The organism is Stenotrophomonas sp. GW821-FHT09E08, from assembly GCF_059416125.1.
The window spans coordinates 164543-258414 of the sequence record NZ_JBWKOO010000005.1 but is presented as its reverse complement, the minus strand read 5'-3'; the positions used below and the strand labels follow the sequence as shown (position 1 = coordinate 258414).

The 93872-nt window shown below is 66.7% G+C and carries 81 protein-coding genes and 1 pseudogene (1 of these 82 cut by a window edge); 41 read left to right on the top strand and 41 right to left on the bottom strand.

Annotated features, from left to right (window positions below; genetic code table 11):
- On the top strand, window positions 1-361 hold a 361-nt coding region (locus tag AC07M7_RS09590; RefSeq protein ID WP_495207262.1), incomplete at its 5' end, for a transposase.
- A 229-nt stretch (window positions 362-590) separates the two neighbouring features.
- On the opposite strand, the gene AC07M7_RS09585 is transcribed toward AC07M7_RS09590, so the two are convergent.
- Entirely contained in the window at window positions 591-1025 is a 435-nt protein-coding gene (locus tag AC07M7_RS09585) for a VOC family protein (protein ID WP_014037567.1), read from the bottom strand.
- A 338-nt stretch (window positions 1026-1363) separates the two neighbouring features.
- Between AC07M7_RS09585 and AC07M7_RS09580 the strand changes: the two genes are divergently transcribed.
- On the top strand, window positions 1364-4159 hold the full coding sequence (locus tag AC07M7_RS09580; RefSeq protein ID WP_495207261.1) for a beta-glucosidase family protein: 2796 nt from the start codon (window positions 1364-1366) through the stop codon (window positions 4157-4159).
- Between the two features lie 103 nt (window positions 4160-4262).
- On the opposite strand, the gene AC07M7_RS09575 is transcribed toward AC07M7_RS09580, so the two are convergent.
- On the bottom strand, window positions 4263-5159 hold the full coding sequence (locus tag AC07M7_RS09575) for a LysR family transcriptional regulator (protein WP_428710210.1): 897 nt from the start codon (window positions 5157-5159) through the stop codon (window positions 4263-4265).
- A gap of 105 nt (window positions 5160-5264) precedes the next feature.
- Here AC07M7_RS09575 and AC07M7_RS09570 point away from each other — a divergent pair, with 105 nt between their 5' ends.
- The 3 genes from AC07M7_RS09570 (at window position 5265) to AC07M7_RS09560 (ending at window position 9122) form a co-directional block, all read left to right on the top strand.
- Window positions 5265-6623 carry an MFS transporter gene (locus tag AC07M7_RS09570; protein WP_495207260.1) on the top strand — a complete coding sequence of 453 codons (1359 nt, stop codon included), beginning with the start codon at window positions 5265-5267 and terminating at the stop codon, window positions 6621-6623.
- Window positions 6623-7009, top strand: a complete 387-nt coding sequence (locus tag AC07M7_RS09565) for a DUF4440 domain-containing protein (RefSeq protein ID WP_495207259.1) — start codon at window positions 6623-6625, stop codon at window positions 7007-7009. Before AC07M7_RS09570 ends, AC07M7_RS09565 begins: the two co-directional genes overlap by 1 nt.
- A 202-nt stretch (window positions 7010-7211) precedes the next feature.
- A complete protein-coding gene (locus AC07M7_RS09560; RefSeq protein ID WP_495207258.1) occupies window positions 7212-9122 on the top strand; it encodes a CocE/NonD family hydrolase in 1911 nt (636 codons plus the stop codon).
- 122 nt (window positions 9123-9244) lie between these two features.
- Here the strand turns inward: AC07M7_RS09560 and AC07M7_RS09555 are convergent, their stop codons facing one another.
- The gene (locus tag AC07M7_RS09555; RefSeq protein WP_046986516.1) at window positions 9245-10198 is read right to left on the bottom strand and encodes a helix-turn-helix transcriptional regulator; all 954 of its coding nucleotides are present in this window, start codon (window positions 10196-10198) and stop codon (window positions 9245-9247) included.
- Window positions 10199-10643: 445 nt separating this feature from the next.
- On the opposite strand from AC07M7_RS09555, the gene AC07M7_RS09550 reads away from it, so the two are divergent.
- The 7 genes from AC07M7_RS09550 to AC07M7_RS09520 all read left to right on the top strand — a co-directional run bounded on the left by AC07M7_RS09550 (window position 10644) and on the right by AC07M7_RS09520 (window position 18602).
- On the top strand, window positions 10644-11402 hold the full coding sequence (locus AC07M7_RS09550) for an SDR family NAD(P)-dependent oxidoreductase (protein ID WP_495207257.1): 759 nt from the start codon (window positions 10644-10646) through the stop codon (window positions 11400-11402).
- Between the two features lie 129 nt (window positions 11403-11531).
- On the top strand, window positions 11532-11981 hold the full coding sequence (locus AC07M7_RS09545; protein WP_032129616.1) for an MgtC/SapB family protein: 450 nt from the start codon (window positions 11532-11534) through the stop codon (window positions 11979-11981).
- 280 nt (window positions 11982-12261) lie between these two features.
- On the top strand, window positions 12262-13920 hold the full coding sequence (lldP, locus tag AC07M7_RS09540) for an L-lactate permease (RefSeq protein WP_495207256.1): 1659 nt from the start codon (window positions 12262-12264) through the stop codon (window positions 13918-13920).
- Between the two features lie 53 nt (window positions 13921-13973).
- Window positions 13974-14738 carry a transcriptional regulator LldR gene (lldR, locus tag AC07M7_RS09535; protein WP_012480578.1) on the top strand — a complete coding sequence of 255 codons (765 nt, stop codon included), beginning with the start codon at window positions 13974-13976 and terminating at the stop codon, window positions 14736-14738.
- Between the two features lie 4 nt (window positions 14739-14742).
- The gene (gene lldD, locus AC07M7_RS09530; RefSeq protein WP_010485059.1) at window positions 14743-15882 is read left to right on the top strand and encodes an FMN-dependent L-lactate dehydrogenase LldD; all 1140 of its coding nucleotides are present in this window, start codon (window positions 14743-14745) and stop codon (window positions 15880-15882) included.
- Window positions 15879-17585 carry a D-lactate dehydrogenase gene (gene dld, locus AC07M7_RS09525; RefSeq protein ID WP_495207255.1) on the top strand — a complete coding sequence of 569 codons (1707 nt, stop codon included), beginning with the start codon at window positions 15879-15881 and terminating at the stop codon, window positions 17583-17585. The genes lldD and dld overlap by 4 nt, the downstream gene beginning before the upstream one ends.
- A 132-nt stretch (window positions 17586-17717) precedes the next feature.
- A complete protein-coding gene (locus AC07M7_RS09520; RefSeq protein ID WP_495207254.1) occupies window positions 17718-18602 on the top strand; it encodes a hypothetical protein in 885 nt (294 codons plus the stop codon).
- Between the two features lie 113 nt (window positions 18603-18715).
- Here the strand turns inward: AC07M7_RS09520 and AC07M7_RS09515 are convergent, their stop codons facing one another.
- Window positions 18716-19012 carry a hypothetical protein gene (locus AC07M7_RS09515; RefSeq protein ID WP_495207253.1) on the bottom strand — a complete coding sequence of 99 codons (297 nt, stop codon included), beginning with the start codon at window positions 19010-19012 and terminating at the stop codon, window positions 18716-18718.
- 171 nt (window positions 19013-19183) lie between these two features.
- Here AC07M7_RS09515 and AC07M7_RS09510 point away from each other — a divergent pair, with 171 nt between their 5' ends.
- Both AC07M7_RS09510 and AC07M7_RS09505 read left to right on the top strand, forming a co-directional pair.
- Window positions 19184-19843, top strand: a complete 660-nt coding sequence (locus AC07M7_RS09510; protein ID WP_253079065.1) for a decarboxylase — start codon at window positions 19184-19186, stop codon at window positions 19841-19843.
- 68 nt (window positions 19844-19911) lie between these two features.
- Window positions 19912-20691: a CDP-diacylglycerol diphosphatase gene (locus AC07M7_RS09505; RefSeq protein WP_253079064.1), complete on the top strand. Its 780-nt coding sequence runs from the start codon at window positions 19912-19914 to the stop codon at window positions 20689-20691.
- Here AC07M7_RS09505 and AC07M7_RS09500 read toward each other — a convergent pair.
- The gene (locus AC07M7_RS09500; RefSeq protein WP_253079063.1) at window positions 20688-21287 is read right to left on the bottom strand and encodes a GNAT family N-acetyltransferase; all 600 of its coding nucleotides are present in this window, start codon (window positions 21285-21287) and stop codon (window positions 20688-20690) included. The two genes, AC07M7_RS09505 and AC07M7_RS09500, sit on opposite strands and share 4 nt — an antisense overlap.
- Before the next feature lie 219 nt (window positions 21288-21506).
- Between AC07M7_RS09500 and AC07M7_RS09495 the strand changes: the two genes are divergently transcribed.
- Together AC07M7_RS09495 and AC07M7_RS09490 are read left to right on the top strand one after the other, a co-directional pair.
- Window positions 21507-24233 carry a TonB-dependent receptor plug domain-containing protein gene (locus AC07M7_RS09495; RefSeq protein ID WP_495207252.1) on the top strand — a complete coding sequence of 909 codons (2727 nt, stop codon included), beginning with the start codon at window positions 21507-21509 and terminating at the stop codon, window positions 24231-24233.
- A gap of 104 nt (window positions 24234-24337) precedes the next feature.
- A complete protein-coding gene (locus AC07M7_RS09490; protein ID WP_495207251.1) occupies window positions 24338-24970 on the top strand; it encodes a hypothetical protein in 633 nt (210 codons plus the stop codon).
- A gap of 29 nt (window positions 24971-24999) precedes the next feature.
- Here AC07M7_RS09490 and AC07M7_RS09485 read toward each other — a convergent pair whose 3' ends face one another.
- The gene (locus AC07M7_RS09485) at window positions 25000-25641 is read right to left on the bottom strand and encodes a hypothetical protein (RefSeq protein ID WP_495207250.1); all 642 of its coding nucleotides are present in this window, start codon (window positions 25639-25641) and stop codon (window positions 25000-25002) included.
- Between the two features lie 183 nt (window positions 25642-25824).
- Between AC07M7_RS09485 and AC07M7_RS09480 the strand changes: the two genes are divergently transcribed.
- Window positions 25825-26985: an amidohydrolase family protein gene (locus AC07M7_RS09480; protein ID WP_495207249.1), complete on the top strand. Its 1161-nt coding sequence runs from the start codon at window positions 25825-25827 to the stop codon at window positions 26983-26985.
- 49 nt (window positions 26986-27034) lie between these two features.
- Here the strand turns inward: AC07M7_RS09480 and AC07M7_RS09475 are convergent, their stop codons facing one another.
- Window positions 27035-27472: a DUF3806 domain-containing protein gene (locus AC07M7_RS09475; RefSeq protein WP_495207248.1), complete on the bottom strand. Its 438-nt coding sequence runs from the start codon at window positions 27470-27472 to the stop codon at window positions 27035-27037.
- Window positions 27473-27638: 166 nt separating this feature from the next.
- On the bottom strand, window positions 27639-28520 hold the full coding sequence (locus tag AC07M7_RS09470) for a LysR substrate-binding domain-containing protein (protein WP_253079057.1): 882 nt from the start codon (window positions 28518-28520) through the stop codon (window positions 27639-27641).
- A 121-nt stretch (window positions 28521-28641) separates the two neighbouring features.
- Here AC07M7_RS09470 and AC07M7_RS09465 point away from each other — a divergent pair, with 121 nt between their 5' ends.
- From AC07M7_RS09465 to AC07M7_RS09445, 5 genes are all read left to right on the top strand, one after another.
- On the top strand, window positions 28642-29340 hold the full coding sequence (locus AC07M7_RS09465) for an ankyrin repeat domain-containing protein (RefSeq protein ID WP_495207247.1): 699 nt from the start codon (window positions 28642-28644) through the stop codon (window positions 29338-29340).
- A 52-nt stretch (window positions 29341-29392) separates the two neighbouring features.
- Entirely contained in the window at window positions 29393-30850 is a 1458-nt protein-coding gene (locus AC07M7_RS09460) for an amidohydrolase family protein (protein WP_495207246.1), read from the top strand.
- 166 nt (window positions 30851-31016) lie between these two features.
- Complete coding sequence (locus AC07M7_RS09455) at window positions 31017-32069, top strand: sensor histidine kinase (RefSeq protein ID WP_495207245.1); 1053 nt, start codon at window positions 31017-31019, stop codon at window positions 32067-32069.
- Window positions 32066-32788 (top strand): LytR/AlgR family response regulator transcription factor, encoded by a 723-nt coding sequence (locus AC07M7_RS09450; RefSeq protein WP_495207244.1) that lies wholly within the window; start codon window positions 32066-32068, stop codon window positions 32786-32788. The genes AC07M7_RS09455 and AC07M7_RS09450 overlap by 4 nt, the downstream gene beginning before the upstream one ends.
- Window positions 32789-32960: 172 nt before the next feature.
- Window positions 32961-34220 carry an acyl-CoA thioesterase/bile acid-CoA:amino acid N-acyltransferase family protein gene (locus AC07M7_RS09445; RefSeq protein WP_495207243.1) on the top strand — a complete coding sequence of 420 codons (1260 nt, stop codon included), beginning with the start codon at window positions 32961-32963 and terminating at the stop codon, window positions 34218-34220.
- Window positions 34221-34645: 425 nt separating this feature from the next.
- Here the strand turns inward: AC07M7_RS09445 and AC07M7_RS09440 are convergent.
- Window positions 34646-34741: pseudogene (locus tag AC07M7_RS09440) on the bottom strand (alpha/beta fold hydrolase); the annotation flags it as partial.
- Window positions 34742-34926: 185 nt separating this feature from the next.
- Here AC07M7_RS09440 and AC07M7_RS09435 point away from each other — a divergent pair.
- Window positions 34927-35322, top strand: coding sequence for a hypothetical protein (locus tag AC07M7_RS09435; RefSeq protein WP_495207242.1), 396 nt, complete (start codon window positions 34927-34929; stop codon window positions 35320-35322).
- Window positions 35323-35391: 69 nt separating this feature from the next.
- Here the strand turns inward: AC07M7_RS09435 and AC07M7_RS09430 are convergent, their stop codons facing one another.
- From AC07M7_RS09430 to AC07M7_RS09370, 13 genes are all read right to left on the bottom strand, one after another.
- Window positions 35392-36102, bottom strand: coding sequence for a DUF2968 domain-containing protein (locus AC07M7_RS09430; RefSeq protein ID WP_495207241.1), 711 nt, complete (start codon window positions 36100-36102; stop codon window positions 35392-35394).
- 99 nt (window positions 36103-36201) lie between these two features.
- Window positions 36202-38346, bottom strand: a complete 2145-nt coding sequence (locus tag AC07M7_RS09425; protein ID WP_495207240.1) for a TadG family pilus assembly protein — start codon at window positions 38344-38346, stop codon at window positions 36202-36204.
- A gap of 8 nt (window positions 38347-38354) precedes the next feature.
- Window positions 38355-38813 (bottom strand): DUF3613 domain-containing protein, encoded by a 459-nt coding sequence (locus AC07M7_RS09420; protein WP_495207239.1) that lies wholly within the window; start codon window positions 38811-38813, stop codon window positions 38355-38357.
- Entirely contained in the window at window positions 38810-39709 is a 900-nt protein-coding gene (locus tag AC07M7_RS09415) for a tetratricopeptide repeat protein (protein WP_495207238.1), read from the bottom strand. Before AC07M7_RS09415 ends, AC07M7_RS09420 begins: the two co-directional genes overlap by 4 nt.
- Complete coding sequence (locus AC07M7_RS09410; RefSeq protein ID WP_136638088.1) at window positions 39709-40644, bottom strand: type II secretion system F family protein; 936 nt, start codon at window positions 40642-40644, stop codon at window positions 39709-39711. The genes AC07M7_RS09415 and AC07M7_RS09410 overlap by 1 nt, the downstream gene beginning before the upstream one ends.
- Before the next feature lie 28 nt (window positions 40645-40672).
- The gene (locus AC07M7_RS09405) at window positions 40673-41629 is read right to left on the bottom strand and encodes a type II secretion system F family protein (protein ID WP_495207237.1); all 957 of its coding nucleotides are present in this window, start codon (window positions 41627-41629) and stop codon (window positions 40673-40675) included.
- Between the two features lie 2 nt (window positions 41630-41631).
- Window positions 41632-42981 carry a TadA family conjugal transfer-associated ATPase gene (locus tag AC07M7_RS09400; protein WP_136638086.1) on the bottom strand — a complete coding sequence of 450 codons (1350 nt, stop codon included), beginning with the start codon at window positions 42979-42981 and terminating at the stop codon, window positions 41632-41634.
- Window positions 42966-44222: a CpaE/TadZ family protein gene (locus AC07M7_RS09395; RefSeq protein ID WP_495207236.1), complete on the bottom strand. Its 1257-nt coding sequence runs from the start codon at window positions 44220-44222 to the stop codon at window positions 42966-42968. The genes AC07M7_RS09400 and AC07M7_RS09395 overlap by 16 nt, the downstream gene beginning before the upstream one ends.
- 27 nt (window positions 44223-44249) lie before the next feature.
- Entirely contained in the window at window positions 44250-45608 is a 1359-nt protein-coding gene (locus tag AC07M7_RS09390) for a type II and III secretion system protein family protein (protein ID WP_136638084.1), read from the bottom strand.
- Between the two features lie 18 nt (window positions 45609-45626).
- A complete protein-coding gene (gene cpaB / locus AC07M7_RS09385) occupies window positions 45627-46664 on the bottom strand; it encodes a Flp pilus assembly protein CpaB (protein ID WP_482997922.1) in 1038 nt (345 codons plus the stop codon).
- A 23-nt stretch (window positions 46665-46687) separates the two neighbouring features.
- Window positions 46688-47164 carry a TadE/TadG family type IV pilus assembly protein gene (locus tag AC07M7_RS09380; protein WP_495207235.1) on the bottom strand — a complete coding sequence of 159 codons (477 nt, stop codon included), beginning with the start codon at window positions 47162-47164 and terminating at the stop codon, window positions 46688-46690.
- Window positions 47161-47706, bottom strand: a complete 546-nt coding sequence (locus AC07M7_RS09375) for an A24 family peptidase (RefSeq protein ID WP_482997923.1) — start codon at window positions 47704-47706, stop codon at window positions 47161-47163. Before AC07M7_RS09375 ends, AC07M7_RS09380 begins: the two co-directional genes overlap by 4 nt.
- Window positions 47707-47773: 67 nt before the next feature.
- On the bottom strand, window positions 47774-47968 hold the full coding sequence (locus AC07M7_RS09370) for a Flp family type IVb pilin (protein ID WP_136638080.1): 195 nt from the start codon (window positions 47966-47968) through the stop codon (window positions 47774-47776).
- Window positions 47969-48663: 695 nt separating this feature from the next.
- On the opposite strand from AC07M7_RS09370, the gene AC07M7_RS09365 reads away from it, so the two are divergent.
- The 4 genes from AC07M7_RS09365 (at window position 48664) to AC07M7_RS09350 (ending at window position 56612) form a co-directional block, all read left to right on the top strand.
- A complete protein-coding gene (locus AC07M7_RS09365; RefSeq protein WP_478473549.1) occupies window positions 48664-49644 on the top strand; it encodes an AraC family transcriptional regulator in 981 nt (326 codons plus the stop codon).
- Between the two features lie 235 nt (window positions 49645-49879).
- Window positions 49880-55303, top strand: coding sequence for an ESPR-type extended signal peptide-containing protein (locus AC07M7_RS09360; RefSeq protein WP_495207234.1), 5424 nt, complete (start codon window positions 49880-49882; stop codon window positions 55301-55303).
- Window positions 55304-55364: 61 nt separating this feature from the next.
- Complete coding sequence (locus tag AC07M7_RS09355) at window positions 55365-56201, top strand: outer membrane protein assembly factor BamE (protein WP_495207233.1); 837 nt, start codon at window positions 55365-55367, stop codon at window positions 56199-56201.
- Between the two features lie 147 nt (window positions 56202-56348).
- A complete protein-coding gene (locus AC07M7_RS09350) occupies window positions 56349-56612 on the top strand; it encodes a DUF6959 family protein (protein WP_248298412.1) in 264 nt (87 codons plus the stop codon).
- An 81-nt stretch (window positions 56613-56693) separates the two neighbouring features.
- Here the strand turns inward: AC07M7_RS09350 and AC07M7_RS09345 are convergent, their stop codons facing one another.
- Window positions 56694-57521: a class I SAM-dependent methyltransferase gene (locus AC07M7_RS09345; protein ID WP_495207232.1), complete on the bottom strand. Its 828-nt coding sequence runs from the start codon at window positions 57519-57521 to the stop codon at window positions 56694-56696.
- Between the two features lie 63 nt (window positions 57522-57584).
- Here AC07M7_RS09345 and AC07M7_RS09340 point away from each other — a divergent pair, with 63 nt between their 5' ends.
- Window positions 57585-57992: a MerR family transcriptional regulator gene (locus tag AC07M7_RS09340; RefSeq protein ID WP_046986985.1), complete on the top strand. Its 408-nt coding sequence runs from the start codon at window positions 57585-57587 to the stop codon at window positions 57990-57992.
- Window positions 57993-58007: 15 nt separating this feature from the next.
- On the opposite strand, the gene AC07M7_RS09335 is transcribed toward AC07M7_RS09340, so the two are convergent.
- The 3 genes from AC07M7_RS09335 to AC07M7_RS09325 all read right to left on the bottom strand — a co-directional run bounded on the left by AC07M7_RS09335 (window position 58008) and on the right by AC07M7_RS09325 (window position 62743).
- Complete coding sequence (locus AC07M7_RS09335) at window positions 58008-58724, bottom strand: MgtC/SapB family protein (RefSeq protein WP_426355714.1); 717 nt, start codon at window positions 58722-58724, stop codon at window positions 58008-58010.
- A gap of 102 nt (window positions 58725-58826) precedes the next feature.
- Entirely contained in the window at window positions 58827-60599 is a 1773-nt protein-coding gene (locus AC07M7_RS09330) for a chloride channel protein (RefSeq protein ID WP_495207231.1), read from the bottom strand.
- A gap of 62 nt (window positions 60600-60661) precedes the next feature.
- On the bottom strand, window positions 60662-62743 hold the full coding sequence (locus AC07M7_RS09325) for a TonB-dependent receptor family protein (protein WP_495207230.1): 2082 nt from the start codon (window positions 62741-62743) through the stop codon (window positions 60662-60664).
- Between the two features lie 131 nt (window positions 62744-62874).
- Here AC07M7_RS09325 and AC07M7_RS09320 point away from each other — a divergent pair, with 131 nt between their 5' ends.
- A complete protein-coding gene (locus AC07M7_RS09320) occupies window positions 62875-63795 on the top strand; it encodes a M14 family metallopeptidase (protein WP_136638072.1) in 921 nt (306 codons plus the stop codon).
- A 68-nt stretch (window positions 63796-63863) separates the two neighbouring features.
- Here AC07M7_RS09320 and AC07M7_RS09315 read toward each other — a convergent pair whose 3' ends face one another.
- A complete protein-coding gene (locus tag AC07M7_RS09315) occupies window positions 63864-64715 on the bottom strand; it encodes a LysR family transcriptional regulator (RefSeq protein WP_428708702.1) in 852 nt (283 codons plus the stop codon).
- Window positions 64716-64875: 160 nt separating this feature from the next.
- On the opposite strand from AC07M7_RS09315, the gene AC07M7_RS09310 reads away from it, so the two are divergent.
- Window positions 64876-65229 (top strand): SMR family transporter, encoded by a 354-nt coding sequence (locus AC07M7_RS09310; protein ID WP_495207229.1) that lies wholly within the window; start codon window positions 64876-64878, stop codon window positions 65227-65229.
- Window positions 65229-65552: a DMT family transporter gene (locus AC07M7_RS09305; protein WP_136638069.1), complete on the top strand. Its 324-nt coding sequence runs from the start codon at window positions 65229-65231 to the stop codon at window positions 65550-65552. The genes AC07M7_RS09310 and AC07M7_RS09305 overlap by 1 nt, the downstream gene beginning before the upstream one ends.
- 113 nt (window positions 65553-65665) lie before the next feature.
- On the opposite strand, the gene AC07M7_RS09300 is transcribed toward AC07M7_RS09305, so the two are convergent.
- The 3 genes from AC07M7_RS09300 to AC07M7_RS09290 form a co-directional block, all read right to left on the bottom strand.
- Complete coding sequence (locus AC07M7_RS09300; protein ID WP_495207228.1) at window positions 65666-68614, bottom strand: TonB-dependent receptor; 2949 nt, start codon at window positions 68612-68614, stop codon at window positions 65666-65668.
- 69 nt (window positions 68615-68683) lie between these two features.
- The gene (locus AC07M7_RS09295) at window positions 68684-69628 is read right to left on the bottom strand and encodes a FecR family protein (RefSeq protein ID WP_495207227.1); all 945 of its coding nucleotides are present in this window, start codon (window positions 69626-69628) and stop codon (window positions 68684-68686) included.
- A complete protein-coding gene (locus tag AC07M7_RS09290) occupies window positions 69625-70143 on the bottom strand; it encodes a sigma-70 family RNA polymerase sigma factor (protein ID WP_495207226.1) in 519 nt (172 codons plus the stop codon). Before AC07M7_RS09290 ends, AC07M7_RS09295 begins: the two co-directional genes overlap by 4 nt.
- A gap of 145 nt (window positions 70144-70288) precedes the next feature.
- Between AC07M7_RS09290 and AC07M7_RS09285 the strand changes: the two genes are divergently transcribed.
- The gene (locus AC07M7_RS09285) at window positions 70289-70669 is read left to right on the top strand and encodes a VOC family protein (RefSeq protein WP_006372781.1); all 381 of its coding nucleotides are present in this window, start codon (window positions 70289-70291) and stop codon (window positions 70667-70669) included.
- Between the two features lie 195 nt (window positions 70670-70864).
- Window positions 70865-72844, top strand: coding sequence for a choline BCCT transporter BetT (gene betT / locus AC07M7_RS09280; protein WP_046987060.1), 1980 nt, complete (start codon window positions 70865-70867; stop codon window positions 72842-72844).
- 80 nt (window positions 72845-72924) lie between these two features.
- Here the strand turns inward: betT and AC07M7_RS09275 are convergent, their stop codons facing one another.
- Together AC07M7_RS09275 and AC07M7_RS09270 are read right to left on the bottom strand one after the other, a co-directional pair.
- On the bottom strand, window positions 72925-75549 hold the full coding sequence (locus AC07M7_RS09275; protein ID WP_495207225.1) for a TonB-dependent receptor: 2625 nt from the start codon (window positions 75547-75549) through the stop codon (window positions 72925-72927).
- Between the two features lie 249 nt (window positions 75550-75798).
- Window positions 75799-76776 (bottom strand): zinc-binding dehydrogenase, encoded by a 978-nt coding sequence (locus AC07M7_RS09270; RefSeq protein WP_428708712.1) that lies wholly within the window; start codon window positions 76774-76776, stop codon window positions 75799-75801.
- Window positions 76777-77208: 432 nt separating this feature from the next.
- Between AC07M7_RS09270 and AC07M7_RS09265 the strand changes: the two genes are divergently transcribed.
- From AC07M7_RS09265 to AC07M7_RS09250, 4 genes are all read left to right on the top strand, one after another.
- Window positions 77209-79572, top strand: coding sequence for a ribonucleoside-diphosphate reductase subunit alpha (locus AC07M7_RS09265; RefSeq protein WP_495207224.1), 2364 nt, complete (start codon window positions 77209-77211; stop codon window positions 79570-79572).
- Between the two features lie 71 nt (window positions 79573-79643).
- On the top strand, window positions 79644-80684 hold the full coding sequence (locus AC07M7_RS09260) for a ribonucleotide-diphosphate reductase subunit beta (protein WP_495207223.1): 1041 nt from the start codon (window positions 79644-79646) through the stop codon (window positions 80682-80684).
- A gap of 25 nt (window positions 80685-80709) precedes the next feature.
- A complete protein-coding gene (locus AC07M7_RS09255) occupies window positions 80710-81177 on the top strand; it encodes a flavodoxin (RefSeq protein WP_253077827.1) in 468 nt (155 codons plus the stop codon).
- Window positions 81149-81475, top strand: coding sequence for a thioredoxin family protein (locus AC07M7_RS09250; RefSeq protein WP_495207222.1), 327 nt, complete (start codon window positions 81149-81151; stop codon window positions 81473-81475). The genes AC07M7_RS09255 and AC07M7_RS09250 overlap by 29 nt, the downstream gene beginning before the upstream one ends.
- An 87-nt stretch (window positions 81476-81562) precedes the next feature.
- Here AC07M7_RS09250 and AC07M7_RS09245 read toward each other — a convergent pair whose 3' ends face one another.
- Window positions 81563-82894 (bottom strand): Nramp family divalent metal transporter, encoded by a 1332-nt coding sequence (locus AC07M7_RS09245; RefSeq protein WP_495207221.1) that lies wholly within the window; start codon window positions 82892-82894, stop codon window positions 81563-81565.
- Between the two features lie 116 nt (window positions 82895-83010).
- On the opposite strand from AC07M7_RS09245, the gene mntR reads away from it, so the two are divergent.
- Window positions 83011-83481, top strand: coding sequence for a manganese-binding transcriptional regulator MntR (gene mntR / locus AC07M7_RS09240; RefSeq protein ID WP_014037494.1), 471 nt, complete (start codon window positions 83011-83013; stop codon window positions 83479-83481).
- Between the two features lie 68 nt (window positions 83482-83549).
- Here the strand turns inward: mntR and AC07M7_RS09235 are convergent, their stop codons facing one another.
- From AC07M7_RS09235 to fabR, 3 genes are all read right to left on the bottom strand, one after another.
- Window positions 83550-84110 carry a thioredoxin-like domain-containing protein gene (locus tag AC07M7_RS09235; RefSeq protein WP_495207220.1) on the bottom strand — a complete coding sequence of 187 codons (561 nt, stop codon included), beginning with the start codon at window positions 84108-84110 and terminating at the stop codon, window positions 83550-83552.
- Window positions 84100-86256 carry a TonB-dependent receptor plug domain-containing protein gene (locus AC07M7_RS09230; RefSeq protein ID WP_495207219.1) on the bottom strand — a complete coding sequence of 719 codons (2157 nt, stop codon included), beginning with the start codon at window positions 86254-86256 and terminating at the stop codon, window positions 84100-84102. Before AC07M7_RS09230 ends, AC07M7_RS09235 begins: the two co-directional genes overlap by 11 nt.
- Window positions 86257-86532: 276 nt before the next feature.
- Entirely contained in the window at window positions 86533-87189 is a 657-nt protein-coding gene (gene fabR, locus AC07M7_RS09225) for an HTH-type transcriptional repressor FabR (protein WP_005409961.1), read from the bottom strand.
- Window positions 87190-87281: 92 nt separating this feature from the next.
- Between fabR and AC07M7_RS09220 the strand changes: the two genes are divergently transcribed.
- Both AC07M7_RS09220 and AC07M7_RS09215 read left to right on the top strand, forming a co-directional pair.
- Window positions 87282-88352, top strand: a complete 1071-nt coding sequence (locus AC07M7_RS09220) for a ferredoxin reductase (RefSeq protein WP_046986156.1) — start codon at window positions 87282-87284, stop codon at window positions 88350-88352.
- 12 nt (window positions 88353-88364) lie between these two features.
- A complete protein-coding gene (locus tag AC07M7_RS09215; RefSeq protein ID WP_046986157.1) occupies window positions 88365-89513 on the top strand; it encodes a fatty acid desaturase family protein in 1149 nt (382 codons plus the stop codon).
- A 5-nt stretch (window positions 89514-89518) separates the two neighbouring features.
- On the opposite strand, the gene AC07M7_RS09210 is transcribed toward AC07M7_RS09215, so the two are convergent.
- From AC07M7_RS09210 to AC07M7_RS09190, 5 genes are all read right to left on the bottom strand, one after another.
- The gene (locus tag AC07M7_RS09210) at window positions 89519-89854 is read right to left on the bottom strand and encodes a tetratricopeptide repeat protein (protein ID WP_495207218.1); all 336 of its coding nucleotides are present in this window, start codon (window positions 89852-89854) and stop codon (window positions 89519-89521) included.
- Window positions 89854-90429, bottom strand: coding sequence for a flavin reductase family protein (locus AC07M7_RS09205; protein ID WP_295381218.1), 576 nt, complete (start codon window positions 90427-90429; stop codon window positions 89854-89856). Before AC07M7_RS09205 ends, AC07M7_RS09210 begins: the two co-directional genes overlap by 1 nt.
- Complete coding sequence (locus AC07M7_RS09200; RefSeq protein WP_495207217.1) at window positions 90426-91055, bottom strand: superoxide dismutase; 630 nt, start codon at window positions 91053-91055, stop codon at window positions 90426-90428. Before AC07M7_RS09200 ends, AC07M7_RS09205 begins: the two co-directional genes overlap by 4 nt.
- A gap of 325 nt (window positions 91056-91380) precedes the next feature.
- Window positions 91381-92892 (bottom strand): thioredoxin family protein, encoded by a 1512-nt coding sequence (locus AC07M7_RS09195; protein WP_495207216.1) that lies wholly within the window; start codon window positions 92890-92892, stop codon window positions 91381-91383.
- Between the two features lie 147 nt (window positions 92893-93039).
- On the bottom strand, window positions 93040-93489 hold the full coding sequence (locus AC07M7_RS09190; RefSeq protein WP_495207215.1) for a GNAT family N-acetyltransferase: 450 nt from the start codon (window positions 93487-93489) through the stop codon (window positions 93040-93042).
- Between the two features lie 66 nt (window positions 93490-93555).
- Here AC07M7_RS09190 and AC07M7_RS09185 point away from each other — a divergent pair, with 66 nt between their 5' ends.
- Window positions 93556-93872, top strand: the 5' portion of a protein-coding gene (locus AC07M7_RS09185; RefSeq protein WP_495207214.1) for a TIGR03571 family LLM class oxidoreductase. The gene runs 619 nt beyond the window's last position; only the first 317 of its 936 coding nucleotides appear in the window; its start codon is at window positions 93556-93558; its stop codon lies off the right edge, out of view.

Here is a 93872-nt window from a genome sequence, read left to right as displayed (position 1 = left end):
GCGTGACTTTGCCAAGCTCAAAGGTGCCGGCCCGGTGTTGATGGCAACCCTGGCCTGCGAGCTCCCGGAGCTGGGCAGGCTCAGCGGGAAAGCCATCTCGGCCTTGGTAGGGGTTGCCCCCATGAACCGCGAAAGCGGCACCTGGAAAGGGAGACGGAGCATCAGCGGTGGCCGCGCCGTTGTACGCGAAGCGCTCTACATGGCGGCGCTGACGGCCAAACGCTATGAGCCTCGGCTCAAGGAATTTTTTGAATCCCTCGTCAAGCAGGGCAAGGTGGCTTTGGTCGCGGTGATGCGCAAGATGCTGGTGATCCTCAACGCCCGCAAAAGGGATGCGGAGGCCCAGATGGCCCCCGCCTGACAAGACAGTTGCTACAGCAGGCTGTGCAGGGAATTGTCGAAGGCGGGGTGGGTCCGGTTGCGGGGGCGTGAGCGCCATGGATGGCGCGACCGAGGCTACATGGATGTACTTGCGCCGTCCCCCGCAACCGGACCCACTCCGCCACCCCACAGGAGCCCAGCTTTCGCTTCTGCTGTTGCTTCGGCCGTTGCCTCTGCGGGTGCCGGGCGCAGCCCGGCCGTGCGTACCCTCACCGCCCGTGCGGGTCGGGCCGGTGATGCACGTACTCGACCACGGTGCCATCAGGATGCACCGCGTTGAATGCCGCCCCGGTGGGCACCACCTGCAACGGGAAGATGATCTCGGCGCCGGCCGCCACCAGCTTGTCGTGATAGGGCCGAACGTCGTCGACCAGCAGCGTCCCCGTGGTCGAAGTGAACGGCGCCAGCGCCTCATCGCACCCTTCGATCAGCAGGAATGCACCGACCATCGCCAGGCGCAGGCCGGCATCGGGAAACGGAAAGCCCGCATCGGCCACCACGCCCTGCAGCTGCTCGTAGAAGGCCACGCTGCGCTCCAGCTCGCCCGGGGCAACGAATACCCGGATCAGCACGCGGGGACTGCGCTGGCTGGAGGTATCACAGCGGTCGCGCCAGAGGTGATCGAAGTCGCGGTGTATGTTCATGGGCGGGGTTCAGGGCCGGTGACAACCCATTATCGGCAGCCCCGCGCGGCGCGCTGATGACTGCCGGTGATGGCCTGATAACCGACCGTCGCGGTCGCCCTGTGACTTAGGTCCTGTTGACAGGTGTGAACGCCCTCGCACAATCTTCACATGATTGGGTCGCCCTGCGCGGCCCGGACAGGCAGGTTGTCACGCCGGGAGGAGGGTCCCAGGCGCAGACCGGCCCGTCCTTCGGCCTGCGGGACGTTGCCTGGCAACCCCTGCGCGGCATGAACGCTGCACCCTTCGGCGGCACTTTCCCTGGACCGATTGCCTTGGCAACGGAATTACGCCTGCCGATGAAAACGTTTACAAAGCCGCTTGCACTGTCCCTGGCCCTGTCTGCCGCACTGGCCGCCCCGGCCTGGGCCGACCCAGCCGCGTTCACTGTGTTGACCCTGGAACAGGCCCCGACCGCCGAGGCGATGCCGGCCCTGGCCGCCCAGCTGAAGACCCTGCAGGTGGACGCGGTGAGCGTGCGCCAGGTGCAGCGTGGCATCGGCCAGGTCGATCCGCTGCAGCTGTTGGCCGATGGGCTGGGCTATGAGTACCGCTTCATTTCCACCGGCAAGGATGACGGCCAGACCCAGCACGGGCAGGCGGTACTGACCCGGCTGCCGATCGCGGCCGAATCCGGTCCCGACCAGCCGGGCCTGAACTACCTGCGCCTGGACGATGGCCGCCACACCGTAGCCGTCTACACCGATGCTGGTGCAGGCGCCGCACAGCTTCCGGCACTGGTCACGCGTTCGCGGCTGGGCGCACCGGCGGTGCTGCTCGGCGCGGTGGCCGGTGAATCGGCCAAGGCCGCAGGCTTCGATCCGGCGCGTGTCGCGTTGGAGGCCGATGCCAGCTACTTCAGCGATGGTTTCCAAGGCGCCAGCAGCGTGCCGTTCAAGGTGGAAGGCAGCGCCCTGCGTGCCACGTTGCTGACCCTGGCCTATGCCGCAGACAAGGGGGGTGAACGGCCATGGATGGACACTGCGCTCACCGCCGACGCGCGCGCTGCGCTGCTGCTGAAGGTGATGACCGAAGACGAGAAGTTCCAGATGCTGCACAGCTACTTCGGGCTGGGCAAGGATGGCGGCAAGCTGCCGGAAGGTGCGGTGGGTTCGGCCGGCTTCGTGCCGGAAGTAGCGCGCCTGGGCATTCCGTCGCAGCAGTCGGCCGATGCTGGCGTCGGCGTGACCAATCCGGGTGGCATCCGCCCGGGTGATTTCGCCACGGCAATGCCGTCGGGCCCGTCCACCGCCTCCACCTGGAACCGTGCGGTTGCCTTTGCCGGTGGTGCAACCATGGGCCGCGAAGCGTGGCAGCAGCGCTTCAACATCCTGCTGTCCGGCAGCGTCAACCTGCAGCGCGACCCGCGCAACGGCCGCAACTTCGAATATGCCGGTGAAGATCCGCTGCTGGCCGGCTCGATGGTCGGCGCGCTGATCCAGGGCGTGCAGAGCCAGCACGTGATCTCGTCGATGAAGCATTTCGCGCTGAACGACATGGAGACCCGCCGCAACTTCCACGACGTACGCATCGGCGAACAGGCCATGCACGAGTCGGACCTGCTGGCCTTCGAGATCGCGCTGGAAGCCGGGCGACCGGGCGTGGCGATGTGCTCGTACAACAAGATCAACGGCACCTACGGCTGCGAGAACGGCTACCTGATGAACCAGGTGCTGAAGCAGGAATGGAAGTTCCCCGGTTTCGTGATGTCCGACTGGGGCGGCGTACACAGCGGTTCGAAGGCGGCGCTGGCCGGCCTGGACCAGCAGTCGGCCGGTGAAGTGTTCGACGCGGCCGTGTTCTTCGACGAACCGCTGCGCCTGGCCGTGCACGGTGGCGTGGTGCCGATGGAGCGCCTGAACGACATGGTGGCGCGCATCCTGCGCACGATGTTCCTGCACGGCAACTTCGACACCCCGCCGCAGCACCAGAAGGTGGACGCCGAGGCTGGCTTCGCCGTCGCCCAGCGCACGGTGGAAGAAGGCAGCGTGCTGCTGCGCAATGAAGGCAACCTGCTGCCGCTGGCCGACAGCGTGAAGCGCATCGTCATCATCGGCGGCCACGCCGACAAGGGCGTGATCGGTGGCGGTGGTTCGTCGATGGTGGGCGTGACCGCCAAGGGCACCAACGCGGTGCCGGGCGTGCTGCCGACCACCTGGCCGGGCCCGGTGATCTTCCACCCGTCCTCGCCGCTGGAATCGCTGCGTGCGGCGCGTCCGGACGCGACCATCGAGTATGTGGACGGCACCAATGCCGCCGCTGCGGCCAAGGCTGCTGCGCAGGCCGACGTGGCCATCGTGTTCGCCACCCAGTGGGCCGCCGAATCGGTGGATCTGCCGGACATGCAGCTGCCGGACAACCAGGATGCACTGATCTCGGCGGTGGCCAAGGCCAACCCGAAGACCGTGCTGGTGCTGGAAACCAACGGCCCGGTGCGCACGCCGTGGCTGGCGCAGGTGCCGGCGATGCTGCAGGCCTGGTACCCGGGTATCCGCGGTGGCGAAGGCATTGCCGCACTGCTGACCGGCCAGGTCAATCCGTCCGGCCGCCTGCCGGTGACCTGGGTGACGGATGAATCGCAGTTGCCGCGCCCGCACATCGACGGCCTCGGCTTCAAGCCGGCCAAGCCGTTCGGTGATGTGTTCGATTTCGATATCGAAGGTGCCAACGTCGGCTACAAGTGGATGGCGGCCAAGGGCCTGACCCCGACCTTCGCGTTCGGCCACGGCCTGTCCTACACCTCGTTCGCCTATGAAAACCTGAAGGTGAGCGTGGAAGGCTCGCGCCTGGTCGCCAGCGTCGACATCCGCAACACCGGCAAGCGCGCCGGTGCCGACGTGGCCCAGCTGTACCTGAAGCTGCCGGCCGGCAGCACCACGCCGATCCGACTGATTGGCTATGACAAGGTGCAGCTGCAGCCGGGCGAACAGCGCCGCATCCGCATCGAAGCCGAGCCGAAGACCCTGGCCCACTACGATGCACAGGCCCGCCAGTGGAAGATCGATGGCGGCACCTACCAGGTGCAGCTGTCGCGCAACGCCGCCGAACCGCTGCAGAGCGTGGACGTGCAGCTGCTGGAGCAGGTGCTGCGCTGAAGCTTGAAGGCATGGCCCCGCAAGGGGCCATGCAAAGAAAAAGGGGACGGAGGGGATTAAGTCGTTTATGCATAAACGACTTAATCCCCTCCGTCCCCTTTTTTCAGGTGACAAACCACCCGCGCAGGAAGTCGATCAGCTGCCGCACCTTCGGCGAGGGCTGCGTGCTGTGTGGGTAGACCGCGTACACGCTCTGCAGCGGGAATCGATGCTGACGCAGCACCGGACGCAGCCGGTCCTGGGCCAGATCGTCCTCGATCAACCAGCGTGGCAGCACGGTGACGCCGGCACCGGCCACGGCGAAGGCGCGCAGGCTGCTGGCGCCATCCACGCGCACCACCGCATTGCCCGGGTTGGTGGCAAACAGTGCGTCGCTGCCGTCGGGCGCGACCACCGGCACGTCGGCCAGGCGCGGATAGCCGAGCCGGGGCAGGGTGCCCAGCTGCACGGGGTCGTCGGCAGCATCGACAGAGGACAGGCGGGCCAGCAGGGACGGAGCCGCCACCGCGGATAGTGGATGGCGTTCCAGTTCGCTGGCATGCAGCCCTGAGTCCGGCAGGCGGCCGAGGCGGATCGCCAGGTCGAAGCGTTCGGGAATCAGGTCGGCCGGTGCCGGTGAGGTCGACAGGTGCAGCTGCAGGGCCGGATGCCGCGCACGGAACGCCTCCAACGCAGGAATCAAGCGTAGCTGGGCGTACTCCGGCGTAGTGGTCAGGCGCAGCACGCCCTGCAGCTGGTGCTGGTCGCGGCGCGCGGCATCGATCGCCGCCTGCGCGGCATCCAGCGCCTGCACGCAGTGTTGGAGGAACTGTTCGCCGGCCTCGGTCAGGGCCAGGTGGCGCGTACTGCGCAGCAACAGGGTCACGCCCAGCTCCTGTTCCAGCCGCTTCAGGTTGAAGCTGACCACTGCGCGGCTCAGGCCCAGGCGGTCGGCGGCGGCGGTCAGGCTGCCGGCCTCGACCACGGCACGGAAGATATCGAAGCGATCGAGGCTGACCATGGTGATCCATTGTCAAAACAGGTTTGACAGTGTTGCAGCTGCCGTCGTGTTTTTACAACAAAGCACTGGCGGCATGCTGGCCGCTTCCCTGCTGGAGCGCCACCGATGCCGTCCCCCCGCCTGCGCCATGAGGCGATCTTCCTGCTGGTGTTCGCCCTGGATCTGGTCAACATGTTCATCGCCACGGTGGCCTATCCGGCGCTGGCAGCGGAGCTGCACGCCGACATCGGCACGCTTGCCTGGGTGGGCACCGCCTACATGCTGGGCCTGAGCGTGGTGATTCCGCTGGCGCCCTGGCTGGCCGCGCGCTGTGGTGAACGCCGCTTGCTGCTGGCGGCGTTGCTGCTGTTCGCTGCCTCCGCCGTATTGGCCGGGGCTGCGCCGGATATCGGCTGGCTGCTCGGGTGGAGGCTGCTGCAGGGCCTGGCCGGTGGCCTGCTGATTCCGGTGGCACAGGCGGCAGCGTACCGGCACTGCACGCCCGACCAACGTGGCGCGCTGACCCGCCGCATCCTGCTGGTGGCGCTGCTGGTGCCGGCACTGGCGCCCGCGCTCGGTGGGCTGCTGGTGCAGTGGTTGTCCTGGCGCGGTGTGCTGTGGGCCAGCCTGCCGCTGGCGGTGGCGGCAATCGGGCTGGTGCTGGCGTGGATGCCGGCCGATGACGCGCGTAGCGCACCTCGCCTGCAGGCCTATGCGCTGTCCACCGCGATGCTGGCGCTGGGCGCGCTGCTGCTGGCGCTGACCTGGCTGGGCGAACCCGGCCATCGGGCCGCGGGTGCCGTACTGCTGCTGATCGCATTGCTGCTGGCGGCGGCCCACCTGCGCCACGCACGCAGGCAGGCGCAGCCACTGCTGCGCTGGTCGCTGCTGCCCCATCCCGGGCTGCGGCTGGCGATGCTGGTCTATCTGGCCGTACCCGGTGTGTTCATCGGCAGCCAGCTGGTCAGCACCCTGCAGCTGCACCAGGCGGGTTACAGCGCGGCACGCATCGGTGGGTTGATGCTGCCGTGGGCGCTGGCCTCGGCCATTGCGATCACAGCCAGCAAGCGCCTGCTGGCCCGTTTCGGCGCAGCCAGGGTGTTGCGTGCAGGTATGGTCCTGCAGGCCAGCGGCCTGCTGTTGATGGCGCTGCTGCCGCAGCCGCACGTCGCCTTGGCCGGGCTGCTGTTCGCGCTGATGGGTGCCGGCGGCAGCCTGTGCAGCAGTACGGCGCAGACGCTGGCCTTCCATGGTGTGGAGGGTGAGGCGCTGGGTGACGCAAGTGCCCTCTGGAATCTCAATCGCCAGCTCAGCTTCTGCCTCGGTACTGCCGCCATTGCGCTGCTGCTGGCACTGGCCATGCAATGGCTGCCGTCCCACGCCACCGGCGTGGCGCTGGGTCTGGCCGCGGTACTGACACTGTTGCCGATGGCGCTGCTGCGCCGACCGCAGTTGCTCACTCTTTCACAACCGGAGAACACCTGATGGCTGCCACCGCAGAACAAGAAGTCCACCTCCTGCACGACAAGCTGCAGACCTGGTTCCGTGCCGACGCCGGCACCGACGCGCTGGAGGATCTGATGGCGCATTTCTGCGCGGACTTCAGCATGGTCGGCATCGCGGGTCGCAGGCTGGACCGGAATGCCGTGCAGGCACTGTTCGCGGGCGGCCATGGCGCGCGTCCAGGGCTGCAGATTTCCATCGAAGCCGTGCAGGCGGTGGATGCGCCTTCGCCGCTGGCGGTGCTGCGCTATCGCGAAGGGCATTCGATCGATGGCGGCAAACCCGCATGGCGGGAGTCGCTGGCGGTGCTTCTGCAGGAAGCAGGGCGCTGGCGCTGGCTGGCGCTGCATGAGGTTCAAGCAGGTTGATGGATCCGCCGGGCATGGCCCGGCGCTACCCTATGACCCGCGCGATGGGTAGCGCCAGGCCATGCCCGGCGAGCGCAGCGGCAGTGAGCGGCACATGTGCCATCAGTCCTGCCCGTATCCACCGCAGAATGCAAAGCCCGCCCACACTTCACGGCGCAGGGCAGGAGTAGGCTTGAGGCTTTCCTGCCGGGAGGGGTTGTCCATGCGTGTGCGTGCCGTCGCTGTAGCCATTGCCCTTTGCCTGTCCAGCACTGTGCTGGCCACCGAAACCCCGCCGATGACCCCGGACATCAGCGGCAAGCCCTTCGTTGCCCCCGATGTCGGTCGTGACTACGACAAGCGCGTGGTGATGGTGCCGATGCGTGACGGCACCAAGCTGTATACGGTGATCGTGGTGCCCAAGGGTGCGCGCAATGCGCCAATCCTGCTCACCCGCACGCCCTACGACGCTGCCGGTCGCGCCAGCCGCAGTGATTCGCCGCGCATGCGCGACCTGCTGCCGCAGGGCGACGAGGTGTTCGTCGACGGCGGCTATATCCGCGTGTTCCAGGACATCCGTGGCAAGTACGGCTCCGAAGGCGATTACGTGATGACCCGGCCGCTGCGCGGGCCGTTGAACAACACCAAGGTGGACCACTCCACCGATGCCTGGGACACCATCGACTGGCTGGTGAAGAACGTGCCGGAGAGCAATGGCAAGGTCGGCATGCTCGGCTCGTCGTACGAGGGCTTCACCGTGGTGATGGCGCTGACCGACCCGCACCCGGCGCTGAAGGTGGCTGCGCCGCAGAGCCCGATGGTCGATGGCTGGATGGGCGATGACTGGCTCAACTACGGCGCGTTCCGCCAGGTCAACTTCAACTACTTCGCGATGCAGACCGAGAAGCGCGGCAAGGGCACGCCGTTGCCCAGTCTCGGCTACGACGACTACAGCACCTTCCTGCGCATCGGTTCGGCGGGGGACTACGCGCGTTTCACCGGCGTGGACCAGCTGACCTGGTGGAAGAAGCTGGTCGAGCACCCGGCCTACGATGGCTTCTGGCAGGGCCAGGCGCTGGACGCGGTGATGGCGAAGACTCCGTTGAAGGTGCCGACCATGTGGCTGCAGGGCCTGTGGGACCAGGAAGACATGTGGGGTGCCAACCACGCCTACCAGGCAATGGAAGGACGCGACAGCGGCAACAACCGCAACTACCTGGTGATGGGCCCGTGGCGGCACAGCCAGGTGAACTATAGCGGCAACGAGCTGGGTGCGCTGAAGTTCGATGGCGATACCGCGCTGCAGTTCCGCCGCGATGTGCTCAAGCCGTTCTTCGACCAGTACCTGGTGGATGGCGCGCCAAAGGCCGATACGCCGCCGGTGCTGATCTACAACACTGGCGAGAACCATTGGGATCGCCTCAAGGGTTGGCCGCGCAGCTGCGACAAGGGCTGTGCCGCCAGCAGCAAGCCGCTGTACCTGCGTGCCGGCGGCAAGCTGGCGTTCCAGGCGCCGGCGGCGGGCGAGGGTGACTTCGAGGAATACGTGTCCGACCCGGCCAAGCCGGTGCCGTTCGTGCCGCGTCCGGTGCGTTTCGGTGACCGTGACATGTGGACCACCTGGCTGGTCAAGGATCAGCGTTTCGTCGATGGCCGCCCGGACGTGCTGACCTTCATCACCGAACCGCTGACCGCGCCGCTGCGCATCGGTGGCGCACCGGTGGTGCATCTGCAGGCGTCGACCAGTGGCACCGACAGCGACTGGGTGGTGAAGCTGATCGACGTGTATCCGGACCAGGAAGCGTCGACGCCGGAGATGGGCGGTTACGAGCTGCCGGTGTCGCTGGCGATCTTCCGCGGCCGCTACCGCGAGAGCTTCAGCGATCCGAAGCCGCTGGCCGCCAACGAAGTGCTGCCGTATCGCTTCGACCTGCCCAATGCCAACCACACCTTCCAGAAGGGGCACCGGGTGATGGTGCAGGTGCAGTCCAGCCTGTTCCCGCTGTATGACCGCAATCCGCAGACCTACGTGCCGAACATCTACCTGGCCAAGCCGGGCGATTACCAGAAGGCCACGCAGCGGGTCTGGCACAGCGCGGCGCAGGCGAGCTACATCGATCTGCCGGTGTATTGAGGTTGATGAGGTACGCCGGGTGCGCGATGCCTGGCGGCTGCGGTAGGGCCGGCCGCTGGCCGGCATCCGCGGTGGTGTGAAAGCGTGTCGACCAAGGTCGACACCTGCCAGGGCACGGGCCTTCAGCCTACCTTCGACGGACCGGTGCGCCAGCGGCTGGGTACCAGTCCGAAACGCTTGCGGAACGCGGCAGCGAAGTTGCTGGGGTGGCGGTAACCACTGGCGGCCGCAGCCTGCTCGACGGTCCAACCGTCCTCGCGCAGGCCTTGTTCGGCGTGGCGCATGCGCTGCTCGTGCAGGTAGTCGAACACCGAGCAGCCATATTGCTGGGCAAAGTGGCGGCGCAGCGAGCTCGGGCTCATGCAGGCCAGCTGGGCCAGTTCGACAAGGCTGTGGGTGTGGCTCGGATCGTCATGCAGGTAGGCGCGTACGCGTTCCAGTCGCTCGCGCTGGCCCGCGCGCAATGCGCGCACCTGGTCGGTCTGCAGATCTTCGGCTTGCAGGCCAACGGCCAGCAGCTGCAGGGCCACGCCTTCGCGCCACAACGCGTCGATGCCGTCCTGCCAGGGGCTGTCGAACAACTGTCCCAGCACCGGCAACAGGGTGTGCGGAATCGCCCAATGACGGCACTCCAGGTGAGTGCTGAGCGCAGTCTCCAGCTGCGGCAGCTGGAACAGGTCCGGATCGATCTTGGCCGGCACCATGACGCTGACCCCGCGCATTCGTGTCTCACCCGGATGTGCACCGGTCATTTCGACCTGCTCGCGGTGGTGGGCAGTCATGGCGGTGCCGGCGCGCAGGGTAAATCCGGGGCGGCGCGGAACACGTACATCGACCTGGCCCTGCAACATCACGCGGATGGCCAGGCCGGGACTCTGCTGGGCGGTTGCCACATACGGGAAACGATTATGGACGTCGGAGGCGATCAGGCTCATGCCACCGCGCAGGAACTGTTCGTTGACCTCGCCGTGGCCGGCCCACTGGTCATCGCGCAGGTGTTCCGGATCGGCGCGGTAGTCGAAGCCGTGGCGGTGGCCGAAGCGGCGGTAATCGGCAAAGGTGAAGTATCGGGACATTGCTCGGCACTTGCATTGGAGGTGGACACTGGCAGCACCTGACCCATGCGCTCTGCAATGCAGATGCATTTCCGATCGATACCTGCGTGGACACGCTGCGACGCGTCGGAGGCGGTATCTGGAAGGGCTGGGGAAACGCCAGATTGGAATGAATGTGTCAAAGAAACTGGAAGCGTTTCCCATTGTCGCCGCGATTCACCCACATTTGATTTCGAGATGGTCAAAACCATTGATCAATACGGCCAAGTTGAATGCTTCGTAGAACATACGGCGGCGTTTTGCCTGCATATCCGTACGTAATTCCATACATCAACTTGGGTTGAGGTTTTATCGATGGAACGATAGCCTGTGGACGCGCTGTCTGCTGGGCCATCACAGGCGGAGGCGTAGCGTGAGGGGTTAACGGCGACAGGCCGCACTGATCCCCCACAGATGGAGAGCACAGATGATTGATTACCAGCTCACCGGCAAGACTGCGATCGTGACCGGCGGTGTATCCGGCATCGGTCTGGCGGTCGCGCAGACCCTTGCCGCATCCGGTGCGCGTATTTCGGTATGGGACCTGAAGCAGGAGGCAGTTGATGCCACGGTGGCGCAATTGCAGGGCAGCGGCGTGCAGGCGATCGGTATCGCGCTGGACGTAACCGATGATGCGGCCGTCGAAGCGGCGGTGCAGCGCACGGTGAAGGAACTGGGCGGTGTGCATATCTCGGTCAACAATGCGGGCATCAGTGGGCCGGCTGCCAGCAGTGGTGACTATCCGGTGGAGGGATGGCAGCGCGTGATCGACGTCAACCTGACCAGCGTATTCCTGTGCCAGCGTGCGCAGATCCAGGCCATGCGTGCGGCAGGTTCCGGTGGCAGCATCATCAACATGGCGTCGATCCTGGGCCAGGTGGGGTATGCCGGTTCCACCGCGTATGTGGCGGCCAAGCACGGCGTGGTGGGGCTGACCCAGACCGCTGCCTGGGAACATGCCGCCGACGGCATCCGTGTCAACGCGGTCGGCCCGGGTTTCATCAGCACGCCGCTGCTGGACAAGATGGATGCCAAGGTGCGCGCGACGCTGGAAGGGCGCCATGCGTTGAAACGGCTGGGCACGGCCGAGGAAGTGGCGGCGCTGGTTGCCTGGCTGGCCAGCGACGATGCCTCGTTCGCGACCGGCGCGTACTACGCCATCGATGGTGGTTATCTGGCGCAATGATGCGGTGATCGCAGGCGACGGTGACGCCGGGCATGCCTCGGCGCTACCGGGTGAACGGGCTGTGGTGTGGCCTTCACCGTTGAGCCACGGCTGCTGCGCAACGCTCCGGAAAACTCCCGGAGCTTGCCCATGGAACTCACCCAGGATGTCTCGATCCTGCTGCGCGTGGCCGCAGCGATGCTGTTCGGCGGGGTACTCGGCGTCGAGCGCGAAATGGGCAAGCACGCTGCGGGCCTGCGCACCCACATGCTGATTGCCGGTGCGGCCGCACTGATCGTCGGCCTCGGTGATTCGGTGGCCGAGCACTTCCAGCAGGAGCGCTACCGTGACCTGCTGCAGGTCGACCCGGTGCGCCTGATTGAAGCAGTGGTTGCCTGTGTGGGCTTCGTCGCCGCCGGCACCATCCTGCGCGGCTCACGCGAGGACCAGGTCAGCGGCCTGACCACTGCCAGCTCGCTGATCATGGCCGCGGCCATCGGGATTGCGGTGGGTATCGGCAAGTATGTGATTGCCATCGGAGTGAGCGTGCTGTGCGTGCTGGTGCTGGCGGTGATGCGGCGGCTGGAGAAGAAGATCTGACTGGCGAGGTGGTCTGGGGATGGACCAGAGCCCCTTCGGGGATCCGATCCCGGGTGCCTGGCAGGGTCGGATCCCCGAAGGGGCTCTGACCCTGATGTTGTGCGAATGGTAAGACCAATATGGCATCTAGCCCTATGGTCTAATAGGCACTTCGCCGGAGTGGCGGTTAAATCCGCTCCACGTGGTTCGCTGATATGAATTATTGGTACGACCAATAAGTATCGGCCACGGCGACCCACCGCCTGCGGTGGAGCACATCCCGCCCCAGTCGAGAGCCTTCATGCAGCCCTGGCAACACCTGTACGACCCCGCCGGCAACCTGTGGTTGTCCAGCCTGATCGCGCTGCTGCCGATCGCGTTCTTCTTCATCGCTCTGGCGCTGCTGCGGATGAAGGGCTGGCTCGCCGGCACGATCACCGTGGCCATTGCGCTCGGCGTAGCCCTGCTGTTCTACCGCATGCCGCTGAGCCAGGCGCTGGGCGCGGCCGGTTTCGGCTTCGTCTACGGCCTGTGGCCGATCGCCTGGATCATCATCGGCGCGGTGTTCCTGTACAAGGTTTCGGTCAAGACCGGCCAGTTCGACATCATCCGTGCCTCGATCCTGTCGGTCACCGAGGACCAGCGATTGCAGATGCTGATGGTCGGCTTTGCCTTCGGCGCCTTCCTGGAAGGTGCAGCCGGGTTTGGTGCGCCGGTGGCAATCACCGCCGCGCTGCTGGTCGGGCTGGGCTTCAAGCCACTGTATGCCGCCGGCCTTTGCCTGATCGTCAACACCGCGCCGGTGGCGTTCGGTGCAATGGGCATCCCGATCATCGTGGCCGGGCAGGTCACCGGCCTGGATGCATTCGAGATCGGCCAGATGGCCGGCCGCCAGCTGCCGTTCCTGACTGTCATCGTGCTGTTCTGGATCATGGCGATCATGGACGGCTGGCGCGGCATCAAGGAAACCTGGCCGGCGGTGCTGGTGGCCGGCGGTTCGTTCGCCATCGCCCAGTACCTGACCTCCAACTTCATCGGCCCGGAGCTGCCGGACATCACCGCCTCGCTGGCGTCGCTGGTCTGCCTGACCCTGTTCCTGCGCCGCTGGAAGCCGGTACGGATCTTCCGCTTCGATACCGAAACCAGCGCCGAGGCGGCCGCACAGGCGCTGGAGGCACCACGCTACAGCGTCGGCCAGATCGCCAAGGCGTGGTCGCCGTTCCTGATCCTCACCGCGATGGTCACGCTGTGGAGCATCAAACCGTTCAAGTCGCTGTTCGCGGCGGGCGGCCCGCTGGAAAGCTGGGTACTGAAGATCCCGGTGCCGGGCCTGGACCAGATGGTGCAGAAGATGCCGCCGATCGTGGATGCACCGCTCAGCTACGAGGCGATCTACAAGTTTGATTGGTTCTCGGCCACCGGTACCTCGATCATCCTGGCCGCGGTGATCGCGATCATCGCGCTGCGCATGCCAGCCCGTTCGGCGCTGCAGACCTTCGGCGAAACCGTGCGTGAGCTGCGCATGCCGATCTACTCGATCGGCATGGTGCTGGCCTTTGCCTTCATCGCCAACTATTCGGGCCTGTCGGCAACGCTGGCGCTGGCATTGGCGCACACCGGCGACGCATTCCCGTTCTTCTCGCCGTTCCTGGGTTGGCTGGGCGTGCTCCTGACCGGTTCGGATACCTCGTCCAATGCGTTGTTCTCTGCACTGCAGGCCACCACCGCGCAGCAGATCGGCGTATCCGACGTGCTGCTGGTGGCCGCCAATACCACCGGCGGTGTCACCGGCAAGATGATCTCGCCGCAGTCGATCGCCATTGCCTGCGCGGCGGTCGGCCTGGCCGGCAAGGAATCGGACCTGTTCCGTTTCACGGTCAAGCACAGCCTGATCTTCACTACGATGGTCGGCCTGATCACCCTGGCCCAGGCCTACTGGCTGACCTGGATGATTCCCTGAGCCATGCCGCGTGGTCTGACCCTCTGTTACGCGCTTCGGGCCACAATGGCGCCATGAGCACGCAACGTATTTCGGACAAGGTGGCCGCGCAGCTGCGCGGCCTGGTGCAGGAACAACGGCTGCAACCGGGTGACCGGCTTCCGGCCGAGCGTACCCTGGCGGTGCAGCTGGGGGTCTCGCGCACGGCGTTGCGCGAGGCCATCGCGCAGCTGGCCAGCCAGGGCCTGCTGACCGCACGGGTTGGTGGCGGCACCTACGTGGCCGAACCCGCGGCACGCGCACGGCAGGCGCTGGATGAACCGCTGGCGCCCTATCTGCCGCTGTTCCAGGGCGACCCGGAATACCGTTTCGACGTGCTGGAGATCCGCCACGCGCTGGAAGGTGCCACCGCCTGGCATGCAGCGCTGCGTGCCACCGACGAGGACCGCACGCGTATCGCGCAGGCCTTCCAGACGATGATGGACGCGCACGGCAAGGACGACCCCACCGGTGAAGCGGAGGCTGACGCGGCCTTCCACCTGTCCATCGCTGAGGCCTCGCACAATCTGGTGCTGCTGCAGGTGATGCGCGGCCTGTTCGAACTGCTGCAGACCAACATCTCGCAGAGCCGCGAAAAGCTCTACACCTCGGCGAGGACCTTCTCGCCGCTGTCCGACCAGCACCGCGAGATGATGGATGCGGTGCTGGCAGGCGATCCCGAACGCGCGCGCGCCGCCGCGCATGCCCACCTCGAGTTCGTGCACACCACGCTGCGCACCCTCGATGACAACGAAGCCCGGCGTGCGCGGGCCTCGCGTCTACCTTCCCCACACGGTTGACCCCATGATCATCTCCGCCTCCACCGATTACCGCGCCGCAGCGCAACGCCGGCTGCCGCCGTTCCTGTTCCACTACATCGATGGCGGCGCGTATGCCGAGCACACGCTGAAGCGCAATGTTTCCGACCTGTCCGACATCGCGCTGCGCCAGCGCATCCTGCGCAACATGTCCGACCTGAGCCTGGAAACCGAGTTGTTCGGCGAAAAGCTGGCGATGCCGGTGGCGCTGGCGCCTGTCGGCCTGACCGGCATGTATGCCCGACGCGGTGAAGTACAGGCGGCGCGCGCGGCCGACAGCCGCGGCATCCCGTTCACCCTGTCCACCGTGTCGGTGTGCCCGATCGAGGAAGTGGCACCGGCGATCCAGCGACCGATGTGGTTCCAGCTGTATGTGCTGCGCGACCGTGGCTTCATGCGTAACGCGCTGGAGCGCGCGCAGGCCGCCGGCGTGACTACCCTGGTGTTCACTGTGGACATGCCGGTGCCGGGCGCGCGCTATCGTGACGCGCACTCGGGCATGAGCGGCCCGAACGCCTCGCTGCGCCGTATCGGCCAGGCCATCACCCACCCGCACTGGGCGTGGGACGTGGGCCTGTTCGGCCGCCCGCACGACCTGGGAAACATCTCCACCTACCGTGGCAACCCGACCGGACTGGAGGACTATATCGGCTGGCTGGGCAGCAACTTCGATCCCTCGATTTCGTGGAAGGACCTGGAGTGGATCCGCGAGTTCTGGAAGGGCCCGATGGTGATCAAGGGCATCCTTGACCCGGATGACGCGCGTGATGCGGTCAAGTTCGGCGCCGATGGCATCGTGGTCTCCAACCACGGTGGCCGCCAGCTCGATGGCGTGCTGTCCACCGCACGCGCACTGCCGGCCATCGCCGATGCGGTGCAGGGCGACCTGAAGATCCTCGCCGATTCCGGCATCCGTACCGGCTTGGACGTGGTGCGCATGCTGGCGCTCGGTGCCGACACCGTGCTGCTGGGCCGTGCCTTCGTCTACGCTCTTGCCGCGCAGGGCGAGGCCGGCGTGGCCAACCTGCTGGACCTGATCGCCAAGGAAATGCGCGTGGCGATGACCCTGACGGGCGCGCGCCGCATCGCCGATATCGGCCGCGATTCGCTGGTCAGCCTGCCATGAGTGGTCACGATGCCATGCTGGCGCAGTTGCGCGAGGCAGTCGGCAGCGGTCACGTACTGACCGGCGACAAGGCCACGCGCCGTTTCCGCCGTGGCTATCGTTTCGGTGATGGCCCGGTGCTGGCGGTGGTGCGCCCGGGCACGCTGCTGGAACTGTGGCGTGTGCTGCAGGCGGCGGTGCAGGGCGGAGCGGCGATCATCCTGCAGGCAGCCAACACCGGCCTGACGGGTGGCTCAACCCCGGATGGCAACGACTACGGGCGGCCGATCGTGCTGGTCAGCACGCTGCGCCTGACCGGCATCCAGCTGTTGAACGAAGGCCGGCAGGTGCTGTGCCTGCCCGGCGCCACGCTGGACCGGCTGGAGCAGACGCTGGCGCCACTGGGCCGCGAACCGCATTCGGTGATCGGTTCGTCCTGCATCGGCGCCTCGGTGCTGGGCGGCATCTGCAACAACTCCGGTGGCGCGCTGGTGCGCCGTGGCCCGGCCTACACCGAGCTGGCGCTGTATGCGCAGGTCGATGCGCAGGGCCAGTTGCAGCTGGTCAATCATCTGGGTATCGCGCTGGGTGATACACCCGAGCAGATCCTGCAGCGCCTGCAGGCCGGCGACTATGCTGCTGCCGACGTGGGTGACGGCGACGGCCGCGCCGCCTCCGATCCACGCTACGCCGACGAAGTGCGGCGGGTCGATGCCGATACCCCGGCGCGCTTCAACGCCGATCCCAGCCGCCACTTCGAAGCTGCCGGTTCGGCCGGCAAGCTTGCGGTGTTCGCGGTGCGCCTGGATACCTTCGAGAAGGAGTCCGCCGAGGTCTTCTATATCGGAAGTAACCGCACCGATAGCCTCACCGCGATCCGACGCCAGCTGCTGACCGGGTTCGAGCGCCTGCCGATTGCCGGCGAGTACATCCACCGCGATGCCTATGACATCGGCGAGCGCTACGGCAAGGACAGTTTCCTGCTGATCGACAAGCTCGGTACCGCGCGCGTTCCGGCCGCATTCGCACTGAAGAGCCGGGTTGATGGCTGGTTCGAACGGCTGGGCCTGCGCGGTATCACCGACCGCATGATGCAATTGCTGACCGGTCTGTTGCCCTCGCACCTGCCCAAGCGCATGGGCGAGTTCCGCCAGCGTTACGAGCATCATCTGTTGCTGAAGGTTTCCGCGCAGGACGCAGCGGAAACCGAGGCCTGGCTGCGCGGCTTCTTCGCCGACCATGAGGGCGGTTACTTCCACTGCACGGCCGAAGAGGGACGCAAGGCGTTCCTGCATCGCTTCGCCGTGGCCGGTGCTGCGGTGCGCTACCGCGAAGTGCATCGCGATCAGGTGCAGGACATCGTGGCGCTGGATATTGCCCTGCGCCGGGATGATGCCGACTGGTTCGAGCAGTTGCCGGCCGATATAGACGGCCGCCTGCTGCACAAGCTGTATTACGGGCACTTCCTGTGCCACGTGTTCCACCAGGACTACATCGCGCGCAAGGGCGAAGACCCGATGGCGATCGAGCATGCGATGTGGGCACTGCTGGACCAGCGCGGTGCCGAGTATCCGGCCGAGCACAACGTCGGCCACCTGTACCCGGCCAAGCCGGCGCTGGCGGGGTTCTACAAGCAGCTGGACCCGAGCAACACCTTCAATCCCGGCATCGGACAGACCTCGAAAGCGAAGGGCTGGGGTGGCTGCGACTGTAGTGGGCATTGACGGATACAACGTGGCTTTACTGTAGAGCCGAGCCTATGCTCGGCTGCTCTTCCCGACAGACAGCAGTCGAGCAAGCTCGACTCTACCGGAGCAGCGGTTACCATCTGGATTCCACGAGCAGGAATATCCTCCATGCCCACCATCGTTGCCCGCGCGACCCTGTGCGCCACACTGCTGGCTACTCCCGCGCTGGCGTTGGCGCAGGGCTCGATCCTGCCGCAGCAGCGCGATGCCGCCGGCAATGTGATGGAGCCATTGGGGCAGGTGCTGATCGCCCATGAGAAGGGACCGGCGGGGCTCTATGACTGCACGCGGGACGGCAGCTGGTGCGTGCGTGTGCAGCCGGTTGCCGAGGATGGTGATCGGCCGGCTGCGCTGGAAGTGCTTGAGAAGGTGCTGGGCCAGGGCACGCCGCACACCTACCACGTCAGCATCGACGTGCCGCAGGAAAGTGATCTGAAGCTGTGGCCGTGGATCGTGCGACTGGCTCCGGGTGTTGGCAGCGACGCGTCGGTGACCGATCCGCAGCAGCGCGACCGCCAGAACGTGCTGGTGGGCGGCATCGTCTCGTTCAGCAGCATGTATTCCGGCGGCGGTGCCGATGCCTCCACGTTGCAGTTGGCACGCGTGCGCCACCTGCAGGACGACATCCAGGTGGACGACGACGTGCTGACCGTGCCATGGCTGGGCAACGCGATGATCCGCGCCTGTTTCAGCGAGCAGGACATCAAGCAGCGCGCAGGTGCCTGCCACGACGAATACGGCTTCTCGGCGAAGCTGGCGCTGGACACGGCTGCCGAGGGCATGCCGGTGCTGCGCTACCAGACGGTGGCGACACGGTTTCCTGCCGGTGTCTCACGCTTCGAGGATTCGCTGGCGAAGGGGCCGCTGAAGAAGAAGGATCTGCGCACCGAGCAGGATCCGGCGTGCAGCTACACGCGGCTGTTCCGCTTCGCGGAGGGGATGTTCCATCCTGACCAGGCGCTGCCGGACTGTGCCGGCTATACCGAACCCTGAACCCTGAACCCTGGACCCTGTAGAACCGAGCCTACGCTCGGCTGGCTTTCCGTGCGGCCTGACCGGAGAGCAGCCGAGCGTGGGCTCGGCTCTACAAAAACCTGCCGCGGCGCTTACTCGCAGCGCGTGGACGTGATGATGTTGTCCTTGTCCACGAACACGCGCAGTCGGTCCGGACGGATGTCCTTGGTGGTGATGGTGCTGGGTCCGATCGGGTTGACCAGACCGGCACCGCTCTCGCTGGACAGGCGGCGGATGTTGGGCTCATTGGCCGGTTGGCCGATCGCCCAGCCGAGCTGGCTGGCGTCGCAGCGGCCGCTGCCCTTGACTTCCGGGCCAGGCGTGCTGACACAGGCCGACAGCAGCAGGGCGGAGGCCGGCAGCAACAGGGACAGACGGGATGCAGACATGCGAGCGCTCCTGCGCAGGGGATGATGGCGGGAACGATAGCACCCGGCGTGCGAAAGACGTCAGCGTCCCGGTCATTGCCGGCACAGCGCGGCCATTGCATAGTGAGAGAAATGGCTGGCAGAACGCCGGCGGGCAGGCCGGGCCGTTCCGGTGCAGGTGCTGGACACGGTATGACGGCAGGCAGTTTCCGCGACAAGGGCAGAACGATGACGGCACTGGCGCTGTCCGTGCTGGGCGCAGCGTTTGCCGCCTCCGCCGCCGAACCGGTGCCAGAGGCGGCGGCCGAAGCACCGATGTTTGGTGCCTGGCGCAATCTGCAGACCGAATCCGGCTACGCGCCGGCCCAGCGCAACCTGGCCTTCGCCATGCTGCCGCAGGCCGCGACCCGCGGCGACCGTTTCGCCATCCTGGACCGCGAAGGCAGGCGCACAGTGTGCTGCCTGCAGGTGGCCAGTCCGTCGCTGGGCGTGGCCGCGCTGCGTGAGCAGTACCACCTGCCGCAGGCCTGGGTGACCGACCTGAGCAATGGTCGCAGCCCTGCACGGCCCTATGTGCCGCACGTCTATGCAATGCAGCGGGTGGACGAACTGGTCGACTACAGCTTTGCCGATGTGCCCGGTGCCTACAGCGACCTGGGCGGATTGTTGACCCCCGAAGGCGCCGCGCTGGAAGCCGATGGCAGCGCCGTGCGCCTGGGTGACAGCCGCTACCCGCTGCAGTTCCAGCGCCAGCCGCACGCCGATGACGATGGCGCGCTGGACCGCTATACCCTGCAGGCGGGCGAGGGCGCGGCCCCGTTCGTGGTTGAAGTGCCGTTCGGCACCTACTGATTGCAGCACTGCACTGGCTAGAATGCAGCGCGGCGCCATCTGCCGCGCCTGTTTTGTGAGCCGTTGCCGTGTCCCTGCGTCCCTTGCTGCTGCCGTCCCTGCTGCTGTTGTCCGCCTGTGCCAGTGCGCCTCCGCCGCCACCGGCCCACTCCGATGCGCTGTGGCGGTTGATCGAGCGTGACTGTCGTGGCACCGAAGGGCCGCGTGGCGACTGCCTGCGGGTGGAAACGGCGGCGGACCGCCGCGATGTGCTGGTCAAGGACGCGCACGGCGACTATCAGTTCCTGCTGATGCCGCTGGACAAGGTCAGCGGTATCGAAAGCCGCAGCCTGTACCAGCGCGGCGCACCCAACTACTTCGGCGCGGCCTGGCTGGCCCGCACCCACACCGAACGGGCGCTGGGCCAACCGCTGCCACGCAACGTTGCCAGCCTGGCGTTGAATTCACCGCATGGCCGCTCGCAGCATCAGCTGCATATCCATGTGGACTGCCTGCGTGCCGATGTACTGCAGGCACTGGATGCCCACGCCGGCGCGATGGGCAGCCGGTGGGCACCGCTGCCGGTGCCGCTGCGTGGCCATCAATACCAGGCACGCCTGCTGCCGGGTGCGGAATTGACCGCCAATCCGCTTAATCTGCTGGCCTACGACCTCGCAGGCGTGGACGACGTGGGCCAGTGGAGCCTGGTCGTGGTGGGCCGGGACGCAGTGCAGGGCGGCCCGGGCTTCATCCTGCTGGCCACCCGCGTGGACGCCGGCACCGGCAACGAGGCCAGCGGCGAAGAGTTGCAGGACCATGCCTGCTCGGTGCTGACCGGTGCCGGCAACGCGCTGGAGCGGGTGCGCTAGTCCAGCACCCTGTGCTGGCTCCGCCACATTGGCGCAGTCAGTGCCAGCAGCTGACGGTCCTGCCAGCCTTCCATATCCAGATGATGGTCGCGCAGCAGGCCTTCCTGCTCGAAGCCGAAGGCCCGCAGCGCGGTGGCGAACGGATCACTGCAGTCCGGTGGCAGCATCACGAACAGGCGATGCAGGCCGACGTCCTCGAACAGGAAAGGACACAGCGCCTGCAGTGCCGCGTCGGCATGCGGGTGCCAATGCTGCAGCGACAGCAGCTCGGCGCTGCGCGCGTGTAGTGATTGCAGGCGGACGTGCAGCTGGTCCAGCACGTTGCCGTGGTCGTCATCGAACACCCCCAGCAGCAGCTGGTCGTTGTCCTGTTCCAGGCGTGAGCGATGCATGTGGGCGAGGAAGCGCGCTTCCTCATCGATGACGGACGGATCGCGGCGGCCGCGCCGGCGGCGGTCATCGAACAGGCGCCAGCGCGGCAGATCGGTGCGTTGGAACGGGCGCAGGGTGACCGGGGCCACCTGCAGTTGCAGCAGATGGCGGCGCAGCACCGGGCGCAGCGGGGGAAGGGGGAAGGTCGGGTACGGGGTCATCATCCCAGCAACGATGGCCGTGCCTGCAGCCCTGCACCATTCAAAACATTGCAAAAGTGTGGTGGATGGCACTGCGGGTCTGATTCGGTTCAGGCATAAGGCCATCAGGCCTGGTCATTTCCGTTGAAACCGCCCATTCAGGATACTTTCGTTACGGGATCGTTATGCGTCGTACAGGCCGCTGCCCCCGTACCACCACCCGCCCAACTCCCCAGGAAGCCCATGTCCGCCTCCCACAAGGCGCTGCGCCCGCGTCCGCTGGTGCTCGCACTGTCGTCCCTGATGCTGGTCTCGCTGCCGGCCTTCGCGCAGGAAAGCGCACCCACCACACTGCAGGAAGTGAAGGTCACCGGCTCGCGCATTCCGCGCGCCAGCGTCGAGGGCCCGTCGCCGGTGACGGTGATCAGCCGCGAGCAGATCGATGCGCAGGGCTACCGCAATGCCTTCGATGCGTTGAGCGCGCTGACCGAAAACACCGGTAACGTGCAGGGCGAGGACTTCGGCAATACGTTCACGCCGGCCGCCAACACCATCAACCTGCGCGGGCTGGGTCCGAACCGCACGCTGGTGCTGGTCAACGGCCGCCGCCAGGCCGACTACCCGCTGGCCTACGAAGGGTCGGTGAACGTGGTCAACCTGGCCAACATTCCCAGCGCGCTGATCGAGCGTATCGAGGTGCTGGCCGCTGGCGCATCGGCGGTATACGGCTCCGACGCCATCGCCGGCGTGGTCAACATCATCCTCAAGGACCGCTTCCAGGGCGTGGACGTGAACGTGCGCGCCGGTGGCACCGAGCAGGGCGGTGGCGACAACCAGCGTGCGCAGGTGGTCGGCGGCAGTTCCGGCGAGCGTTGGGATGCGCTGTTCGGCTTCGAGTTCGATGTGCGCAAGGCGATCCACGCGCGCCAGCGCGACTTCATGGATTCGCTGGACGATGATCCGGCTGGCAAGGCACCGCAGGCGACCGCGATCGCCTATCGCCGCAATGCCGCCACCGGCCGCAACATCGACCCCGGCGTCAATGGCTGCGATGGGGCGTCGGAGATCTACGGTGGCAGCGTGTTCCGTGCCAACAACCCGAGGCAGGGTTGGTACTGCGGCAGCAACGAGGCCGCCGCCAGCTACTGGACCGTGCAGACCCAGAAGCGCAACCTCAACGGTTATGGCCTGCTGACCTTCCACGTCAACGAGACTACCGATCTGTTTGCCGATCTGGCCGTAGGCAGTGCACGGATCTACAACAACACCCGCGCGCCCACCTGGACCTCGGCGCGTAATTACTTCTACAACCAGTCCACCGGCAACCTGGAGAGCTGGTACCGCCGGTTCGCGCCGGAAGAAATCGGTGGCCTGCCGCGCAACGCGAACCGCTTCCTGGAAAACTCATGGTCGTTCAACGTCGGCGCGCGTGGCCAGATCGGCGACAGTGGCTGGGACTATGAGGCGGTCTACAGCCGCTCGCGTTACGAGAACCGCACCCGCCGCCCGGTACTGCTGGCTGGCATCAACGAGTACCTGCTCGGCCCGAAGCTGGGCGTGCGCAATGGCGTGGAAGTCTATGCGCCCGACCCGGCGCGCCTGTTCCAGCCGTTGACCCCGAACGAATACGAGGGCCTGTCGGGCTACCAGGAAAGCCGCAATGCGGCGTGGCTGCAGACCTTCAGTGCCAGTGTCAACGGGCGCCTGTTCGCGCTGCCCGGTGGCGACGCTGCATTGGCGGCGGTGGTTGAAGCCGGCAGCCAGGGCTACCGCAATCGCCCGGACCCGCGGCTGGGCACTGGTGAATTCTGGAACACCAGCGCCGGCATCGGTGCCGGTGGAGAGCGTGACCGCTATGCGGCCGGCGTGGAACTGCAGCTGCCGTTGCTGCAGTCGCTGACCACCACCCTGGCCGGTCGCTATGACCAGTACCGTGCCGGTGGCGAGCACATCGGCAAGGCCACCTGGAGTTTCGGCGTCGAGTTCCGGCCGATCGAGAGCCTGCTGATCCGTGGTACGGCGGCGACCAGCTTCCGTGCGCCGGACATGAACTACGTGTTCGCCACCGAGACCCGCGGCTACAATCCGGGCATGACCGACTACTGGCGCTGCCGCACGGCGGGCCAGTCGTACGACAACTGCGACTACAACGGCCTGTCGATCGACTACAGCAACCGTGCCAACGCGCAGCTGCAGCCGGAGTCTGCGAAGTCGTATGGCTTCGGCGTGGTCTGGTCGCCGCTGGCCGGGCTGGATTTCAGCGCGGACTACTACGACATCCGCATCGACAACGAAGTGACCAGCCTCGATACCAGCCGCATCCTGCGTGATGAGGCCGATTGCCGGCTGGGAAAGACGCTGGGCGGCGAGGCGCGTGATATCGGTTCACCGCTGTGCCAGGACGCGCTGTCGCGCGTGATCCGCAACCCGTCCAACGCCACCGTGCAACCGGACCAGGTGACACGTGTGCTGATCAATCCGATCAACGCGGCCTCTGAATCGGTGCGTGGCCTGGACCTGAAAGGCAACTGGCGCTTCGATGCCGGCCGCTACGGCCGCTTCACCACGCGCCTGGCCTACACCGTGGTGCTGGAGCACACGTACCAGCAGTTCTCCGACGATCCGGAGCGTGACATCCGCAATTCGCTGGATGACTACCAGTGGCGCAGCAAGGCCAACGGCAGCATCACCTGGAACCAGGGTGACTGGACCACCACGCTGTATGGCAACCGCTTCGGTTCGCTGCCGAAGACCGATGGCAGTGGCCGCATCGCGCCGTACATGACCTACAACGCCAGCGTGTTCCGCCAGTTCGGCGAGAACCTGTCGGTGGGCGTGATCGTCAACAACCTGCGTGACAGCCGCCCGCCGGCGGACAAGAACGGAGGCGGCTGGCCGTTCTACCCGGTCGGCAACTACGACCCGTACGGCCGCCAGTACTGGGTGCAGCTGGACTACCGGTTCCGCTGATCCGGCGGATGAACGAAAGGCCCGGCACTGCCGGGCTTTTCTTTGTGCAGTGCACCCGTGTTGCCGCTGCGCGCGTGGCATGCTGTGGCGCTACATGGAGGGCGATGCGCATGGATGTCAGGGTGTGGAGCGTGATTGCAGTGGTGGCTATTGCGGGTTGCAGTGGCAGGCAGGCGTCCAGCGTGGAGGAAGCCGCGGACGTGGCCAATGCCGCGCCTGCGCAGTCTCACGCGCAACCAGCGGAGCATGCTGGGCCATCGCGCGCGGCAACGGCATCGAGTGCCACGACGGCTGCCCCTGGGCTCGCGCAACCGGAGGGGCACTTCCTCGAGGGCGAGCGCATGCTGCTGAGCGAGGGGGCCGTGTCCGTGCAGAAGAGCGAGGCGCTGCTGGGTTCCGACAAGGCTTTCGCGCAGGCGATCAGCCAGTTCGAGCGGGATGCCGCCGGCCACCCGGAAGTGCAGGACCTGACCCGGCTGTACAGGACGGCCGCGACCCGGCTCATCGGCAGCGACGGCTCGCTGGTGTCGTTCGCCTGTGGCTACAGCCTGTGTGTCGGCGAGATCCGAAGCCGTACCGATGAGGATTTCAGTGCCTGGTCCGAGGCGATCGGCATGGACAAGGCGGCCCCGGTCTACAGTCTGACCACCGCGCCGATGACACGGGGCAGGGAGCAGCGTGGTGGGCGCTTCGTGTTCTCGGTGGATCCGGCCGCCAACGGCATCACGGGCCCGTAGCGCCGGCGGATGCCCGGCGCCACGGCGCGTTACGGAAGTGCCTGCTGCAGGTACGACTCGATGACGTAGCTGAAAGGCTGCTGCTGGCGGTCGCGCAGCAGGGCACGCACTTCCAGGATCACGCCGTGATCGCCTTCGCCCCGCGGCGGCCAGAAAGTCTGGTCAGCCAGGGTCTGGCGCTGGAAGCCGAGCGGGCCGACCACGCGACCGAACGGTTCGTCGGTGCTGTCCAGCACCTGGTTCATGGCCGGGCTGAGATGCTCCGGTAGATACCAGTTGTCGGCCTCGGACAGCACGCGGCTGCCGCAGACCAGCTGCACGCGGCGATAGCGCAGGTCGGTACCCGGCTTCACGCCCAGCGCCTGCAGCACGTCTGCGGGGGCAGGCTTGTCCTGGCCGCGCACGCGCACCGCGCGGACCCGGGCTTGTTCGGCCAGCCCATGTTCGGCGCACCAGTGTTCCAGCGTGGCGGTGGCGCTCTGCCCGGACAGCACGCGCTGGTGCAGGCGCTCGACCAGTGCAGCCGGGGCGATCCGCTGCTGGCCCGGCGGCGAATGCAACGGCGCGGCGGCCGCAGCATCGGTGGCGGACAGGCTGGCGATCGGGGCGGCGGCAAGCAGGGACGCGGCCTGCCAGCGGCGGAGACGATCGTGGCGGTCGGACGGGCCCATGCGGCATCACAGCGGAAACAGGCGCCCATGTTACCCGTTCAGGGGTGTGCACGGCGTGGCTGCGACCGGTTGTCGCAGGGGGAATCATCGTTCTGGTGAATGCGTGCCATCCAGATATTTCGTTGGCCGATGGCTGTGTCGAGGCGCACGATGGCGCCAGTTTTGCCTTTCCGGGAGTTCCCGATGACCCTGCAGTTCATCCACGGCGGCGTCGACCGCAACGGTGCATCGCTGCACTTCCATATCCGTGATGGCCGTATCAGCGGGCTCAATGGCGATGCCAGGCCCGACGATGGGGCGGAATGCGTCGATCTGAAGGGCTTCGCGGTGCTGCCGGGGCTGGTCGACGGCCACATCCACCTGGACAAAAGCTTCGTCGGCGACCGTTGGCACCCGCATCAGCCGGTGAACAGCCTGCGTGAGCGGCTGGCGGTGGAAAAGGCGGCAGTGGCAGGTGCGGCGCCGATGGTCGATCGCGCGGAGGCGCTGATCCGCCAGTGCAGCGGCTTCGGCACAGTGGCGATGCGCTGTCATGTCGATATCGACGCCAGCACCGGGCTCGGCCATCTCGAAGCGGTGCGCGAGGCCGCATTGCGCTGTGCCGACATCATGCGTATCCAGCTGGTGGCGTTCCCGCAGGCCGGGGTGATGTCCTGCCCGGGTACCGCCGCCGTACTGGAGCAGGCGCTTGCCACTGGCGTGGAGGTGCTCGGCGGCATCGACCCCGCCACGCTCGATGGCGATGCCGAAGGCCAGCTGGCGCTGCTGTTCGGCCTGGCCGAGCGCTATGGCGTGCAACTGGACATCCATCTGCATGAGCCCGGCGAAACCGGCCTGGCTCAGCTGCTGCGCATCGCTGCGCGGACCCGGGCCGCCGGCCTGCAGGGGCGTGTTGCGGTCAGCCATGCCTATTCGCTGGGTGAAGTGCCGCTGGCGCGCGCGCTGCAGGTGGGCGAAGCATTGGCCACGGCCGGCGTAGCGATCATGAGCAACGCGCCGGGTGATCATCCGTTCCCGCCGCTGCGCGCGTTGCATGACGCCGGCGTGCGCGTGTTCGCCGGCAACGACAACATTCGTGACTGCTGGTGGCCGTATGGCAATGGCGACCTGCTGCAACGCGCGATGCTGCTGGGCTATCGCTCCGGCTTCCATACCGATGCCGACCTGATGCTGGCGCTGGACATGGTCACCAGCCAGGCCGCGCAGGTGATCGGGCTGCCGCAGTACGGTCTTGCGGAAGGGCATCCGGCCACTTTCGTGGCGGTGCGTGCCGACCACGGCCCGGCCGCCGTGGCCGGGGTGCCGGTGGAGCGCCGCGTGGTGGTCGACGGCCGCTGGCTGTAGATCTACGCCGCGCCAACCCTTGTAGCGCCGAGCCATGCTCGGCAGCTTTTCAGACGTAATCGTCGGCGCGGGTGGCGACGAATTCCTCAAGCCACGCCAGCAGATGGGCGATGTCGATGATCTCGCCCTGCTCGACGCGCTTGAGCAGCAGCGTACTGGCGCCGATCTGCAGGCTGCTGTCGGCATAGCGCAGCACCGCGTCGATGCCCCACGCATCGGTGACCTGCATCCAGCCCAGGCCCGGCACGCGCTGTGCCAGGGTGTCACCGAACGCCACGCCCAGCGCTTCCCAGCCATCGCAGTCATCACGGTCGATCAGCTCGGCATCGACCACGCGCTGCAGCGTGGCGGCCGGCAGCGGCCATTGCACCGGCAGGGTGGGAAAGCCGGCGGCCACGCGCGCGGCGATCAGCGAGCGCTGGTGCTGCAGATGCGTCTGCAGTGCAGCGGGCAGGGGATCGAAGCGGGTGGGGATTTCGTCGGACATGGCAGAGCGCCGTGGGGCACGGAAACAGCGGTACTGTAACGGGAGGCCAATTGCCTTTGAGCGCTGGAATTGATCAGATTTCGATGATCAATGCGCGAGATCCACGCCGGACAATGTGGCTGTCGAGGTTGCCGGCCAGCGGCCGGCACTACCTCAGGTGCGGTGATCAATCCGGTTCGCGTTGCACCTGCCGCCACAGTTCGCTGGCCAGCGCGCGCACGACATCATCTGCGTCGGCACGATGCAGCAGGCCGATCTCGTAATTGTCGATTACCGGCAGCTCGCGTTCGCCATCGATGATGCGGTGATCGCGGGTGACCGCGCGGCGTGGCAGCAGGCTGATGCCGATGCCGTCGGCCACCGCACCCTGGATGCCGCTGAGCGAGGAACTGGTGAACGCGATGCGCCAGCGCAGGCCCAGCGCCTCCACGGCGTGGATCATCTCGTCGCGGTACAGCCCGCGTGGCGGAAAGGTCACCAGGGGCAGTGGGTCCTGCAGCAGGCAGCTGCTGCGCAGGCTGTCGATCCAGTGCATCGGCTCGCGTCGGCAGTGCACTGCCTGGCGGGTGTTGCGGCGTTGCTTGACCAGCACCAGGTCCAGCTCGCCGTGGTCGAAGCCGTGGGCCAGGTCTCGGCTGAGGCCGCTGCTGATCTCCAGTTTCACCTGTGGGTGGCGGCGGCTGAAGGCGGCCAGCATGCGCGTGGTCTGTGCGTTGACGAAGTCCTCGGGGACACCGATGCGCACCGCGGTTTCCACGGTAGCGCCGGCAAGCGCCTGTGCCATTTCTTCGTTCAGGTCGAGCATGCGCCGCGCGTAGCCAAGCAGGGTGTGACCGGCGTCGGTGGGGTGCACGTCGCGGTGGCCACGTTCGAGCAGGCGATGCCCGGCCAGTTCCTCCAGCCTGCGCACCTTCTGACTGACCGTGGACTGCGTCGAATGCAGGCGTGTGGCCGCCGTGGTAAAGCTGCCGCAGTCGGCCACCATCACCAGCGCCCGCAGCAGGTCCAGTTCGAACAGCGTTCTATTCGATTTGGCACTGTCTTGCATTTGAACATTTCACTTCTGGATGCACGTGGCGACTTCTACCATGCAGGGGAGGGGGCAGCAAGCACCGCGCCCCGGTTGTACCGGCATCGCCCGCTGGGCTCGCCGCACAGGAGAACCGAAGATGCGAATCCATCGTTGCCATCGCTGGCCTGCTCCGGTGGGTCGCCTGTTGCTGCTGTGCCTGCTGGCGATGGTCATTCCAGCCTGTTCTGCCGCCGTGGGCTCGGCCGATGCCCGCCTGCGCGATGCCGCCGCCCGCGGTGATGCCGAGGCAGTGCGTGGGGCGCTGGAAGACGGCGCCGATCTGGAGGCGCGTGATGACCAGGGCCGTACGCCGCTTCTGATTGCCACGCATGGCAACAATGTAGACGCCGCGCGTGAACTGATCGAGGCCGGCGCCGACGTCAATGCCAAGGACGCCATGCAGGACAGCGCCTACCTGTACGCCGGCGCGCGTGGACTGGATGAGATCCTGGCGATGACCCTGGCGCATGGCGCCGATCTGCGCAGCACCAACCGCTATGGCGGCACCGCACTGATTCCTGCCGCCGAGCGCGGCCACGTGGCAACGGTGCGCACGCTGCTGCGTGCTGGTGTTGCGGTGGACCATGTCAACCGCCTGCACTGGACCGCGCTGCTGGAAGCGATCCTGCTAGGCGACGGCGGCGCGCGCCACGTGCAGATCGTGCAGCTGCTGCTTGATGCCGGTGCCGACCCCGATCTGGCCGACGGCGACGGTGTGACGCCGCTGGCGCACGCGCGCAAGCGCGGCTACACCGAAATCGAGACCCTGCTGCGCCAGCATGGCGCGGCACGCTGAAGACCGTTCCCTTCCACTCCGCACGCTGCGCGTGCCCACCAGGATGCTGTCCATGTTCCGTTCCCGTCCGTTATCGCTTGCCATCCTCCTTGCGGTAGCACCTCTGTCGGCGTCTGCTGCCGAGCGCGCCGACCTGCTGATCCGCAATGCCACCGTGGTCGATGTCGAGAACGCCAGCACCCTGGCCGGGCAGAGCGTAGTGATCCGTGGCGATGACATCGTCGCAGTCGGCCCGGACGCCACGATGCGCAGCCAGTGGAGCGCGGCCCGCCAGATCGATGCCAAGGGCAAGTACCTTATCCCGGGCCTGTGGGACATGCATGTGCATTTCGGTGGTGGCCCGGCGCTGATCGAAGAGAACAAGGCGCTGCTGCCGCTGTATATCGCGCACGGCATCACCACCGTGCGCGACTGTTCCGGCGATCTGCCCGAGCAGGTGCTGCAGTGGCGCGGCGAGATCGCCAAGGGCACGCTGTTCGGTCCGCGTCTGCTCAGTTCGGGCGCGAAGATTGAAGGCATCAAGCCGGTCTGGAAGGGCACGATCGAAGTGGGCAGCGAGGCCGACGCCGACAAGGCGATCAGCCGTCTGCAGCATGACAAGGTTGATTTCGTGAAGATCACCGACAGCACGCTGAAGCCGGAACTGTTCCTGTACTCGGCCAATGCTGCGCGCAAGGCCGGCTTCAAGGCATCGGGTCACATTCCGATGGCGCTGACCGTGGAACAGGCGGTCGATGCCGGCCTCGCCTCGATCGAGCATCTGGACTATGCATTCAAGGCCGGCAGCAAGGACGAGGCGCAGATTGCCGCCGACTTCGGTGCCGGCCGCATCGACCGTGCCGAAGCCAACCGTCGCCTCGATGCGAGCTTCGACCGTGATACCGCGATGCACGCCTACCGCGATTTCGCCAGGCGTGGCGTGTTCGTGACCCCGACCCTCAACGGTGGCCGCATCCTCGATTTCCTTGACCAGGATGACCACGCCAACGATCCGTACCTGGCCTACATCGGCCCGGGCCTGCGTGCGACCTACCAGTGGCGCGTGGACCGCGCGGCGAAGGCCACGCCGGCGCAGATCGAAGCGCGCCACGCGCAGTACCACCAGGTGGCCGCAGTGCTGCCGATGCTGCAGGAGGCCGGCGTGACGATCATCGCCGGCACGGACGCAGGCTTCCTCAATTCGTTCAACTTCCCGGGCATCGCCCTGCACCAGGAGCTGCAGCTGTTCGTGAAGGAAGGCCTGAGTGCTCCGCAGGCGCTGTCTGCCGCGACCCGTTCCGGCCCGGCCTGGTTCGGCCAGATGGACCGCTACGGTGGTGTTGCGCAGGGCAAGGCTGCCGATCTGGTGCTGCTGACCGCCAATCCGCTGCAGGACATTGCGGCGACCGAGAAAATCGACAGCGTGATCCTGCGTGGCACCGTGTATGACCGTGCAGCGCTGGACAGGATGCTGGCCGATACCAAGGCCAAGGTCGCAGCGTGGAATGCCGAGGCCGCAAAGGCGCAATGATCGGCGGGGTCAGAACCCTTCCGACCGGGAAGGGCTCTGACCCCAGCGTCGAACGGAATCCAGGCACGACGCGGATCCATGGCGGCGGACAGCCCCTTGCTTCCGGCACGGGAATGATTCGGTGCGGGGACCTAGTATGGTGTCCGTTTCCCGTTCGAATCCGTGCATGCTTGTTTCGCCTGCCTTGCTGCTGCCAGCCCATGAGGCGCCGCTTCCGCTGCCACCCCCACACTGGGTGATGCTGGCCCTGTGGGGGTTGTTGATCGCCACCGCTGTGCCGGCCGTGCACCTGAGCCAAGAACCGGGTGGTCTGCTGCCGGCAGCGTTGTTCATCCTTGGCGCCGAGCTGCCCTGGATGCTGGCGACGCCATTGTTGTGGGCGGCGTGCCGGCGCTGGCCACTGTCTGGACGCCGGCATCTGGGCGGATGGTTGGCGCTGTGCCTGCTGCTGACTCCGCTGTTGACGGCATTGGGATGGACCCTGGGCCTTATGCTGCTGCAGCTCTGGCAGGGGCAACCCTGGCCAGCACTGCCGCAGGTGCTGCGCGCGATTGGTATCACCGCGCTGTTTGCGTTGCCGACCTTCATTGCGGTGGCGGGCGTGGGCCATGGCCTGGCCGGACTGCAGCGGTTGAGGGCGCAGTCGGAGGTGCTGCAGCAGGCTCGTGAAACAGCCCTGCGCCAGCATCTGCAGCACCACTTCCTGTTCAATGCGCTCAACGCCATCGGCGGCTTGGCGCTGCAACGTCCACGTGCAGCGGACGCGGCACTGGCGCAGCTGTCCTCGCTGCTGCGCGATACCCTGCAATGCCCATCGCAGCGCTGCTTTGCCGATGAACTGGGCGCAGCACAGGACTATGTCGCGTTGCAGTCGCTGCTGCACGATCAGGAGGTGCATCTGCATCTGCAGGCCAGCGCGGATGCATTGGCCTGTACGGTCCCTGGCCTGTTGCTGCAGCCGTTGATCGAGAACGCGGTGTTGCACAGTGGCTGGCAGCCGGATGATGGGCCATTGCGGATCGAACTGCGCGCCGGTGTGGAAGACGGCATGCTTGACGTCGTGCTGTTCAACCCCTGCCTGCGTCCACGCACGAGCGATGGCCTCGGCACCGGCCACGCTGCGACTCAGCGGCGGTTGGCGATGAAGGGCGGCAGGTTGCAGGCCGGAAGCGAGGGTGATGGCTATCGTGCGCGGCTGATCCTGCCGGAGGTCGCGTGACGCGTCCTTTGAGCGTGCTGCTGGTGGACGATGTAGCACTGGCACGTGCCCGCCTGCGCCATCTGCTGGCGGACATTCCGCAGGTCAGGGTCGACGCGGAAGCCGCCACTCTCTCGCAGGCGCGCGATCTGATGCGAGGACGCCGTTTCGATCTGTTGCTGCTGGATCTGGTCCTGCCCGACGGCCGCGGTTGGGAGCTTCCCGAGAAGCAGTCGTCGCTGGCCGCGCACACCATCTTCATGACCGCGCTGCCGCAGCACGCTCTGCGTGCCTTTGAGCTGGGCGTGGCCGACTATCTGCTCAAACCAGTGGCGGCGCCGCGCCTGCTGGAAGCGATCGAGCGCGTGCGCCGCTTGGCAGGCCTGGCACCGCGTACGGAGAACCGTGCGCAGACACTGGCAGTGCCTGGTAGCGGTGGTGTCCAGTATGTACCGCTGGCGGAGATCGACTACATCGACATGGCGGGCCACTACGCCTGCATACATGTGGGACGCCAGCTGCATCTGCTGCGTGAGCCGCTGGGGCTTCTGGCCGAACGGCTGGCAGATGGAGGACTGTTGCGCGTGCACCGCTCGGCGCTGGTCAACCCGCTGCGAGTGCGATCACTGATCGAGCGGCACAACGGCGATGCGCTGCTTGAACTGGCCGACAGCGTGCAGCTGCCAGTCAGCCGCAGCCACAGGCCGGCGCTGGAGGCGGCGCTGGCTGCACGTACCTGACACACAGCTGGTGCCAGTAGCGGCACGGGTGGTGCCATCTTCGCCCAAGCACGCAATCCACGCGTAGCGACCCATGCACCCTACCGCTTTCCAGATCGAGACGGAGCATACGGATGCGTTGGGGCTTGGGGATGTTGCTGGGCGTGCTGGCGCTGCCTGCGTTGGCCGGGGTGTGAGGGTCAATGTCGATGACCATCTGGGGCGCGCTGATCGCGTTCCAGCCATTACGGTCGAGGGACTGGCGGCGGCCGAAGTAGTCCAGCTGAGGTTGTCGATGCAGGATGGCCGGGGCCAGCGCTGGCAGTCACAGGCTGCACTGCGCGCGGACCTTCAGGGAACGGTCGACACCGCACGCAGCGGCTCGGAACAGGGCAGCTATCGGGGAATCGACGCCAGTGGTCTGATCTGGTCGATGCAACCACAGGAGGGGAGAGCCAGCGCACTTCCCGTGCAGTGGCAGCGCGCCGATGACGGCTTGGGGTTCCAGTCACAGGCCTTCGAACTGGAGGTGGAGCGTGCAGGATCGGTGGTCGCACGGCGGACCTTGAAGCGCCATCTGATGCTGCCTGGGGTACAGGTGCAGCGGGTTGAGATCGACGGACGCGAAGCGCACCTGTACTTGCCAGCGGATCTGAAAAGCGACGCAATGGCACCTGCGTTGGTAGCACTGGGGGGAGCTGAAGGCGGGTTCGATGGTGGCGACCTCTATGCCGCGTGGCTGGCGAGCAACGGCTACATCGCGTTGTCGGTGGCGTGGTATCGCGGGCCGGGCGTGCCCAAGGACCTGATCGAGGTTCCGTTGGAAACCGTGCGCGACGCAGTGCACTGGCTGCAGCGCCATCCCCGGGTGGATCCACAGCGGGTAGGGCTGATGGGGGGATCCTGGGGTGGCATCGTGACCATGGCCACGGCGGTGCATCTGCCTGAGCTCCGCGTCGCCGTGTCCTGGGTAGGCAGTCCAGCCCCGTTTCGTGGCATCGCCCGTGACGTGGCCCCGGCCGACTTCCGCGCGGTGGACCGCTCGCCGTTGAGCTGGCAGGGCGAACCCCTGCCGTGGCTGCCGTATCGCGAGGAGGTTGACTGGGGCAGGCCGGGACCGTACTGGGAACCGGCATTGCGTGCCGCGATGCTGCCCATCGAGAACATTGCCGCACGCACGTTGTGGATCGGAGGTGGTGGAGATCGGCTGGGTGACTCAGGCGTGATGCTGGCCGTTGCGCAGCGTCGGCTTGCAGCGGCAGGGCGTGGTGACCGCGACCGGTTCCTGTACTACTCAGATGCAGGGCGTCTGATCACAGCGCTCCTGCAGCCGACCACCCATCGGCATGATGTAGGCCCGTTCATTGAAGTGGGGGGCACGTCCGTAGGTCATGCCCGTGCGGACCGTGAGGTTGGACCGGCAGTGCTGGCGTTCCTCGCCGAGGCTCTATAGCTGAAAGCGCGGACGCCTGTTCATCAGTTGAACTTCCCGATGTTGGATTCCGATCCGATTGAGCTTCATCCATGCATGGCGTGGATCTACCGTGTCGACCAAGGTCGACACCTACCAACAGCCACCGGAATCTGTCAGAGGTGGGGCGGTGTCGGAGTGCGGGGTGTCAGCCGCATGGGCCCGAGGCATGCCTCGGGCGGGTTGGGCAGGACGCCCAACCCCGGTCTTGCCGAGTGCGCAGGACAGCGCACACGAGCATGCGGCTGCCAAGCCTGAAAGGACGTACTTGTGGCGTCCCCGCAGTCCGACACCGCCCCGCCATCTCACGGAAAGCCCGTTTTTGCATTTGCTGTTGAGGTTGCCGGCCAGCGGCCGGCACTACCGAAGGAGCGGCGGCGCCGTGGGGTGCCGCCGCGGGACATCATTAGCGGCCAGCCGTGGGCGAACACGAGCGGCTGGCCGCTGCCCCAGTCCTTGTAGAAGATACGGGTGCCATCGGCGACGGTGACGTAGTTGCTCATTGCAGGTTCCTTGGCGGAAGGGAGGGAAGGCAGCGGCAGTTGTGCCTGTGCCTTCGGCAGAACAGCGCAGCGCACGCTGGGCGGCTTGCACGGCTGTGCTGGATTGCCCGGCTCTGACGCATATCGCTCTGGCGCAACGTGGTCGGCATGTCGACGATGGCCGCAGCCTGGTCGAGGAGCCCGCGATGCCGAGAGTGCGATGCAGCCCCCTGTTGTGCCTGCTGTTGGCCGCAGTGGTGCATGCGCAGACCAATGTCTACAAGTGCGTGGATGGACCGCATCCGGTCTACCAGCAGACGCCGTGCCAGGGGCGTGCGGAATGGCGATGGGAGGTGCCGGCAGAGGCGTCGCTGTCGCGTGGTCCGTTGCCGAAGGCAACCAAGGCGGCCAGTGCAGTCCCGGCCCGACCACGCAGCGTGCGGTCGGGCCGGGCGCACGCCGCGCTGATACCCATCAGCACCGATCCCACAGCCTGTGAGCGCGCGCGGCAACAACGCGGAAAGGCGCTGGCCAAGGCCGATCGCCTGGACTTCGTACAGCGGCGGCAGCTGGATGACGCGGTGCATGACGCGTGTCGTTGAATCCAGGAGTGCCAGAAACGACAACGGCGCCCGAAGGCGCCGTTGTCAGCAAATGCCAGGTGTCTGACCTCAGCGTCCGTCGCTGGCCGCCGGTGCCGGCGAGGACACGCTGTCCGGCTTGGGCAGGCTCAGTTCCGGGTTGCCCTGTTCGGCCTGCAGGATCTGGATGCGGCGCTGCAGGGAATCCAGCTGGCTGTTGGTGCTCTGCACGTCGCTGCTCAGGCTGACCGCCTGCTGCTGGGCCTGCTGCAGGGCAGCGCTGACCTGGGCGGACTGTGCCTGCTGCTGTTCCATTTCCTGCTGCAGGGTGCGCAGGCGCTCCTCGTTGTAGGCCACCAGGCGCTCGGTATAGCGCTTGCCGGCTTCCAGGCGGGTAGTGTCGATATAGACCTGTGCCAGCTGCTCGGACTGCTGCGCGAAGGTTCGGTAAACACGCTCGGCGTTGTCGACGGCGTCGGTCTTGATCACCCGCCAGAAATTCTTTTCCTGGAACAGGGCGACGTAGTAGGTCAGGGTGTTGGCGTTGAACAGCAGGCTGGCGCCATAGTTGCCGTTGTAGGTGGTGCGCAGCTCGGTCAGCTGGCGCGCATCCATCAGCTGCTTGAGTTCGTCAACGGTGTTGCGTACCACCGGTGCAGTGCGCGCGGCCGGCTCTGCGGCAGCTTCGCGGTCGCCTCGTGCAGCCATCGCCGCCGGTGCCACCAGCACCATGGCCACGGCCAGCATTGCCGCGCTGCGCGCGTGCCGGGCGAAGACCGCGCCCCCTGAAGTTTCTCGCATGTCTAGACCATCCACGGATGAGTGTGGGTTGAGATGAAGGTGGTTCCCCGCCGGGAGTCTAGCATGGGCGCGGGCGCCGCCAAGGGCGCCCGTCACGGGTCAATAGACCAGCTGCGCCGCGCTGCACTGGATCGACTGCACGTTGACGTCGGTACGGCCCAGTTCCAGGCCCAGCACGCTGGCCAGCAGGTTGGTCAGCAGTGAGCCGACGCTGTTGAGCACCGGCTTCAGCGCCGCCAGGATCGGATTCAACAGGGTACAGAGCAGGCCACTGCAGGACACGCCATTGCCAGGAGTTGTGACTCCGCTTCCAGAGCTCGGATCACCCAGGCCCCCGGCCTTGGTTAGCAGGTACGAGGCTAGGTTGTTGCGCACGCAGCCGTTGTAGTCGAGCAGGTTGCCGAGCAGGCTGTCGCATCGATTGACCAGAAGGCCACCCACAACAATGCTCAACAGCTTGTCGAGCAGACCGAATCCCTCCCCGGTCACGGTCGCACGATAGCTGTCCCAGACAGAGCCGTCTGTCCATTTGGTTCCCAGACCATTCGGAACCGGAACGCCGTTGTGCATCACCCAGTCGCCGACGGGATTCAGGTTCTGGCTGGGATCACCGTTGCGAAGCAGGGGGATGACATTCTTCACGTCATAGCGCCCGCCCCCGGGATGGGCTGCAATCAGATACTGATTGGCCAATGCCAATGCCGTTTGCCTGCCGTCGGCGTCACCTTGCGGAGTCGACACCATGCCCGCGAGCACACGCAGCAGCTCACTGACCAGATCAGAAACGGCGTTGCCCAGCGCCAGTGGATTGATCTGCGTGGAGCCACTCTCGCCGGCAGCCAGGGTCAGGTTCTGTGAGCTGGTCAGGGCGGGCAGGGCGATCTTGTTGGTGATCAGGGGCTTGCCCAGCAGCTTCAGCAGCTGCTCGTTCTGCAGGGTGTTGTCACAGACATTGTTCTTGGAGAAGCGTTGCGCAGGATCGACCTTGCCCACGCAGGCTCGCAGCACCGAGGAGTCGACCTGGATGGTCGCCTTGGGCGGACTGGCGCCACATTGGATGCCGGTCAGGGTGCCCATCGCGTTGGCGACATCGACATGCAGCGGCAGGTGCAGCTGCGTCCCCAGCAGTTGCAGCAGGGGGCCCAGCGCGAACAGGTTGTTGCTGTCCACATCCACCATCAGCCGGACCTGCGCGTTGTAGGCACGCGAACCTACGCCGCCGATGGCGATCGACGGCGGTTCAACCACGCCCGCCTGTACGTTGATGCCGAGCAGGTTCAAGCCTTCGACCGCGATGCCATTGCCCTCGTTGGCGATGGAGATGGCCGTGCTGATCAGGTTGAGCACGCTGATCTTCGACTCGAGTGCGCTGCCGGCGGTACCGTCTGGAGAAATGACCTCGGCGAACAGGCCTCCGCCGCCGGACTCGCTGCCCAGTGCGATGTTGAGCTTGGTGATGTCCAGCCGGGTCGCGACCAGGTCCGAAAGAGCACGCAGCTGCACGCCGACGGTGGTGTTGCGGCCGACCACGGTGGCCGTGGCATCAACCAGCTGCGCCAGCGAGATCTTGTTGACCGCCAGCAGCCGGTTGAAGTCGGCCACGCTCAGGTTGGCGCTGACCGGGATGTTGAGTGCCTTCAACAGCCCCGATGGAGTGATGCTGGCCTGCGCCAGGCCGTCATAGGAAAGCACCGTGGCATTGGTGACATCAAGGCCGATCAGGCGCAGGGTCGACATCAGCAGCGAGTCGCCCCGGGTCCGCAACAGCTGCGAGCCGACCGCAAATACGGCGGTAGGCTCCGAGCGGCGGGCAACGGCCTGCACGCTGACAGTCGGCAGGCTGGTGTTCTGCCCGAAGAAAGGCAGCACGCTGCGCTCGGCGACCACCTGGACCGCGTTGCGGGGGGTGCTGGCGTCGATCGTGGTGACGAAACGGTTCGCCGTGCCACGGGTGGCGCTCCAGTTGCCGCAGCGGATCTGCAGGCTGCCCGCAAACTTGTTCTGGGTCAGCGCGCTCTGCCGTGCCGCACTGTTGTCGCTGTTGTCCGAGGTGCACAGCTCCAGTCGTTGCGCGCCGGCCAGTGCGGCCAGGTCGGCCACCTTCTGCGCGTCACGCTTGGCCCAGAACAGATAGCCGATTTCGATCAGACCCAGCATCGCCAGCAATGCCAGCATGACCAGCATCATGGTGATTGACATGCCGCCACGCGGGCGGCTGAAACTGAACTGGCGTGGGCGTTTCATGGCCTACCTCAGCGTCCGGATGAGGATGTTCCCTTGGACTTGGCGACATCGGTTTCAAAGAAGTCCGGGATCTCGTGTTCAAAGCTCTTGATGTAGCGGGCGTAGCTCAGGGTGGCCTGGTCGCCGAGGATCGGCAGATGCTGGCCGGCCTGCTGCCCTGATGCCTGCAGGCGGAACAGGTTGCGTGCGGTATCACCGAACTGGCTGCGTCCCGGGCGCGTTGCTGGAGTGATGCTGTCGGCGGCGACAACCGCCGTGGTAGCGGTTACCGGCGTCGGTGTAGCGGGCGCTGCCAGGTCGATCGTAGGCAGTGGCTCGGATTGCAGCGGCTGCGCTGCCGGCGCGGACGGACTAGCGCCGCCAAGCATCTGCCCGGTCAACGGTTGTTGCTGCGCTTGCACGGCTCCCGCAACCAGCAGGCAGGTCAATACGGACAGCAGGCGTCGGGACAGGGGGGTCGCGGTCATGGTGTGTTCCCGTTCGGGCGGTCGGAGGCGCTGAAGCGTTCCAGCATCGAGGGCGGCAGGCGCTGCGGATCGCGCGCATCACGGGCATCGCGGCGCGGTTCGGCTGCCAGTCGTGTGCTGCCTGTTGTTTTGCTGCTGGCCATCGCCGTCGCCGTCGCTGGGGCGGGTGGCGCGACCGTTGCCGCAGCAGCGGCAGCGGCAGCGGCGTGGCGTTGCTGCAGGCGGGCGCGGATCTGTGCGGCCTGCTGTTGGATGCTGTTGCGGGTTTCTTCGTTGAGGTTGGCCTGCTGGGCAAGACGCTCGGCGGTGGCGGTATCGCCACGAAGCACCGCCCACAGCGCCAGGTTGGCGGTGGCCTTGGCGTTGCCTGGTGACAACTCCAGCGCCTTGGCCAGCGGTTCGCGCGCCTGCTCGAAGCGGCCCGCGCGCAGCCGTGCATAGCCGAGGTCACCCAGGTAGCTGGTATTCAATGGCTGCAGCTGGGTGGCCTGCGCCAACGCCTGCTCGCTGCCGGCATCGTCATCGCGCCGCGCAGCGATCAGGCCCAGGCCATGGGCGGCCGCGGCGGCCTGGGGGCCACTGGAAAGATCGCGGTACAGGGTGACCGCGGCATCGGCCTGTCCAGTCTCGCGCAATGCATCGGCCTGCAGCAGGCGCAACGCCGGCGGGTCCCCGTAGCGCTGGCGGAAGGCATCGATATGCGCCAGCGAGGCATACCACGCCCCCTGCTGCTGCATGCGCTCTATCAGCTCCAGGTAGGCGTTGCGGCTGTCCTGCGGTGCCGGTTCGGGCGCGGCCAGGCTGGGCGCACGCAGATACTTCGGCGTGGTCGATGAGCAGCCGCCGGCGACGGCGACGAGAGCAAACAGCAGGCAGGTGTTGTGCAGGGCAGGCATCAGGGCGATCCCATCTTGGACATGGTGGTGGCCAGCGCGACCAGCGCGGGGCCGGCAAGGACCAGCATCAGCGCTGGCAGCAGGGTCAGCATCATCACCACGGTCATCTTGACCGAGAGCTTGCCGACCTTTTCCTTCAAGGTATTGCGGCGCTGTTCGCGCAGCCGGACGCTGAACTGCCGCAGCGGCTCCTGTACCGCACCGCCGTGCGCATGCACCTGCAGGATCAGCTGCATCAGGCTGCTCAGGTCGTCGTCGGCATAGACTTCGCTCAAGCGGCGCAGCGACTGCGCGCGGGTGCGGCCGTGGGTATAGGCCACGTTGGCTTCCTGTAGTTCGCCACCGAGTACCGGCAGCGCGTCACGCAGCTTGTCGCCCAGCGTCTGCAGGCTCTGGTCCATGCTGAATCCCACGCCCTGCAACAGCCGCAGCAGGTCGATCAGCAGAGGCAGCTCGTTGTCGACGGCCCGCCGCCGCCGCTTCACCCAGGAAGAGAGAACGAACTTTGGCAGCAGCAGGCCGGCGGCCAGCGCACCGATCACGACCATGATCCTGGCCAGTCCCGTGGCATCACTGAAGGCCAGCGCCAATGCCAGCACGAGCAGCGCCAGAAGCAAGCGCAGGCCGAGATAGATTGCGGTGCCGCGACGCGTGTTCCAGCTGGCCAGGTCCAGCAGCAGGCGATCTTCATTGGCCAGCAGCGCAGCTTCCAGGCGACCGCCACTGAGCGCGCGGCCGAATCGCTCCAGCCAGCCCAGTGAATCGCGTTGTGTGGTCTCGTTGTCACGCGCCTCTTCGCGCGGTTGCAGGGCGGTCTTCAACGTGGCCGAGGTGCGGTGTTCGCGATGGCTGCGCACCCAGCCGGCAATGCCGAGCAGGGCGATGCCAGCCGCAAGCAGCAGCAGGGAGAGGGCGAACCAGGCGCTGGCGCTCATCGGGCATCTCCGGGGGTGCTGCGGCGGTTCATAGTGATTTGGCCAGGCGATACAGCAGGAATGCTCCGAACAGCTCCAGCCCCAGTGCGATCAGCAGGATCTTGTGACCGAGTGGATCGTGCAGGACCGGCTGGAAAAACTCGGGGCTGGAGATTGCCATCAGCACGGCGCTGGCCGGTGGCAGCAGGCCCAGCACCCACGCCGACATGCGCGTCTCGGAGGTGGTCGCGGCCAGTTCCTGTTGCGCCTGTTCCAGGTCGCGCATGAAATCACCCATGCGCTGCAGGATCTGGTCGGAGCGGCCACCAATGCGCACGCTGACCCCGACCACCACCGACAGAACCTTCAGCACATCCATGCGATACGGCTGCGCCGCCAGTGCGAGCGCGCGGTCCAGGTCCATGCCGCTGCGCGCATAGCGCACCGTGGTATCCAGCAGGCCACGCAGCGGTGCGCTGGTCTGCATCGATGCCACCTGGAACGCTGCCTGCAGGCTGTTGCCCAGCGCGGTCAGACGCACAAGGTTGTCGAGGAAATCCGGCAGCTGATGCAGCAGCTGCGCGCGCAGCTTCGATGTCCGCCGCATCACCCACAGCCAGCAACCCAGAAGGTACAGCAGCAGGGTCAGCGGAAACATCCATGCGGTGCCGAGCCGCAGCATCGCCACCACAGAAAGCACCAGCCCCGGCACCAGCAGCATGATGGGAAGCTTCCAGCCCGTCCGCAGGCCGGCGCGCTGCAGCAGGCCGTCCAATGGCAGCACGCGTCGCCCGCTGCTGGCCGGTCGCGGCGGATCGTTGGCCGCTGCAACGGAGGCGCCAGCGGGGGCGCCAGCACCGGCGCTGCCACGCGCAAGGCGCTGTTCGGCGTGCTGCATCGATGCCTGGCGCTGCTCGCGGCTGCTGGCTGTGCCCCACAGCCAGACCGCCAGAGCCAGCAGCACCGAGATGATGCTCAGTACGCCCAGCAGCAGCCCAGTGCCCATGCTCAGAAGTCCCCGTACAGGGATTCGCGCAGCTGCTGGCGGAATGGCTCCAGCTTGTGCGAATGCGGATGGAAGCCCAACCCGATCCAGCGATCGATTTCCCTGCCGTTGCCGTCGATCTGCAGCTCGTGGCGGAACATTTCCTGGGTGGTGATCAGGTTGTCGCTGACGCCGGTGATTTCTGTGATCGAGACCAGCACGCGGCGGCCACTGCCGAGGCGCGAGATCTGCACGATGAAGTCGATGGCGCTGGCGATCTGCCGCCGCAGGCTGTCCTCACTGCCCTGGAAGCCAGCGAAACCGGCAAGCATCTCGATGCGGTACAGGCAGTCACGCGGCGAGTTGGCGTGGATGGTGGCCATCGATCCGTCGTGGCCGGTATTCATCGCCTGCAACATTTCCAGTACCTCGGCGCCACGCACCTCGCCGACGACGATGCGATCGGGACGCATGCGCAGGCTGTTGCGCACCAGGTCGCGGATGCTGACCGCACCCTGGCCCTCGGCACCACCGATCCGGCTTTCCAGGCGTACGACGTGCGGATGGTTGAGTGATAGTTCGGCGGTGTCCTCAACTGTGATCACGCGTTCGTTGGCCGGCACGTAGCTGGCCAGTGCGTTCAGCAGCGAGGTCTTGCCGGAACTGGTGCCACCGGAGACCAGGATGTTGCAGCGGCCCAGCACCATCGCCTTCAGCAGCGCCTGCATGGGTGCATCGAAGGTGCCTTTGGCCAGCAGCTCATCGGGGGTGAACGGGTCCTTGCGGAACTTGCGGATGGACACCATCGGCCCGTCCACCGCCAGCGGCGAGATGATCGCGTTGAGGCGGCCGCCGTTGGGCAGTCGCGCATCGACCATCGGGTTGGAATCATCCAGGCGGCGCCCCAGCGGAGCGAGGATGCGGCGCAGGATGCGCAGCAGGTGGGTATCGTCGGTGAAGCGCTGGGTGGCGCGCTTGAGCTGGCCGCCCTGCGAGACGTGCACATCCTTGAAGCCGTTGATCAGGATGTCTTCGATGGATGGATCGTGCAGCAGGTCGTCCAGCGGGCCAAACCCGGTCAGCTCCTTGACCAGGCCTTCGGCAACCACCTGCATCTCTTCCTCGTTGATCGGGATGCGCCATTCCTGGATGAAGCCCACGGTCTGCACCTGCACCCAGCGGGCGATGGTGTCCGGGGCCCAGGAATCGATGTCGATGCGCTCGTCCTCGATGCTGTTGAGCAAGTGCTCGTGCGCGGCCGACAGCACCTTCTGGTACTGCTCGGTCTGTGCGAACGGCAGATGGCCGGCGGCGCTCTCGGGCAGCACCGGGCGGGCAGCGGCATGCGGGAACGGAGTTACCTTGTCTTCCATTGCGATCCACCCAGAGCAAGGGAGAGTCTTTCCCGCAGGCCCTGCGCCTGGACCGGGCACGCAGCCGGATCCAATCGCGGGACGAGCGGGGCGAGGGCACGCAGGTAGGGGTCGCGCGGCGCATCCTGCAGCAGCAGATGGCCCTGGCTGGCCGCCAGGCGTACGCGCGGTCGTTCGGGCAACGTTGCCAGCAGCGGCACCTCGAAGCGGCGCGCGATCTGCTCCGGGCTCATGCCGCTGCTGTCGTCGTGGCGGTTGATAACCAGCTGCAGGCGCTTCTCGCGTTCGCGCTGGCCAGCGAGGTGCTTCAGTGCCTGGTCCAGTGACACCAGCGTGGCGATCGAGGCGTCGGTGACCAGCCAGATCTCGTCGGCCTGGTCCAGCAGCAGCGGTGGCAATTGCCGCAGCGGGCAGCCGCCGGCATCGCACAGCACGCTGGCGAACACGCCGCGCAGCCGCTGCAGCAATGCGCCCGGGTCCGAGGGTGGCACCGCATCACTGCCACCTGCACGGTCCAGCAGCACCAGCCCGGACTCATGGCGCGCCATCGCGGTGCGGGCAAGGGTAGCGTCGATGCGGCTGGCATTGCGCAGCGCATCCTCGTAGTGGAAGTGGCTGTCGAGATTGAGGTACAGCGCAAGGTCGCCCGAGGGCTGCGCCAGTTCCAGCAGCAGGCCGTCCTGCTGCAGCGCGTCGCCCTGGGCCAGCGCGCGGGTCTGCTGCGCCAGCACCGACAGATGCGCCGCAAGAGTGCTGGTGCCGACGCCGGCGCGCACCCCCAGCAGCACGATCAGGCGTGCCTTGTGTGCCAGCTGCGCCGAAGGAGCCGGTCGTGGCGACAGTGCGCGGCGCAGCGCTGCTTCGATGCCGATGTTGTCGCTGTCCAGGTCCAGCACGTCACGCAGGCCCACGCGCAGCGCCATCACCACACCTTCCACCTGGCCGGCACTGGTGGAACCGACCGCGACCAGCATCAGCTCCGGCTCGGTCTGCTGCAATTGCTGTGCAAGCACGCTGGAGGCGGCCGCGTGCTCGGGACGGAAATCGAGAAGCACCAGGCTTTCCGGTCCGCGTTGCAGGTCCTGCGCGGAAGTCGGCATGCTGCTGTCCTGCCAATGCAGGGTGGTGGCCGGCGGCAACTTGGCGGCCAGCCGGGGCAGCAGTTCGCGATCCATGCCGTACAGGACCAGGTTCATCGGTGGTCCTTGTGGATGCAGCGGCTGGGCGGTGGCGTAGGGCATGGTCGTGGTATCGCAGGCATCATGGAGTCAACGCGAGAAGCCGGGCACCGGGTCCTGGCTGATCGGGCCGAGCAGCCACGAACCCCATTCCGGAAGGTTCGGCTTGGCCTCGCGTTCGCCGGGCAGCGGTAGTTCGGTGTTGCGCGCCAGCGGCTTCACCAGCCGCGGCGTGACGATGATCACCAGTTCCTTGTCCTGTCGTTTGTAGTCGAAGTTGCGGAAGAACGAGCCGATGATCGGCAGGTCGCCCAGCAACGGGATCTTGCCGACGCTGGACACCACGTTGGAGCTGACCAGGCCGCCGATCACGAAGCTCTCGCCGTCGCCGAGCTCGACGGTAGTGTCTGCGCGCCGGGTAGTGATCGAAGGGATCTGCACACCGTTGAGGGCGATGGCGTTGCTGTAGTCCAGGTCGCTGGCTTCCGGAGCCACCTTCAGCGCGATGCGATTGGGTGCCAACACCGTCGGGGTCACGGTCAGGCCGATGCCGAACGGCTTGTAGGTGATGGTGGTGGTGCCCAGCCCCTGCGGTTCCAGGATCGGCAGTTCGCCACCTGCCAGGAAGCTGGCACTCTGGCCGGACAGCGCGACCAGCGTCGGTTCGGCCAGGACACGCGCCATGCCGTTGCTCTGCAGCAGGTCGACATCGGCGTTCCACAGGCCCTTGGTCGAGCCGAACACCAGGCGGAATGCAGAGGAAATGGGCGACTCGGCTTCGTTGCCGGAGTTGCCTTCCTTCATCCCGGGCAGGATGCCGGTGTTGCCCGGCAGCTGGCCGCCTGGACGGGCGAAGCCGTAGGCGAAGTTGCCATTGCGGTTCTGGAAACTGATGCCGATCTGCTTCAGCGCCGTCTTGTTGAATTCGACGACCTTGACCTCGACCTGGACCACGCCGCCGCTGCTGACCGTCGATGTATCAGCAAGCGTGCCGTCCTTGCCCAGCGCCATCGCCGCGGTGCGCTGTTCCTGCATGTGCGAGAGCACGCTGTCGGTACTTCCCTGCAGCAGGCCCTGGTTGTCCTGCTGGGTGAACACCAGCCCGCCCGAGCCGGCGTCGGCCGCACCCTGCACGGCGCTCTGCACCCGCACCTGCAGGCGCTGCGGTTCGGCCTGCCTGCGGTGCCACAGCAGCAGGGTCGTGATGCCTGGTGCCTTGCCGACCAGCAGTGCCTGGCGCTGGCCGCGCAGCATCACGATATCGGCCACGCCGGGGTCGGCGATGGCGACCCGCTCCAGGTCGGCCGGCAGCGTCCACGGCCGTTGCTCACGTGCCTGCAGCACCAGATCGTCGGCCGCCACGCTTGTTGCCGGTGCCAGCAGCACCAGCAGCAGGGCCAGCCAGCGCTGGCGGGGGGAGAGGCGTGGACTGCGGCGACGTTCGGTCATGGATGCGCTCGATGCAGGTCAAAGGGAACCACGGGGAGCAGAGCTGTCCCCGCGGATGATTTCGATGCCAGGCGCGCGCTGGGTCCTGTGGCGCGTCGCAGGTGCGCGTGCCGGCGCCTGTGGATTGGCGCGCGCCGGAGCGGTGCCGCGGCCAGCCAGCGCATCGTCATCGATGCCGGCGAAGGCATGGTTCTCCGGTCGTTGCAGTGCAAGCTGCTGTTCCGCATCCAGGCCGCGCAACGGATCGATCACCCCGCGCGACTGCGGGAACAGGGCGAGGTCGGGCAGGCCGGTATCAGCCGGATTGCGCAGGGCCAGGAACAGCTTGCCCTGCTGCGCACCCAGCAGCAGGCGATTGGCATCGGCCACCGGGACTGCCAGCACCGCACTGCGTGCCGGTTGGGTGGCTTCGTTGCCCGTGGTGTGGCTGCTGCCGCTTCCGGTGATGTCGGCGGCACGCGGGTCGTTGCGGTTGTCGCCGTCGTTGCTGGCGACAGCATCGCTGGTGGCCGGGGCAATATCCTGCTGGCCATAGCTGAGTACGCGCAGGCGGGACAGCAGCAGGCGCGTCTGTGCAGCCTCGCCCGGGCCGCTGGCGTTGGGCTGGGCATTGCGCAGGTTGAGGAAGACGTCGACGAAGTCGCCGGGCAGGATGCGGTTGCCAGCGCCGACCAGTTCATCGACCGGCACCGCAAGGGCGCGCTCGCCCGGGCGCAGCTGCAGCGAGAATCCCTGCGCCAGTGCGCTGCTGCTGATGGCGGTGCCTTCGGCGATATCCTGCACCGGCACCTTGCCGACGACGGTAGCGATGCTGGTGGCGGTACCGGCGACCGGCGCGGTGCGCTGCGCAAGGCGCAGCCCGTTGGCGGTGATCGGTTCGCCGGCCGGCAGGCGCGCCACCGCTTCCACCACCGTGAACGTCTGGGCCTCGCTCTGCGCGACCGGAGCCGCTGAGGCCGGGGCGTCGGGCTTGCGCCCGATCATGAAGGCGACCAGGGCCAGCAGCACGGCCAGCCCGATCAGGGCAACGGCGGCGATGCGGGTCAACTTGAGCATGAAACCGTCTCCTGTACCGATCGTCAGTTACCGCTGCCGAGGTCGAGCTGTGCGACCGCGACGCTGCGGATGGGGGCCTGCATCACCCACTTGTAGAGCGTGGCGGTGCCGGGCAGGAAGGGATGGCTGGCGTAGTCGTAGCTGACGGTCACGGTCATGCACTGGGCCGTGGCCAAGCCCGCGCAGGGCGCCTGCGGCGACACCACCACGGCGTTGCTGCCGCCATTGCTGCAGTCGACGGTCTGCGCCGAGAACTTCAACAGCCATTGCATCGAGTTGCGCGCCGCGACACATGCTGCTGTACGGCGCTCATTGGCATTGCCATAGCGCAACGATGCGCGCGCACCCTCGGCCGAGGCGGTGGCCAGGGTCTGCTGCGCAGCCATGATCATCACGCCGGAAAAGGTGAACATCAGCAGCGGCAACAGTCCAAGCATCAGCATCAACGCGAACTCGATGCTGGCGACGCCACGCTGCCGGCGGGGGCTGTGGGAGTTCATGACACACCTCCGTAGGCGCTGATGAGGATCCAGCCGATGGCGGAAATCGCCAGGTAGGCTGCATAGGGAATGCCGTGGCGTCCCTGCCGGGCGCTCTGCATGTCACGGAGCGCAGGATGTGATTGCCAGTGCGAACTGGCGCGGTCTACCTGGGCCTGCAGCCCGAACGGCAACAATGAACTCAGTCGGCGCGACACCAGGACGATCGCCGCATGGACGCCAGCAGCGAGGCTGGCCGCGATCCAGATCGGCAGCAATGCCTGCCAGCCCAGCATCAGGCCCAGTACCGAGAAGAACTTGACGTCGCCCGCGCCCATCCAGCGCACTGCATGGAACGGCAGCAGGGCTACCAGCCCCAGCGCCGCGCCGGCGACGTGGGAACCCCACGGCAGGCGCGGCGCGTTGAACTGGCCGGCGATGATCAGGACAACCGTGATCGCGCACGCCGACAGCAGCCAGGTGTTGGGCACCCGGCGGGCATACAGGTCGCTGATCGCGATCCGCAGGCACACGCCGATGGCCAACAGTCCCAGCAGTGTCATCGCACACTCCATTGTCCGTCAGTGGACGGTAGGCAGTTGCTGTCCCTGGTCCAACCTGGAACGCCGCTCAGGTTGCGGGCGTGGAGCCTGATGCCTTGGTAGCAAGATCAGAGAGATTCTTGAACAGCGTCTCGAAGAACCCCTTGATCTCCTTGTTGCCGACCGCGATCAGGATGCCGGCAATCACAGCGGCCAGCAGCCCGTACTCGAGTGCGGTAACGCCGTCTTCTTCCTTCAGGAACCTGCGGATCGATGCGTTCATGACGTTTGTCTCCCTCTACCTGTCTACAACAGGACACCTGCGTTGGGCGGTGGCCCGGCTCCGCCGGGATCGTCCGTGGACCTCCGCCGATCCTGGCGGAGGAGGCATAGCGGGACGGGCCCACTGTGCTCAAGCAGGGTGATCGTTTCCAGGGAGGGCGCCGACTGCGCGGCTACGACCGCACGGCGCCGGGCCGGTGGTCGAAGTATCGTGCGATGCGTGCATGTTCATGCGTTCCCCCTGGATGCGGCCTCTCTATGAAGGACCGGATCACCTTGATATCGACTTTGCCTGAATGGCGGCCCGCTGCAACCGGAACCTATATGCAAATTCGGCAGAAAACACTCGGACCTTAAACTTTCAGATTGTTTCTGTGACGAATATCCGTTCGTGGGCAAAACGGTTCATCCACGTGCAGATAATGTGATTCCTCTAAACTTTCGCATGCGAAAACCGTGCCAAACACGACAACAAACTCTTCACTTGTGTATCGGTTTTCTTCAATGCATTCCGTGGGTTTACCCGCGAAGATTATCGGGCATACTCGCATTCAAGCTATGGAGTTTTTCCGGGTGGGCTGTGCGGCATTGACCGTTCCTCTCCCGGCAACGGCAGCGGTTCCTGTAACGGTGTGCGCCCTGTCAGGCAGTGGGGGCCGCATCGCATGACGGATCAACGGGGGGGACGACACTGTCATGGTCGATGGTGGGGTAGGAGACGGTGACGACAGCGGCCTGCGGTCGATCGACCTGGCGACGCTGAGCGGCGTGCTTCGTGTGTGTGATGTCGAATTGCTTCTGCTCGATGGCAACGGACCACGGGCGGCCTTCGCTTCGCGCGTGCACGAGGAAGCCCTGTTCTGCAGCATCAGCTGTGGTTTCCATTGCCGTGGGCGCTTCATGCTGCCTCCGGACTGGGCGATGCTGGGGTATATCCACGCCACCGATGAAACGCTGAGCTGGTGCCACGGAGTGCCACTCACGCCGGGAATGGCGTTGACCGTGATGCCCGAGGGTATCAGTGAGTTCACGCTGAGCCCCGGCACCCATATGACCCTGATGCTGGTGCCGGTGGTACGTGTGCAGCGCAAGCTGACCGAGCTGAGCCTGCGCAGCACGCCGCCCGCAGGCCAGGCGCTGTCCTTGTTCAACCTGGCCAGTGATTCAGCGCCGCTGGTGGGGTATTACCAGCAACTTCACCAGCAGTTGGGACAGGGCATTGCACTGCAGCCAGATGAAACCGAACGCCTTCTGCATGGGCACGTGCAGGCCCTGCTGGGCGCCGGTGCGGCAGACCGCCCGGGATGCAGCCGTGCGCGCCGGACGCACTATCTGATTGCGCAGCGTGCGGAGAACTTCATGCGGCTCAACCTGCGCCGCAATATCTACATGAATGAAATCTGTGATGCCGCTGGCGTCAGCGAGCGCGGCCTGCGCTATGCCTTCGAGGACCTGTTCGGTACCTCGCCCAATCGTTACCTGTCGATGCTGCGCTTGTGCGCGGCCTGCCGCAGCCTGTCGATGGCCGATTCCAGCCGTCGCTCGGTGAAGGCCATCGCGCTCAGCTGCGGCCTGTGGGACCTGTCGCGCTTCGCCGACAATTACCGCAAGGTCTTCGGCGAACTGCCGCGCGATACCTTGATGCGCGCACCGGCGCAGATCGGCCAGCCGGCCTGACCCTGGCGGCACAAGGGTTTCCCCGTCGTTTCTGCCGGAATTGCATATCCGCTTGCCGATATGGTTGCCGCTTCTGCATAACCGGCTGCCGATTCCGACCGTGGATTTGCCGGAATGCGCGATTGCCGTGCCGGAATGAAGTGCGCAGCCACCGTTGCAAGCGCTGAAATGTCAGTCACCTGCCTAACGGCAAGTCCACTGACATTCCAGTTGTTCGCCTACGGGGGAAATGCTCATGAACCGCATCTACCGGCGTGTATGGAACCGCCAGCTCAATGCTCTGGTTGTGGCCTCGGAACTGGCCACCGGCGATAGCGGCGGCGGTGCCGCGCGCGATCCGCGCAGTGTCCTGCTGATGCCCTCTGTGCTAGCGCTGGCGCTGCTGTGTGCGCTGGCCAGCGGCCACGCAGGAGCATCAGAAACCAATCAATCGCTGCGCGACCTGCAGGCATTGGCCGCGAAGTATGCGCAGCCGATGCCGGTGAAGGTCGATGCCGAAGTGGCATTGGCCGCCGCCTCGCGCCAGGCGCAGAGCAGCCCTGCGATCAGCGCCGATGCACGTGTCGGCCTGCAGCTGAGCACTGCCTCGCTGCCGGTGGTGCGCGATGTGTTGCCGGCCAGCGTGCAGGTGAATCTGGCGGCGAACACCACGCCGAAGCAGGTTGCTGTTCCGGCGCTGGCTGCCGATGTCCGCGCCAATATCGGGCTGGGTCATGCAACCTCCAATGCAGCGAAGGTTGATGCATCGCTGGCGGCACAGGTTGCGCCGTCCGCGCATGCGCCGCTCGGCGTGGCTGCGGATGCGCGGGCGAAAGCCAACGTTGGCGTCGCCGGTGCGCAGGTGGCCTCGATCGATACCGGCGCCACGGCGGCGGCCGGCATCAGCAGTACCTCGGCGGGTTCGTTGCCTGGGCTGAAGACCTCGGTCGATGGCAAGGTCGATTCGCAGCTGAAGCTGGCTGGGCACCAGATCAATGGCCAAGGCCAGGTCAAAGCGACGGCAGCGGTCACGCTGCCGGCCAAGGAAGAGCTGCCGGGCGAAACCCATGACCGTGCGATTACTGCAGCCTTTGATACCGGCGTCGCCGGCAACGTGCGCCTGCAGGCGCCGGATGGGCAGGAAGTGGTGGCCGACCGCAATCTGAAGCTGGCCGGCCAGGCAACGGTCGCGGCACAGAACAGTGCGCTGGGTGTGGGTAGCCTGGTGGGCGGCGTGGTCGGCTCCGCGGGTAGTGCGGTGGGCGGCGCGCTCAACGGTGTGGTCGGCACGGCCGGCAGCGCGGTGGCGGGGGCACTTAACGGCACCGTCGGCACCGTTGGTGGCGTGGTTGGCGGCGCACTGAATGGCACCGTCGGCAACGTCGGCGGTGCAGTTGGCGGTGCGCTCAACGGCACCGTTGGTACAGTTGGCAGCGCGGTGGGCGGCACGCTCAACGGCGCGGTCGGTACCGTCGGTGCAGTCGGTAGTGCCGTGGGTGGCGCACTGAACGGCACCGTTGGCACGGTCGGCGGCGCGGTGGGCGGCACGCTCAACGGCGCGGTCGGCACCGTCGGTGCAGTCGGTGGTGCCGTGGGCGGTGCACTGAACGGCACCGTTGGCACGGTCGGCAGCGCGGTGGGCGGCACGCTCAACGGCGCGGTCGGTACCGTCGGCGCAGTCGGTGGTGCCGTAGGCGGTGCGCTCAACGGCACCGTTGGCACTGTTGGCAGCGCGGTGGGTGGCACGCTCAACGGAGCGGTCGGTACCGTCGGCGCAGTCGGTAGTGCCGTGGGTGGCGCACTGAACGGCACGGTTGGCTCCGTTGGTGGAGCAGTCGGCGGTGCGCTCAACGGCACTGTTGGTTCTGTTGGCAGTACGGTGGGCGGCACGCTCAACGGTGCCGTCGGCGCAGTTGGTGGAACCGTCAACGGCGCCGCTGGCGCGGTGGGTGCGGTGGGCGGCGCAGTGGGCGGTACGCTCAACAACACGGTTGGCGCGGTGGGCAGTACCGTTGGCGGTGTGCTCAACGGCGCGACCGGCGGCAGCACCGGTGGCCTCGGCGGCCTGCTGGGCAACACGTTGGGCAACGTCGGCGGTGCCGTGGGCAACCTGCTCAACGGCAACCTCAATGGCACCATCGGCAATCTCGGCAGTGCCGTGGGTGGCCTGGTCGGTGGCACGCTGAGCGGCCTCGGCCTGACCAAGCCCTCGGCGATTCCGCCGACCAGTCCGAAGGCGCCGGCACCGGCCGACCCGAATGCGGGTTTGATCATCGGCACCGGCGGCCTGGTTGGCAACGTCGGCCAGCTGATCGGCCCGACCACCACCAGCCTGTTCGGTGGCAACGGCTACCTGAGCAACGGCAACCTCAAGCTCAGCAACGCCAACGTGATGCAGACCTACTCGACGGTCAACGTGCTCGGCCTGCCGTTGGTCAACCTGTCGCCGGTCGGCAGCACCCTCAATGGCCTGGGTGGCGCCGTCACCGGCGGCAGCTCGCACCTGACCCTGATTGGTGGCGTCACCTCCGACAGCTACATCTACAACATCAACAACGGCAACCCCGGCGGCCTGCTGGGCCTGCTGCTGCCGAAGGATTCGCCGGCATGGGCGGCCAAGTGCCTGGATATCGCCCTGGCCGACATCTCGTGCTGGGCAGTCAATGCGGCGCAGGACTACCAGGTGCTGATGGGCGACGGCGCCTTCGCCAACGGCTCGAAGGAGGTGGTGATCGGCGCGAATGCCCGCCACGAGCTGCCGAAGGTCGATGCCAACGTGGCCTTCCCGGGTGCCGGCACCAATGATCCGAGCAACCCGACCGGTGTGCCGACCGCTGACTACGCGGCACGCATGGGGCATTCGGTGATCGTCGGCGACAGTGCGGTGGGCACGGCCAACGGGCAGACCCTGCTCGGTGCCGAGGCCACCTCGAACCAGGCGAACTCGGTCGCACTGGGCTACCGCTCGGCCGCGCTGCGCGGCGCCCAGGCCAGCTACAGCGCGTACGGGCTCACCGCTCCGCAGGTTTCGGCCGGTGAAGTGTCGGTGGGCACCGCCGGTGGCGGCGAACGGCAGATCACCAACGTCGCCGCCGGTAGCGTCAACACTGATGCGGTCAACGTGGCGCAGTTGAAGGGCGCGATCAGCCTGATCGATGATGTGGCGGCCGCTGCGGTGACCTACGACCTGGACGGTGCCGGCAATCCGAACTATCGCCGGGTCACGCTCGGTGCCGGCACCGGCACCACCACCATCGGCAACCTGGCCGCTGGTGCGGTCACTGCCGGCAGCCTGGAAGCGGTCAATGGCGGCCAGCTTGCGGCGACCAACGCCGCCATCGCCGGCTTCTTCGGTGGTCGCGCGGCCTTCGATCCGGCCAGTGGTGCCTTCACTGCACCACTGTTCGAGATCAGCACCATCTCCACCGGCGGCGCCATTGCCAAGGGCTTGTATGAGAACGCCACCGATGCATTCGCCGCGGTGGACGGCTCGCTGGTCAACCTCAACACGCAGATCACCGACATCCGCAACGGCGGCACCAAGTACCTGCGGGTGAACTCGACCGGCACCGAAGCCCTGGCCAGCGGCACCGACTCGATCGCCGTCGGCACCAATGCCCGCGCCACCGCCGCCAACAGCATCGCGGTGGGTGCCGGCAGCCTGGCCGACCGTGCCAATTCGGTGTCGATCGGCGCGGCCGGAGCCGAGCGCCAGGTCACCAACCTGGCCGCGGGTACCGCCGCCACCGATGCGGTGAACGTCGGCCAGCTGCAGGCATCGGAGCAGGGAGCCCTGCGCTATGACCTCAACGGCGACGGCAGCGTCAACCATGCCAGCGCCACGCTGGGCCAGGCCGGCACCGCCACCACGCTGCGCAACCTCGGGCCGGGCCAGGTCAGTGCCACCAGCAGCGAGGCCATCAACGGTGCCCAACTGTTCGCTGCCAACCAGGCCGTGGCTACCCACCTCGGTGGTGGCGCAGCGGTCAACGCCAGCGGCGTGCTGACTGCACCGACCTACTCGATCAACAACGTCGCCGCCAACGGCACCGTGACCAAGGGCAGCTACAACGATGTCGGCACCGCCTTCGACGCGGTCAGCAACTCGCTGGCCAATGTTGCCGACCAGACCGATGAGATCGACAAGCTTGCCGTGAAGTACGACGTCGATGGCAGTGGCAACGTGCTCAACAGTGTGACGCTGACGGGTACCGGTACCGGCGCGGTGAAGATCACCAACGTCGCCGCCGGCAGCATCCTGGCCGGCAGCAGTGATGCCATCACCGGCGACCAGCTGTTCAGCACGAACAGCACCGTCGCCAACTACTTCGGTGGCACCACCGCCTACAACGGCACCACCAACGTGTGGACCGCGCCGAAGTTCAGCATCTCCAGCATCGCCACCGACGGGACCTTCACCAGCGGCGACTACAACAATGTCACCGCCGCATTCACCGCAGTGGACGGCTCGCTGAAGGTCCTCAACCAGCGCATCACCAACGGCGGCGGCAGCGCCTACCTTGCGGTGAACTCGACCGCAGCGGCCGCTACGGCAGCAGGTGCGGAAGCGGTGGCAGTCGGCCCGCAGGCCAGTGCAGCGGGCGCCAACAGCGTAGCGGTCGGCAACGGTGCCAGCGCCAGTGCCGGCAACAGTGTCGCCCTGGGTGCCGGCTCGGTGGCCAGCGTCGGTGCACAGAGTGGCTACACCGGTGCCTACGGCCAGACGGGCGCCAGCAACTCGGCCGGTGAAGTGTCGGTCGGCAGCACCGGCAGCGAGCGCAAGATCACCCATGTCGCCGACGGTTCCGATACGTACGACGCAACCAATGTCGGCCAGCTGAAGAACGGCGTGAACTACGCCATCGACGAATCGAAGAAGTACACCGACCAGAAGATCCAGAACATCACCAACGTGGCCGGCAGCTTCCGCGCCAACAACACCAACAACCTGGCCGATCCGTCCGCCAGCGGTGCCAACTCGGCCGCAGGTGGCGCAGGCTCCGCCGCTGCCGGTGCCAACTCCACCGCGCTCGGCAATGGTTCGCAGGCACAGGCCGACAACTCGGTGGCACTGGGTGCGGGTTCGGTGGCGAACCGGGCCAACACCGTTTCGGTGGGGGCCAGCGGTGCCGAACGCCAGGTGGTCAACGTGGCCGATGGCTCGCAGGCCACCGATGCGGTCAACGTGCGTCAGCTCCAGGCCTCGCAGCAGGGTACGATCCGCTACGACACCACGGTGAACGGCGCGACCAACTACAACAGCGTCACGCTGGGCAACACCAACAGCGGGCCGACCACGGTGCGCAACGTCGCCGCCGGCAACGCCGGTACCGACGCAGTCAATGTCGACCAGCTGAAGTCGGGCATGGCGCAGACCCTGGACTGGTCGAAGGCCTACACCGACGAGCGCATGGGCGGCTTCGAGCGTGACCTGCGCAAGACCGACAACCGCGCCTCGGCCGGTATCGCCTCGGCGATGGCCACCGCAGCACTGCCGCAGCCCAGTGAGGCGGGTCGCAGCATGGCCTCGGTCGCGGCCGGCAGCTACAACGGCGAATCCGGTGTTGCGGTCGGTATCTCCGGTGTCTCGGAAGGTGGCCGCTGGATCTACAAGTTCAGCGGTTCGACCAACAGCCGTGGCGAGGCCGGTGTGGCCGTCGGTGCCGGCATCCAGTGGTGATCCCCGCCGCCGGGCCGCAACCGCGGCCCGGCATCGCGGAAACGTCCATAGGGGGAATGACATGAAACAGCATCGCATCGCCCGCAGCGGCCAGCTGGCCGCCACGCTGGGCCTGATCCTGGGGATGGGCCTGCTGGCCGCCTGCCGCAGCCATGCGCCGGCCGCCGAGGGTCCTGCCGAAGCCACCGCCGTGCACTTCCCGGAGGCCTCGAAGGCCTCGCTGAAGGAAGGGATCTATCCCGACGTCGCCGACCTGCGCCGTTTCGCACCGGGCATGAGCAAGCGCCAGTTGTACACGTTGCTGGGTACGCCGCACTTCAACGAAGGCATGTGGGGCGTGCGCGAGTGGAACTACCTGTTCAACTTCCGCACTGCGCAGGGTGCGGAGTACTTCACCTGCCAGTTCCAGGTGCGATTCGACAACAAGGGCATCGCCCAGGGCGGCTACTGGAAGCCTGAATCGTGTGCGGCGGTGCTGGAGCCGCCGCGGCCGCCGGCCCCGCCCGCACCGGCGCCGTTGCCGGAGCAGCCGCTGCGCCTGTCCGCCGACGCGCTGTTCGGTTTCGACAGCGCGGTGCTCAGCGCCGAGGGGCAGCAAGCAGTGCAGGGCGTGCTGGCACAGGTGCGCGAAGCCAGCCAGGTGCAGTCGATCCGGGTGACCGGCTACACCGATCGCATTGGCAGCGCCAGCTACAACCAGAACCTGTCGCAGCGACGTGCCGAAGCGGTACGCATGGCGCTTGTGCAGGGTGGAGTGCCGGCTGCCAGCATCAGTGCCGAAGGACGTGGCGCGGCGGAGCCGGTCGTGCAGTGCGACCAGCGCAATCGTCGCGAGCTGATCGCGTGCCTGGCCCCGAACCGCCGCGTGCAGATCGCGGGCGTGGCACAGCCACGCTGAGAATCCTGCGCCGGGGCAGGGCCCCGGCATCCCGAGTCCCCCCTGACCGCCGGCAGGACGTGGCCACGTCTCCCCCGTTGTCCCCGCCTGCCGGCGGCTCAGGTTTGCATACGGTGCACGATGAACGCCCAATTCCTGCCTCTTTCCATGAAGACGGAAACCACACTCAGTGTGTATGGCCAGCTCGGCAACCATGCCGTGGTGCGCATTCCCGGGCGTCGCCTGCCGGGGTTGATCCTGCAGGCCGATACCGTGGCCGGCTTCCTCGCCCAGCTGCAAGAAGCCCAGGCCTGTCTGCGCAGTGGCCGCGCCCAACGCACCGACGCCGAGCTGGACATGCTCATCGACGTTTTGCAGCAGTGGTATTCCTTGATCGAATCACGCCTGGCCGACGCCGGCGAGGCGCTGTAGAAGGAAAAGGGGACGGAGGGGATTAAGTCGTTTCCGGCACCGCAGGGGCAAGAACGACTTAATCCCCTCCGTCCCCTATCTCTAGGCGCGGGCGCGGACCAGCCAGCAGGCGGCATCTACGCGTACCCGGTCGCCTTCGATGAAGGGCGCGAACGCGGCCAGCGCCTCGCTTCGAAGTGCGTTGGCGCGGTCTTCCGGCATCGCACGCAGGGCCAGTCCCAGCGGGCCAAGTTGGCCGACATAGGTCGGCAGCTCGTCGCGGGCGATCGAACAGGGCAGGTCGACCGCAACCACTTCGACGTCCTTCCAGCCGGCCGCCTGCAGAAGCCGCTGTATCCGCTTGCCATCGGCAAAGGCGAACTGGCCCGGTGCGCCAGGCGCACGGGGTGGCAGCTCGAGTTCATCACCAATGGCGCGTTCGGCCGTGGTCATGAACGGGTTCTCGTCGGCACTGCACCAGGCGATGAAACGCAGGCCCGCGCCTGGCGTTGCGGCACGATGAAGGTTGGCGAAGGCGGCCTGGCTGTCCTCGAAGAACATCACGCCCAGCCGCGACTGGATCCAGTCGAAGTGCGCGGAGGGCAGCGGATGCCGCTGCGCGTCGGCGACGATGAAGTCCGCGTCCAGTCCCGCCGTTTCTGCGCGCTGCCGGGCCAGAGCCGCCATCGGCGCGGAGATGTCCAGGCCGGTGCTGCGCGCGGCAGGGCGAGCCGCTGCGGCGGCCAGCAGGCTGGCGCCGGTGCCACAGCCGATATCGAGCAGTTGCGTGACGGTTTCCGGAAGTTCGGCCACCAGCAGGTCGGCCATCGGCTGGAACAGGCCATCGAGGATGGCCTGCTGGGCGACCCAGATCTGGCCACCGGGGCCATTCCAGAGCGCATTCTGATCAACGGGGGATGTGCTGGCCATGGCCTTGTCCTGCCGGGAAGTTGCCCATAGGTTGATGCTTGAAGGCGACTTGAGGTCAAGCCCATGCGTGAACTGGATATCGGCGAAGTGGTCAAGCGCAGTGGCGTGCCGGCCTCGACCCTGCGTTACTACGAACAGCTCGGGCTGTTGCAGTCGCTGGGCCGCCGTGGCCTGCGCCGGCAGTACGACGAGCAGGTGCTGGAGCGGCTGGCGCTGATCGGTCTCGGTCAGGCGGCCGGGCTGTCACTGCAGCAGATCGGGGTGTCGCTGCCACCTCAGCGTGGATGCATCACGCTGGATCGTGAGGCCCTGCTGGCGCAGGCCGAGGTACTGCAGCAGCAGATCAGCCAGCTGCAGCGGGTGCGTCGGCACCTGCAACGCGCTGCGGCCTGCCCGGAAGCGCAGGATGCACGCCAGTGCGGTTCATTCCGGAAGTTGTTGCGGGCCCAGCAGCGCCTGGCGGGTGGGTGAACCCGCGCAGCCCCCTCAATCGCGGGTACTGACTTCCCAGGTGGCATGCAGCACGCCCGGTACCTGTTCCATCCGTGCCAGCACCACGTCCAGCTCATCGGCACTCACGGCGGTACTGACCAGCACCGCGATCACATCAGTGGGCGCGTCGGCATGCTCGACCACCTGCACATCACCGACCGGATACTGCGCAGCGTCCAGCGCATCGACCAGGCGCTCGCGCACGCGCGGCACGGCTTCTGCATCCACGCTCAGGCGCACTTCATAGGTGGCCTCGGTGGCGGTCTCGTTGATCGGGATGCGGTTGATCGCATTGACCAGCGGCCGCAACAGGGTATTGCCGGCGATGATCAGCACAGTCAGCAGCACGCCCTCGGCCAACATGTCCGCGCCGGTGCAGCTGCCGACCGCCGCCGAGCACCACAACGTGGCAGCGGTGTTCAGCCCGCGCACGTTCATGCCTTCCTTCATGATCACGCCGGCACCGAGGAAGCCGACCCCGGAGACCACGTAGGAGATCACCCGCACCGCCTCGGCACTGCCGGCGATGCGCATGCCCAGGTCGACGAAGGCGGCGGCGCCGACTGCCACCAGCACGTTGGTGCGCAGGCCGGCGGTGCGTTGCCGGTACTGGCGCTCGGCGCCGATCAGCGTACCGAGCACGAAGGCGGCCAGCAGGCTGACCACGGTGTCGGCGAAGGGACCGGCCTGGAAGGTTTCAATGAAGCGCATGGCTGGAGTCTACCCCGCCGAAGTGACAGTCTTTCCACGCCAACGCGTGGATATCCAGATGTGCCAGAAACGACTTGATCCCCTCCGTCCCTTTTTTGAAGATCAGTCGCTGTCCTCGACCCGCTCGCCCATCAGTTCGCGCTGGCGCTTGTCCAATTCCTCGGCGTAGCGCTTGCGCACGAAGGCTTCGGAGACCACGCCCAGCACCTGGCCGTCGGCGCCGACCACGGCCAGCTCGTCGGCCTGGGTCTGGTCGAAGCGCTGCATCACGCTGACCACGTCTGCGGTCGGTGACAGTGACACGTCACGGTTCTCGGCCAGCTCGACGATTATGGTTTCCGGCTTCACGCCGTCGCCGTACACGCGCGGAATCTGCACGATGCCGGCGTAGTGGCCTTCGCTGTCGATCAGGATCACCCGGGTGCCCGAGCCCAGCGGGAAGCGCTGGCGGAAGGCGGCGGCGTCGAGGTCGGCTGGCGCGGTGGCCACGCCCTTGCGCATCAGCCGGCCGGCGTTGAGGTTCTGCACCCAGCCCACGTCGCGCGCGCTTTTGATGGTCTCGCCGCGCAGGTGCATGCGCCAGGTCGAGAACGAATATCCGAACCACTGCCGCACCAGCGTGCTGGAGACCAGCACCGCGCTCATCACCACGCTGGTCAGCAGGAAGTCGTGGGTGCCTTCCAGCACCAGCATGGCCATGGTCATCGGTGCGCCGACCACCGCAGCGGCCAGTGCGGCCATGCCGGCCAGCGCGGCCGAGGTTGCGTCGATCACCGGCACGCCGGTGGCCATGGCGAGCAGGCCGGCGAACAGGGCGCCGACCAGGGTGCCCATGAACAGCGAGGCGAAGAACAGGCCGCCGCGGAAGCCGAACCCGAGCGAGATGCCCGAGGCAAGGCACTTCAGCGTCAGCAGGCCGCCGATCCAGATCAGTGGCAGGTGCGTGGTCAGGTCCAGATGCAGCGCGCCATGGCCGGACGACAGCACCTGTGGGCTGGCCAGCGCCAGCGGGATCAGCAGCAGGCCACCGACCACCGGCCGGCCCCACAGCGGCAACGGACTGCGCTTGACCGTGCCTTCGATCGAAGCGATCAGCCGCATCACCGCGATGCCGACCATCGCGCAGCAGCAGCCGAGCAGGCCGTAGATGGCGTAGTCGGCGGCGCGGACATCAATCGTCGAGGCGGCAGGCAGCAGGTAGGCCTCGATGCCGGCCTGGTCGGCGACGAATGCGCCAGCCAATGCAGCGACCGCCACTGGGGCCAGCGCGGCCGGGGTGTAGGCGCCGATGACGATCTCGAAGGCATAGAACGCGCCGGCCAGCGGCGCACCAAAGGCGGCGGCGATGGCACCGGCGGCACCGGCCCCGACCAGGATGCGCACGTCGTTGCGGCGCAGGCGCATCACCCGGCCCAGCTGCGAGCCGCTGCCAGCGCCCATCTGCGTGTACGACGCTTCCAGTCCGACCGAGGCACCACAGCCGTTGGACAGCAGAGTCTGCGTCAGCACGATCAGGTTGTCGCGCATCGACATGCGGCCGCCATGCAGGGCGTTGGCTTCCACCGCATCAAGCAGGGGCCGCTTGAGCCGGGTCGCGGCCAGGCTGACCAGCCCCACCAGCAGGCCACCCAGCGGCAGTACCAGCAGCGCAGTCCAGGTCAGCGAGGGCAGGGAGCTCAGGCGCATGCCTTCGTCCAGCCCGTACAGGGTGCCCTGCAGCCAGCGCGCGATGCCGGACTGCAGCAGGGTCAGGTAGCCGGCGATCAGGCCGACCAGCAGGGCCAGCGCGATGAACCACAGGTCGCTGCCGCGCAGCCGCAGGCGCAGGCCCTGGAAGGCCAGATGCAGGCGCGATGGCAAAGCAGACGGTGACATGGTGGCGGCATGATACGCCGCCACCGTGATCGCCACCGTCACTGCATCGGGCGGTTACCGGCTCAGAAGCGGTAGCGGCCCTGCACGTAGAACGTGCGCGGCGCGGCCACCATGCGACCGGCGTTGCCATCGACGTTGCGGGTATACCAGCGCTTGTCGGCCAGGTTGTTCACGCCCAGCGCGATCTCGCTGTCACCCAGTCCCGGCACCTGCCAGGCCATCTGCGCGTTCCACAGGCGCACGCCCGGCACGCGGCCCACGCGCGCATCGGCGCTCTCGGCCCAGGTGTTGGCGGCGTCGGAGAACTGGCCGCTCTGGTGGGTGCTGGAGACATTGAAGGTCCAGCCGGCCAGCGCGTAGCGGGCGCCGACGCTGTCGGTGTCGCGCGAGTAGAACGGCACGTCCAGGCCGCGATTGTCACCGGACTGCTGGATCGCCTTGGTCCAGGTGTAGTTGGCATACAGCTCCAGCCCGGCCAGAGCGCTGCCCTCGGCGAAGCGGTACTCCAGCGCGCTCTCCACGCCCTTGTGGTCGGTGGCGCCGATGTTCTGGAACGTCGGCGGGGTGATCCCCGGCACCTGCAGGATCTGGTTGTCGAAGCGCATCTTGAACACGGTCACTTCCGCGCGCAGCGCACCGTCCTGCCAGCGCGCACCGAGTTCGGTGGTCCTGGCGATTTCCGGGTTCAGCGGGTTGCTGGCGGTCTGCGAATTGAGCTGGATGTTCTGCACCGGCCCGAACGAGGTGGTGTAGTTGCCGAACACGGTCAGCTGCGGGGTCAGCAGGTAGGCGATGTTGAGCGAGGGCAGGGCCTTGTCGTTGCGGCTGCTGAAGGTTGCCGCACCCCCGGCCTGGCGGCGGTCCATGTCGATCCACTCCATGCGCACGCCCGGGGTGATCCGCCACTGGCCGATCGCGATGCGGTCGTCGATGTAGAAGGCATGTGCGTCGGTGGCGTTGTCGAAACGGTTGGTGGCGCTGGCCACGCCGGTACGGCGGGTGACGGTGTAGCTGCGGTCGTTGCCGCGCTCACGCAGGAAGCGGTAGCCGGCGGTGATGTCGTGCACGCTGGCGCCCCAGTGCAGGCGCTGGGTATAGCGCGGCTCGATGCCGAGCACACGGTAATCGCGCGGCTGCACGGTCAGCTGGGTATTGGCGGCGTTGATCAGCGAGCTGGCGCGGGTGCTTTCGTTGTAATAGGCCAACACCTCGAACTCGCTGTTGGCCGACAGCGTGTTGGTGTAGCCGAGGTCTATGCCGGTGCGGTGGCCTTTCCAGAAATCGGTGGGGCGCGTGTTCTGGAACGGGTCGGCTTCGTACTGGGCGCGGGTCAGGCCGCCCGGGGTGAGCGAGCGAACATCGTAGTAGGAGAGCTTGGCGCGCAGTTCCTGCTGTTCGTCGATGGCATAGGCGAACTTCAGCGCCAGGTCGTTGAAGCGGTCATCGCTGCCCTGGCGCCAGCCACGGCCGTCCTGGCCGGAGTACAGCAGGGCCGCGCCCAGGCCGTTGTCGCCGGTGCCGCCGAGGAAGGCGTTGTATTGGGTGCTGTCGCCGCCGCCGTGGTCGTAGGCGGTGTAGCGCATGCCGGCTTCGCCGTGCAGGCCGGCCTCGGTGGGAATGGCGAGGGTGCTGAAGTTGATGATGCCGCCCACGTTCTGCGGGCCATAGCGCACCGCGCCGCCACCGCGCACCACGTCGATCGATTCGATGTTGGACAGGCTGGTCGGTGCGAACGACAGCTGTGGCTGGCCATACGGCGCCACCGCCAGCGGCACGCCATCGAGCAGTACGGTCGAGCGCGGCGAGTAGCGCCCGGTCAGGCCACGCACGCCGATGTTCAGCGACACCGAGCTGCCGGCAGTGCCGGAGTTGTCGGTGACCTGCACGCCCGGGATGCGGCGCATGGCATCGCCGATGCTGGCCGCGCCACTGGCCTCGATGCGCTGGCGGTCGACCACCGTGCGTGCGCCGGCAAAGCTCTTGACGCTGTCATGCAGGCCGGTGCCCAGCCAGCTGCCGGAGACCTGGATGCTGTCCAGCGTGGTGGCGCCGTCCTGGGCGAAGGCGTGGGTGGCCGGGAGCAGGCACAGGGCGAGGGCTGCGGCCAGGGGCAGGCGGGCCGGTTGCAGGGCGTGGATGGGCATCGGTGCGGGCTGTGGAAGGTCGTAAATGAGAAGTATTGCTGATTCCATTCGCTATTGGAATGCGTCTGCAGTTCATGCCGAGGCCCCGGTGATAGAGTGTCTGATTGCTTCCTGACTCGCTGAGATCCGCCATGTCCCAAGCCGCTTTCTATCCCGTCGGAACCCCTGGCCAGCCGTGGGGAGCGGCGGAACGGGAGCTGTGGCGTGGCCGCCAGCAGCGCCTGCGTCGCTATGACGAGGAGGTGCTGCCGCGCATCGAGGCGCTGGCCTCGCGCTTTGACAAGGTGGCCTATGGCCAGCTCGACTACGCTGGCGAGACCTACACCCTGTTCGCCCTGCGCAGCCGCGACTGGAACCCGGCGCTGCCGGCTGCCCTGGTCACCGGTGGCGTGCACGGCTACGAGACCAGCGGCGTGATGGGCGCGCTGGAATTCCTCGAAAAGCACGCCGCCGACTACGCCGGCAAGGCCAACCTGCTGGTGGCGCCGTGCGTGAATCCGTGGGGCTTCGAGCGCATCAACCGCTGGAACTTCGATGCGATCGATCCGAACCGCAACTTCCGTGTCGACGGCCCGGCCCGCGAGTCGACCGCGTTGATCGAGCTGATCGCACCGATCAAGGGTCAGTTCGTGCTGCACATCGACCTGCACGAGACCACCGACAGCGACGAAAGCGAGTTCCGCCCGGCGCTGGCCGCGCGTGACGGCAAGCCGTTCGAGCCGGGCCTGATTCCCGATGGCTTCTACCTGGTGGACGACAGCGAGAACCCGCAGGCGGCCTTCCAGCAGGCGGTGATCGCTGCGGTGGAGAAGGTCACCCACATCGCGCCGGCCGACGACAAGGGCGAGATCATCGGTTCAGCGGTGGTGGCGCACGGCGTGATCGAGTACCCGCTGGTGAAGCTGGCGTTGTGTGCAGGCATCACTGGCGCGAAGTACACCACCACCACCGAGGTCTACCCGGACAGCCCGCGGGCGACCCCGCAGCAGTGCAATGACGCGCAGGTGGCAGCGGTGTGCTCGGCGCTGGATTACGCGCTCGCCCATCGTTGATCGCTAGTGCCGGCCGCTGGCGAGCAACCACGGGACACTGGGATTGCCGGCCAGCGGCCGGCACTACCTCACCCCAATGCGTCGGCCCACCATAGTGCGGCCGGTCCCGGCGGCGTATCACGGCGCCACAGCAGGTCGCTGTGGATGCGCCGTGGCCAGCCGGGCAGCACCAGTTCCACCAGCCGGCCACGGTCATAGCGCTGCACCAGCGCCCGCGGCAGCTCGGCCCAGCCGAGGCCGTCCTCGGCCATCTCCATCACCATCAGGTAGTCGGTGGCGGTCCAGGCCAGGCCGGTGACCACGCGGGATTGGTCGACTTCCGCGCTCAGGCGCACCTGTCTATGCCGCGCCAGTTGTGCGGCGGTGCGACGGCCGGCGCTGGCTAGTGGGTGCTCGCGCGCTACGTACACTGACAACTCGCTGTGGTGCGCCAACGGTCGGGCCACCAGCCCATCGGGATAGCGTTCCTGCCTGGGCAGCAGGCCCAGCCCGGCGCGACCACTGCCGACCAGCTCCAGCACATCCTCGCCCTCGGCATCCAGCCATTCCAGCTCGATCTCCGGGAACGCTTCGGCGAAGCGCTGCAGGATCCGCTGCTCGGGATCGAGCTGATAGACATCGGAGAACACCACGGTCAGGCGCGGCTCGACCGGCGCGGCCAGGCGCACGCTCAACTGTTGCAGGCGGGCATCGGCAGCCAGGATTTCCTGCGCGTGCCCAAGTACCTGGCGCCCGGCCTCGGTCAGCTGCGGGTAGCGCCCGCTGCGATCGAACAGGCTCACGCCCAGATCGGCCTCCAGGTGGGCGATGGCGGTGCTGACCGTTGACTGGGTCTTGCGCAGGCGTCGCGCCGCTGCCGAGAACGAGCCCAGGGCTGCGGCTTCCACGAAAGCCTGCAGGGATTCAGGGGAGTAGGGCATTGATCCATCGCTCCTGTCGATGGGAACTATTTTGATACCACCGTAAAAAGCGATGATACTGGCTTCCATCGCCCCCGTCTGCGGGGCGTTCCGGACCCTCCACGCACGGCGTGGATCTATTGAAAAGGCGGCGCGGTCCCCGCCCGGCAAGGAGTTTCACATGTCCCGTACTGTTCCCGCCCGTGGCGCGCTGGTCGCCTGGGCCTGCCTGACCGTGGCGATCATCGCCGAAGTGGTCGGCACCTCGTTCATGGCCGATGCCGCCCGCGATGGCGGCTGGACCGGTTATCTGATCATGGCCGGCGCGCTGGCGCTGTCCTACTTCTTCCTCGCGCAATCGGTGCGCCGCATCGCCGTGGGCGTGGCCTACGCAGTGTGGGAAGGCCTCGGCCTGACCCTGCTGACCGTGGTCGGCCTCACCGTCTTCGGTGAAAGCCTGTCGCTGCAGCAGCTGGCCGGCCTGGTGCTGGCAGTGGTCGGCATCGTCTGCGTCACCCTCGGGGAGGCGCACTGATGAACACCCTGGCCCTGTTTTTCGTGATCTGTTCTGCGCTGATCGACGTCGCCGCCAACATGATGGTCGCCAAGTCGGAAGGTTTCCGTCGTTGGCGCTGGGGCGTCGGTGCGATCGTCCTCGTCTGGATCGCCTTCGCCCTGCTCGGCCAGGCGGTGCGCTACATGGACCTGGCCACCGCCTATGCAATGTGGGGAGCGATCGGCGTGATCGGTACCGCCACCTGCGGCCGCCTGTTGTTCGGCAACCGCCTGCGTCCAATCGGTTGGGTCGGCATCGCATTGGTCACCGTCGCGGTGCTGCTGCTGAGTACCGCGAAGTAACGCGAAGTAACGCGTCGCTGTGCCAACCCAGGTTGGTACCTGCCAGAACGTGAGCCGCCGCAAGCAAGCGCCCCGGGGAGGATAGCTCCGGGGCGTTGCTGTTTCTGTAGCAGTTAAAAACGTGCGGTGAAGTTCAGCCGCGTGGTGCGGCCCGGGCCCGGCATCAGGCTCATCGCCAGCGTGTCCATGTAGTAGGTGTTGCGCACGTTGCTGACCACCAGCTCCACTTCGCTGCGCGGGGTGAACTGCCAGCGCGCATAGAAGTCATAGATCGCGGTCGGCAGGTAGATGTTCTGCAGGCCGGTCGAACCGGTGGTGTTCCAGGGCTTGTCCAGTTCATGGGTGGGGCCGCTGTTGTAGGTGCGGCGGATGCCGGTATCCAGGCGGCGGTCGAACAGGCGGAAGCCCAGCGTGCTGTGGATCGAGTATTTCGGCGGATTCTGCGCGTTGACGAACGAGGTGCCGAAGCCGCCGTCCACGCAGTCCGGGGTGGCGTCCAGCTTGCTCCACTTCGCATACGGACCTTCGCGCAGGCGCTTGGCGGTGGCCGCATCGCAGGTGCGCGCGCGCTGGTAGTAGCTGGCCGACAGGTCCAGGTAGGCGATGCCGGCGTCATAGCCGGACTGCAGCTCGTAACCGGACACCGTGTAGTTGTCGACGTTATCGACGTAGAAGGCCCAGTTGCTGGAATCGAAGCGGCGGGTGATCGCGTTGTCGATATCGTTCTTGAACCACGCCACCTTGAACGCCAGGCGGTCACCGTCGCGCCACAGGTCCTGCTTGAGCAGGCTGAAGCCGATGTCCCACGAGCGGTTCTTCTCCGGCTTCAGGTCGGCCACCGGTGCCGAGGTGCTGTTGCCCAGCGTCGACTCGAACAGGCTGGGCATCTTCCAGCCCTGCGCGTACTTCACGTAGAAGAACATGTCCTGGTCGAGGTTGAAGCGCGCCTCTGCATACGGCGCGAAGCCGTGGCCGGAACGGCGGATCGCCGGCTTGTAGCCCCAGGCGGTGGGAATCTGCTTGGTATAGAAACCGTTGGCGCCGCGCGGATCAGGAATGAATCCGTCGAAATCGTAGGCCTGGCCCAGCGTGCTGTCGCCATAGGGCGTGGCGCGCAGCGAGTCATAGGTATAGTTGCCCTGGGCATCCGGGTACCACTCCTTGTACCAGCCCGGCAGCAGCTGGCCGCCCTTGCTCAGGCGCGCGAAGGTGTAGCGCAGGTCACGCGATTCGCTGACGAAGGCGACGCGGTTGCGGTCGCGGGTGCGGTAGTCGGTGAAGCGGCCGCCGGCAGTCAGCGACAGCCAGTCCCACGGCTGCCACTGCAGCGAGGCGACGACGCTGGCTTCGCGGCGTGTGCCCGAGCGCAGGTAGCGGTTGTTGTTGAAATCCACCGGCAGCACCGGTGAGTTGGGCGCGGTGTCCTCGTGCTGGAAGGAGGCGCCGTAGCGCAGCGTCCAGTCGCCCAGATCATTGCTGAAGCGCGTGGTGTTGCTGCTGTCCACGCCCCAACGCTGGGTCTTCACGTCCGACTGCAGGCCCGGGCCGTAGGTGTCGCCCAGCGTGTCGGGCATCTGGTCCGAGGGCACATCCTTGAACAGCGGCGTGTTGGCGATGTTGCTGTTGAACATGCGGCTGGTGGCGGTGGTGAGCCACAGCGTGCTGCTCAGGTCCAGCCACGGATGTGCCTCGGGCCGGTAGCGGTGGCGCAGCGAGGTGGCATTGACCCGCATTTTCCCCGGCTCGAACTGGAACATGGTGTTGGCCTTGTCCACGTAGGTCACCCATTCGTTGGACTCACCCACGCGTCCGATCGCCGACGGCATGATCTCGCCGAAACTCGAATTGAAGTAGCGGTGGCTCAGCTCCAGGCGCTGGTCGGGGTTGGGTGTCCAGGTGAATTTCAGCAACGCCGATTCGTTGTCGGTATGCGTGTTGAGCACTTCATCGCCCGGATGGAAGAGCTTGGACACCGCCTGGCTGGACATGCCGGTGCCGCCGCTGGACAGGTGCTGGTTGTCATAGCGATGCGCACCGTTGCTGCCGGCGAAGAAGTTGCCTTGGCGGCGCCGCGCATAGGCCACGACCAGCTGCCAGTCTTCGCCGCGCTGGGCGAACGCCGCGCTGCCATTCCAGTCGCGCGGGTCGCGCAGGCTGTTGCGGTTGTCGCTGCCACGCGCGATCTGCTTGAAGGTGCGGGTGCGGTCGATGCTGTTGTCGGCCACGCCGCCGCGCACGCGCAGGCCCCAGGTCTGGCCATCATCGAGGATGTCATCGACGTTTAATGTTTCCATGTTGACCACCCCGCCGATCGCGCTGGCGGCGTTGGCGGCCAGGCTTGGCCCCTTCTCGATGCTGATCGCGCTGATCAGGTCCGGGTCGAGGTAGCTGCGCTGCTGCACGCCGGCGTAGCCGCGATAAACATCGATGGCCTGCTGGCCGCCGTCGATGATCACCGGCACCCGGTTCTGGCCTTGCAGGCCACGGATGTTGACGTCCAGCGCACCGCCGTTGCGAATGTCAGCGGTGTGCACGCCCACCGCACCGGCAAGCACGTCGCCGATCGACTGGCCGCGGAAGCGTTCCAGCTGCTGGCGGTCCAGATGCACGCGCGAGCCGCTGTCGCGGTAGACCGCATCGGCATCGGCGAGCCCCCACGGCGAAGCGCCTTCGCTGGCCTGGCCGGCCACGCGCAGGGTGCCGATCTGGCGTACCCCGGCTTCAGCGGCAGGCGCCGCCTGCAGCACCACGCCGCTGGCATCACGCTGGAAGGCCAGGCCGGTGCCGGCCAGCATCTGCGCCAATGCGGCGTCCGTGCCGAGCGTGGTCTGCACGCCTTTGCTGTGGCGGCCGCGGGTCAGGCGCGCATCGGCAGCGATGGACAGGCCCGACTGCTGGCCGAATGCGGTCAGGGCCTGGTCGAGCGGGCCAGCCGGGATCTGCCAGCGAATGGCGGCCGCAGTGTCCTGTGCATGGGCGGCGGCCGGCAGCAGGCACGGGGAGGCCAGGGCCAGGCACAGCGCGATGGTCAGGGGGCGAGGGGAGGGGCAGGGCAGTTTCATGGGGGCGGCAACATCCGCAATGGGTTCCCTTGTATTGCCCGGTGAGCGCACAGAAAGGGAACCGCGATTTCAAAGCGGACGCACGACGGTCCACCACGGCCAGCGCTGCTCGATGCGGATCGGCAGGGCGCGGGCCAACAGTTGCAGTGCCTGCATGCTGTCGAGTCGCGGCAGCACCGCCGTGGCTTTCAATGCAGCAAGCGCCGGATCACAACCGAGATAGCCCTGATGGTGACGGGCCAGCTCATCGATGATCCGTATCATGGGTGTGTCCTGCACCTGCAGGCGTCCCTCCTGCCAGTCACCGCGCAACGGATCCGCAGCCACCGGGGAGAGTCCACCCATCGGGCCGATCTGCACGGCACCGCCAGCACGTATGTTCAGCGCCGCGCCGAACAGCGGCAGGCAGCGCACGGCACCTTCAAATACATCCAAGCGGCTGCCCTGCGCCTCGCGACCGACCGCGAAGCGGGTGCCGATCGGCTGCAGGCGTGCGCCCGGCACATGCACGCTCAAGGGCATGTCGGCGAAGGCGGGGTGATGGCCGGTCTGCAGCAGCAGTTCGCCACGCAGCAGATGCAGGGCGCGGCGGTCGCTGCCGATGTCGATCGTGACTTCACTGTCGGCGTTGAGCCACAGCTGGCTGCCGTCTGCCAGTATCCAGTGCCCGGTATGTCCGGCGGCGGTGCGTTGTGTCTGCAGGCCACGTTGTGCCTGCAGACCATGCAGGCCCAGCAGCGAGACCGCGCCGATGCCAAGTGCACCTCCGAGGCCGCGCAGAGCCTGCCGGCGGCGACGGCCTGCGGCATCCAGCGCTGTGGCAGCGGCTGCTGCTGACAGGGGGGCAAAGGACTGCCAGACCGACTCGACCCGACGCCACGCATCGGCGTGGCCGGCATCAGCCTGCAGCCATGCGCGCCAGCGGTACTGCTCGTCATCACTCCAGCCCTGCTCGCGCAGCGCGAACCATTCGGCGGCTTGCGCCAGTGCTGGGCTGGCCAGCGCGATGCTCATGCTGTTGCGCCGCCGGACAGGCGCAGGCAATGCAGCATCGCCTGCGCCATGTATTTCTTGACCATGCGTTCGGACACGCCCAGCTGTTGGCCGATCTCCGCATAGCCCAGGCCGGACAGTCGTGCCATCAGGAACGCACGGCGTGGCCGCTCGGCCAGGCCGGACAGCATGTCGGCGATGGCATGCAGCAGTTGCAGTGCCTGCGTGCGTTCTTCGGCCGATGGATGCCCCGGCTCTGGCTGCGCGGCCAAGGCCGTCAGGTAGGCGCGCTCCAGATCCGCGCGCTGCCAGTGGTTGACCAGCAGCGCGTGCGCGATCGTGCTGAGATAGGCACGCGGCAGGCGCAGTTCGGTCGGATCGACGCGACGGCTGAGCAGGCGCACGAAGGTGTCCTGGGTCAGGTCGGCGGCGCAATCGGCGTTGTGGGTGCGGCGCCGCAGCCAGCCCAGCAGCCAGCCATGGTGTTCGCGGTAGAACCCCGCCAGCGCGGTGCTGGAGGCGGCGGGCACGGCCATCGGCATCGATCATTAATGAGAATGATTCCTATTATAGTGTGATCGAGCGGTGTACGACAAACCCTGCGCAGGGGGCAATGGCCAGGGCGTTTGCGATGACCGCCGGGCTCGCCGACACTGCGGTCTTTCCGCAGGGAGTGCCCGCATGTTCAGCCACATCACCGTTGGAACCAACGACATGGACGTCGCCCATCGCTTTTACGATGCATTGTTCACCGCCTTGGGCGCACGACCGGGCGTCTTCGATGACAAGGGCCGGCTGGTGTACTTCAAGGATGGCCGCATGTTCATCGTCACCGCACCGATCGATGGCGAGCCGGCCTGCCACGCCAATGGCGGCACCATCGGCTTCACCCTGGACAGTGCCGATGCCGTGCGTGGCTGGCAGGACGCAGGCGTAAGCCACGGTGGCACCGCCATCGAAGACCCGGCCGGTATCCGCAACATGGCCGGGCGGCAGCTGTTCCTGGCCTACCTGCGCGATCCGGATGGCAACAAGCTGTGCGCGGTGCATGTGATGTCGTGATTGGACAGTACGCGCGTGGCCGCGATGCACGCGGTCCGCGCGCGGCTGCGCTTGCAGGCGCGCTTCGGCGCGCGCGTGATAGCACGGAATGGTGGACCGGGCCTGTGACCGCAGGCTGCAACTTCATGCTCTGTCCACTGCGGTTCAGCCACAATCGGTCGGCTAACCCTTTGATCTACCGGAGAACGCCGCCCCATGGAAGTACTGGAGCCGCAACAATCCCCGGTGCGCACCCTTCGACCTGTGTTCGCCTTCGCGGCGATCGTTGTCGTGGCGTTCGCGCTGTTCGTCAGCCTGTTCCCGCTCGGTGCGGGCCGCCTTCTGGTCAAGGCGCAGGACTGGGCCGCCCTCAATGTCGGCTGGTACTACCTGCTGGCAATGACCCTGTACCTGGTGTTCGTGGTCGGCGTGGCGCTGTCCAAGTATGGCGGCATCAAGCTCGGCGCGGACCATGACGAGCCGGAGTTCAGCTATCTCTCCTGGGCCGGCATGCTGTTTGCCGCCGGCATCAGCATTACGCTGTTCTTCTTCTGCGTCTCCGAACCTCTGACCCATTACATGCAGCCGCCGCAAGGCGATCCGGCGGCCGGTGAGGCCGGTGCGCGCCAGGCCATGCAGCTGCTGTTCCTGCACTGGGGCCTGCATGGCTGGGGCGTGTTCGCGCTGGCGGCGATGGCGATGGCCTACTTCGCCTACCGGCACAATCTGCCGCTGGCACTGCGTTCGGCCCTCTACCCGCTGATCGGCAAGCGCATCAATGGCCCGATCGGCTACACCGTGGACGCGCTGGGCATTGTCGCCACCGTGTTCGGCATCGGCGCCGACATGGGCTTCGGCGTGCTGCACCTCAACGCAGGCCTGTCGCACCTGTTCAACATCCCGCACTCCAACCTGGTGCAGATCATCCTGGTGGTCGCCATGATGGGCGCAGCGGTGGCCGTCGCCGTCTCCGGGGTGGAAAAGGGCGTGCGCTGGATGGCCAACATCAACATGCTGCTGGCGATCGCGCTGGTGCTGTTCATGCTGTGCGCCGGCCCCACCCAGTACCTGCTCAGCACGCTGATGCAGAACCTGGGCGACTACCTCGGTAGCGTGGTGGGCAAGAGTTTCGATGTGTACGCCTATGGCGGCCGTCCCGAATGGCTGGGCGGCTGGACGGTGTTCTACTGGGCCTGGTGGATCGGCTGGGCGCCGTTCGTCGGCCTGTTCATCGCCCGCATCTCGCGTGGCCGCACCATCCGCGAGTTCGTGTTCGGCGTGCTGCTGATCCCGCTCGGCTTCACCCTGGCGTGGCTGTCGATCTTCGGCAACAGTGCACTGGACCAGGTGCTGCACCATGGCCAGCAGCAGTTGGCACAGCTGGCGGTGGATGACCCACCCACCGTGCTGTATGCCCTGCTGGATGGGTATCCGTGGAGCAAGGCGGTGATCGCGGTGACCGTGCTGATCAGCTTCATCTTCTTCGTGACGTCGGCGGATTCGGGGGCGGTGGTGTTGTCCACGCTGTCCTCGCATGGCGGTGCGCCCGAGGACGACGGCCCACGCTGGCTGCGTGTGTTCTGGGGCACGGTGATCGCGGTTCTGACCGCTGGCCTGCTGTTGGCCGGCAGCATCGATGCATTGAAGTCGGCGGTTGTACTGGCGTCGCTGCCGTTCTCGGCGGTGCTGCTGCTGATGATGTGGGGCCTGACCCGCGCCTTCAGCGATGAGTCGCATCGTAAACGCGCGCAGCAATACCGGCCTTCGCCGCTGATCGGCGACGACCGCCATCACCAGGGCTGGCGCCAGCGCCTGACCCAGGCCATGCATTTCCCGGTGCGCGACCAGGTCTACCGCTTCATGGACGACACCGTGAAGCCGGCGATGGAGGCGGTGGCCGAGCAGCTGCGAGGGCAGGGTTGGGATGTGGCCACGCGCTTCGAGGCCGGTGACATGGAGCTGTCGGTGAATCACGGCGAGCAGCAGGATTTCCAGTACCGGGTAATCCTCAGTGGCTACCTGACCCCGTCGTTCGCCGCACAGCAGCTGCGCAACCAGCGCTACTACCGCGCCGAAGTGCATCTGTACGAAGGCAGCCAGGATTACGATCTGGTGGGCTACAGCCGCAAGCAGATCATCAACGACATCATCAGCCAGTACGAACGGCACCTGCAGTTCCTGCATCTGAGCCGCTGATGCGGTGGGTGCGGTGGTAGTGCCGGTCGCTGGCCGGCAACGCGAACGGGGCGGCGCATCACCGCCGCCCCGTTACCGCTTCAGAACCGGTAGCGAGCGCCGAGCGAGACGAACTGCCCGCGCAGGTTGTACTGGCTGATGTCGAAGCCATTGGAGCCGCCGGCCGGATCGAACGGCGGGTCCTTGTCGGTCAGGTTCAGCACCGACAGCGACAGCGTGGTGTTGGGAATGCCTTCGTACGCCACGTAAAGATCCAGTTGGTGATAGGGCTTGATGCGGTCGCGCAATCCCGGGTTGCTGGTCGCCGTCGCTACGCGCTGGTCGTAGCCGCTCACGTACTGCAGGCTCAGCGTACTGCTCCAGTCGCCCACCGCCCAGTTCAGCGAGGTCGTGCCGCGCGTACGCGGCAGTGCGCCGTGGCGGTTGTTGCCGGCCCCTTCGTACGGCGCCTGGCCGGCCACCAGCGGTTGCTTGAAGCTGAGCAGGTGGGTCCAGCTGCCGGCCACGGTGAAGTTGCCCCAGCCGTCGGTGCGGAAGGTGCGGCTGGCGTCCAGGTCCAGCCCCGAGGTGGTCAGCTCACCCTGGTTGGCGTACTGGTTGGTGATGAACTGGATGCGGCCGTTCTCGCGCTGCACGCGGCCCGGGAACAACTCTGGGTGATCGACGATGAACTGCGCGCTGTCCGGCTTGACCAGGTTGTCCTGCTCGATGCGGTACCAGTCCAGGCCGATGCTGGTATCGCCATCCGGCGACCACACGGCACCCACGTTGAAATTGCGCGAGCGCTCGGCCTTCAGGTCCGGGTTGCCGGTGCGGATGTTGGTCACGCCACGGCTGCCGCCGGGCTGCAGCGGATCCAGCGGATCGATCACCGAGCCGTAGCTGACGGTCTGGCCCGGCGCGATCTCCGGCAGCGACGGCGCGCGGAACCCGCGTGAGAACGAGCCGCGCAGCAGCAGGCTGTCCAGCGGCTGCCAGCGCAGCGCCACCTTCGGCGAGAACGCCTTGCCGAAGTCATCGTAGCGGTCGCCGCGACCGGCCAGCTGCAGTTCCAGCGTGCGGTGCAACGGCACGCTCAGTTCGGCGTAGGCGGCACTGACCTGGCGCTCGCCGTTGACCACGTTGATGGCCGGGCGCAGTTCGGTGCCCGACAGTACCTGCGCACTGGTACGCGCATCCAGCGATTCCTTGCGGAACTCGGCGCCCCAGGCGAAGCCGACTGCACCGGCCGGCAGCTCCCACAGCGAGGTCGAGGCCTTCACGTTCAACGCGTGCAGCTTGTACCAGCCCGGGCGCTTGGTTTGCAGGCGCAGTGCATCCAGCGCCCCCGGCGTGCTGGACGGGTTGAGGAAGTTGTAGCTGCCATCGCGCAGGATCTGCTCGAACGCGTAGCGGTTGACGAAGTTGTCGACGTACTCGCGCTGCGCGCTCTGCGAGGTCAGCGCTGCCACTTCCCAGTCCCAGCGCTCGCCGCTGCCGCGCACGCCGGCCAGGGCACGGTAAAACACCTGGGTGTTGTCCTTCAGTCGCGGGCCGAGATCGAAGAAGGTGTACTCGAACGGCAGCGGCGTGTTGCCCGGATTGTTCGGATGACCGACCGGCAGCACCGCCGGAACGTCGATCAGGGTGCCGGTGGCCGGGTTGTAAGCACGTAGACCCGGGCCTACGGTCAGCGGCGCGCTGAAGATCTGGTCGGCCTTGTTGTGGCTGTACAGCACGTCGGCGAAGGCCTCGACGCTGTCGTTGAAGCGGTAGGTTGCACTCAGCGACGCCTGCAGGCGCTCGGCGCCGGGCTGCAGGGTCTTGAACGGTTGCGCGTTGAAGGCGCAGGCCTGGCCGGGCAGGGTGCTGCCGAAATCGCTGTACGGGCGCAGTTGGCTGCCGTCGGGGCAGTTGGCAAACGGCTGCGGTGCACGGGGGTTGCTCAGCCAGTTGCCACCGGCAGTGGACCAGCCGGCCAGGCGGCCACCGGGCTTGTCGCGGAAGTCACCACTGCGGGTATAGGCGCGGTCATCGCCATCGAGGCGGTCGCGCTTGAGCAGGTCCAGCCCGAACAGCACATTCCAGCCCTGCTGTTCCAGATCACCGAAGCCGGCCAGCAGGTTGGCCTTGCGCTCGTCCAGTCCACCCTGGGTGGCGGTACCGAAACCACCGCCGACTTCCACGCCCTGGAAGTTCTTTCGCAGGATGATGTTGATGACGCCAGCGATGGCGTCGGAGCCATACACCGCCGAGGCACCGTCCTTCAGCACTTCGATGCGCTCGACCGCGCTGATCGGCAGTGCGTTGAGGTCGACGAAGGTGTCCTGGGTATTGAGTGCAAAGCCGAAGTTGGAGACGCGATAGCCGTTGACCAGCACCAGCGTGTTCTTCGGCGACAGGCCGCGCAGGCCGATCGACGCCGAGCCCGCGGCGAAGCTGCCGGTGTACTGCTCGTCAAAACTGTTGCCGGCGTTGGCCGACAGGTTGCGCAGCACGTCGGTGAGGGTGGAGCGGCCGGTCTGCTCGATCTGTTCGCGGCTGACGATCTGCACCGGGTTGGGCCCAGCGGTATCGCTGCGCTTGATGTTGGAGCCGGTCACAAGCACGGTGCCTAGGGTGGTGCTGTCCTTGCCGGAGTCGGCGGTTTCAGCGGCGCCGGCAGCGCCGGCGATGAGGCCCAGCGCGATGGCGCTGGCAAGCAGGTTCAGGGTGGTGCGGTACATGGAAGCGACAACGCCGAACGGGGGAGGAGCCGTCAGTACCGCACGCAGCCACGTGCGCCTTCCAATGACGAAAGCGCATTCAGTTATACATCACAGGTTCTTAACGAAAGTCTGCACCCTCGATGGGGCGGTCTGCGCTTCGGTGGGTGAGGACCGCTCTTTGGTGGGGGCGGGCCGTTGGTCCGCACTCCTCCCAGGGGTCAGATCCCTTTCCAACGGAAAGGGATCTGACCCCGGCTGTCCAGCCCATCAAGGCCGCAGCAACACCTTGCCATTACGACCCGAACCCGCGCCGGCCTTCGCTGCCTGGGTGATGTCGTCCAGCGCGAAGATCTGCTCCACCGGCAGGGTCAGTTCGCCGCTCGCCGCACGCTTCAGCAGTTCGCCAACCAGCCGGCGCTTGTCCTCCACCGCCATTGCCTGGCTGACCTTGCTGCCCCAGAAACCCTTCACCGTGGCTTCCTTGTAGATCAGGCCACCGGCGGGAATGCGCATCGGCTCGCCGCTCATCACCCCGAACGACACCAGGGTGCCGTGGTGGCCGAGCAGGTCGACCAGATCGCCGCTGGCGTCGCCGCCAATGGAGTCCACCGCGGCCGCGGCCTGCGCTTCGCCGGTAGCGTCACGCACGCGATCCTTCCAGCCGTCCACCGAGGTATCGAACACGTGATCGATGCCCAGCGCCTGCAGCTGCGCGACTGCATCGGCATTGCGCACCAGATTGGCCACATGCACGCCACGCGCCCGCGCCAGCATCGCCAGCGACTTGCCCACCGCGCCGTTGGCGGTGTTCTGCACGATCCACTGGCCCGCCTCGACGTGCAGGAACTCCAGCAGCATCAGCGCGCTCAGCGGCATCGCGATCAGCTGTGCGGCCATTTCATCGGCGATCGCGTCCGGCATCGGAATCACCATGCGTGCCGGTGCAATGAACGCTTCGGCCCAGGTGCCGTGCACCGAGGCGGCGGCAACCCGCTGGCCGATCTGCAGGCCGTCGACGCCGTCACCGAGTGCATCGACCACGCCCAGTGCTTCACTGCCAGCGATCGCCGGCAGCGTCGGCTTGTAGCCGTAGAGGCCACGCACGGTCAGCAGGTCGTGGTTGTGGATCGAGGCCAGCACGGTGCGGATGCGCACCTCGCCGGGCCCGGGCTCGGGCAGGGCGGCATCGACAATGGCAAGGACGTCGGCCGGGTCGCCGAAGGAGGGGTACTGGGCAGCGCGCATGGGCGGTGTTACGTGGAAAGTTGAAGTTGTACCGAACTGGGGACGCAGGCGCCGTCGACAAGGCGCCGCAGGTGCAACACGGCATCCTGCGACTGATCGTCGCGACATGTACTGATTACTGCATCTTGTGTTGACGAGTTCGGATATCCCCACTATGTTGTGGCCGTCACTCCCGGTCAGCCGCCGCCGCCGGACATGCAGCAAACGTCCCGCGGCCCGCCCCTGAAGGCTTGCCGTGTCGACGCGGCCGCCACCGTGCGGACGCAGGTCGCCCCCCACGGCCCGGATACCGGCCGCAGGCGCAGGCAGATGCCGACGACCTACGTTCCCGTGCCTTGGCAATCCACCCGTTCGCCCCGTGCGCCGGTATCGCGTGCAGGGCCGCCATGGCATCGACCGCCAACGCGCGTACGAGCCTGGAGTTCCACCACCATGACCGACAGTACCTTCCGCGTGGCCGATCTGGCCGGCGCTGGCGACGCCTTGCGCGCCGGTGGCGAGCGCGTGCCGACCTGGATCACCAAGGAGGCCGGCAACCGTCGCCTGCCGTTCGAGGCCGATCGCCTGCAGCGCAGCATCGATGCCGTGCATGCCGAGTTCCCGCAGCTGGATGTGAGCGACTACCGCCGCGTGGTGCAGGCGATGGTCGAGCGCAAGCCCAGCATCAGCGCCGATGATCTGGTCGATCTGCTGATCCGCGAGGCTGAGTCGCGGGTGGACCTGGTCGCACCCGAGTGGGAACAGTTTGCCGCGCGCATCTACCTGCGCCGCCTGTACAAGCGCGCCAGCCGCAACCGCTTCTACGACGTTGGACTGAAGTACGGCTCGTATGTGGGCCTGCAGGAAAGCCTGGCCGACCGCGGCATCTACAGCAATGACATCCTGCGCTGCTATTCCAAGGAAGAGCTGCAGCAGGCCGGCGAGATGATCGACCCGGAACGCGACCGCCTGTTCGCCTACAACGGCCTGTACCTGCTGGCCACGCGCTACCTGGCCAGCGACCGCAGCCGCGAGGTCTACGAACTGCCGCAGGAGCGTTGGCTGACCATCGCGCTGTACCTGATGCAGGAGGAAAAGCCGCGTGAGCGGCGCATGCAGTTGGTCGGCGAGGCGTATTGGGCGCTGTCCAACCTGTACATGACGGTGGCCACACCGACCCTGGCCAATGCCGGCAAGGTGGGCGGGCAGCTGTCGAGCTGCTTCATCGACACGGTGGACGACAGCCTGCAGGGCATCTATGACTCCAATACCGATATCGCCCGCGTGTCCAAGCACGGCGGCGGCGTCGGGGCCTACCTGGGCTACGTACGCAGCAGCGGTGCGCCGATCCGTGGCGTGGCCAACTCCTCCGGCGGCGTGGTCCCGTGGATCAAGCAGCTCAACAACACGGCGGTGTCGGTCGACCAGCTCGGCCAGCGCAAGGGCGCGGTGGCGGTGTACCTGGACATCTGGCACCGCGACATTGAAGCGTTCATGGACCTGCGCCTCAACAACGGCGACCAGCGCTTGCGCGCGCACGATGTGTTCACCTCGGTATGCGTGCCCGACCTGTTCATGGAAGCGGTCGAGCGTCGCGCCGACTGGTACCTGTTCGACCCGCACGAGGTGAAGCAGGCCAAGGGCTGGTACCTGCAGGACTTCTACGACGAGAAGCGTGGCTCGGGCAGCTTCCGTGACCGCTATGCCGAGCTGGTGGCCGACGAGCGCATCAGCCGCCGCACGGTGAAGGCGATCGATCTGTTCAAGCGGATCATGCTCAGCCAGCTGGAGACCGGCAACCCGTTCCTGTTCTACCGCGACGAGGTCAACCGCAGGAATCCGAACAAGCACGCGGGCATGATCTATTCCAGCAACCTGTGCACCGAGATCCTGCAGAACATGAGCCCGACGCGGATGATCCAGGAGATCGTCAGCGGCGACCAGATCGTCACGACGCGTCGTGCCGGTGACTTCGTGGTCTGCAACCTGTCTTCGATCAACCTCGGCCGTGCGATCAGTGCACCGGATGACCTGTTGGCCACCGACGTGCTGGAACGCCTGATCCCGATCCAGGTGCGCATGCTCGACAACGTGATCGACCTCAACGCACTGCCGGTGCCGCAGGCCACGATCACCAACCGCAAGTACCGCGCCATCGGCCTGGGTACGTTCGGCTGGCACCACCTGCTGGCGCAGCAGTCGATCCAGTGGGAGTCGCAGGATGCCGAAGAGCTGGCCGACCGCCTGTACGAGCGCATCAACTTCCTGACCATCCAGGCCAGCGCGCAGCTGGCGAAGGAGAAGGGCAGCTACCCGATGTTCGCCGGCAGCGATTGGCACAACGGGCGCTACTTCAGTGACCGCGACTACAGCGGCGCGGCCTGGGACAGCCTCGCCCGCGAGGTCGCCACGCACGGCCTGCGCAACGGCTGGCTGTTGGCGGTGGCGCCGAACATGAGTACGGCACAGATCGCGGGTTCCACCGCCTCGATCGACCCGATCTACAGCGCGTTCTACTACGAGGAAAAGAAGGACTTCCGGCGTCCGGTGGCCGCACCGGGCCTGTCGCTGGAGACCTGGCCGTACTACGAGAAGGGTGCCTACAAGGTCGACCAGTTCGCCAGTGTTCGCCAGAACGCGCGCCGCCAGCGCCATGTCGATCAGTCGATCAGCTTCAACCTGTACGTGCCCAGCACCATCCGCGCCAGCACGCTGCTGGAGCTGCACCTGAGCGCCTGGCGCGAAGGCCTGAAGACCACCTACTACGTGCGCTCCAACGACATCGACATCAGCGAATGCGAGTGGTGCTCCAGCTGACCGCCGGCGACCCGCGGTAGTGCCGGCCGCTGGCCGGCAACACGATAGAAAGAGAACGAAGGCAGAAAACCATGGCAACTCCCCTCGACCGCATCAAGATCCTCGAACCGCGCCATCCCAACCGCAGCACCGGCATCATCAACGGCCGCACCAGCGGCATCCTCAACTGGAACGACATTCCGTACCCGTCGTTCTATCGGGCCTACAAGGAGCTGTCGACCAACTTCTGGATTCCCGATGAGGTGGACATGAAGCTGGACGCCCGCCAGTACGGCGAGCTCAACGCGCGTGAGAAGAATGCCTACGACTCGATCATCGGCCTGCTGGCCACGCTCGATTCGCCGCAGACCCGCTTCATCTACAACGTGGCCGAGTACATCACCGATCCGGCCGCGCATGCCAATGCGGCGATCATCGGCCAGCAGGAGGTGATCCACAACGAGAGCTACAGCTACGTGCTGGCCTCGATCACCGACCTGCCGAACCAGAACCGCATCTTCGAAATCGCCCGCACCCACCCGACCATCATCAAGCGCAACGCGCCGATCATGGGCGCGTATGACGATTTCATGCGCGAGAAGACTGCCGAAACGCTGCTGAAGTCGCTGATCCAGTCCTCGATCCTGGAAGGCATCAACTTCTATTCCGGGTTTGCGTACTTCTACAACATGGTGCGGCAGAACCGCATGAATGGCACCGGCAAGATCATCAGCTTCATCAACCGCGACGAGCTGGCGCATACCAAGTTCATCAGCGAGCTGATCCGCGCCATCATCGGTGAGAACCCGGAGCTGCAGACCAACGAGTTGGCCGCCTACGTGCACCAGTCATTCGAGCATGCCATCGAGCTGGAGACGCAGTGGTCGTCGGAGGTGCTGGACGGTATTGATGGCATCGACGTGGACGAGATGGTGCGCTACGTGAAGTACCGCGCCAACAAGATGGCCGGCATGCTCGGCATCGAGCGCCTGTACAGCGACACCACCGACAACGTGATGCCGTGGATCAAGGCCTACGCCGACAACTTCACCGAAACCAAGACCGACTTCTTCGAGATGCGCAATGCAAGTTACAAGAAGACCAACGTCGACAACGGCTTCGACGACCTCTGAGCCGGGTGAAGCGCTGAGCATTCTGCTGGTGGTGGCCTCGCTGAGTGGCAACACCCGCGAGCTCGGCCGGCAGATTGCCGAGCGTTGCCGTGCAGCAGGCCACGCGGTGCACTGGCAGGAGGCCGACGACCTGCGTCAGGCACCGCCATTGGCCGCTGACGAGGCCGACCTGGTGCTGCTGGGCTGCTGGACCGACAACGCCGGCCGCACGCCGGCGGAGATGAAGGCCTGGGTGGCCGGCATCGCCGACCGCGGCGAGCGGCCACGGCAGCTGGCGGTGTTCGGCACCGGCGAGACGCAGTGGGGACAGGAGTATTACTGCGGCGCCGTGCACCGGCTGATCCGCTATTTCCACAGCAACTACCCGCCGCTGGAGATCGAACAGATGCCGCATGGCGAACGCCATGCCGGGGCCATCGAGGCCTGGACCGATGCGGTCCTGGCCCACTACTGGAGCAACACCAATGCAGATCATCGACGCCACCACGCCTGAGCAGTTCCAGCAGCTGCTGGCCGACCATCCACGCGTGCTGGTGGACTTCCACAAGGACCAGTGCCCGGGCTGCCGGATGCTGGACATGTCGCTGCAGCGGGTGGCCAGCGGCACTGCAGGGCAGGGCACCACCCTGCTGCGCGTGCAGCTGGAAGTGCTGGGTGAAGCGTTCTTCAGGGAACTGGGGTTGCGTCAGACGCCGACGCTGTCCCTGTTCCGCGACGGTGATGAGCGCACCCGCCTGGCCGGGTTCCAGTCGCCGCAACAGATTGAGGCCGCGATCGCGTTGCATCTGTAGAGCCGAGCCATGCTCGGCTGCTTTGCGCGCGATGCGCGATGAGTCGAGCATGGCTCGACTCTACAACGGCGTCCCAGGCATTTCGCGCTATGCGCCGGCGAAGGTATCCACCAGCAGTTTCACGTTCAGCACCACGATCACCAGCGCGATCACCCAGGCGATGCTGCCCAGCCAGCGCGGGGCCACCAGCGCGCCCATCGTCACCTTGTCGGTCACGATCCGCACCAGCGGGATGATCGCGAACGGCAACTGCATGGACAGCACCACCTGGCTCAGCACCAGCAGCTTCACCGCGCCCTGGTCGCCGAACAGCATGATGACCACCACCACCGGAATGATCGCCAGCGCGCGCGTGATCAGTCGACGCAGCCACGGTGGCAGGCGCAGGTGCAGGAAGCCTTCCATCACGATCTGGCCGGCCAACGTGGCTGTGACCGTCGAGTTCAGGCCGGAGGCCAGCAGCGCAATAGCAAACAGCGTCGCCGCCGCGCCCACGCCCAGCATCGGCGCCAGCAACTGGTGCGCCTGCTCGATGTCTTCCACGTCGAAACGGCCATTGGCATGGAACACCGCCGCCGCCAGGATCAGGATGCTGGCATTGATGAAGAGGGCCAGAGTCAGTGCAATGGTGCTGTCGGTCACCGCCCAGCGAAGCGCACTGCGGCGGCCCTCATCGGTGCGTGGGTAGGCGCGGGTCTGCACGATCGACGAATGCAGATACAGGTTATGCGGCATCACCGTGGCACCAATGATGCCGATGGCGATGTACAGCGCATGCGGATCGGTCACCACCTGCGCGCGCGGAATGAAGCCGCCCAGCACTGCCATCACCGGCGGCGCGGCCATCGCGATCTGCACCACGAAGCAGGCGAAGATCACCATCAGCAGCGCGATCACGAAGGCTTCCAGTGCACGGAAGCCGCGGTTCATCAGCAGCAGCACCAGCAGCGTGTCCAAGGCCGTGATCACCGCGCCCCACAGCAGCGGCAGGTCGAACAGCAGCTTCAGTGCGATTGCGGTGCCGATCACCTCGGCCAGATCGCAGGCGATGATCGCCGCCTCGCATAGCGCCCACAGCGCCAGGTTCACCGGCTTCGGGTAACGCGCGCGGCAGGCCTGCGCCAGGTCCATGCCGGTGGCGATGCCCAGCCGCGCCGACAGCGCCTGCAGGATCACCGCCATCAGGTTGGAAATGAGGATGACCGACAGCAGCAGGTAGCCGAAGCGCGAACCGCCGGCGAGGTCGGTGGCCCAGTTGCCCGGGTCCATGTAGCCGACCGAGATCATGTAGCCCGGGCCGAGGAAGGCCAGCAGGCGGAACCACCAGTGGCCCTTGTCGGGCACCGCCACCGAGGCGTTGAGCGCACCCAGGCTGGCCGCAGTGGAGGCCGAAGGGTCGCGGGGTGCCAGGGTGCTCATGGGTTCGAATATAGCTCCTGCTATAGTCATTAGCAATGTGAAACAATCGTCTTTATTGCGTTACTGGTCCAGAATTCAGGTTCAACACCGGAACTACCGGAAGGACAGGCGCAGGCGTGGGCAAGACCGATGATTCGACATCGCTGAAAAGCACCCCCTTGATCGAGGCCGAGCGCCAGGTCGAAAGCTTCCGGCAAGTGCGTGAGGCGCACCGTATGGAGCTGGTGGAGGACTATGTCGAGCTGATTTCGGACCTGCTGGCCGACGGCGGCGAGGCCCGCCAGGTCGACATCGCCACCCGCTTGGGAGTGGCCCAGCCCACCGTGGCGAAGATGCTGCGGCGCCTGGCCCGCGATGGCTGGGTGGTGCAGCGTCCGTATCGTGGCGTGTTCCTGACCCCGGAAGGCGAGGCGCTGGCGCATGCCAGTCGCCAGCGTCATCAGACCGTGGAGCGTTTCCTGCTGGCGCTGGGCGTGGACCCGGATACCGCCCGACGCGACGCCGAGGGTATCGAACACCATGTCAGCGAGCAGACGTTGGCGTTGTTCGAGGCGTTCGTGCGCAAGGCCGAGGGCGGGGCGCCGTAATGGTAGCGCCGGGCCATGCCTGGCGGCCGTAATGTGGCGTCACGCATTTCGCCGGGCATGGCCCGGCGCTACCACGATTGGGTGCCGGCGTTGGGACAATGGGCCTGCTGCTGCGCGCACGCCCGGTTCGTCCATTCTTTCAACACAGGCTGCAGGCCTTGATAGCGTCGCCCGTGCCAGCCATTGGCCAGCACTTTGCCGTCGGCATCGATCAGCACCAGATTCGGCGGTGCCAGCCCGGCCAATGCCTGCAGTGCCGGCATGCGCGCGGCGCGGCGCGGGTCCAGCACCGGCCACGGCATGTCCTGCGCGTGCATGTAGCGGCGCAGCGAGCTGTCGCTCTCATCCAGGCTGACGTAGACCACTTCGGTATCGGCGCCGGCCTCGCGCAACGCGTCACGCACGCTGCGAAGGGTCGGTACGAAGGCATGGCAGGGCGCGCACCAGTCGGCACCGAAGTACAGCGCCACCAGTTTCGGCGGCGGTGACCACTGCATCGGCCGCAATGATCGCTGTTCCGGCCGCATCAACGAGGCCGAGACCTGCGCATGCAGGTCCGCGGCTATCGCCGGTGTGGCCAGCAGCACGGCACAGGCCAGCAACAGCGCTCGTAGTGGATCAGAACGCATAGCGCAGGTTGACGTACCACGAGCGCGCGAAACGCGGCCCGTAGACATAGTCGCTGTCACGCAGCGCGCCCACTTCCAGATCCTTCTGGCGCTGGTCGAATACGTTCTTGACGCCTGCGGCTACCGACACTTCCTGCTGCGCCTGCGCGCCCAGGTGACGGTGCCAACGCGCCCCGAGGTCGGTGACCAGGAACGAGCGCGTGCGGTGCAGTTCGCCCAGCCGGCTGTTCAGCACCGACATCGGGCCGGTGTGGCGCAGCGCGACGAAGGTTTCCCACGGTTCGGCCGGCATCCAGCTGAGCTGGGCCAGGCCGGTCCAGCGCGGCGTCTTCAGGTAGTCGCGGCTTTCGATGACGGTGTCGCCACCGTCGCCGGTGTCATCGAAGATGCGCTGCGGTTCGCGGAAGCGCGAGCGGTACCATGAGGCGCCTGCGGTCAGGCGCCACTGTGGCGATGGCTGCCAGCCGAGGTTGGTTTCCGCGCCCAGCACGTTGGAGCCGGAAGCGTTGTAGCGCAGCTGGCTCAATTGTCCGTCATCGCCGCGCTGGATCTCGCCCAGCGCGAAGGTGTCGCGGATGCGCGCATAGGAGGCAGTGGCATCCCAGCTCCAGACCGGATTCGCCGGGTCCGAGCGCCAGTCGAAGCCGAACAGCGTGGTCAACGCACGCTCTTCCTTCAAGCCGTCGGTATTGCGCACGCGCACCTGTTCCCCGCCAAGGGTATCGACATGCACGTCCTCGACGAAGATCTCCGGCGCACGGAAGCCGGTGGCAATGCCTGCCCGCCATTTCAGGTTCGGCGTGGCCTGCCAGGCCAGCGCGATGCGCGGCGAGAACACCGCGTTGTCCAGCTCCGAGCTCTTGTCCACGCGCGCACCCAATACCAGGTCGACGTTGTCGCGCAGGCTCCATTCGTCCTGGATGAAGGCCCCCAGGTTGTGGAAGGTAGCGTCCTCCAGCACCGCAAGGCGCTGGCCGTCACCGGTGCGGTTGTCGTCGCGCAGCGCCTCGTGCTTGTACTGCACGCCAAAGGCCAGCGCGTGCGCGCCCAATCGCCAGTTCAACTGGCTGTCGATGTAGTGCAGCGGGTTGTGGGTGCGGCCGTACTGGCGCCACGAACGCGAGGCCGCGCTGCCGGTCACGTTCGGGTCCAGCTGCGACGGGTCATAGCCGGGCACCGACGGATCGGTGACGACGTCACCTAGACCGCCATAGAAACTGTCGCGGTCGATGTCGGCGAAGGCGTAGGCCAGGCGGAAATCGAGGTCGGCATTGATCTCCTGGTCCCACGACACGCTGCCTCGGCGGTACTTCGTATCCAGCGATTCGGCGATGTTGGCCAGATACTCGGGCTGGTCCAGGCGGTTGCCGCCGCGGCGGGTTTCATCGGTTACCTGCAGGTCCAGGCGCAGCCGCGTGCCCGGCGTGGGCGCGTACCAGGCCTGCAGCCCGCCGACCTTGAGGTTCTTGCGGGTGATTTCGGTATAGCCATCACCGTTGTAGTCGATGCCGCTGTTCCAGTTGCGCTGGGCAATCACCGATAGGCCGGCCTCTGCTTCCTTGGCCACCAGGTCCAGTCGCACGTCGGCATTCTTCTGCGGTGTGCCCTTCAGCACATCCACACCGGCCTGCACATGGCCACCGCTGCGCGCCGGCAGCGGGGGAATCAGGTTGATCACACCGGCCACCGCGCCCGGCCCATAGAGTGCCGAGCCGCCGCCCTTGACCACTTCGATGCGGTCGACGAAGCCGGCCGGAATCTGTTCCAGGCCGTACACGCTGCCCAGCGTGGACAGCAGCGGAATGCCATCGAACAACAGCTGGTTGTAGGCGCCGGGCAGGCCCAGCAGCTGTACTTCGCTGGTGTTGCAGTTCTGGCAGTTGCTCTCCACGCGTAGGCCGTTGATCAGCTCGGCGGCGCGCGAGAAGTCGGTAGCCGCGCGCAGCGCGATGTCTTCCTTGCGCAGCACCTCGGTGCGGATCGGCACGTCCGACAGCAGGCGTTCGCTGCGGGTGGCGGTGCTGACTTTGACCTGCACGCGGTCCAGCTCGGTCGGCTTCGGAGTGGCCGCCAGCGCGGGCAGGGGCAGGGTCAGGGAAATGGCGGCGGCCAGTGGCAAGCGGCGGAGGATGAGGGAAGCGGGCATGACGCGTCGTCCTTGGGGAGGGTGGGCGGCGAGGGCGACCTGGCTGGTGCATATGAAAGCAGTGGCTTATAGATATAGCAAGGGCTATATAACGAAGTCACAGCAAACTGGTGCGCCGCACAAGTCCAGAGGGATCATCTATTTGTTATAACATTACATTCAGCGCCTGCAACCCTGCCGGTGGTCATGCACGGGGATGGCGTTGCTGCGTGGGGCGGGGTGGCTGGGGTCAGAGTCCTTTCCTGAGGAAAGGGATCCGACCCCGGAGCCCTAACGTCAGCCGCGGCGGAATGCGGCCGGGGTGCGGGCGCCGACGATGATCATGCGGATCATCGTGGAGATCTGTTCGACCAGCTCCGGATCCTTCTCCGGCGGCAGGTCCATGGCGGTGGCGCCCATCGCGAACACCAGCCGGGTGATGGCCTTGGCCACCAGCTCCGGGGCGTGCAGCACCGCGCCATCCAATGCGGCCAGGCGCACCAGATCGTGCTGCAGCTCTTCCTCGAAGTAGTGCAGCTCGCGTTCGACCGCGTGCTTGAAGTCGTCCGAGCCGACCGCGCCTTCGCGCAGCAGCACATGCAGCAGCTTGTCGTCGGCGCGCAGCTGCTCCATGAAGGTCTCCACCGAGACCCGCACCACGCTGGTGGCGGTGGAGGTGGCGCGCTGCCGGGCCTCACCGATGATGGTGCGCAGCGAACGGCCAGCCGCGTCGATCAGCGCCACGGCCAGCTCGTCCATGTCGCGGAACTGCCGGTAGAAGCTGTTCGGGGCAATGCCGGCTTCACGTGCCACTTCGCGCAGGCTGAGCGTGGACAGGCTGCGGTGCGGCCCGATCAACTTCAGGGCGGCGGCCAGCAGATCCTCACGGCTCACCGTACGGCGGGCCGGGCTGTTGGCATCTTCGGGCGTCGACAAAGCGGTGGCGGCGGCCATGGGGGTTCCGGTGGGGCGAGGCTGAATCATACCCAATCCGGTTCAATATACACATGTATACACAGGTGTATGTGCGCCCGTATAGTGCGCCCATGAGCGCTGTCGTCCGTCCGTCCCTGTTCTCTCCATACCGCTGGGTCTCGCCGTCGCTGTTCGATTTCTGGGCGGGCCAGCTCAATCCCCTGTGGACCCTGCGCGAGCCGATGGCCCGCCTGGTCCGGCGCGAGCCGGCCGGCGAGGGCGCGGCGACCCTGGTCCTGCGCACCAACCGGCACTGGGCCGGCATGCGTGCCGGCCAGCACGTCACCCTGGGCGTCGAGATTGAAGGGCGCCTGTGGCAGCGCAGCTACAGCCCCACCGCACTGGGTCGGCGCGAGCTGGCGATCACCGTCAAGGCGATCGACGGTGGCCGGGTCAGCCAGCATCTGGTCAACCATGCGCAGCCGGGCGAACTGTTCCGCCTCGATGCCGCCTTCGGCGAGTTCCATATGCCGGCCGCGGCGCCGGTGCTGCTGCTGGCGGCCGGCAGTGGCATCACGCCGATGCGCAGCCTGTTGCGCGAGGCCTGCCAGCGCCCGCTGGCGGCGCCGGTGGACCTGTTCTACTGGGAGCGCACCGCTGCCCATCTGCAGTTCCGTGATGAACTGCAGGCGCTGGCCGCAGCGCATCCGAACCTGCGCGTGCATCTGCTGACCACCCGCGAGGGTGAAGCGCCGGCCGCGCGTATCGATACCCATGAACTGCAGGTGGCCGGCGATGACACGCCGTTGGTGCAGCGCCATGTGCTGGCCTGCGGCCCGGATGGCTTCGTTGCCGCCGCGCGTGAACGCCTGGCGCACCAGGTGGCCGGTTTCCAGGCCGAAGCCTTCACTCCGCCGGCGCCGCTGCGCGATGCCAGCAGCGAAGGCGAGGTGTCGCTGACGCTTGCGCGCAGTGGCCGCCAGCTGAGCGTGCCGCGTGGCCGCTCGCTGCTGGAAAGCCTCGAAGCCCACGGCATCAAGCCCAAGCATGGCTGCCGCATGGGTATCTGCAACAGTTGTAGTTGTGATCGCGTCAGTGGTGCCACCCGCCACCTGCGCACCGGCGACCTGCAGTCTGAATCGGCGCAGCCGGTGCGGATCTGCGTGAGCGCGCCGACCACCGACCTGACCCTGGATCTCTGAGGACCCGTTGCCATGACCCGCGCTACCGACCGTGCTCTGAGCACCACCGAGATGCAAGCCTTCGGCCAGGAACTCGATGCGATCCGCGACCGCGTGATCGGCAGCCTTGGCGCTTCCGATACCCGCTACATCCGCCGCGTGGCCGCCGCAGTGCGCTGGTTTGGCGTGGGTGGCCGTGGCCTGCTGTTCCTGGCGGCGTTCTCGCCGTTGTTCTGGATGCCGCTGCTGTGGCCGGCCGCGATCACTGGCACGCTGCTGCTGGCGCTGTCGAAGATCCTGGAGAACATGGAGCTGGGCCACAACGTCATGCACGGCCAGTTCGACTGGACCGGCGACCCCAAGCTCAACGGCAACACCTACGAGTGGGACATCGTTGCCACCGCCGACAACTGGCGCAAGACCCACAATTTCCGCCACCACACCTACACCAACGTGCGTGGCATGGACGATGACATCGGCTACGGCCTGCTGCGCATCTTCCCGGAACAGCGCTGGAAGCCGTTCTACCTGCTGCAGCCGATCATCGCGCCGATCTTCGCGCTGCTGTTCCAGTGGGGCGTGGCCGCGCAGGACCTGCGCCTGGGTCGTTGGCTGAAGGGCCGCATCAGTGGCCGTGCGATGTGGATGCAGACCCGCCCGGTGGCGCGGAAAATGGCCCGTCAGGTGCTGAAGGACTACGTGTTCTTCCCGCTGCTGGCCGGCCCGTTCTTCCTCACCGTGATGCTGGGCAACATGGTGGCCAACGGCCTGCGCAACATCTGGACCTACGTGATCATCTTCTGCGGCCACTTCACTGCCGAGTCGGAAACCTTCCCGAAGGAGTGCCTGCGCAATGAGTCGCGCGGCCATTGGTACCTGCGCCAGCTGCGCGGTTCTTCCAATATCAGCGGCGGCTTCCTGATCAACGTGCTCTCGGGCAACCTCAGCCACCAGATCGAGCACCACTTCTACCCCGACCTGCCGGCCAACCGCTATGCGGCCATCGCGAAGGAAGTGAAGGACATCTGCCGCCGTTACGGCCAGCACTACAACAACGGTTCGCTGCCGCGCCAGTTCGGCCAGGTGGTCTGGCGCATCCTGCGCCACGCGTTCCCGAGCAAGCCGCGCCGCCTGCCGATGTCGGACATCATGTCCGCACCGGCATCGGCCAACGCGGGCTGATCAACTCAGCCCGTTCTTGCCAGGGCCGCTTGATCGCGGTCCAGGCGCCGCAGGAACACCTGCATTTCCTTGCGTGCCTGCTGGTCGCCCTTGCTGCCGGCCACGCTCAAGCCGCGTTGCCATGCTTCGCGCGCCGCCTGCGGTTGGCCACTGGCCAGCCAGGCTTTGCCAAGCAGCTTCCAGGCCGCCGAGTACTGCGGATCAAGCACCACGCAGCGGCCCAGATGAGTCGCCGCACGCACCGGGTTGCCGGCATCCAGCCAGCCCTTGCCCAGGCCGAAGCGCAGCAGCGCGCCGTCCTTGCCGGTGGCGAGCATGCATTCCAGAGCCTCGATGTTCATCAGCGCACCTCTACCAGCAGCTCGGCCGGTCCCGGCTGGAAGCGGCCCCGATGGAACAGCAGCGGCGCACCACCATTCTCGTGTACCTCAATGATGCGGCCAGCCAGCAGCAGGTGATCGCCGACCGGCCACTGCGCGTGGCGGGTACAGGTGAGGTGCGCTACCGCACCGGCGATGCGCGGTGGGGCGTCCTCTTCGTCATCCAGCAATGCCAGACCGTCGAAGCGGTTGCGTACCTGCGGATCGGCAAAGCGCCGGGCCAGTGCTTCCTGGTCGGCCGCCAGCACGCTGATCGCAAAGCGGGTGGCGCGCTGGAAGGCGGACAGGCTCTGCGCGTGCAACGCCAGGTTCCACAGCACCAGTGGCGGCTGCAATGACACCGGCACGAACGAATTGATGGTCAGGCCGATGGGCTTGCCCTGCGCATCGCGCGCGCAGACGATGGCCACGCCGGTAGGAAAGTGGCCGAGCAGCCGACGCAGTGCCCGCGGCGGCATCTCGACCGACGGCACCGGGGCCGGGGCGGGGAAGACCCCCGCCCACGGCCCGGCGTACGGCAGTGTCTCGCCGCTCATGAGGCCCGGGCCTGGCGGTAGCGCCGGCCGACTTCGGCCCAGTTGATGATGTTGAAGAACGCACCGATGTAGTCCGGGCGACGGTTCTGGTAGTGCAGATAGTAGGCGTGCTCCCAGACGTCCAGCGCCAGGATCGGGGTATTGCCGGACAGGCCGACCGTAGCGCCCATCAGCGGGCTGTCCTGGTTGGCGCTGCTTTCAACCTTCAGGCGGCCGTCGCGATCACTGGTCAGCCAGGCCCAGCCACTGCCGAAGCGGGTCTGCGCGGCCTTGGTGAAGGCATCCTTGAAGGCATCGAAGCCGCCGAGGTCGCGGTCGATGGCGGCGGCCAGTTCATCATCGGGTGCACCACCGTTGGCGCTGAGTACGGTCCAGAACAGGCTGTGGTTGGCATGGCCACCTCCGTTGTTGCGGACCGCGCCACGCTGCGCCTCGGGCACGGCATCGATGTTGGCGATCAGCCCCTCGACCGGCTGTTCGGCAAGGCCGGCCTGCTCGAGGGCGGCATTGAGGTTGTTGACGTAGGTCTGATGGTGCTTGCTGTGGTGGATCTCCATCGTGCGCGCATCGAAGTGCGGCTCGAGGGCGTCGTAGGCATAGGGGAGCGGGGGAAGCGAGTACGACATCGAAGCAATCTCCGTGGGGAAGGCCAGGTGGCTGGCCGTGGGGAGATCGTTATCGCACCTCAACATTGGTTTAGGTCAAGGGGCGGGATTGAAATGGGTGCGCTGACGGCGCCTTGATTCATTCCGTGTTGCAGGTGCGGAGACGGCGTCAAAGGCAAGCGCAGGAGCGACGTGGTAGTGCCGGCCGCTGGCCGGCAATCAGTGAAGATCGGGTTGCCGGCCCCCCCCCCCCCCGGCACTACCAGAACCCGCTTTCCGAGCCTCCTCCCACACATATCTACAAAAAGCGCCGGCAGGTGAACCAGCCGCCAGCGCTTTCACCAACTCAACTCAACCAATCCTTGCATGCACCATCCACCTGCTCGCCGCACGCCTGCTGCATCCGCTGCTGCAGTCGCGCCAGTGTCTCCGCGCCCTGGTGCTTGCCGCTCCACGCCTTCAACTGCCCGGCCAGGCGCTCGAAGCGCTGGCGGGTGCGCTGGTGGTAGCCCGAAGGCTGCGCCTCCAGCTCGGCGATCAATGAGGCGGTCGCCTGCTCGATGCGTGGCGCATCGTCCGGGGCCAGCCGCAGCAGGCCTTCCACGTACAGCACGCCCCACTGCACACGGGTCGCCGGGCCCTGCGCGCCATCGTAGGCACGTTTCAGCCACTCCAGCGCGCCGGCGGTGTCGCCGCGCTGCTCCGCCAGTTCAGCCAGCTCGGGCATGTAGTAGTACGGCTGCTCGCTGCGCTTCAGCTCGGCCAGCAGCAGCGCCTCGGCACCGGCATCATCGCCGACCTCGCGCAGTGCATAGACTGCGCTGCTGATCGTGGCCTGGCGCGCATGGGCATCGGTGGCGGCGGCATCGGCGGCGGCCGCGCGTTGCCTGACCCGCTCCACCAGCGCCGCCGGAAGCGCGCCCTTCGGCTGCTGCTGGCGGACCAGCGAAACATCGGTCAGGGCCCGCGACAGGGCATCGTCGGCGCGGTCACCACGCTCGGCGTCGGCGCGTTCCAATGCCACCAGCAATTGCTGGCCCAGGGCGGTGGACGTGGCCGGCCCTGCGCTGGCCTGCTTCACCAGCTTGGCGCCTGCATAGCCCAGCAGCTCGCGGTTGCGGCGCACTTCGGCAGGCTGTGCCAATACTGCCTGCAGCAGCTCGCGCACTTCGGTGGGTGCCGCGCTGGGCGTGTCGGTGGTGGCCAGCGCCAGCAGCGCGAAGCGGCGTTGCAGGGCCGCATCCGGTGCGGACCTGGACAGCTGGCGAAGAACGTCTTCACTCTTGCGCTCACCGGCCAGGCGGTTGGCATCCACCTCCCAACCGTAGTCGCCCAGCACCTGCCAGTCTTCCGCCGCCAACCTGTCCGGTGTGGCCAGGGCGGTGGCCAGCGTGGCGGCAACCGCGCTGCGGCGGCCCGCCGCCACTGTCAGGGCGCGGGTCAGTTGGGCGGCATCGTTGCCACCGGCGACGCGGGTGATCTCGTTGCGTTGTGGGTCGAGCACGATCAGGGTCGGGTAGCCGCGCACGCCGAAGCGTTCGCCCCACGCCTGCGCACCTTCCTCGTCGCCATCCAGGTAGACGGGAACGAACTTGCTGGTCAACGCGATGAAGGCCGGGTCCCTGAACAGGCCGGCCTTGAGCTGGTTGCATGGCGGGCACCAGACCGCACCCCAGTACAGCAGCACCGGCTTGCCGCTGTCGGCGGCTTCGGCAAAGGCGTCGTCGACGTCGCCCTGGCGCCAGGCAATGGCAGTGGCCGGCGCGGGCGCCTCGGCGGAGTTGGCGGTGGACACCGGGGCCGGGGAGCAGGCGCTCAGCGCCGAAGCCAGCAGCAACATGGAAAGCGCGACGCGCATCGGCACATCTCGAAGGGCAGGGTGATGGACCATTGTAGGAACGACCGGGCCGCTGACTGATGCAGTTTGCTTATGACGGGCATGCGCGAGGGCATGACGCCTTTGTTGCACTGCCAGGTAGCGACGGACCGTGCCCGGCGGATGCCGTCAGGGCGCTGCCCGCAGCATCTGCTGGTACACCAGTCCGTTGAACTCGCCGACCTCGCCGTCCAGCACGAAGCCGTAGCACTCATAGACTGGCACGGCGTTGAGCGAGGCGCGCACGGTCAGCACCGGCTCGCGCACCCGCAGCAGCACTGCCTCGAACAAGGCATGGCCGATGCCCCGGCCCTGACAGGCGGGGTCGACGAACAGCATGGCCAGATGGCGGCCTTCTTTCAGTTCAACAACGCCGACCACGCGCGCATCCTGCTCGGCCACCAGGATGTGGTTGTCACCTTGCAGGCGCGCGGCGAACGCATCGGCGGCGGCGACGCTGCCGAATGTGGCGATGCCGGCCGCGCTGAGCGAAGGCGCTACGGCTTCGTTGAAGGCGGCCATGCACAGCGCACTGATCGCAGGCACGTCGTCGATGTGGGCGGGGCGGATCTTCGGCACGCAGCGTTCTTTCCTTGGTGGGCGGCGCGTCATCGCAGCCGCATGCCTGCACGCTAAGCTGAGGGCATGAGTGATTTCAATCCCGCGTACGCTTCGTTGTTTCCGCAACAAGGGCTCAGCCTGGGCCTGATGACGCCTGTCGCCGCACATGGACTGGCCGATCCACGCGAAGCGCGGCGCATTGCGCGGCTGGCCGACGATCTCGGCTTTGCCGCGCTTTGGGCGCGCGATGTGCCGTTGATGGTGCCGCAGGGCCCGGATGCGACAGCGAGCGCGCTGGACGATCCGTTCCTGTGGCTGGGCATGCTTGCCGCAGCGACCGAGCGCATCGTGGTCGGCAGCGCGGCCATTGTGTTGCCGCTGCGGCAGCCGTTGCAGGTCGC

What these genes read in the sequence shown, in the direction of transcription:
- AC07M7_RS09350 (WP_248298412.1), top strand. Translation starts at nt 56,349, where the DNA reads ATGAAGACGGAAACCACACTCAGTGTGTATGGCCAGCTCGGCAACCAT.
- AC07M7_RS09270 (WP_428708712.1), bottom strand. Translation starts at nt 76,776, where the DNA reads ATGCGCGCTGCCCAGTACCCCTCCTTCGGCGACCCGGCCGACGTCCTT.
- AC07M7_RS09360 (WP_495207234.1), top strand. Translation starts at nt 49,880, where the DNA reads ATGAACCGCATCTACCGGCGTGTATGGAACCGCCAGCTCAATGCTCTG.
- AC07M7_RS09370 (WP_136638080.1), bottom strand. Translation starts at nt 47,968, where the DNA reads ATGAACGCATCGATCCGCAGGTTCCTGAAGGAAGAAGACGGCGTTACC.
- AC07M7_RS09340 (WP_046986985.1), top strand. Translation starts at nt 57,585, where the DNA reads ATGCGTGAACTGGATATCGGCGAAGTGGTCAAGCGCAGTGGCGTGCCG.
- AC07M7_RS09195 (WP_495207216.1), bottom strand. Translation starts at nt 92,892, where the DNA reads ATGCGCGTCGCGCTTTCCATGTTGCTGCTGGCTTCGGCGCTGAGCGCC.
- AC07M7_RS09230 (WP_495207219.1), bottom strand. Translation starts at nt 86,256, where the DNA reads ATGCCCGCTTCCCTCATCCTCCGCCGCTTGCCACTGGCCGCCGCCATT.
- AC07M7_RS09380 (WP_495207235.1), bottom strand. Translation starts at nt 47,164, where the DNA reads ATGAACTCCCACAGCCCCCGCCGGCAGCGTGGCGTCGCCAGCATCGAG.
- AC07M7_RS09335 (WP_426355714.1), bottom strand. Translation starts at nt 58,724, where the DNA reads ATGCGCTTCATTGAAACCTTCCAGGCCGGTCCCTTCGCCGACACCGTG.
- AC07M7_RS09325 (WP_495207230.1), bottom strand. Translation starts at nt 62,743, where the DNA reads ATGCCCATCCACGCCCTGCAACCGGCCCGCCTGCCCCTGGCCGCAGCC.
- AC07M7_RS09545 (WP_032129616.1), top strand. Translation starts at nt 11,532, where the DNA reads ATGGAACTCACCCAGGATGTCTCGATCCTGCTGCGCGTGGCCGCAGCG.
- AC07M7_RS09250 (WP_495207222.1), top strand. Translation starts at nt 81,149, where the DNA reads ATGCAGATCATCGACGCCACCACGCCTGAGCAGTTCCAGCAGCTGCTG.
- AC07M7_RS09455 (WP_495207245.1), top strand. Translation starts at nt 31,017, where the DNA reads ATGCTTGTTTCGCCTGCCTTGCTGCTGCCAGCCCATGAGGCGCCGCTT.
- AC07M7_RS09470 (WP_253079057.1), bottom strand. Translation starts at nt 28,520, where the DNA reads ATGCAAGACAGTGCCAAATCGAATAGAACGCTGTTCGAACTGGACCTG.
- AC07M7_RS09560 (WP_495207258.1), top strand. Translation starts at nt 7,212, where the DNA reads ATGCGTGTGCGTGCCGTCGCTGTAGCCATTGCCCTTTGCCTGTCCAGC.
- AC07M7_RS09245 (WP_495207221.1), bottom strand. Translation starts at nt 82,894, where the DNA reads ATGAGCACCCTGGCACCCCGCGACCCTTCGGCCTCCACTGCGGCCAGC.
- AC07M7_RS09420 (WP_495207239.1), bottom strand. Translation starts at nt 38,813, where the DNA reads ATGACCGCGACCCCCCTGTCCCGACGCCTGCTGTCCGTATTGACCTGC.
- fabR (WP_005409961.1), bottom strand. Translation starts at nt 87,189, where the DNA reads ATGGCCGCCGCCACCGCTTTGTCGACGCCCGAAGATGCCAACAGCCCG.
- AC07M7_RS09550 (WP_495207257.1), top strand. Translation starts at nt 10,644, where the DNA reads ATGATTGATTACCAGCTCACCGGCAAGACTGCGATCGTGACCGGCGGT.
- AC07M7_RS09485 (WP_495207250.1), bottom strand. Translation starts at nt 25,641, where the DNA reads ATGGGCCCGTCCGACCGCCACGATCGTCTCCGCCGCTGGCAGGCCGCG.
- AC07M7_RS09215 (WP_046986157.1), top strand. Translation starts at nt 88,365, where the DNA reads ATGACCCGCGCTACCGACCGTGCTCTGAGCACCACCGAGATGCAAGCC.
- AC07M7_RS09275 (WP_495207225.1), bottom strand. Translation starts at nt 75,549, where the DNA reads ATGTACCGCACCACCCTGAACCTGCTTGCCAGCGCCATCGCGCTGGGC.
- AC07M7_RS09410 (WP_136638088.1), bottom strand. Translation starts at nt 40,644, where the DNA reads ATGAGCGCCAGCGCCTGGTTCGCCCTCTCCCTGCTGCTGCTTGCGGCT.
- AC07M7_RS09425 (WP_495207240.1), bottom strand. Translation starts at nt 38,346, where the DNA reads ATGAAACGCCCACGCCAGTTCAGTTTCAGCCGCCCGCGTGGCGGCATG.
- betT (WP_046987060.1), top strand. Translation starts at nt 70,865, where the DNA reads ATGGAAGTACTGGAGCCGCAACAATCCCCGGTGCGCACCCTTCGACCT.
- AC07M7_RS09480 (WP_495207249.1), top strand. Translation starts at nt 25,825, where the DNA reads ATGACCCTGCAGTTCATCCACGGCGGCGTCGACCGCAACGGTGCATCG.
- AC07M7_RS09580 (WP_495207261.1), top strand. Translation starts at nt 1,364, where the DNA reads ATGAAAACGTTTACAAAGCCGCTTGCACTGTCCCTGGCCCTGTCTGCC.
- AC07M7_RS09415 (WP_495207238.1), bottom strand. Translation starts at nt 39,709, where the DNA reads ATGCCTGCCCTGCACAACACCTGCCTGCTGTTTGCTCTCGTCGCCGTC.
- AC07M7_RS09330 (WP_495207231.1), bottom strand. Translation starts at nt 60,599, where the DNA reads ATGTCACCGTCTGCTTTGCCATCGCGCCTGCATCTGGCCTTCCAGGGC.
- AC07M7_RS09500 (WP_253079063.1), bottom strand. Translation starts at nt 21,287, where the DNA reads ATGATGACCCCGTACCCGACCTTCCCCCTTCCCCCGCTGCGCCCGGTG.
- AC07M7_RS09405 (WP_495207237.1), bottom strand. Translation starts at nt 41,629, where the DNA reads ATGGGCACTGGGCTGCTGCTGGGCGTACTGAGCATCATCTCGGTGCTG.
- AC07M7_RS09490 (WP_495207251.1), top strand. Translation starts at nt 24,338, where the DNA reads ATGCGCATGGATGTCAGGGTGTGGAGCGTGATTGCAGTGGTGGCTATT.
- AC07M7_RS09295 (WP_495207227.1), bottom strand. Translation starts at nt 69,628, where the DNA reads ATGAGCATCGCGCTGGCCAGCCCAGCACTGGCGCAAGCCGCCGAATGG.
- AC07M7_RS09400 (WP_136638086.1), bottom strand. Translation starts at nt 42,981, where the DNA reads ATGGAAGACAAGGTAACTCCGTTCCCGCATGCCGCTGCCCGCCCGGTG.
- AC07M7_RS09495 (WP_495207252.1), top strand. Translation starts at nt 21,507, where the DNA reads ATGTCCGCCTCCCACAAGGCGCTGCGCCCGCGTCCGCTGGTGCTCGCA.
- AC07M7_RS09575 (WP_428710210.1), bottom strand. Translation starts at nt 5,159, where the DNA reads ATGGTCAGCCTCGATCGCTTCGATATCTTCCGTGCCGTGGTCGAGGCC.
- AC07M7_RS09510 (WP_253079065.1), top strand. Translation starts at nt 19,184, where the DNA reads ATGACGGCAGGCAGTTTCCGCGACAAGGGCAGAACGATGACGGCACTG.
- AC07M7_RS09585 (WP_014037567.1), bottom strand. Translation starts at nt 1,025, where the DNA reads ATGAACATACACCGCGACTTCGATCACCTCTGGCGCGACCGCTGTGAT.
- AC07M7_RS09315 (WP_428708702.1), bottom strand. Translation starts at nt 64,715, where the DNA reads ATGCCCTACTCCCCTGAATCCCTGCAGGCTTTCGTGGAAGCCGCAGCC.
- AC07M7_RS09395 (WP_495207236.1), bottom strand. Translation starts at nt 44,222, where the DNA reads ATGCCCTACGCCACCGCCCAGCCGCTGCATCCACAAGGACCACCGATG.
- AC07M7_RS09430 (WP_495207241.1), bottom strand. Translation starts at nt 36,102, where the DNA reads ATGCGAGAAACTTCAGGGGGCGCGGTCTTCGCCCGGCACGCGCGCAGC.
- AC07M7_RS09515 (WP_495207253.1), bottom strand. Translation starts at nt 19,012, where the DNA reads ATGTCTGCATCCCGTCTGTCCCTGTTGCTGCCGGCCTCCGCCCTGCTG.
- AC07M7_RS09305 (WP_136638069.1), top strand. Translation starts at nt 65,229, where the DNA reads ATGAACACCCTGGCCCTGTTTTTCGTGATCTGTTCTGCGCTGATCGAC.
- AC07M7_RS09200 (WP_495207217.1), bottom strand. Translation starts at nt 91,055, where the DNA reads ATGTCGTACTCGCTTCCCCCGCTCCCCTATGCCTACGACGCCCTCGAG.
- AC07M7_RS09475 (WP_495207248.1), bottom strand. Translation starts at nt 27,472, where the DNA reads ATGTCCGACGAAATCCCCACCCGCTTCGATCCCCTGCCCGCTGCACTG.
- AC07M7_RS09375 (WP_482997923.1), bottom strand. Translation starts at nt 47,706, where the DNA reads ATGACACTGCTGGGACTGTTGGCCATCGGCGTGTGCCTGCGGATCGCG.
- AC07M7_RS09220 (WP_046986156.1), top strand. Translation starts at nt 87,282, where the DNA reads ATGAGCGCTGTCGTCCGTCCGTCCCTGTTCTCTCCATACCGCTGGGTC.
- AC07M7_RS09435 (WP_495207242.1), top strand. Translation starts at nt 34,927, where the DNA reads ATGCCGAGAGTGCGATGCAGCCCCCTGTTGTGCCTGCTGTTGGCCGCA.
- AC07M7_RS09290 (WP_495207226.1), bottom strand. Translation starts at nt 70,143, where the DNA reads ATGGCCGTGCCCGCCGCCTCCAGCACCGCGCTGGCGGGGTTCTACCGC.
- dld (WP_495207255.1), top strand. Translation starts at nt 15,879, where the DNA reads ATGAGTGGTCACGATGCCATGCTGGCGCAGTTGCGCGAGGCAGTCGGC.
- AC07M7_RS09260 (WP_495207223.1), top strand. Translation starts at nt 79,644, where the DNA reads ATGGCAACTCCCCTCGACCGCATCAAGATCCTCGAACCGCGCCATCCC.
- AC07M7_RS09265 (WP_495207224.1), top strand. Translation starts at nt 77,209, where the DNA reads ATGACCGACAGTACCTTCCGCGTGGCCGATCTGGCCGGCGCTGGCGAC.
- lldP (WP_495207256.1), top strand. Translation starts at nt 12,262, where the DNA reads ATGCAGCCCTGGCAACACCTGTACGACCCCGCCGGCAACCTGTGGTTG.
- AC07M7_RS09570 (WP_495207260.1), top strand. Translation starts at nt 5,265, where the DNA reads ATGCCGTCCCCCCGCCTGCGCCATGAGGCGATCTTCCTGCTGGTGTTC.
- AC07M7_RS09345 (WP_495207232.1), bottom strand. Translation starts at nt 57,521, where the DNA reads ATGGCCAGCACATCCCCCGTTGATCAGAATGCGCTCTGGAATGGCCCC.
- AC07M7_RS09300 (WP_495207228.1), bottom strand. Translation starts at nt 68,614, where the DNA reads ATGAAACTGCCCTGCCCCTCCCCTCGCCCCCTGACCATCGCGCTGTGC.
- lldR (WP_012480578.1), top strand. Translation starts at nt 13,974, where the DNA reads ATGAGCACGCAACGTATTTCGGACAAGGTGGCCGCGCAGCTGCGCGGC.
- AC07M7_RS09210 (WP_495207218.1), bottom strand. Translation starts at nt 89,854, where the DNA reads ATGAACATCGAGGCTCTGGAATGCATGCTCGCCACCGGCAAGGACGGC.
- AC07M7_RS09460 (WP_495207246.1), top strand. Translation starts at nt 29,393, where the DNA reads ATGTTCCGTTCCCGTCCGTTATCGCTTGCCATCCTCCTTGCGGTAGCA.
- cpaB (WP_482997922.1), bottom strand. Translation starts at nt 46,664, where the DNA reads ATGCTCAAGTTGACCCGCATCGCCGCCGTTGCCCTGATCGGGCTGGCC.
- AC07M7_RS09555 (WP_046986516.1), bottom strand. Translation starts at nt 10,198, where the DNA reads ATGTCCCGATACTTCACCTTTGCCGATTACCGCCGCTTCGGCCACCGC.
- AC07M7_RS09465 (WP_495207247.1), top strand. Translation starts at nt 28,642, where the DNA reads ATGCGAATCCATCGTTGCCATCGCTGGCCTGCTCCGGTGGGTCGCCTG.
- AC07M7_RS09565 (WP_495207259.1), top strand. Translation starts at nt 6,623, where the DNA reads ATGGCTGCCACCGCAGAACAAGAAGTCCACCTCCTGCACGACAAGCTG.
- AC07M7_RS09355 (WP_495207233.1), top strand. Translation starts at nt 55,365, where the DNA reads ATGAAACAGCATCGCATCGCCCGCAGCGGCCAGCTGGCCGCCACGCTG.
- AC07M7_RS09205 (WP_295381218.1), bottom strand. Translation starts at nt 90,429, where the DNA reads ATGAGCGGCGAGACACTGCCGTACGCCGGGCCGTGGGCGGGGGTCTTC.
- lldD (WP_010485059.1), top strand. Translation starts at nt 14,743, where the DNA reads ATGATCATCTCCGCCTCCACCGATTACCGCGCCGCAGCGCAACGCCGG.
- AC07M7_RS09520 (WP_495207254.1), top strand. Translation starts at nt 17,718, where the DNA reads ATGCCCACCATCGTTGCCCGCGCGACCCTGTGCGCCACACTGCTGGCT.
- AC07M7_RS09365 (WP_478473549.1), top strand. Translation starts at nt 48,664, where the DNA reads ATGGTCGATGGTGGGGTAGGAGACGGTGACGACAGCGGCCTGCGGTCG.
- AC07M7_RS09320 (WP_136638072.1), top strand. Translation starts at nt 62,875, where the DNA reads ATGTCCCAAGCCGCTTTCTATCCCGTCGGAACCCCTGGCCAGCCGTGG.
- AC07M7_RS09310 (WP_495207229.1), top strand. Translation starts at nt 64,876, where the DNA reads ATGTCCCGTACTGTTCCCGCCCGTGGCGCGCTGGTCGCCTGGGCCTGC.
- AC07M7_RS09235 (WP_495207220.1), bottom strand. Translation starts at nt 84,110, where the DNA reads ATGCGTTCTGATCCACTACGAGCGCTGTTGCTGGCCTGTGCCGTGCTG.
- AC07M7_RS09285 (WP_006372781.1), top strand. Translation starts at nt 70,289, where the DNA reads ATGTTCAGCCACATCACCGTTGGAACCAACGACATGGACGTCGCCCAT.
- AC07M7_RS09390 (WP_136638084.1), bottom strand. Translation starts at nt 45,608, where the DNA reads ATGACCGAACGTCGCCGCAGTCCACGCCTCTCCCCCCGCCAGCGCTGG.